The organism is Pontibacter russatus, from assembly GCF_009931655.1.
Lineage (GTDB): Bacteria > Bacteroidota > Bacteroidia > Cytophagales > Hymenobacteraceae > Pontibacter > Pontibacter russatus.
The window spans coordinates 57,672-173,014 of record NZ_CP047984.1; the positions used below are offsets into that span (position 1 = coordinate 57,672).

Genomic DNA, 115,343 nt, shown 5'->3' on the forward strand with positions numbered 1-115,343 from the left:
TTGCTTGTCTACAGCGGTAGTCATCTGTAATGCTTCGGTAATGGTAGAAAGCCCCCCTTTGAAGGGGGTAGGGGATGAGAGGCAACCAAAAGCAGCTAAACAGTTTTGATTAAAGATAAACCGCTTCTTTACTTGTTTGCTAAATGATTGTCCGCATGTACTGTAATGGATCAGCATTGTTTGAAGTTAAAGCCAATAAATGATGATGTTAGGCAAGAGGTATTAAAAGAGTCTGGGAAAAGTAAGTCCCCCTTTGAAGGGGGCAGGGGGATGAGAGGCGGCTGGAAATACCCGAGCTGCTTGGGCTTTATGGTAAAGCAGCATCAAATATACCCGTGGTATGATTGTCCGCAGTTGTAATCATCCCCCTCACCCCCTTCAAAGGGGGACAAAAGTTCACCTGCGTAACATCCTGATACTTACGTCTTAAAAAAAGCTATGGAGATAAATTCGAAGATATATGTGGCGGGGCACCGGGGGATGGTGGGTTCGGCGCTGGTGCGGGCGCTGGAGGCGGCAGGCTACGCCAACATCGTGACGCGCAGTTCGGCGGAGCTGGACCTGCGGGAGCAGGCGGCGGTGAGGGTCTTCTTTGAAGAGGAGCGGCCGGAGTATGTCTTTCTGGCGGCGGCGAAAGTGGGCGGCATCGTGGCCAACAACACCTTCCGCGCCGACTTCCTCTACGACAACCTGCTGATGGAGGCCAACGTCATCCACTCCTCCTACAAGGCGGGGGTGAAGAAGCTCCTGTTCCTGGGCTCCTCCTGCATCTACCCCAAGCTGGCCCCCCAGCCCCTGAAGGAGGAGTACCTGCTGACAGGGCCGCTGGAGCCGACCAACGAGCCCTACGCCATCGCCAAGATAGCTGGCGTCAAGCTCTGTGAGGCTTTCCGCGACCAATTCGGCTGCGACTTCGTGAGTGTGATGCCCACCAACCTCTACGGCTACAACGACAACTACCACCCCGAGCACTCGCATGTGCTGCCCGCCCTCATCCGCCGCTTCCACGAGGCAAAGGAGCGGGGGGCAGAGACGGTGACCATCTGGGGCACGGGCAGCCCGCGGCGGGAGTTCCTCTTCGCCGACGACCTCGCCGAAGCCTGTCTTTTCCTGATGCAGACTTATTCGGGGAGGGAACTGGTGAACATCGGCACCGGTGAGGACATCTCCATTAAAGCGCTTGCGGAACTGGTGAAGGATGTGGTGGGATATGAAGGGGAACTGGCTTTCGACACCGCAAGGCCTGACGGAACGCCCCGCAAGCTCATGGACGTCTCGAAACTGCATGGCCTGGGCTGGCGGCACAAAACGGAGCTGAGAGAGGGCATTGCCCTGGCCTACGCTGACTTTAGGCAGCAATACCCAGCCCCGGCCTTCCCCTAAAAACAGGGGAGGGAGCGTAAATAGCAGGAGAAGCCGCTCATTTGACATTCAACATTCAGCAACTAACGATCATCAATCAACAACCATCCGGGTCTTACCAACTCGGAATTTGTAACTCGTAATTCGTAACTCACATGAAAGTAGCCCTCATCACAGGCATCACGGGGCAGGACGGGGCGTACCTGGCCGAGCTCCTGCTAAGCAAAGGATATATGGTGCACGGCCTCAAGCGCCGCAGTTCCCTGTTCAACACCGAAAGGGTGGACCACCTCTACCAGGACCCCCATGAGCAGCACGTCCGCTTCCGGATGCACTACGGGGACCTAACCGACTCGACCAACATCATCCGGGTGATCCAGGAAACGCAGCCCGACGAGATATACAACCTGGCCGCCATGAGCCACGTGAAGGTGAGCTTTGACACGCCCGAGTACACCGCCAATGCCGACGGCCTGGGCACGCTCCGCATCCTGGAGGCCATCCGTATTTTAGGATTAACGGAGAAAACAAGAGTTTATCAGGCCTCTACTTCCGAGCTCTACGGGCTGGTACAGGCGGTGCCGCAGTCGGAGACTACCCCCTTCTACCCGCGCTCCCCTTACGCGGTGGCCAAACTTTACGCCTACTGGATTACCGTGAACTACCGCGAGGCCTACGGCATGTTCGCCTGCAACGGCATCCTCTTCAACCACGAGTCGCCACTGCGAGGGGAGACCTTCGTGACGCGCAAGATAACCCGTGCCGCAGCGCGCATCACCCTGGGCCTGCAGGAGAAGCTATACCTGGGCAACCTTGACTCCAGAAGGGACTGGGGCCACGCCAAGGACTATGTGGAGGCCATGTGGCGCATCCTGCAGCAGGACACGCCGGAGGACTTCGTCATTGCTACCGGGGTAACCACGACAGTGAGAGACTTCGTGAAGATGGCTTTTGCTGAAGTGGGGGTGGAGATAGACTTCCGGGGTGAGGGCGTGGAGGAGAAGGGCTTTATTGCCGCCTGCACCAACCCAGCGTACAAACTCGAGGTTGGAAAGGAAGTTGTCTCTGTTGACCCGAGTTACTTCCGGCCCACGGAGGTGGAACTGCTCATCGGCGACGCAACCAAATCGAAGGAGAAGCTTGGCTGGGTGCCACAATACGATTTGAAGGCCCTTGTTAAGGACATGATGCAGAGTGACGTGGAGCTCTTCAAAAGAGACACCTACCTTGCCGAGGGAGGGCACAAGATATTGAACTACCACGAGTAAGTTGTTACTTTCTTATAAAAGATGTATGGCTTCATCATTTCTTTAGAGCTGTCTTGTATCTTTGCAGTCAGAAGGAGTGCAAATTTACAATTGGACTCCTTCTGCTATTTTTTCATATATGATAAATAAGTCAACGAAAGAAGAAGACGAAGACTGGACGCTGGTGATAAAACCAAGTTCCAGCCTTTTTGATTTACAGTTAAAGGAGGTTTGGCGTTACCGCGACTTGCTACAAATGTTTGTGCGGCGTGACTTTATAGCTGTGTACAAGCAAACAATCCTCGGGCCTATCTGGTTTTTCCTGCAGCCTATCTTTACCACCATTACATTTACCATTGTTTTCGGCAGTATTGCGGGCCTGTCTACGAATGGAGTTCCGCCTTTGTTGTTTTACATGGCGGGCATCATCAATTGGAATTACTTTTCTCAGTGTCTGACGGCAACGTCTAACACCTTTACGGGGAATGCCAATATTTTCGGTAAAGTCTATTTTCCCAGGCTGATTACGCCGCTCTCCATTACTGTTTCTAACCTGCTGAAGTATGGGGTGCAGTTTGTCTTGTTTATATTATTGCTATGTTATTACTTATTTACAAGCAACATAGTGCAGCCAAACATGTATTTATTGCTTGTACCTTTTTTAATAGTTTTGATGGCAGGGCTTAGCCTTGGATTTGGGATGCTGATTTCCGCCATGACAACCAAATACCGGGATGTCAAGTTTTTATTAACCTTTGGCATACAGCTGGCTATGTACGCTACTCCGGTTATTTATCCACTCTCTACTATTCCAGAGAAATACAAGCTTCTGATTCTCGCTAACCCCATGTCGAGTATTATCGAAACCTTCCGGTATGCTTTTTTAGGTTCCGGCGAATTTGAGTGGAGTTATTTAGGATATTCTTCATTATTTACAGCCGTCATTGTCTTTTTGGGAATCGTGGTCTTCAATAAAGTAGAGAAATCATTTATGGATACGGTTTAATTGTATGAGTGATATCGTTATAAAAGTAGAAAACCTCTCAAAGCAGTACAGACTTGGAGAATTGGGCACGGGTACCATTTCGCATGACATAAACCGCTGGTGGCACAAGGTAAGAGGCAAAGAAGATCCTTACCTGAAGATTGGGGAAGTAAATGATCGTACCACGAAAGGAACAAGCGAATATGCCTGGGCTCTCCGTGATATAAATTTTGAGGTGAAGCAAGGGGAGGTATTAGGCATTATCGGAAAAAATGGTGCCGGTAAGTCAACGCTCCTAAAGTTACTCTCACGGGTAACTTCCCCTACAACTGGTGAGATAAAAGCGAAAGGGCGGATTGCTTCTTTATTGGAGGTGGGCACTGGCTTTCATGAGGAACTTACAGGACGCGAAAACATATTTCTGAATGGTGCTATTCTAGGTATGACCAAATCAGAAGTCCGGTACAAGTTTGATGAGATAGTGGCTTTTTCCGGCACTGAACGCTATATTGATACGCCTGTAAAGCGTTATTCCTCCGGAATGCGTGTGCGGCTGGCTTTTGCTGTAGCAGCGCATTTGGAACCAGAGATTTTGATTGTAGATGAAGTGTTAGCTGTAGGGGATGCGGAGTTTCAAAGTAAGGCTATAGGGAAGATGAAAAGTGTCTCAAAGGGAGAAGGAAGAACGGTACTATTCGTTAGCCATAATATGGAAGCCGTTAGCAATCTGTGCAATAGGGGCATTTTATTAACTAATGGAACAGTGAATTTTGAAGATAATAATGTAGATAGTGTGATCGATAAATATCTTGACTTTTTTTCTCCCCATAAAGGATTGTCAACATCTTATTTATTTGAAGTTCCGAGTGAAGGAGGTATAAAAAAGGTAGAATTACTTAACTTAAATCATGCTGTTATCAAAAATAATGACACACTTAAATTTAAGTTACAGATTCACAATCCTGAAGCAATTGATTATACATACGTTGCACAAGTTTTTTATAAGGGAATAAAACTATTCGAAAATTTTAATTTTGATCCTTCAAGAGAGAAAATATGTAAGGTTACTCCTGATTCAGAAAATTTCTTATATTTTACATTACCTAAAGGTATGTTGAATAAAGGGCTATATACTGTAAAATTTGCTATGTTACTGCCTAAAATAAAAAGAGTACACATGACAGATGAAATTCCCTTTGAAGTTAGTGTTATTAACTCTGGACATGAAAAAGTGTTAGAGAATAGAAATGAAATTTTTTTTCTGAATAACTGTTGGACAACTTGAAATGAATATCTTAGTAGCTACAAATCATCTAAGAATGGTAGGAGGTACTGAAAACTACTCTTACGCGCTAATCGAAGAATTACTAAGAAGAAATCACCAAGTTGAATATTTCTCATTTGAGAAAGGGAAGGTTTCTGACCTTATAGAGCATAACCTTAAAGTTCCATTTTTCACTGGTAATAAGAGTTATGATTTGATCTTAGCAAATCATAATACAATAGTAGATTCACTTTGGAAATTTGGTTTTATCATACAGACTTGTCACGGTATATATCCTTTATTAGAGCAACCTTCCTTATATGCAGATGCACATGTGTCAATTTCTAATGAAGTTCAGGTGCATCTTGCGAGTAAAGGCTTCAATAGCAAAATTATTTATAATGGCATAAATTGCGACAGATTTACGATCTCAAATCCTATAAACGAGAGACTGACTTCTGTGGCTTCTTTTTGCCAATCAGATGAAGCGAATGAATTGGTGGAAAAGGCTTGTGAGGTTTTAAATATTAAGTTTTTGAGAGTTAGTAAATTTGAAGAAAACTTTTGGAATATAGAGAAAGTAATAAACAGAGCTGACCTAATTGTGGGTTTAGGAAGGTCAGCCTATGATGCAATGGCATGTGGAAGACCTGTAGTTATATTTGATAAAAGGAAATATTCAAATAATTATGGAGATGGTTACGTTAAAGATAATTTAGGTTTTATTATGCTCAATAATTGCTCTGGAAGATACTACAAACAAAATTATACTGTTTCCTCCTTAGTAGAGGAATTTCTCAAATATGATCCTAAAGATGGATTATATTTGAGAAACTTCGCCTTAAGATATCTTAACATAAAGAATCAGGTTGATTCATATTTAAATTATGCTGACTTATCAAAAGAACTTGATTATAAAAGTATTTATAAAATAAGAGCTAAGAAAGCTGTATATCGTTTCTTGAAGAAATTTGTAAAGTCTCATTAGTAGCTCAATAAATATATATCAAACGATATATATTTATTGAGCTACAACATTAGTGAGATACAATCTTTCTAAGTTATATTTTGCAAACATACCTTTATAAATACTCTTAAACAAGAAGGATGCATCTAGTTACTGTAATAGTTCCAAACTATAACCATTCTCAATACTTAAAAAAAAGGATTGATACAATTTTATATCAATCATATCAAGATTTGGAAATCATCATTCTTGATGATTGCTCTACAGATAACAGCAAAGATATTATAGAACAGTATAGAATTTGCTCAAAAGTAAGTCACATTATTTATAACAAAGCAAATAGCGGTAGTACTTTTGCACAATGGAATAAAGGAATTAATCTTGCAGCCGGAAAGTATATTTGGGTTGCTGAAAGTGATGATTGGTGCGAGCATTCATTCCTTGAGAAAATGATGAATGTTTTTGAGGCAGATGCTACTTTGGGGTTAGTTTATTGCCAATCCTGGAAAGTAAATGAACAGGATGAAATTATCGGCAATATGAAGGAATGGACAGATTATGTTGATAATGAACACTGGAATCATGATTTTAAAAGCAGTGGCAAACAGGAACTACAGAGTTATTTCTATTTAAGAAATACGATCCCCAATGCAAGCGCTGTAGTTTTCAAAAAAGCGTTATTTGCTCCACTTTCTCCTCAAGTTCTGAAAATGCGGTTATGCGGAGATAAAATGGTCTGGACAGATTTATTGTCGCAGACGAATATTTATTTCATAGCTGACTCTTTGAATTATTTCAGGTTCCATAGTAACAATGTACGTTCAGGCATTCATTCTATCCAGAACCTTTATGAGAATTTTGTATGGTTTCACTATTTTAGCAAACGCATTCCTTTAAGTAAAGAAAAGTCTGCTCAGGTTAAACTGTGGCTGATGAACTGGTGGCAAAAAGTTGGCCGGGGTAATTATCAAAGCAAGTTTTTCAAGCGTATACTTTTATATGCTTTTAAAATAGATATTTCTTTTGGCTTTAAAGTATTAAACAATCTTATAGCAACTACTAAGTGGAAACAATGGAAAAGGACTGTGTAGCTGTTTATGTTATAGTTGTGTTATATAATGGCGCAAAATGGATTGGCAAATGTTTTGATAGTTTAAGAAATAGCACAATACCTGTTAAAATAATTGCCATAGATAATTGTTCTAAAGATAACAGTGTAAATCTTGTAAAAATAAATTACCCTGAAATAAGGCTTATTGAAGCTGGTGAGAATTTAGGTTTTGGAAGAGCTAACAATATTGGTTTGGCTATAGCCATTGAAGAAGGAGCAGACTATGTTTTTCTACTTAACCAGGATGCATACATACAGGAGGATACTATAGAAAAGCTAATTTATATAGCGCAGAAAAATAAGAATTTAGGCATTATCAGCCCCATTCATTTAGACGGAAGTTGGAATAAGCTAGACTATAACTTCTCAACTTATTTAGACCCTAACAAAACTCCTTCAATAATTTCTGATGCATTAACTTTTAAAGTTAGCGAATATTATTTGACAACTTATGTGAATGCTGCAGCCTGGTTAATTACTAAAGAATGTATTTTGAAGGTAGGTGGCTTTGATCCTATTTTCCCTCATTATGGGGAGGATGATGATTATTTGCAAAGAACTATCATTAAGGGTTACAAAATAGCTCTTACTCCATCTGCTTTTATAGCTCATGATCGCATACATCAGCCAAACTCTTTAATAACGAAAAATTTTAAACGGAAACTAATACACAACACACTAATACTTAAAGATCTCAGATATCAATATAAATCAAATATTAATGCTTTTATTATTAATCAGGTAACAGATATTTTTAAGAAGATTTTATTTAGACAATTCAGGTTAGCTCTCTTCATTTTAAGGACTTTTATGTTATCCTTACTAAATTTGAATAAAATTCGTCAATCTCGCTCTAAATCCCTAAAGGATGTTATGCCTTTTTTAGAAGCCGATAATAATTTCAAACATGTTAACAGTTAATGTACCTCTTTTTTCAGTACTTATAGCTAACTATAATAATGGGGAATATTTATTAGAAGCTATAGACTCTATTCTCAAGCAAACTTACAAAAATTGGGAAATAGTCATTGTTGATGACTGTTCTATCGACAATTCCCAGCAACTTTATAAAGAACTTAGACTCAACAGTAAAATCAAAATATTTACCAACGATAAGAACAGAGGTTGCGGCTATACTAAAAGCAGATGTGTAGCCGAAGCTAAAGGTGAATTGTGTGGGTTTTTAGATCCGGATGATGTTCTTGACCTGGAAGCTTTGGAAATAATGACTCAAAAGCATTTAGAACAGCCTATACATAGTTTAATATACTCAACTCATTACGAATGGTATAGTAAAGATTTAGAGTCTATTAGGCAATCAAACCATGTCGGCTCTATACCTTCTAATAAAACTCAGTTGACATTTAAGGGTCCAAAAATTTCTCACTTTGCCTCTTTTAAAAAAGAGTTATATCTACGTTCCGGTGGAATATCACCCTATTTAAGAAGGGCTGTAGACCAAGATTTGTATTTTAAATTAGAAGAACAGGGACCTGTCTTATTTATTAATAAGCCTTTATACTATTATAGACAGCATACACATGGTATTTCACAGGGTATTAATGTACCAGCCGCGAGATTATTCCATTTAGATGCAATATTTGATGCTTATAAAAGAAGACAAAACATTAACATAGATAATATAAATTTTAAAGAATATCTTAATTACAAGATTGAATATCAAAATTTGATAAAGATAAGAAGCTCCTCGATTATAAAGCATATTCAATGCGATATTAAATCCCTATTATTTAAAATTTTGCTTAAAGTAGTCTTTTAATTTGAATCCTCTGTTTTCTATAATCGTCACGACGTATAATAGACCACAGCTCTTAAAGAGAGCTGTGGATAGTATTATAAATCAAATTAATAATGAGTGGGAAATTATTATTGTTAATGATGGATCAGATATTGCTTATACAATAGATTTCGAAAGTATCAATTCAAATATTCGTTATTATTATAAGCAAAATTCTGGACTTCCTAGTTCGAGAAATTTTGGTATATCCAAAGCAAAAGGCAATTACATATGTTTTTTAGATGACGATGATGAATATTTACCTAATCATCTTCTGGTACTTGCAAATTTAATTAAAGAGAAACCTGGCGCTGGTCTTTATAGAACATTAACTAAAATTTCAAGCAGTGGTAAAGTAACATTACAGGAATTTAATTACAATGCTGATGCTAATACAGTTCAGAATCTTTTCTCCTGCATGTTAACTGTAAATAATGTATGTATCCCTAGCGAGGTTTTTGAGCAATATCGTTTTGATCCTTCTATTCCTATAGCAGAAGATTATGATCTTTGGGTAAGAATAGCTCTGAGACATAATTTTGTCCTAGCAAAAGAATACACTACCATTTATTACATAGGTGCAGGCTCTATGTCTTTTGGAGATATTAAAAAATATCGTTTGTATACCAGAATATACTCCTATTTATTATCTCATCCATCTATTTCAAACTTTTTAGATAAAGAGGAAATTAATAATATACTTTTTAAATATTATAAATTCTCAATCTATTATTCAGCTAATTTAAGGAACACTACAAGTGTATTATCTTCCTGCATCAAAGCTTTTAGATTTAGAAAGCAATATATATTTAGGAAAGAACCATATGTCCTCATTTTAAAATCAATTTTAAAAATATGATTGTAATTCGTTTAATGGGAGGATTAGGGAACCAAATGTTCCAATACGCTTTTGGTAGATATTTAGCTTTCAGAAATAATACATATCTTAAAATAGATTCAACTCTATTAGAGAGTAACGGTGGAGCAGTTACAAAAAGAGATTTCGAATTGCAAATCTTTAATATTGGATTTGTATACGCCACACCCAGTGAGATTAAAAAATTTAATGGAGTACCAAATGCCTCCTTCGTGGATAAGATTTCCTATAGAATGCGCAGAATGCTAGGTATTCACAAACTTGTTGTGCAGCAAGGTAACTCCTTTAAACCAGAATATTTAAATTTGAAGGCTAACACATGTATAGTTGGGAGGTGGCAGAGCTATAAATATTTTGAGGAGGTTGAACATTTGATTAGAAACGACTTTGAGTTTAAATGTTCTTTACCCACTGATTTAGAGCCTTTAATAGAAGCTATTAGAACTACTAATTCAATTTCAATTCATATTCGGAGGACTGATTATGTTTCGAATTCTTTATACGCAAGCAGATTAGGCTCTCTTCCGATTGAATATTATATAAAAGCTGTTAAGGTGATAAACTCTCTGGTTAATGATATAGCTTATTTTATATTCTCAGATGATATTGAATGGTGTGAAACTAATTTGAAATTTATTTCAGGTCCTACTACGTATGTAGATACTACTAACTATCCAAATTCTAATGAAATTGATCTTCATCTGATGTCTCTTTGCAAACACCATATAATTTCTAACAGCACATTTGCCTGGTGGGGCGCATGGTTAGGTAAATTTGATGCTGGGGTTACTGTTGCACCTAATAAGTGGGCTATTTCACCTGAATATGATGCAATAGATATCATCCCACCAAATTGGATGAGAATATAAGTTCTTAAATAATTGAACTATGAAAGTAGGTTACTTCTCACATACCTCCATAACTCCATCAGAAACTTTTATATATGATTTGTATAAAGGCTTAGAGCATAAAGGTCTCAACATTACATATTATTGCGGGAAATCTTCTGATGACGGCTCTGCTATAACTTCTATAGTATATACTGGTTATGCTGAAGAAGGTCTTAAAAAGTCTTTTTTAGCTTACAAAATTGGGCAAGTAGCAGGGAGAAAAGGCTTTAATTTTAAAAACGAGGTACAACAATATTATTCTTATAAGGTTTTAAAAAAAAGTGTGACTTCATTGCCTGATGTTGCTTATATAGACTATGCAACGTCGGCAACTTTACTTGTCGATTTCCTTTCCCACAACAAAATTCCATTCATTGTTCATGTTCATGGATATGATGTAACATCAGCTGTGAATGATGAGGTGTATAAGGAAAAACTTAAAATTGTTTTTTCTAAGGCAACATATATTATTGCTCCTTCACAACATCTAAGAAGGATGTTAATTTTATTAGGGTGTCCTGATATGAAAATACATGTGATTCATTATGCCGTTAATTCAAGTAAGATTATCCCTCTAAGTTGGGAAGCAAAATTGAAGAACGCACCTTCAATAATATTTTTAGGAAGATTAACTCCAAAAAAGAATCCTGTTGCACTTTTGCACGCATTTAAGATAGTAAAAGATACTATTAAAAACTCACGATTAACTATTATAGGTGACGGAGAACTAAGACATGAGGCTAGAGCCAAAGTTGGCGAATTAAATCTTAATAGTTCAATTGAGTTTTTAGGAGCATTACCACGTGAGAAAAGCTTTCCAATAATGAATCAACATTGGGTGTATGCACAACATAGCGTTATTTCTTCCAATGGAGATCAGGAGGGTTTTCCAGTAAGTTTAGCTGAAGCTGCAGCACATGCCTTACCTATTGTGTCAACCATTCATAGTGGAATACCCGAAAACGTTATCGATGGTGAGACAGGCTTTCTGGTTAATGAATTTAACTTTGAACTGATGGCTGAAAAGCTAATTTATCTTTTAAAGAATCCTGATATAGCAGAAAAGATGGGAGCGGCAGGGAGACAAAGGATACAAAGGATTTGTCAACCTGAATATAGGATTAACACTATTGCTGAATTGATCGAAGAGGCATATATTCTCAGTAAACACAGTGATAACATAGATAAGTAGCATGAAGTATAATCCTAAAAATATTACCTAACTATAGAATGCTATACATCACTTTAGGAGATCAACCATCAGGAGTTTATGAAGGTCAGGTGATTGATGTCTGCCACTTCCTAAATCAGAATTTCAATACTGATCTACGTTTGGTAGCCTTTCTTTCCATAAGAGATTTCAAAACCAATAAGTATAAAATCAAGACCGGCTATCCCAGGTCCATTGTGCTGCCCATGTTCCCAAAGCTCAAAAATTGGCAACTTAACTCGATTACGCTGGCGCTGGTCTGCTTGCTTACTGGCGAGCGCGCTGCCATTTGCCGGAATGTATTAGCTACAAACATTGCCTTAACACTCAGGAAGGTTGGGTTGCTTAAAAAAGTATGTTACGATGGCAGAGGTGCGATAGCAGCAGAATGGGAAGAGTATGAGGTGGTGGAAGAGGAATCTTTAAGGAAAGGAATTGCAAAGTATGAGAAAACTGCTGTGCTGGCATCAGACTATCGAATGGCAGTATCAACTAAATTAGTCTCTTACTGGCACGAACGTTATGGTTATACTTCAAAAGCGCATATCCTTATCCCCTGCACTTTGAGTTATCATTTTGATATTACGCTTCCGGGTGAAGCAGAAATTGTTCAATTAAGGAATGAATTTGGGTACCAAAAAGATGATATTATTTTAGTTTATTCCGGATCTACGGCTGGTTGGCAGTCTTTTGCGCTTTTACAGGATTTCCTGCAACCTTTGTTAGCATCTAACACATCCGTGAAAGTTCTTTTTTTGTCCAAAGAGGATGAGAACAACAAAGCATTTAAAGATGCTTATCAGGAGCAGGTAGCTATTAGATGGCTGAAACCGGATGAAGTTAACAAATTTCTGACTATTGCTGATTATGGCATTCTTATACGTGAAAATACTGTTACTAATAAGGTTGCATCACCAACAAAGTTTGCAGAATATATGATTTCTGGATTAGCAGTTATTATCACTCCTGATTTGGGCGATTATACGCAGTTTGTGATTAATAATAACTGTGGCTTTGTAACAGACGGAAATGATGTAGCAATTTTAAAACCCACGGCTTATGCAGAAAGAGTTAGATTGAACGAATTGGCAAAGCTGCATTTCATGAAAGAGTCAAGCGCCAACAGGCTACAATATGCGCAATTAGTTCAAACGCTTTCTATCTAAATATATAATGAGGATAGCGTTACTAACTGATGGGATTTATCCGTACGTGCTGGGCGGCATGCAGAAGCACTCTTTTTACCTGGCTAAATATCTGGCGAGAAATAAAATATTCGTAGATTTATATCATACAGGAAGTATAGAGGCAGATACAAAGCAGTTAAGGGAGTTTTCGGAGGAGGAACTTGCATATATAACACCTAATTATATTCCTTTTCCTTCAGTCAGTAAGCTACCCGGGCATTATGTTTTAGAATCCTATTTGTATTCAGAACGGGTATATAAACTACTAAGGGGTAAAGAAGCTGTGGACTTTATCTATGCTCAGGGTTTTACTGGTTGGAAGACAATCGCCGAAAAGAGAAAAGGCAAGTCTTTACCCGCAATTGGAGTAAATTTTCATGGCGTTGAGATGTTTCAACAGTCACCAAATCTTAATGTAAAGCTTCAGCACTTGCTATTAAGAGCACCCGTAAAATATGTTTTAAAAAATGCAGACCTAGTATTTTCTTTAGGTGGTAAGCTTACAGCGATTCAAGAAAAGCTAACTTTGAGGAGAATAATTGAAACCCCTATAGGTATTGAACAACATTGGCTGGAGGAAAATCTTTTAGTAGAGACAAACAAAGACAGAAAATTCGTATTTATAGGCCGCTACGAAAGGCGAAAGGGAATAGAGGAACTTCAGGAAGTTATAAATAAAATTTCATCAAGTTATGCTTTCAGCTTTAGCTTCATAGGCCCTATCCCAAACGATAAACAGCTTGAACTTACGAATGTAAATTACCTGGGCCTCATTAAAAATGAGATAGAGATAAAGCGTATTCTGCATGCCGCCGATGTACTGGTTTGCCCCAGCTACTCAGAAGGGATGCCAACAGTAATATTGGAGGCGATGGCTTCCGGTTTAGCAGTTATAGCCACAGACGTAGGGGCTGTAAGCGCATTAGTTAGTGATCAAACGGGTTGGCTGATTCCGGTTGCTGATAAGGAGTCACTTCAATTAGCTATAACAGAAGCTATTAATATGGATACGCAGGTGTTGCTTCAAAAAAAGGAAGCTTCCAAACGTATGATAGCAGAAAATTTCACCTGGGACACAATTATCCAAACCACAATAGACAGCATCAATTCGATTGTTCACCAAAGGCACCCATACCATATATCTGAAGGATAACAGTGCAGCCACCTCCTTTGGTGGCTATAAGCAGCTATTTACGCTCCTCTTATTGTGGCTTATTACAGGCATCACATTAGGTATGCTTTCAATTCCCATATTGGTGTTGTTCGCGCTGTATTTGCAGAACCAGGGGCGGCATTTATATCTGTTCATCTTATTCTTCTTTACGCTGATACTTTCAGACAGCAGGATATATGCTTTGTCTTTCTCACAAGACCTGAAGACATTCCTGGTGCTTTTACTCTTGCTGCCATTCCTCTTTCCAAGACGAGTTAATCTGCCACTGGATTTTTCAAAATCCTTCCACCCTGCTTTTGTGCCCTTTGCGGCCTTTGCCTTTTTCTGCATTGTCTTCAGCCCCGAGCCCTTCACTGCTTTCCAGAAAACGCTCTCCTATCTACTGCTGTTTATCATCGTGCCTGTGTTATTTTACAGCCTTTACAAAGTATATACCACCCACTTTCTCAAAGCAATTATTTACCTGGGAGGGGGGTTTTGCTAGCGGGCTACATCATGTACCTGGTAAATCCTTCCTGGGTGATGTACAATGAAGGCGGCCGATCGTCCGGTGCCCTGGGAAACCCCAACGGTCTGGGAATGTTCTGCTTCTTATTCTTTCTTCTTTATTTTACCATCCGGCACTACTTTCCGAAGCTATTTTCAAAGAAAGAAAATATTATCATTTTAGGCCTGATTTTCTCTTCCTTACTCTGGAGCGGTTCGAGGGGGCAAACGCTGGCTGTCTTGATTTTTTTTGTAACCCAATTTCTTTCGAAGCGAGGTAAAACGATTGGTTTGCTCTTATCTGCAGTCATCGGCATTATGCTGGTGAGCATCGAGATAGATATTGTAGCCATTGCGCATACACTGGGCTTTGAGGAGTATCTACGGGTGGAGACATTAGATGCAGGCGGCGGCAGGGTAGTGGCACGGGAGTTTGCCTGGGAGCAGATTCAAAAGAATTTCTGGATTGGGAGAGGCTTCAGCTATACCGAGTGGATATACAGACAGCATTTCTGGGAGTTAAGTATGCTGGGGCACGAAGGCAACGCCCATAACGCCTTTCTGACTGTCTGGCTGGATACCGGGTTAATCGGATTAATTCTTTTTATTATAGCTTGGGGCATTTTATTTCTGAGGGCATCCAGGAATTCCTTCCTGGCATTTCCCATTGCTTTTGCGCTTATTGCTTCCAATATGGTGGAGTCCTGGTTGGTAGCCTCCTTAAACCCTTTCACTATTCAGGTGCTGATGATTCTCACGCTGCTTATATATATCGTGAAGGATCAACCAAGGTCTTATTTAAAAGTGACTCAAAAGAATGTGCTTCCTCTCCAGCTTGGTCAGACGCATAGGCAGGAAAGATAAATGCCTATCTTTGCAGGCTTTCTGCCAGAAACCGAATGAAAACAAAATTCCTTTTCTTATACACAGAACTGGCCGGTTACTTCCTTTCCTGCATTAAAGCGCTGGTAGCGGAGCATCCGGCGGAGGTGCATCTGGTACGCTGGCCTGTCAATGAAGAGGCACCATTTTTATTTGAGATACCTGAAGGTGTGATTGTCTATGAGAAGCAGGAATATAAACGTGAGCAACTCGTGGCGCTCTGCCAACACATACAGCCCGGTTTAATCTTTTGTAGTGGCTGGATAGACAAAGATTACCTGGCGGTAGTGCGGTCCTTTAAGAAGCAGATTCCGGTGCTTGTCGGCATGGACAATCACTGGTTTGGTTCCCCAAAGCAGCACGTCGCGCGCCTATTGGCTCCGTTTACGCTGCAGCGCCTTTTTACCCACGCTTTCGTGGCCGGTGCCCCCCAGAAAGCATATGCTTTAAAGTTAGGTTTTAAAGAACTGCAAATTTTGCAGGGATATTACTCAGCGGATGTTGCCTACTTCAACAAGATTTATCAGGAGACAAAAGCTCAGAAAGATACTTCCTTCCCGAAACGCTTTATATATGTGGGGCGTTATGTGCCGCAGAAGGGGATAACTGATTTGTGGCAGGCATTTGCCCAGCTGCAGGAAGAGCACCCAAATGAATGGGAACTGTGGTGCCTGGGTACGGGCCCTTTAGAGGGAGAAGCGCTGCCACATGCTAAAATAAAGCATTTCGGGTTTGTGCAGCCAAGCCAAATGCAGGAGTATAGTAGCCAGACAGGGGTATTTGTGTTACCTTCGCATTTTGAGCCCTGGGGGGTGGTGGTGCATGAGTTTGCCGCCGCCGGTTTCCCCTTGCTTTGCAGCAACAAGGTAGGGGCCGCCACGGCTTACCTGCAGGAGGATGTCAATGGCTTTTCGTTTGCTGCGGGTGATGTGAACGGCCTGAAGGAGGCCATGAAAAAAATGGTCAGCCTGTCGGATGCAAAGCTGCTGGAGATGGGGGAGAAGAGCGTAGCTCTGGCTTTGCAGAACACACCCTCTATATGGGCAGATAAATTGATGGGACTGGTGCAGGAAGGGGAGGGGTAATAAGAGGTTTCCAACCACCCCTGCCCCTCCTGGGGGTGAAGGGGCCCCCTTTAGGGTCTAAGGAGGGGAGTCAGCTACTGCCTCTTTAAACATTAAGAATTATAGCTGACGTTAAGGTAACGTTATATATAATTTATATATAACAAAGCATATGTAAGTTATATATATAAATTCACATGAATCATGGAAGGAAGGAGAAGCAGTAAGTAAAACTCCCCGCCTTAGACAAGGAGGGGCAGGGGTGGTTTGAAAAGTCAAGCTTACAAGTATTAATATTTTAATCCGTTATTTCCAAAGAAGTTGCAGTAGCAGCATGGAGTAACTGAGAAAGTCCCCCTTTGAAGGGGGCAGGGGGATGAAGAAGGGGCTGCTTCATCTAAGCAGCTGTAGCTGTGTACTTACAGCTAGCCTCAGATGTTGGTTGAACAGCTATCAGCAGGAGCCATCATCCCCCTTACCCCCTTCAAAGGGGGACAAATAGCGTACTTGCATAACATCAGTTTATAAATTCTAATTAAGACGAATGTGCGGCATTAGTGGCATTATAGGGATAGCGGCACCTGAAGAGGCAGGCAGGACATTAGACGCCATGAACGGGGCCATCGCACACCGCGGTCCGGACGATTGCGGCAGCTTTGTGGTTCCGGGTGTTGCCCTGGGGCAGCGCAGGTTGTCTATTATTGATTTGTCCTGCGCCGGTCACCAACCCATGCTCAGCGCAGACGGAAACCTGGTGCTGGTATTCAACGGCGAGATCTACAACTACCGGGAACTGAAGCAGGAACTCCGGGACTACCCGTACCAGACGCAGACAGATACAGAGGTGATCCTGGCCGCCTGGCAGAAATGGGGCCGCGAATGTGTGCATCATTTCAATGGCATGTTTGCCTTAGCCATCTCGGACAAGGCTAAAAATGAAGTTTTCCTATTCCGGGACCGCCTGGGGATAAAGCCCTTGTATTATTTTCAGCAGGGGCAGCGCCTGCTTTTTTGCTCAGAGGTGCGGGGGCTGCTCGCCAGCGGACTTGTGCCCCGCAAACTGAACAGGGCTGCCCTGGCGGATTACCTGCGCTACCAGACGGTGCATGCGCCGGAGACGATGGTGCAGGGCGTGCAGATGCTGCTGCCGGGCCATTACATCCATATCAGCAAGGGAGAGATAACTACTTCCAGCTACTGGTCGCCGGAAAAGAACTACAGCCGGGAGGCGGAGGGGAAGCCCTATGAGGAGGTAAAGCGGGACGTGCATGACTTGCTGCAACAGGCGGTAGCCCGGAGGTTGGTGGCCGATGTTCCCTTCGGAGCCTTCCTCTCGGGCGGCATCGACTCCAGCGCCATTGTCGGGCTTATGAGCCAGGTGGCCTCGCAGCGGGTAAAGACGTTCTCAGTCACGTTTGAGGAAGAAGCCTTCAGTGAGGCCAGATTTGCTGCTGCCATTGCCAGAAAGTTTGACACAGAACATACCGAAATAAAACTTACACCCGATGATTTCCTGGAACTGATACCGGCGGCATTGCAGGCCATGGACCACCCGAGCGGCGACGGGCCGAATACCTTTGTAGTCTCTAAAGTAACCAAGGAGGCCGGGATCACGATGGCACTTTCGGGTTTGGGGGGCGATGAGTTGTTTGCCGGGTATGATATGTTCACACAAATGGCTACCCTGCACCGGTACCAGTGGCTGGCTTCAGTGCCGCTGGCGCTCCGGCGCGTGGCGGGCAAGTCGTTGAAAACATTGAAACCCTCCGTGGCCACCAACAAAATAAACGAATTGCTGGGCCTGACATCCTGGAAGTTAAGTGATGCCTATCCAATTATCCGGCAGGTGCTCCCGGATGATTATCTTTTGCAACTGACGGGCCGTGAAGCGCTGGAAAAGAACCGGGTACAGCAGTTGGTGGAGGCAAGCCGGCAGCGGCAGGAACAGCTGTTACCAGTCCTGAGCCGAGTATCGGTGGCGGAGATAGGCTCTTATATGCAAAACACCCTGCTGCGCGACACCGACCAGATGAGCATGGCGCATGCGCTTGAAGTGCGGGTGCCCTTCCTGGATTACAAGCTGGTTGAATATGTGCTGGGGGTGCCGGATAGCTATAAATACCCGACCTCACCCAAGAAGTTGCTGACTGACGCACTGGGTGATCTGCTGCCGATGGACATCATCAACAGGCCTAAGATGGGCTTTGTGCTGCCCTGGCAGAACTGGCTGAAGCAGGAGCTATATGCCTTTGCAGACGAGAAGCTGAAAAACCTCGGCAAGCGGGGCCTGCTACGGCCGGAGGAACTGCATCAACTGTGGCAGCGCTTCCTGCGCGGGGATGTTGCCGTGAACTGGGCGAGGGTATGGGCGCTGGTCGTTCTGGAAAACTGGCTGGAAGAAAATGAGCTTGAAGCATAAAAAACGTATCCTTATCACCATCGACTGGTTTCTGCCAGGATATAAAGCCGGTGGGCCGATACAGTCATGCGCTAATCTTATCGCGAACCTGAAGGAAGAATATGACTTCTGGGTAATCACACGGAACACAGACTATACCTCGGATGAACCTTATGCGGATGTTCCTGCTAATAAATGGCACCAGTTGGAACAAGGCGTGCAGGTGTATTATTTCTCGGAGAGCCATCTGAGTTATGCCTCTTTGAAGGAGATTATGCAAAGCGTTCTGGTGGATGTGGTTTATATCAACGGCATCTTCTCCAAATATTTTTCAATAATGCCCTTGCTCATCGCTCGAAAGAACAAGCTAGTGCCTGTGGTGATAGCGGCACGGGGCATGTTCGCACCTGGGGCGGTTGATGTGAAACCAGGCAAGAAGAAAGCTTTTTTCTTTGCTGCCAAGTGGCTGGGGCTCTACAAGGGCATTACATTTCATGCGACGAATGCAGCTGAAGAGGAATATATACATGCGAAAGTAGGGAAGCGGGTAAAAGTAGTCATAGCGCCCAACCTGCCGAAATCAGTGAAGAATGGGGACGCACACCCTGCTGCGCCAAAGCAGCAGGGTGTGCTCAAGCTCGTAAGTGTAGCCCGGATATCCCCCGAAAAAAATACGGATTTTGCGCTCCAGGTTTTAAATGACAAAGCCTATGCCGGGAAGATAATATTTGATATATATGGGCCGGTAAACGAAGAATTTTACTGGAAAGAATGTCAGCAGCTTATAGAGAATCTGCCTGCTAACATAGCCGTTACGTACCATGGCAGTCTTCCCAGCAGTGAAGTGTCTGCCACGCTATCGAAATACCATGCCTTGTTCCTGCCCACAAGAGGAGAAAATTTCGGACATGTCATTTTAGAGAGCCTGGCAGCAGGCTTGCCAGTTATCATCAGCGACCAAACCCCCTGGAGGGGTTTGGAAGCCTTGCATGTGGGATATGACTTGCCTCTGGCAGACTGGCCCCGGTTTTCTGCCGCTATCCAGCAAATGCTGGCTCTGGATCAGGATTCTTTCAACCGCATGTCAGGGAATGCACTCCAATTTGCGCGGCGGTTTATACAGGATGAGGCCTTGGTGGCCGCAAATAAAGCGCTTTTTGCATGATGCAGGGAAATAAACAAAAAGTCCGCCTTGCTTCCTACAACAACGACTGGTACCAGTCGGGTGCCGGGGTCGTGAAGCGCACGCTTTGGTATGTGGTGAATGCGCTGCTCTTCATCAACCCGCTGAACCCGGCGAGTGCTTTGAAAGTGCAGTTGCTGCGCCTGTTTGGGGCAAAAGTGGGGGTGGGCGTTGTCATCAAACCTGCTGTGAACATCAAGTATCCCTGGCTGCTGGAGGTGGGGAACCACGTATGGATAGGGGAGGAGGTTTGGATTGACAACCTGACGACGGTGCGGCTACAGGATAACGTGACCTTGTCGCAGGGGGCCATGCTGCTGACCGGCAGCCATAATTACAAAAGCGCTTCCTTCGACCTGATGGTGGGAAAGATTATGGTAGAAGAAGGGGCCTGGGTTGGTGCAAAAGCCATTGTTTGTCCAAATGTAAACTGTGGCTCTCACAGCGTGCTGGCCGCTGGCTCCGTTGCCACAACTGATTTAGCGCCCTATACCATCTACCAGGGAAACCCAGCCCAGCCGAAACGCAGGAGAGACATTGGCTGATCTTAGAGGCGAGCTATGATGGCGATCTGCCCTTATCTCGAATGGCGTTCAGTTAAAGATCTTCCATTGTCATCGTCATCTCGAACAGCGGGAGAGATTTTACCCCTCCACATGGGAAGTTGCCCCACGTTTCTGCTATATGAGTGGCTGAGATTATCTAATTTAAAACTCTTTGTTCCTTAACGTACACGGTTCCTTCTCCTGTTTTTAGGAGAGGGTTAGGGAGAGGTGAATTTAAAGCAAAAGAAACGACTTCTCATATATCCTGAACCCATCAGATATAGGTATAAATGGCAAATTCCCGCCTGGGGACATAAGCGCACTTTGCATAAAAAATTTCTGTTTACCTTTGCTGCCGGATACCTCGTATAGTCGCCCGTGAAAATTTCCATCATCACCATTGTCTACAACAACCGGGAAACCATCGCAGACGCCATCGAGTCTGTGCTGGCGCAAACTTACCCTGACATTGAATACATCGTGGTGGACGGGCAGTCGACGGATGGCACGGTGGAGCTGGTGCAGAGCTATGGCGACCGGATCAGCAAATTCATTTCTGAGAAAGACGCGGGCCTGTATGACGCCATCAACAAAGGCATCCGGCTGGCTACCGGTGATGTGGTGGGCCTATTGCACTCCGACGACCTCTTTGAATCGAGGGATGCCATCAAAGCAGTGGCAGCAGCTTTCAGGAACAACGGGACGGAAAGCATTTATGCAGACCTGGTGTATGTGAGCCGGCAGGATGCAGGAAAGGTTATTAGAAACTGGAAATCGGGGATATATAAAAAAAATAATTTTTTATATGGCTGGATGCCACCCCATCCCACTTTTTACGTAAAGCGGGAAGTTTATGAGCGGCTGGGGCTCTACAACACGAAGTTCAGAAGCGCGGCCGACTACGAGCTGATGCTGCGCTACCTCTACAAGGAGGGCATCAGCACGGCTTATGTGCCGGAGGTGCTGGTGCGGATGCGGGTAGGAGGCAAAAGCAACGTAACGCTGGCCAACAGGTGGCGGGCCAACCAGGAAGACTTCCGGGCCTGGCAGGTTAACGGCCTGAAGCCCCGCTACTACACGCGCTTCCTGAAGCCTATCCGGAAACTTGTTCAGTTTCTGTAGCTTATCAGCGGAATGGACCCACCTCCTGTCCTTCCTCTTGCAACCTCCTATCTATAGGGGATGGGAGCCTCGGGAAGACACTGGCAGGTAATGCGGGAAAACAGGGCAGGAGGTGGCTTATTGCTGTGTGGCTCCGGAGCCGGAATTACTGCGGCTCTCTGGAGTGGCTGCTTTTAAACAGTGGGATGAGGCGTGTTGCAGCAGCGGAAAAAATGAAACCTGCTTTTTGTATTAGAGTATATATATCACACAATATTATTATATATTAAAGTTAGACTGAAAGAGTCTTTAGAAACATGAGCAACAACGGAAAGAGTACCGCGGTAGAAAACGCCAGGATCGCCATTATCGGGTTGGGGTATGTCGGTCTGCCGCTGGCCATTGAGTTCGGTAAAAAGTACGACGTGCTGGGCTTCGACATTAACCGGGAGCGGGTACATGAGCTGAGCGAAGCCATCGACCGCACCCAGGAAGCCAATATGGCCGATCTGGAGCATGTCATCAGCCTTAGAAGGAACAGCGACAAGCAGGACGCCGGGCTGCAGTTCTCTTATAATGTGGAAGACCTGCGCGCCTACAACACCTTCATTGTGACGGTGCCCACACCCATCGACCAGTTCAAGGCGCCGGACCTGCGGCCGTTGATCAAAGCATCCGAAATGCTGGGCAGCATCCTGAAAACCGGCGACCTGGTGATATATGAATCTACTGTATACCCCGGCTGCACCGAAGAGGACTGTGTGCCTGTGCTGGAGCGCGTTTCGGGCCTGCAGTTTAACAAGGACTTTTTTGCGGGTTACTCGCCAGAGCGCATCAATCCGGGGGACAAAATCAACACGCTCACCAAGATAAAGAAAGTGACCAGCGGCTCTACGCCCGCCATTGCCTCGCGCGTGGACGACCTGTACCGCTCCATCATTGAGGCGGGTACGCACAAGGCGCCCAGCATCAAGGTGGCCGAAGCATCCAAGGCCATCGAGAACGCGCAGCGTGACGTGAACATTTCGTTTGTGAACGAACTCGCGCTGATATTCGATAAAATAGGCATCGACACGAATGACGTGATTGAGGCGGCGGGCACGAAATGGAACTTCCTGAAGTACAAGCCGGGCCTGGTGGGAGGCCACTGCATTGGCGTGGATCCTTATTACCTGGCGCACAAAGCGGAGTCGCTGGGCTACCATCCGGAGGTTATCCTGTCCGGCCGCCGGGTGAACGACAACATGGGCCAGTTTGTGGCCGACAAGGTGGTGAAGCTGATGATCAACAAAGACCATAAGATCAAGGGCTCCAAGGCGCTGATAATGGGTTTCACTTTTAAGGAGAACTGCCCGGATGTGCGCAACACGCGCGTGGTGGATATTTACCAGGAGCTGTTACAGTTTGGCCTGCAGGTGGATATATACGACCCTTGGGCGGACATGGCGGAGGTAGAGCACGAGTACGGCATGCAGATACAGAACAAGCTGGATGAAAACGTGGTGTATGACGCCATTGTGGTGGCGGTGGCCCACAACGAGTTCCTGAACTTCGACTACCAGAAGTACAAGCGCAACAACGCCGTTATCTTCGACACCAAGGCCTGTCTGGACAGGAGCCTGGTGGATGCAAGGTTGTAATTTGCAGCAGAATTTATATATAGAAAAGGCCGGGAGATTACTTCGCCCGGCCTTTTTTGCTTTTAAGTTCGTGTTTCCACCCCTTAGGCCCAATGCCGTCTATTTCCCGAAAAGCGTAAAGGTTTTGTGGCCTTTTAGGGGAATAAGGAAATCCTCCAAAACTTTCCTACGCATTGAGAAATCCGGATGAGCACTCCTTGAGTTGAAGGCTTTACCCTTTTCCCTGGTTTTTAGAGGGAAGCTCATTTACATGACCGGCACATGGCTAAAATGGCGTGTTCTTAAAGCTATATATAACGTGAACTCGGGAATTATTGTGCCTAAGCTTGTAGCCGCTGTTCATCCCTCTGGGCTTAACTTACTTTAAGTTCTATAGCTGGGTGTGGTGCTCTCAGGCCGAGAGGCCTCCCCGAAATGCTTCGGGGTAAACTAATCTCCTTCAGCACTGTGTAGCTGAAGCTGCCGGGGGTAGGGGCCCTCTATTCGCTCTGCTCAGGCTGCCTTACTGCGTGCGGCACCGCAACATCTACAAGGTGCCTCAGGTGAAAACTGGAAACGGTTTCACTCTGAGTCAGTGAGTGTTTTATTATAATCATTTCAATAGCAGAATATTACATTCAATTAATTCCCGAATTCACGTTATATATACTGCGGGAGCAATATCTCCAGCATATATTATTAGGAGAGGGTTGGGGAGAGGTAGAAATTGATGAAGCGGCAAAGAAAAAACTCGCAGTTGAATAGGGGAAGCCTCAAAGGATGGAAAAGGACATAGGTAGCGGGCACAAAAAAAGCCTGAGGGTTTCTCCTCAGGCTTTCGCGGTCTGGACGAGACTCGAACTCGCGACCTCCGCCGTGACAGGGCGGCATTCTAACCAACTGAACTACCAGACCAAAAATTTTTACTCTTCGGAGCCATCTGCCCCACTTCCGCTATGTACTTTCCGCAGTGTTATCTGCGGTCTGGACGAGACTCGAACTCGCGACCTCCGCCGTGACAGGGCGGCATTCTAACCAACTGAACTACCAGACCGTTTCTTTTCCTCTCCCGCTTTTCGTTAGAGTGATGCAAATGTATATGCTTATTTCCGGATGTGCAAGACGCGCGGCTCTTTTTGCGCCTATATTTTAGCGGCTGCAGTCTAAATTCTTCATTTACAATATAAAAATTTTTGGGCGCAGCATAAAGTGCGAACTTGTTCACCATCCTAAACGGAAACTGTTAAATTTGTGTCCTAAACAAGGAGGAACCCATGCTTTTAGATTTCGAACAGCCCATTGCGGCCCTCGAGGGCAAATTGAAGGAGATGAAGACGCTGGCGGCCGAGAGCCAGGTGGACGTGTCGGAGGCGGTGAAGGCCCTGGAGGAGAAGATAAAGACGCTGAAGAAAGAGACCTATGCCAACCTGACCCGCTGGCAGCGCGTGCAGCTGTCGCGCCACCCCGAGCGGCCCTATACCCTGGACTATATAAACGGCATCACCGACAAGTTTGTGGAACTGCACGGTGACCGTACCGTGAGCGACGACAAGGCCATGATTGGCGGCTTTGGGGAAGTGGCCGGGCGCAGCATCATGTTTATCGGGCAGCAGAAGGGGCGCAACACCAAGCAGCGCCAGATGCGCAACTTCGGCATGGCCAACCCCGAGGGATACCGCAAGGCGCTTCGCCTGATGAAGATGGCCGAGAAATTCAACCGCCCCATCGTCACGCTGATCGACACGCCGGGGGCCTTCCCGGGCCTGGAGGCGGAAGAGCGGGGGCAGGGCGAGGCCATTGCCCGCAATCTGAAAGAAATGTTCATGCTGAAGGTGCCGGTTATCTGCATCATCATCGGGGAGGGCGCCTCGGGCGGTGCGTTGGGCATCGCCATCGGCGACCGCGTGATGATGCTGGAGAACACCTGGTACTCCGTTATATCCCCGGAGTCCTGCTCGTCTATCCTGTGGCGAAGCTGGGATTACAAAGAGCAGGCCGCCGAGGCGCTGAAACTGACGGCAAAAGACATGCTCCAGAACAGGCTGATTGACGGCATCATCAAAGAACCACTTGGCGGCGCGCACCTGGACCCGGAGAAAATGATGCGCACCATGAAAAAGGAAATCGTGAAGCTGCTGAACGAACTCGACCCGCTGGATCCGGAGGAGCGCATCATGCAGCGCATAGAGAAATTCTCGCAGATGGGCGTGGTGCTGGAGGGGTAGTTGGTTGGTTGTTGTTGATCGTTTATACCTAAAATGGTTAAATGGTTTTTGCTTGTTAAATGGTTACTAATTCTTGGTTGTTAAACTGTTAAATGGCTGATTTTTCTCATCTGAGGAAGTTAAACTGTTACTGCAACTAAATATAATCTTAACCATTTCAACTTAGTGTTTATATCAGTTATTCAACGATCATCATTTCAGCAGTTTCGGAATCAACATAAAAACAACCATTTAACCATCCAACCATTTAACAATCATAAACCAGCAATCCTACGCATGAAGCTACACGTGATAGATACCGGGTTCTTTAAGTTAGACGGGGGCGCGATGTTCGGGGTGGTGCCGAAAACCCTCTGGCAGCGGACCAACCCGGCCGATGAGAACAACCTGTGCACATGGGCCATGCGCTGCCTGCTGGTCGAAGACGGCGACCGCCTGATCCTGATCGACAACGGCATTGGCGATAAGCAGGACGCAAAGTTCCTGAGCCATTACTACCTGCACGGTGAGGCCACCCTCAAAAGCTCGCTGCACACGGCTGGCTTCGCGCCGGAGGATATAACGGATATGTTCCTGACCCACCTGCACTTCGACCACTGCGGCGGCGGCGTGCAATATAGTTCCAGCGGCGCACCGGAGTTGGTGTTTCCTAATGCTATATACTGGTCCAACGCCGACCATTGGGAGTGGGCCACCAAACCGAATGCCCGTGAAAAAGCCTCTTTCCTGAAAGAGAATATCCTGCCCATGCAGGAAAGCGGTCACCTCCGGCTGATTGATCCGGCTGTTCCGTCGCCGTTCCCGCAGTTCGACATCTTTTATGCCAATGGCCATACAGATAAAATGATGGTGCCGGTGATTCCCTACAAAGGCAGAAAGCTGGCCTACATGGCCGACCTGTTGCCCTCCACCGGCCATATACCACTGCCCTATGTGATGGGTTACGACACCCGCCCGCTGCTGACGCTGGACGAAAAGGCCTCCTTTCTGACGAAAGCGGCCGCGGAGGATTACGTGCTGTTCCTGGAGCACGACCCTGTTCACGAGTGTTGCACCGTTGCGCAAACAGAGAAGGGAGTGAGGCTGGCAGAAACATTCACGTTAGCGGAGCTTTGAGATGCGGGTAGGCTTGGCGCTGTCGGGTGGCGGGGCCCGCGGCATTGCCCATCTGGGCGTGCTGAAGGCTTTTGACGAAATGGGGATCAGCATCAGCATGATATCCGGGGTGAGCTCGGGTGCCATCGCGGGGGTGCTGTACGCCTATGGCTTCTCGCCGGACGAAATCCTGAAGCTGATCAAGGAGCTCAGTGTTTTTAAGGTGATGCGACCGGCTTTCGGTAAGATAGGGCTGATGCACCTGGAGGAGGTGGAGAAGCTCTATATAAAATACCTGGGGGAGCGCGTCTGCTTTGAGGACCTGCGGATACCGGTGGTTGTCAGTGCCACGGAGATGAACGAGGGTGTGAACATGTACTTCTCCACCGGCGAAATCATCAAGCCACTCCTGGCCTCCTCGGCCGTGCCGATTTTATACAAGCCGGTGGAGTATATGGGCAAACTGCTGAACGACGGCGGCCTCCTCAACAACCTGCCCGTGGAGCCGCTGCACAACAACTGCGACGTGAAGATTGGCGTGCATGTAAACCCCATCAACCACCAGGCGCACGTCACGAGCCTGCGCAGCATGGTGGAGCGGACGGTGCTGCTGGCCATTAACAACAACATCAAACTGCGCCTGCAGCTGTGCGACCTTCTGCTGGAGCCGCAGGAGTTGCGCTATTACCGCCTCACTAATTTCCGGAAGGCGGACGAAATATTTGAGGTGGGATATAAATACGCCCTGCACATGCAGCGCCATATCATGAGCCTCCTAAATCAGTAATAGTATTATTATAATTTAAGCAATAATATTTATAAATAAGTATTACTTTTTTCTAATATAACCGTAGAAAGGGTTGTGCCACTAATCTAAATTAAGCCCAACCCTTATGTGTAAATTTTTATTAAGCTTTATTTGCCTGCTTGCCGCGTTTACTTCTTTTGCGCAGGAAAACCAGAGTTACCTCATTCACGCCAAAGTAAAACAGGGTTCTATCCTGCTCGGGGGCAGTCTCAGCGCCTCTGCTTACACCACTACCCGGGAACTGGACTTGCCGCTTGGCCCTGAAGAAGGAACCAACATACTAGCGAGCCTTTACGCCAAGAACGGCTATTTCCTGATGCATGACTTTGCGCTGGGCCTGGTGGTGAGCCTGGAGCATGAGAGCCTCAGTATCAGTACTAAAGAGGACGCTGATAAATTCAGGCGAACCATGATGCTGGCGGGACCCTTTGCCCGCTACTACCTCGACAACGGCATCTTCGGTGAACTGTCGCTGCAGGCGGGTTTGCTCAACTTCTCGACCGGCGACAAGTCAAACCTGTTCCAGGGCGGCATTGGGGTGGGATATGCCTATTTCGTTAATCAGCGTATCTCCCTGGAGCCGATGCTGAGTTTCCGCTATTTTCAGGAGTCCAGGGGCGGCAAGTCTAACACGACACTGGGCCCAATGCTGGGTTTTGGCATTCAGGCATACATCCTCCGCAGGAGGGCGCACATCATCAAAGAAGCCTTGTAAAAGACAGGATTAGTGCGTATTTATGCGGCTTCAATTGCCGCCCTGCGCTTACGCACGGTCCTATATGCCATAAGCTACATGTTCGCAAAACTTTTATCGAAGGCTATTTTCAAAATTTCCGGCTGGAAACTGGTGGGGAACCTGACGCCGGAGAACCGCCGCTGCGTGATGATTGCCGCCCCCCACACCAGCAATTGGGATTTTATATATGCCCGCGCCGCTTTTTACCTGATGGATGCCCCCATCCGCCTCACCATCAAAAAGGAGTTTCTGGACTACCCGCTTGTGGGGCCGCTGCTGAAAAAGATGGGCGCCATGCCCGTGGACCGCTCGCGGAACACGAAGATGGTGGATGCCATGGTCCGTATCATAAAGGAGACGCCGGGGGATATGTGTGTGATGGTGACACCCGAGGGAACGCGCAAGTACCAGCCGCGCTGGCGCAGGGGTTTTTACCATGTGGCCATGGGAGCGGGGGTGCCCATCGTCCTCGGCTACCTCGACTATTCCAGAAAGGAGGCTGGTGTAGGTCCTACCATATACCCGTCCGGCGACATAGAGGCAGATATGGAAAAGATACAGGCCTTCTACCGCACCAAAAAAGGCAAATACCCGGAGCAGGGAGTGCGGTAATTAATTACGAGTTACGAATAGAGAAGGGGCTGCATCAGAATATTGCAGCCCCTTCTCTATTACAGTAGAGGCATAAGCAGCCTCTTCAATTTGAAATCATATGATTCAGAATTTTGATTTTATCATTCGGAACTCGGAATTCATAATCCGTAATTCATTTAAGCTATCTGCCGCAGGTCTACTGGTATCACACGCGATATGCCAGCCTCAATCATAGTGATGCCATACATGACGTCGGTGGAAGCCATGGTGCGTTTGTTGTGCGTCACCACGATGAACTGCGAGTTCTGCGAAAACTTGCGGATGATCGTGTTGAACTTGTCGATGTTGGCGTCATCCAACGGCGCGTCCACCTCGTCGAAAATACAGAAAGGCGCTGGCTTGAGCAGGTAAATCGAGAACAGCAGGGAGATGGCTGTCAATGTTTTCTCCCCGCCGGAGAGCTGGTTGATGGTTAAGGGGCGCTTGCCTTTGGGCTGTGCCATGATCTCGATCTTCGACTCCAGCGGGTTCTTCGGATCCGTGATCACCAGGTCGCAGTTGTCCTCTTCGGTGAAGAGGCTGCGGAAAACAAGCTTGAAGTTATGCTTGATCTGGTTGAAGGCATCCATAAACTTCTCTTTCGCCACCGTGTCTATTTCGTTGATGGTGTCGATGAGCATGTTCTTCGCGTTCACCAGGTCGTTTCGCTGTTCGGTGATGAAGGTGTTCCGCTCCTCAATTTCGGCATAGGCCTCGGCAGCCATCGCGTTAACAGGCCCCATTTTATCCAACTGGCTTTTCATGGTGGCGATATGCTGGCTGAGTTCTTCTGAGGAGAGCGGTATCAGCAGCTCTTCTTCCGGGATGGGCGAGGCAAAGTCCTCATCCGATATATTGAACTCGGCGGCAAGGCGTTCTTTAATCGCCACGAGCTTCAGCTGCGTGTCGTTCTTGGCCTGCTGCATGCGCATCAGGAGTTCGTCCGAGTTCTGCCTTCTGCGCTGCAGCTCACGGATTGTCTTCTCTTTCTCGTCCAGTTCTCCGCGCAGGCTGAAATACTCCTTCTCCATATCCTCCAGTTCCTGCCCAAAGGCAAGGCGCGCCTCGCTCATGCCCTCTACCACTGTCTCGTTCTCCTGTATAAAGGCATCCGCAGTCGCAGTCTCCTCTTCGGCTTTCGCCATTTCCTGCTTCAGTCCCGTAATACGCTCCAAGTTTACCTCTACCGTTTTTTGCTTGTAGCTGATCTCCTGCTGCAGGCTGGAAAATCGGTTTTTGAGCTGGTGAAACTGGATGTTCTCCTGGTTATACCGACCAGAGATAATAGCAATCTGCTCCTGCTGCCTTTCTATATAGGAGGTGTGTACGGCAAGTTCCTCCTCCAGGCGCTTCAGCTCCTGCTGGTCGGCGGCGGCCTGCGGCGACACTTCCTCACTCTGCGACCGCAGCTCCAGCAAGCGCTCCTGCAACTCGTCTTTCTTCTGGTCGAAGTTGCGGAGGTTTTGCTGGTGCTGCTCGTGTTTGATGCGCACCGTCAGCAAATCCTGCTGCCGCTTCGCCACTTCTTTCTCCAGCTGTTTAATCACCTCCTGCTGCGACTCGTTTCTATGGTTCTGCAGCAGCTGGTTTTGGGTATTGATACGGCCCTGCAGCAGCTCTGCCTGGTGCGTGAGCGCCTCCACTTCTTCGGCAAGTTTCTCCAGGCTTTGCTTGCGGCCCAGCCGGTTCCCATCAAACAACCCCACCGAGCCACCCGACAGACTAAGGGGCTTGCGGATGGCGCTGCCGTCTTTCAGGATGATGGTTTTGTAGTCGCTGTCATATAGCTCTTCCTCATCGTCATCGGCTATATACACGTTGCGGAGCATATACTTCATCAGGCTGCTGTACTTTTTCTCCGCAGACACCACTTCGTAACCGGCTTTTAGGTTGCCTTCGCTGAATGTGGCTGTGGGCTCCATTTCTTCTATCTCGGAGAGGATGATGAAGTTCGCGCGGCCTTTGTTTTCCTTCTTCAGAAGCGCCACAGCCTCTATGGCGTCCTGCAGTTCCTCCACCACAAAAAAGTTCATGTAAGGCTCCAGGTAACTTTCGATAAGCGGTTTATAGTCAGCCTCGCATATCAAAATGTCGGACAGGAGCGGAGCGGGCTTTGACCAGTCTTTAGACTTGCTCAGGAACTTAATCGCTTCCGGGAAGCCTTCCATATTCTCGACCAAGGATTTGGTGAGGTTGTACTGGTTCTGCTTTGCGTCGAGGGTGCGGTTAAGCTCTACGCGTTGTGTTTTAAGTTCCTCAACATTTGCTTCAGTGGTTTGAATTTGCTGCTGCAGCGTTTCTTCCTTTGCCTGCAGGCGCACGAGCTCCGAGGTGGTTTCCTCCAGTCCCAACTGTGCCTCCTGCAGTTGCTCCTGTAGCAACCGGGCGTCTTCGTCGGCATCAGTTTGCTGCTGGTGCAGGCGCTCCAGTTCCTGGTTGATGTTCTGGATCTGCACCTGGCTTATCTCCAGTGACTTGCTCAGCTGGTATACCTCGTTCTGCTTCGCCTTCTGCTGCTGCGTCAGCCCCAGCAAGGTGTCCTGCAGACTGGCCTTCTGCTCGTTGGCTTCCTGTAGCTGATCCTTCAGTTCGGCTACCTGCTCTTCGGCTGCAGCATACTGATCCTGTACTTCCAGCAGTTCGTCGCGCAGCGTCCCGATGCTTTCCTGGGTGTGCTCCACATTGGCGGTATCCTGACTTATCTGCTGGCGCAGTTGCAGCATGCGCTCCTTCAGGTAAGCGCTGCGCTCGGCGTTCAGCCGGATATCGCTTTCCAGCTGGCGCAGCCTGGCCGTTTGCACCTGCATGGTTTTCTGCATCTCCGCCAGCTTTTCCTGTGTGCCGCTCAGCTCTTCCTTCTGTTCGGCAATGGCGTCTTCGGCCTCCGCTACCGTGGCTACATATTGTTCTTTCAGGCTGTTCTCCTGGCGCACATCCTGCTCCAGCCGCTCCAGCGTGTGCTGGTACTGCGCAATGTTACGGCGCGCAAACTCCAGGCTATGCTTTTTATAGTCCTCCTTTAGCTGGAAATACCTGATGGCCTGTTTTGCCTGGCGCTCCAGCGTTTTCATGTTCTTGCCGATCTCGTGCAGCACGTCTTCCACACGCTCCAGGTCAGCGTCCGTTTCCTCCAGCTTTTTCAGTGTCTGCTTTTTGCGCACTTTGAACTTGGAGATGCCTGCCGCTTCCTCGAACAGCAGCCGGCGGGAGTTTTCCTTGTCGTTGAGAATCTCGTCCACCATTTTCAGCTCGATGATGGCGTAGCTGTCCGAGCCGATGCCCGTGTCCAGGAAAAGTTCGTTGATGTCCTTCAGGCGACAGGGCACGCCGTTCAGCAGATACTCGCTGTCGCCGTTGCGGTAGTACTTGCGCGTCACCGTCACCTCCGAATATTCTGTGGGCAGTATGCCTTTGTTGTTGTCGAAGGTGATGGAGACTTCGGCCAATTGCACTGGCTTCCGGGTTTTGGAGCCGTTGAAGATGACGTTCTCCATTTTGTCGGAGCGGAGGTTGCGGGTTTTCTGCTCGCCCAGCACCCAGCGGATGGCATCCACGATGTTGGACTTGCCACAACCGTTTGGCCCCACAATTCCCGTAATCCCGTTATCGAAGTTGATGACGACGCGGTCGCCGAAACTCTTGAACCCTTTAATCTCTAATTTTGATACCTGCATTCGTTTGTGCGGAATCGCTTTATTCCAAGCTCAAAAATAAGACGATTTTCGATACCATAATATTTTGCGCGGGTATAATAAGCACCGCAGCAGCAGTACCCGCCATCGTTTCTGATTTGGTGCCTGTTCAGCTGATTTATATATAAACCCATATAGCCAGCCTTACAAGGGCAAAACTGAAGGCTATATGGGAATAACTTTTCGTTGAGGGAAAGGGAACAAGCTCTATATAACCCCTATATGCATAATTGATACAGGAGACGGCAAAGCACCATTTTTTTGCTATATTTGATCAGGAAGACGCGCTATGGAAGACTTTAAGCTCATTTTATATGTACTGGCCGCCGTGGCCTACTTCATTTTTATGCAGTGGCGCAAGGCGTTCAACGCACCCAAAGAGGAGGACGACGACGCGCCGCGCGGACAGGGGAGAGGAGCGCAGGCGCCAGCCAGACCGGCCACTTCGTTTGAAGACATTCTGCGGGAGCTGCAGCCGAAATTGGAGCGGGCAGAGGCCAAAGGCAAAGCCGTGGTTGAGAGGACAAAGGAGCTTGCCGGACCAGTGGGAACACCTTTTCCGCCCGTTGCAGCAGCCACACCAGCAGTGAAAAATTATGAGGCCGCACCCAGCGTTAAAGCACTGTCGTGGGAGAAACCTTCGGAAGCCAGGTTAGCAGCCAAATTGCTGGAGGAGCAGCGCATCAGGAACCATTTTAACACCTACGAGCGCAGGCAAACCACGCAAAACAAATACGCGACCCTCCTGAGAAACCCGGCATCCGCCCGCGAGGCCTTCGTCCTGACGGAAATTTTCAACAGAAAGTACAGTTGAAGTGAATTCTGAATAATTGATTGTTGAATCACTGAATATATCCTTCTGGCGTAAAGCAAAAAGGAGAGCTATTGAAATGATCTCACTTCGAACCAGTTATATATGGTGCAAGCGCCCAACGGCCGCATATATAATGCAGGCGGCAAAGCCATAGATCATTTCCCACCGAAAACCAATCCGACTATACCGTAGACTTTATCCAATATTTATATATAGCTAACGCGTGCCCATATATGAAAGCACCTTCTATATGGGAACGCAGGCCGGAGGCGCTATGGTGTACGCACGAGTGAAGACGCTCGCGCCATATATGCGCGTTACTTATAAGATGAGATAAAATAAAACCTACCGAACTCCAGCTACTGAACGAATCCGTGTAAGCCCTATATGGCCGAAAAGTAAAAAGAATGAACGGCCGTTTCGATTGTGGCCTGATAAGAAATGTCGCATTATCACGCTATCCTTTTCATTCAATTATTCAAAACTCGGTTATTCAAAATTCCCACATCACAGCGCCTGTGTAAGGGCATAGGATACAATGTTGGCGCCCATGCGGAGCGCCTGCTGCCGGATTGGATCCGGGTCGTTGTATATCTCCTGGTCTTCCCAGCCATTGCCTAAATCTGTTTCATAGGTATAAAAGCACACCAGCCGCCCCTCGTGCAGAATGCCGAAACCCTGCGGGGGCTTGTTGTCGTGCTCGTGTACCTTGGGCAGACCGTTGGTGAAGGTGAATTTCTGCCTGTAGATCGGGTGATCAAAAGGCAGTTCCACAAACTCATGTTCCGGAAACACCTTTTTCATCTCCTTCCGGATGAACTTATCCAGCCCGTAATTATCGTCGATGTGCAGGAAGCCGCCGCTGATAAGGTAATTGCGCAGGTTCTGTGCCTCGGCGTCAGAGAAGGTTACGTTGCCGTGGCCGGTCATATGCACGAAGGGGTAGCTGAACAGCTCGGGGCTGCCCACCTCTACCACAGCCTCGTCGGGAGCAATGTTCATGTTCAGGTGCTGGTTGCAGAAACTGATGAGGTTCGGCAGCGAGGTCTTGTTGGCGTACCAGTCGCCGCCGCCGTTGTACTTCAGCTTGGCGAGCTTGAAGCTGTATTGCTGCGCCATGGCAGCGGGCAGTGCGGTTACAAACAGGAGGAGAATGATCAGGTGGCGCTTTAGCATGTAATCCTTTCTAAATTTATATATCCTTTATAACGGCGCGAAGATGTCGTGCAGTACATTCAGCGTATGGCAGGCCACCAGTGCGGCGGTCTCCGTGCGCAGCCTGCTTCTCCCAAGCGTAACCGGCCTGATGCCCGCCTCGTATGCCGCCGCTATCTCGCCTTTGGAAAAGTCTCCCTCCGGGCCAATCATGATGCAGTGCGGCTGGCCGTGCCTGTAGTAATCTTTGATGCTTTTGGTGGCATCTTCCTCAAGATGGGCGATATAGGTGTGCTCGGCATATGTTTTCTGCACAAAACGGTTGTACGGTGTCAGGTCGTGCAGGAGGGGCAGGTAGCCTTTCTGTGACTGCTTCATGGCGCTCACCGCAATTTTCTCCAGCCGGTCGAGTTTCAGGTGGCGGCGCTCCGAATTCTCGCACAGCAGGAAGGTAATTTCCGTCACGCCTATTTCCACGGCTTTCTCCATAAACCACTCCATGCGGTCCATGTTTTTGGTAGGGGCCACGGCAATGTGCGTGCTGTAAGGCAGCTTGCCATATTCAATCTGCTTGTCTATGACCTGCAGCCGGCACTTTTTTGGGTTCGCTTCCTGAATAATGGCCGTGTATTTGCCTCCTGATCCGTCCACGAGGTAAACCGTATCGCCTTGCTGCAGCCGCAGCACGCGTACGCAGTGTTTCGATTCCTCTTCACTCAATAGATAGAAATCAGTGGAGACGTCTGGTGTGTAAAACAGATGCACGGTATTTTAATGTTGAATTTTAAATGACTGAATAAGTGAATTGTATAGCAGAACGTACGAAGGTAGCCCAAGTCGCTTGATTACACCGGCAAAGTTTAAGCATGAAGGGACTATTCAGAAGACGGCGTGATGGAGGTTTTTCCTGTACTTCACCGGCCTTTAAGCCACTCACAGCAATCAACAGTGGGCAATCAACAGTTAAAGTATACGAAAGTACAGAATTTGCGCCTATTGAAGAAGGCATATATGGAAATGACTCTCTACCGGACCGCTTCCCGGCTGCCCAAAGCGAATTGGGCCTGGGCGTAAGTCTTGTCTTCAAATCGGTTCATTTTATAAAGGTGCAGCGTTTAAGTGAGCAGTTACTTTTGAGCAGCCAAGCCAATGCTTTTTACGGATTTGCTAATCACCTGAAGGATATGGGTGTGAAATTTAGAAATATATCAAAACAAGGACCCCTATACCCCTAATCTTCAAAGGAAGGGTAGGCTGCCTGTACAGAAACTATTTGCTGGAATGCCCCGAAACAGGTATATTTACCATCTTTACACAACCAACTAATCTTAAAGTCAACCAAACAATTTATGTCTTCCAAAGACCATCCTCTCAATGATCAGGTTAGTAAGCATAACATTCCCTACGGTGCTGAATCCAACCAGTTAAAATTCAAACATCCGAGCGGCCTGTTCGTGCTTTTTTTCACAGAGATGTGGGAAAGGTTCAGCTACTATGGCATGCGGGCCCTGCTGGTGCTGTTTTTGACGTCATCGCTGCTGGATGGCGGCTGGGGGTGGAGCAATCAGGATGCCCTGCAGCTGTATGGCCTCTATACCGGTCTGGTGTATCTGACCCCCATCATCGGCGGTTTTATAGCGGATAAGTTCCTTGGTTTCAGATGGGCCGTTGTGATTGGTGCTTTGTTGATGACCATGGGGCATGCGAGTATGGCTGTGGAGACCGAACCTCTCTTTTATACCGGCCTTGCCCTTATCATTTTGGGTAACGGGTTGTTCAAGCCCAATATTTCATCGATGGTGGGACAGCTCTATGTAAATAACCCTGATAAAAAGGACGCTGCCTACACTATCTTTTATATGGGCATCAATTCAGGGGCATTCCTGGGCATCCTGCTGTGCGGCTATATCGGAGAGAAGGTGGGCTGGAGCTACGGTTTTGGCCTGGCGGGCATCTTCATGTTTTTCGGGATGCTGCAGTTTTACTTTGCCAAGAATATTTTCGGTAACATCGGTCAGCCGCCCTCAAAGGACAGCGACACTCCTGAGTCCCGCTCCGAGAAAATAGCAGAGGCCAAAGAACTCCCGAAACATGTGGTGCGGGACCGCCTCATCGTGATCTCCGTTTTTGCCTTTTTCACCATCTTTTTCTGGATGTCTTTTGAGCAGGCGGGAGGCTCCATGACCATTTTTGCAAAGGATTACACCAACCGTGTACTGGATGGCAGCAGTGCCACCTTCTTTAAATGGGCCAACAGCATACTGGTTGTCGTGCCCATGATCATCCTGACCTTTGTGCTCTTCAACCTTTTCAAAGACACCTTCAGGCGCATAGGGCTGTCTAACCTGTTTTTAGGGACGAGCTTTGTTATTATATGGGGTATCATTATCTGGATGCTGAGCAGGGAGTTCCAGGCAGATGTAGCCGAGGTTCCCGCATCGTGGTTCCAGATTCTGAACTCGTTTTTTATTATTGCCCTTGCCCCATTGTTTTCCAAGATATGGGAAAGCAGGTTTAACCCTTCCGGGCCGGTGAAGTTCGCCCTCGGGTTGTTTTTGCTGGGCATAGGGTTCGCGATACTGGCGTATGGCGGCAGCAGCATTCCGCAAGGCGCAGATGTTGCGTCAGTGAGCATGATCTGGCTCATTCTGGCTTATTTCTTCCATACGCTCGGGGAGCTTTGCGTTTCGCCTGTTGGCCTGTCATATGTAAGCAAACTCTCGCCTGCCCGTTTTGTGGGGCTGATGTTTGGTATATGGTTTGTGGCCAACTTCTTCGCCAACCTGCTGGCAGGTTTAACCGGCAGCTTCATCGACAACATCGTGAACAACTACTCCATAACAGTCTTTTTCCTGATATTCACGTTCATACCTTTCCTGGCTGGCGTCATCATGCTGGCGCTGAACGGTTTCCTGAAGAAAAGAATGCACGGTATCGACTAACATAACGGGATTACGCATTTTAATATCAAAGGCCCCTGTTGCTTCTGCAACAGGGGCCTTTCGCATTGTGTAGGTGTACGGCTCTCCTGAATACCTGACTGTACAGAACCAAAGGACAGAGTATGAATCATGATGCTTAAATTATCACTTTGTTTATAATTTAAAATAAAACACAACAGCGTACTTTGTTTGTAAAGTACTATTATGGATATTGCTGACGATTTCAAAATACGCTTATATGAGGTAAGCAGCAATTTTTAACAATTCTATTTTATTTTTCCTCTTACAAACTTATACTTTTAGCCAATGTTATTTTTTGTAATTAAACGTTGCTCAATTGCAGCGTTTGTACTGGGATGCACCCTGCAGTCCTGCCAACTGGTGCCCGAGGTTTTGCCGGCGCTGAACCCTGAAATGGAAACCGCGGCAACCGCTGCTTTCACACGCTTCACCATCCCTAAAGGTTCGCACTACGCCGACAGAAGTTCGCTCAAGAAGGTGCAGACGGCGCACCTGCGCTTTGCCGTCACCTTTGACAGTACCGCCATATATAGCACCATAGATCCTAGCAACCAGGGAGACATCAACAAACTGTATGGCCTGTCAGACTGTGGCAACGACCACCACACCAACAGCGCCCGCTTTGGCTGGCGCTGGTACAAGAACAGGCTGGAGCTGCATGCGTATGCTTACACCAACAAGGTGCGGAAGTCGGCCTATGTGGGAGCGGTCACGCTGGGCAAAGCAACCGTATGCGAAATAAGCCTGGAGGGAGAGCAGTACGTCTTCACGATGGACGGCAAGACGGTAGCGCTGCCCCGTGCGTGCAATGGCGCAGGGGAGGGCTATCAACTGTACCCATACTTTGGAGGCGACGAGACTGCCCCGCACAACATATCCATCGATATTCAGACGCTGCCGTAGAAGAGTCCGCCTCTTGCAGAGAGATGAGCGGCAAAAGCCATATATAGGTTTTATATCTAAAATAAAAAACCCGGGTCAGCAATGGCCCGGGTTTTTTGTTTTAGATATGTGTGGCAATTACATCATGCCGCCCATGCCGCCCATGCCGCCTGGCATAGCCGGAGCGCCTTTGTCTTCCTCTGGCTCCTCAGAAACTACGCACTCGGTAGTCAACAGCAGACCAGCAATGGAAGCAGCGTTCTCCAGCGCAAGACGAGTTACCTTGGTTGGGTCGATGATACCCGCCGCAAACATGTTCTCGTACTTATCGTCGCGGGCGTTGTAGCCATAGTCAGCCTTGCCTTCGCGCACAGCCTGCACCACTACTGAGCCTTCGCCACCTGCGTTATAAACGATCGTTCTGAGTGGAGACTCCAGGGCAGTCTTGATGATCTGCACGCCTGTCTGCTCGTCAGCGTTATATACGTCCACGTTGTTCAGGGCATCAATTGCACGGATGAGGGCAACGCCGCCACCGGCCACGATACCTTCCTCCACGGCAGCGCGCGTTGCGTGCAAGGCATCGTCCACGCGGTCTTTCTTCTCTTTCATCTCTACCTCAGTAGAAGCACCGATATAAAGGATAGCCACACCACCTGATAATTTTGCCAGACGCTCCTGCAGTTTCTCACGGTCATAGTCAGAAGTGGTTGTCTCCATCTGAGACTTGATCTGGTTCACGCGTGCCACGATGTCATCTTTCTGGCCGCCACCGTTCACGATGGTGGTGTTGTCTTTGTCGATGATCACTTTCTCGGCCTGGCCAAGGTATTCGATGGTTGCGTTTTCCAGCTTGTAACCGCGCTCTTCCGAAATCACGGTACCGCCTGTCAGGATGGCTATATCCTCGAGCATGGCTTTTCTTCTGTCGCCGAAGCCGGGGGCCTTCACAGCGGCAATTTTCAGGGAACCACGCAGCTTGTTCACTACCAGGGTGGCAAGCGCCTCGCCGTCCACATCCTCCGACACAATCACCAGGCCTTTGCCTGTCTGCACCACCTGCTCCAGCACCGGAAGCAGTTCTTTCATGGTAGATACTTTCTTGTCGTAGATCAGGATGTACGGGTTGTCAAACTCGGCCTCCATTTTCTCCGGGTTGGTCACGAAGTACGGAGAAAGGTAGCCGCGGTCAAACTGCATCCCTTCCACTGTCTTCACCTCGGTCTCAGTGCCTTTGGCCTCTTCCACGGTAATCACGCCGTCCTTGCCCACTTTGTCCATCGCGTCGGCAATCATTTTACCGATTTCAGGGTCGTTGTTGGCAGAGATGGTTCCTACCTGGGAAATCTCAGAGGAGTTCTCGATTTTCTTGGACTGCGAACGCAGGTTCTCCACCACCGCATGCACGGCTTTGTCGATACCGCGCTTCAGGTCCATCGGGTTGGCTCCGGCCGCCACGTTCTTGATACCGGCAGTGTATATGGCCTGCGCCAGCACAGTGGCTGTCGTGGTACCGTCACCAGCCTGGTCAGCGGTCTTAGAGGCAATCTCTTTCAGGAGCTGGGCTCCCATGTTCTCGATCGCGTCTTTCAGCTCGATTTCTTTCGCCACCGAAACACCGTCTTTGGTGATGGTAGGGGCACCGAATTTCTTATCGATGATAACGTTGCGCCCTTTAGGGCCCAGTGTCACTTTTACTGCATTCGCCAATTTGTCAACGCCGGACTTAATCTTGGTGCGGGCGTCTGTATCAAATGTGATGTTCTTAGCCATAGTTTAAAATACTTTTGGATGATGTTTTACAGAACTTGAATTATAGGATAGCCAGGATGTCAGACTCGCGCATGATCAGGTAGTCGCTACCGTCCACAGAGATCTCAGTGCCGGCATACTTGCCATACAACACCTGGTCGCCCACCTGTACCTGGGGCTTGATGAGCGATCCCTGCTCAGAGGTTTTACCCTCGCCAACGGCTACTACTTCTCCGCGCTGAGGCTTCTCTTTAGCAGTGTCAGGAATGATGATACCTGACTTCGTCTTTTCCTCTGCTGCAGCAGGAGCCACAATTACTCTGTCTGCTAATGGTTTGATGCTGATTGACATAGTTTCTTGTTATTATGTTTATTGTTTAAAATTATGTAATAACACAGCTATACTATCATTTCCTGTGCCAAGACCGGAAGCCTGCCATATTACGTCATATTTACAGTTGTTAACGCGGCTGTACCTGTCAGGTTTGACATATACTGACACATACGGGAACTTTTTCTGTAAATGCTGACACAACAGCGGCAGGAACAGAAACAAAGAAGCCGGTCAGTTGACCGGCTTCTGTTATATATAAACCGATGGCAAACTACTCAGCGGCTGTGTCTATCATCTCAGGTATGGCTGCTGCATCCGGGATGGCGGCAGTAGTGTCATTTGTTACGCCGGGCAGGGTGCCGGGGGCCGCCGGAAGCTGCGACTGTCGCGCCCGCTCCTCGTTCACACTGCGGATAACGCCCGTGTCACTGCCCGAGGTTCCCATCATATGTGTACCCAGTGTCAGGACTACCAGGGCAATGGCAAAACCCCAGGTCAGTTTCTCGAGCAGGTCGCCGGTGCGCTTCACGCCCATCAGCTGGCTGGTGCTGCCGCCAAACTGGCTGGAAAGCCCGCCTCCCTTGGGGTTCTGGGCGAGTACCACTAAAACCAGCAGTACGCAAACAAAGATAATGATACTGATAAGGGCGATATACATCTTAACTCAGGTTTTGTAATTTTTCTATCTGTCCGGCAAAGTAACTCTTTTTTTCCGGATATTTCAAAAGCAGCTGCTCATATATTTTGATGGCCTTCTTCACCTTTCCCTGGTTCAGGAAGATGTTGGCCAGGCTCTCCGAGGCGATCCCCTTCTTTATTTTGGAGTTCCGCAGCGACAGGTCCTCCTGCGGCTCCTGCTTCATCTTCACGTGCTGCATCGTGTTCAGGCGCGGGTTCAGCTTCAGGAACTGGTCGATGATGCTGTACTGGTGGTGCAGCGCCGCTGCCTGCTGCTCCCGGGGCTTCTCTTCCAGCACGTGCGTTTTGGTGTACTCCAGTATCAGTTCCGGGTGGAAGGCGGCCGGGCGCTGCCGCGTTACCTCATCCTTTAGTTGCAGCATCTCGCCCATGCGGCTGGAGGCCATCCAGTAGCCCAGTGCGTCGTCGGCATACATCTGGTCTATCTCGCTAAAGGAATAACTGATTGGAGCGGCCTCCGGCGAGGTTGCGGGAACTACATCAGGATGCTCATCTACAGAAGTTTCCGGAGCATTTGTCTCTTCCGCAACTGGTGACGAAGGATGCTCACCGAAATCAGCAGGTGGCAAAGGAACTTCGCCTGCTGTGTCCAGGGCAGTAGCCATATTCTGTCCAGGCTCAGGCGTTTCGCTCGGAGCTTTTTTAGGCACTTCAGGGGCTGGTCTTTGGGCCAGCAGGTCGGTAAAGGAGGGGCTGAGGCTGTTTATGGTCAGCAGGTGAGCCAGCTCGTAATAGGAAACCTCCTCCGCCGATGTATTATCCGCTGTGGCCTCTTCAGCCTGTGGTGCCTCAACGTATATATGGCTGCCCTGTGGGGGAGAAGTCTCCTGCTCCGGTGCGGCCACTTCATCGGCAACCGTTACTTCCGGTGGATCTGTTACTGCTTCTTCCTTATATATAACTTCTTCTGATACAGCAGGTATGAAAGTGTTATCCTGATGCGCTGCATGAGGTGACTTTACGGCAACTGCCATGTCTTCGGAAGCGGCTTCCTCAAACACCGGCGCTGGCGAGGGGGAGGCATATATCAGCCGTTTCAGCACCTGCCGGTTGGAGGCATAGGCCGAGGCCCGGCGCAGGCGCTGCGTCGACAGCATACTGCCCTTGTCGTGCGCCGACTTTGCCAGCAGGAGGTGGGCCGTCTGGCAGTACGGGAAGGTAGCGGCCACTTTTTCCAGCTCCTCGGTTTGCTGGTCCGAGATGGCGGAAGCCTGTTGTACAAGTTCGAGAAAAGCTGATTTGTTCATGTGGGCTGTGCTGCTTATGCTTGCATATATTACCAATCCGCCACCGTCTTGTTGAACACGTCCGTTACCAGCCGCTCCGTCAGCTGCTCAATCTGCACGTTCGACAGCTGCGTGATGTCCAGCGTCTGCGGAAAGTCCTGCGAGATGGTAAAGGCCCGGTCGAAGTCCTTCTCCGGCTGCTTCGTGTTCGTGAAGCGGACCTGCACCGTCAGCGTCAGGCGGTTCAGCCCGGCGATGTCCTGCTGGCCCTCGCGCTGGATGGCGGCGGGGGTGTAGGTAAAGCTAACGATCTGCCCTTCCAATTGCAAGTCTCCCTCGCTCTGCATCACCGCCAGGTTGGTGTTCCGCCGGTAATAATCCGTGAAGCTGTTTGTCACGATCTGCGTGAGGTTGGCCGGGCCCTCCCCGGAGCTGTTCTCGAAGTTTTGGATGGAGATGCTCTTGATGTCGGGGGAGATGGTGGTGCCGGTAAAGGAATAGAGGCCACAGCCGCTGCACGCGGCCAGCAGCAGTATGCCTATATAGCTGCGCAGCGCGGGCAGGTTAATCTTCAATGTCATACTGTTTCAGTTTGCGGTAAAGGGTGCGTTCGGAGATGCCCAGGTCCTGTGCGGCATACTTCCTCTTGTTTTTGTGTTTTTTCAGCGCCTTCAGAATGAGCTCTTTCTCCTTGTCCTCCAGCGACAGGCTCTCTTCTTCGTACTCGTGCTGGATGTCCTCCACTTTCTGGTCCTCGTAGTCCTGTACCTGTGCCTGGTTAACGGGCAGGTAATAGGGCTCCTTGTGTTTTGGATCCGGCTGCTGGTAATTGCGACTGCTGCTGTTATATGGCTGCTGCTCTATGCTGTCGAACAGGTGGCTGTGCTCTTTCAGCAGTTCCTGGTCGTTGGGCTGGTGCGTGATCATCTCGAACACCAGCTTCTTCAGCTCTGACACGTCGCGGCGCATATCGAAGAGGACTTTATAGAGCAGATCCCGCTCCGAGAAGTTGTGGTCGCCGCCCTGCTCTTTTGCCAGCACCGCCGGCAGGTTGCTTATCTGCTCTTTAGGCAGGTACTGGCGCAGCTTGTTGCCGTCCACCTCCCGGTCATACTCCAGCACCGACAGCTGCTCCACCATGTTTTTGAGTTGGCGGATGTTGCCCGGGAAGCGGAAGCTCAGCAGTTCCTGCACCGCATCAGGCGTCAGGGTGATGGGCTTCACCTTGTATTTCTCAGAGAAGTCTGAGGCAAACTTTCTGAAAAGCAGATAGATATCTTCCCCGCGTTCACGAAGCGGTGGAACCGTAATGGGCACAGTGTTGAGGCGGTAGTAGAGGTCTTCCCGGAACCTCCCTTTCTCCACGGCATTCAGCAGGTTAACGTTGGTGGCGGCCACCACCCGCACGTCCGTCTTCTGCACCTTGGAAGAGCCTACTTTGATGAACTCGCCGTTCTCCAGCACGCGGAGGAGCCGCGCCTGTGTGCCAAGCGGCATCTCTCCGATCTCATCCAGGAAAATGGTGCCGCCGTCCGTCACCTCGAAGTAGCCTTTGCGGGCCTCCTGCGCACCGGTAAAAGAGCCTTTCTCATGCCCGAAGAGCTCTGAGTCGATGGTGCCCTCCGGTATGGCCCCGCAGTTGATGGCGATGAACTGGCCGTGCTTGCGCGGGCTCAGGTGGTGTATGATTTTGGAGAAAGACTCTTTCCCGCTGCCACTTTCGCCCGTTATCAGCACCGTCATGTCGGTAGGGGCCACCTGCACCGCCACCTGGATGGCGTAGTTGAGCAGGGGCGAGTTGCCGATAATGCCGAAGCGCTGCTTGATGCTTTGTATATCTATATGATGCATGAAATTCAATGTGCTAATGCATAAATGTGCTGGTGTGATAGTTTTTCAATGTGCTGATTCTCTGAAGATATCATCGAATTAATAGCACATTGATCAATTAATTAATCAGCACATTAACCTACCGCCTCCCCGAACAGGGTGCCGACGCTGCAGTCATGTACAAAAACGTTCACGTAGTCGCCTTTCTGGTAGTGCTTTCTGTCAAAGATGACCACTTTGTTCTGGTCATTGCGGCCGCTCAACTGCTCGTCCGATTTTTTAGAAGGTCCTTCCACCAGCACCTTGTGCACCCGGCCAATGTCGCGCTTGTTGCGGGCAAGGGAGGTTTCGCGCTGCTTGTTGATGATTTCGTCCAGCCGGCGCTTCTTCACCTCCAGCGGGATATCGTCCGCCAGCTTCCGCGCCGCCAAAGTGCCCGGCCGCTCAGAGTAAAAGAACATATAAGAGTAATCGTACTGCACATAATCCATCAGGCTCAGCGTATCCTGGTGCTCTTCCTCTGTTTCGGAGCAGAAGCCGGCAATCATATCGGAGGAGATGCCGCAATCCTCCCCCAGAATCCGGCGGATGGCGTCCACGCGGTTGATGTACCATTCGCGGTCGTAAGTGCGGTTCATCAGCTCCAGCACGCGGGAGTTGCCGCTTTGAGCGGGCAGGTGTATATACTTGCAGATGTTGTCGTGCTTTTTCATGGTGTACAGCACCTCGTCCGTGATGTCTTTGGGGTGGGAGGTGGAGAAACGCACACGCAATGCAGGGCTCGGCAGCGCCACTTTCTCCAGCAGTTGGGCAAAGTTCACGGTCTCTGTGCCGTCCTCGGAAGCCCATTTATAGGAGTCCACGTTCTGGCCCAGCAGCGTCACTTCTTTATATCCCTGATCCACCAGCGCCTGCGCCTCCCGCACGATAGAGTATGGTTCGCGGCTGCGCTCGCGGCCACGGGTAAACGGCACCACACAGAACGAGCACATATTGTCGCAGCCCCGCATGATGGAGATATAGGCGCTCACGCCGTTGCTGTTGAGGCGGATGGGGTTGATGTCGGCATAGGTTTCCTCGCGCGAGAGCAGCACGTTCACGGCTTTCTGGCCGCCGTCCACTTCGCTGATCAGGTTCGGCAGGTCGCGGTACGCATCCGGCCCCACTACCAGGTCCACGATCTTTTCCTCCTCCAGCAGCGATTTTTTCAGGCGCTCGGCCATGCAGCCCAACACACCCACCATCAGGCCGGGTTTCTTCTTTTTGAAATGATTGATCTGGCCCAAACGGTTGCGCACCGTCTGCTCCGCTTTCTCCCGGATAGAGCAGGTGTTCAGGAACACGAGGTCGGCCTGGGCGATGTCGGAGGTGGTGTCGAAGCCCTGCCCGAACATGATGGACGAGACAATCTCGCTGTCAGAGAAATTCATGGCGCAGCCATAGCTCTCTATATATAGCTTGCGCGATTTTCCTGTGTTTGATTCCTGTGTGATGTGGGTGTCGCACGCGGCGGCCTGCTCTGGTGTGCGGTTGTCTATAAAATCTATGTCAACTATCGGATCCATACTAAATCTGTTTCAGCTGCAAATATACAAGAATCTCCGCTAAAAATGTGACAGAATGACAGGCGCAATTTTAATTATGAATCACGAGTTACGAATTCCGAATTGGGGCAGTGCAGAAAGCAGGGTTTATGCTGCACCTGAAATTTATTTCTAATTTCTAATTCATAATTTCCAATTGAAGGCGCAAGGATTAGGCTTGACCAAGCACCTGCAGGATCGCCTGCGCCTTCAGGAGGCATTCTTCGTACTCCTGCTCCGGGTCGGAGTCGTAGGTGATGGCGCTGCCGACCATATAGGAGAGGTAGCGGGAGCTGGCGTTGTACTGGATGCTCCGGATCACCACGTTAAAGTCGCAGTTGTTGTCTGGTGTTATATAGCCCATGGAGCCAGCATATAAGCCGCGCCGCGTTGCCTCCAGCTCCTCAATTAGTTGCATTGCGCTGATCTTGGGGGCGCCCGTCATGCTGCCCATCGGGAAAGCGCCTGTCAGTGCATCCACCAAGTCTTTGTCTGGCCGCAATTCGCCCACCACTGAGGAGATCATCTGCGACACCTGCCTAAAGCCATAGATGCCGAACATTTCCGCCACACGCACGGTTCCGGTGGCGCAGGAGCGGCTCAGGTCGTTCCGCACCAGGTCCACGATCATCATGTTCTCGGCCAGTTCTTTCTCGTCGTGTCGCAGCTGGTGCTGCAGTTGCGCGTCTTCCTGCGGCGTGGCTCCGCGCCGGATGGTGCCCTTGATAGGCTGGGAGATTAACTGCTGCCCCTCTTTCTTCAGGAAGCGCTCCGGCGATGCGCACAGCAGGTACTTGTCTTCGCACTTCAGGTAGCCGGAAAAAGGGGTGGGGGATGCCTCCGTCAAGGCCAGGTACAGGGGCAATGGCTGAATGACTGTATCCTCGGCGTAAAACTCCATGCAGTAGTTCAGTTCATATACATCGCCCTCCAGGATACGCTGCCGGATGCGCTCTACGTTGGCTATATAGGCACCTTTCTCCACCCGATTCCTCACCCGCACCTGGGGCAAAGAAGCGGCGCGGGGCACAGCAGTATGTAAGATAGCAGAAATTATATTGTCCGCATTATTCTCTGAGCTGAATATAGATAGCGAATCATTATGAAAGTATATATATAACTCAGGGCCAAAAAAATGGAGCAGCGGGAAGCCGATGTAACCCGGGTTGCGGCTGTGCAGTTTCTCGATCTGGTTCTTCAAATCATAGGTCATGAAGCCACATAGTAGCGGGTGTTCCTGTTGCAGCTGGCTCCGCAGGCTCCCGAAGGCGTCATCCATGTCCATCGCCAGGGCCGGGCCGGAGGAGACGGCCAGCAGGTGCGCAAAGCCCTGGTGCGGATAGGGGATATTGTTCGGGTAATAGTAGGCGACATGCGGATAGTGATCAGCCCAGGCAAGCGCTTTCAGCAGGAAATCTTCGAGCGACATGGGCAGGTCGGAAGCCTTGATAGCTGTAGTAAACATATATCAAAAGTACGATAGCGCCAGTTTAGCCTTGGCGTCGATGCTGTTTTTATACGGGTGGCCTTTGTAACGGAGCGCCTGCCGAAAGTAAGCTTTTGCTTTTTCGGGTTGGTTTGCCTGCCGGTATATATAGCCCAACTGCAACGTGGCGTTCGGGGCGAAATACAGATTGGAGGAAGCCGCCGTGGCAATTGTCTGCTGATAAAAGGAAGCCGCCTCCTCCAGGTCCTCCAGCCCGTGGTACACCCGGGCCTTCCGGTAAAGAAACTCCGCCCGAACAGGCAGGGGAGTGGCTGCTGTGAGCTGAAGCTGACCCAAATCCTTCAACGCCTCGCGGTAGTAGCCGCCGTCCGCATGCAGGCGCGCTTTTAGCAGCGGCAGCACCGGTTGCTCATGCCGCGCCGCGTAGGCCGCAGCATATTTGTCTTCCTCTGTCTCCGCTATGCCCGCTTCCGCTATCTGAATGAAGTGCCACTTTGCCTGCGGCGGGTGGTTGCCCAGCAGGTAAGCTATATATAGCTTGTAGTGTGCCGCTTTGCGGTAATGCTTTCCCTTGTGCCGCTGCAGAAAAGAGTTATTCTCCTCGATGGATTCCTCATAATCTCCCCGGTAGAGGAAGAGATCCGCCGCCATATGGTTTAGATAGGGGAAATTGAGATAAGATTTGCCCATCGGCCGCTGTTCATACAGCTTCAAAGCCGCCTCCCCCTGGTGTGTTTTTTTAAGCAGATGCATGGCCGTGAACAGGAAAAGCAGGTTGTCGGGCTGGGCCTTCGCCATGTCAGTTACCTGTGCGATGGCCTGCCGCGCTGCTTCCTGCTCCTGCGAGTGCAGCATCAGAGCGTGCAGCAGCTTTGCCTCCTGCCGGAAGGGATTTGGTTGTGTGGCCGCGGCTCTGAGATTGGCCATGCCCTCCTGCACGCTGCCTGACAGACCGATAATTTCAAGGAACCACTGGTACTGGTCGGGCACCGAACCGATCAGCACCTGCAGCACACCCAGGTTTTTCCTGTTCGGAATAAAATCGGGCCAGCGGGAGGCGTTGGCGGCATATTGAAGGTAGGCTTTCCGGAAGTCCCAGGCGGCGGATAAGCGGTTGCCGAACAGTAGTTTGCATATGGCCAGCTGCATCCTTACTTCGGCAGCGGCGTAATCCTTCCAGGCGCTGTTTCCGGGAAGGCGGCTGATTTTCTCCAGGCGCTGTTCCTGCGCCTCCACCAATTGGTCATAGCGCTCCGGGTCCTGCTCCACGCAAAGCTCCAGGAAATCGTTGTAGTTGGCGAGCAGCAGGACAACCGCCTGACCGGCCTTCTCGTCTTTTGCTGCCTGGCGCAGGAGCGCGCGGCTGCTGCTTACCTTCAGATTCAGCAGTTCCTGGTAGGCGTTCGTGAGCTGTGGGGTAAAAGCGGGGAGGGCTGAAGCGCCCGTTGCGAATGACAGGAGGCACAGCAGCAAAAAAAAAGGATGGGGTTTAGCCATCCTTTTTAATATGTTGTGGAAGCGTTCTGCGCCCGGCATATATAATCTTAGAAAACACGCTGCTCCACACCGGCCAGAATACGGCCGCAGTGTTCGCAGACAATCACTTTTTTCTGGGCGGCGATGTCGGCCTGTCGCTGCGGCGGCACCGTGTTGAAGCAGCCTCCGCAGGCGTCGCGCTTCACCGTTACTACCGCCAGCCCGTTGCGCACGTTGCCCCGGATTCTGGTGTACGCGCTCAGCAGGCGCTCTTCGATGTTATTGGCCGCCTTGTTGCGCTCCTTCTCCAGTTGAGTCTCCTCCTCCTCGCTCTCGCCCACAATCTGGTCCAGTTCCTTCTTCTTGTTATCCAGGTCCTTGCGGCGCTCCTCCAGACGAAGCTTGGTGCCTTCTATCTCGTTGTTCTTCTGCTCTATCTGGTATATGGCCTCCCGTATCTTCTTCTCGTTTATCTGGATTTCCAGCCGCTGTAGCTCAACTTCCTTTGTGATGGCGTCGTACTCGCGGTTGTTGCGGACGTTCTGCTGCTGTTCCTCATACTTGCGGATGAGGCCCTCCGCGTCTTTGATACCCTGCTTGCGCTGCGTGATGGAATCGTTCAGGTAAGCCACCTCATCATCAAACTTGCGGACCCGCACCTCATAGCCTTCAATCTCATCCTCCAGGTCCTGTACTTCCTCAGGAAGATCTCCTCTTACTCTTTTGATCTCATCAAGCTGCGAATCGATTGATTGAAGCTTTAAAAGTGCTTCCAGTTTGCTGGCTACAGTACTTTCCATGTATTAAAAAGTGTATCTGACAGGGTTTGTGTTTACTTCTGATATTAAGACTGCAAAATTAGGAAAGTTTTTTGAAATAGTGTCATAAAAAATTTCCTTTGTATATACCTCGCTCTCGTAGTGCCCGATGTCCGCGATGAGGATGCGGCCCTCTGCGTCAAAAAACTCGTGGTACTTGAAATCGCCTGTTACAAAGGCGTCTGCTCCCTGTTTTATAGCGTCTTTTAAGAGGAAACTTCCCGCGCCGCCGCACACCGCCACGCGCCGCACGTTCCTGCTCCCGATGGAGGTGTAGCGCAGCCCCTGCAGCTGCATTTTTGATTTCAGGTAAGCCAGGAAACCGGCTTCTGAAAGCGCCTCAGTCAAATCCCCGATCATGCCGATGCCCACTTCCTGGTTTTGGTTCTCGAGGGTGTACAGGTAATGCGCCACCTCCTCGTAGGGGTGCGCCTGTTTCAGCGCGGCCATCACCTTGCTCTGCAGGTAGGCCGGAAAAACCACCTCCACCCGGTTTTCTTCCACCTGTTCCGGCCTGCCCGGCTCCCCAATGGCGGGGTTGGCCCTGTCGGATGGCTGAAAACGCCCGGTTCCCGCCACCTGGAAGCTGCAGTTGCTGTACTCGCCGATATTGCCTGCCCCCGCCTGGTGCAAAGCCTGCAGCACCTGTTCCGTCTGCGGCAGCGGTACAAACGTAACCAGTTGCATCAGCGTTTGCGGCTTGTTCACCAGGATGCGCTGGTTCTGCAACTCCAGTTTGTCGGCAATTTTGGTGTTGACGCCGTGCAGCACATTATCGAGGTTGGTGTGGCTGGCATATATGGCAATATTGTGCCGGATGGCTTTGATGAGGGTGCGCTCCACGTAGCTGCGCCCCGTCAGGGACTTCAGCCCTTTAAAGATGACAGGGTGATGCGCCACTACCAGGTTGCAGCCTTTTTCCAAAGCTTCGTCCAGCACGGCCTCTGTGCAGTCCAGTGTCAGGAGCGCGCCCGTTGCCTCGGCATGCGCGTCCCCCGTCTGCAGCCCGGCATTGTCATAACTTTCCTGGTAGCGCAGTGGGGCCAGGCGCTCCAGCACGTTGATTATATCCTGTATCTTTGCCATATAGGGAGTCTTTCGTTCCGTTTTCGCGCAGGCAAGTTAAAATAAATTAATTTTACGCCCGATATCTACGCTATGAACTACCTGAAACGGATGCTGTGGCCTTTCTCGCTGCTATACGGCGGCGTAACGCTGGTGCGGAATTATCTATATGACCGGGAGGTGCTGCCATCACGCCGTTTCAGCCTGCCCGTGATTGCCGTGGGCAACCTGACGGTGGGGGGCACAGGCAAAACCCCACACGTGGAGTACCTGCTGCGCCTGCTGCAGTCCTATAAAACGGCAACCCTCAGCAGGGGATATAAACGCCAGAGCAAAGGTTTTTTACTGGCGGACAGCGAAAGCACAGCTGCAACACTCGGTGACGAGCCTTTCCAGTATCACCGGGACTTTCCGGGGGTGGCCGTGGCGGTTTGCGAGGACAGGGTGGCAGGCATCGGGCAACTGCTGCAACGGGTGCCGGAGGTGGAGGTGGTGGTGCTGGACGATGCCATGCAGCACCGCCCCGTGCAGCCCTCGCTCAACATCATGCTGACGGATTATCACCGGCCTTTTTATAAAGACTGGGTGTTGCCCGCCGGGCTGCTGCGCGAGCCGCGCGAGGGGGCTGCCCGCGCCGATGTGGTTATCGTGAGCAAATGTCCGCCGCAATTAGGGCCGGAGGAGTTGGCTGTCATTAGGAAAGAAGTCGGGAAATATGCGGGTGCAGGCACGCCGGTATTTTTTTCAGCGTTCGCTTATGCCGAGCCTGTAGCCATAGGAATGCCCGCGTCACGCTCTAAAAAGGTAGTGTTGCTGACAGCCATCGCCAATGCCGCCCCGCTGGCAGAGCATCTGAAGGAAAATGGATATGAGGTGCTGCGGCACCTGGCTTACCCTGATCATTACACATACACCGTGCAGGACCTGCAAAAGCTCCGGCAACTATTGCAGCAGCCGGAATTTGCCGGTGCTCCTATACTAACCACCCGCAAGGACGCCGTTAAGCTGGAGGGGCCTGCGCTAGCCGCCTTGACTGCAGAGCTGCCGGTTTCCTATATACCAGTGGTGGTGCGGTTTATTCAGGGGCAGGAGGCGTTTGACCAACTGGTGCTGCGGCACGTGCGGCAGTTTGATAGAACAGCGGCAGGCGATTAGCCGTGCCGTGGGGCATGGCTGTCAGCAACGGAGTTTATATATAATTCACTAATTTTGAAACGTGAAAAGAAAGATATCCGCCCTCTTATTTGCCGTGCTTGGTTTGCTGCTCTTTTACCAGGATGCCTCTGCACAGATTATCGACGACACCACAAAACTTTTCTATAGCCCCAAAACCACCCTGCAGCTATATGAGCAGGATGTGTTGCGCGGCCGCTATATAGAGCAGCCCATCGACACGCTGCTCGACAACCTGCAGAACGAGCGCTTCTGGTACAACGACACCGCTTTTTACCAGCACCTTGGCAATGTGGGCACAGCCTCCCAGCCGCTGCTGTACCAGCTGCCCTCCACAATAGGGGTGAGGCTTGGGAAGAACATCTTCGACCGCTACGCCTACAACCCGGACCGGATCAATTACTTCAACACCCGTTCGCCCTACACGCATCTTTATTATGTGCAGGGGGGGCGGGGCGAGCAGGCGTTTGAGGCCCTGCACAGCCGCAACATCACCCCCAACTGGAACTTCGGCATCGCCTACCAGATTCTGTCCGCTGACCAGCAGATAGGGCAGGCCTCGCAGGACAGGAGGTCGCGCGGATTTATCGACAACCAGGCGGTGAAGGCTTTCACGCACTACCGCACGGAAAACGAAAAATACGATGTGTTCTTCAACTTCACCTATATGAAAGTGGAGCAGGTAGAGACGGGTGGCATTCTGCCGGACACTTCCCTGGCCACTCCGTTAGAGGATGAGGAAACTATCCTGTCGCGCTTTGCCGAGGCCCCGGTGCAGCTCACGCAGGCCTCCAACGAGGAGGGCCGCGCCAACCTGCACCTGCTTCATATATATAAGCTTGCAAAGGAGAATCTCAAGGTGTATCATACCCTGGACTGGCGCCGGCAGCGCAACGTGTACGAAGATGGGAACCTTGCCGGTTACCGGACAAGCCTCCGTGAAAACACCACCCTCGACAGGGACTTCCTGATTTACCCGAACTTTGATGCTGTGGAGGAGCCGGGTTATAACTTCAGCGCCGAGCGCACCAAGGACGCCACCACCTACCGCGAGCTGCAGAACGTGTTCGGCCTGACGGGCAACAACAAGCTGTCGTCTTACAACGCCTACGCCAAGCTGCGAAACGCCAACATGTCCTACAGCGCCACGATGCCGCTTCCCGTAGACCCGGAGGCGGCAGACACCACCTCACGCTTCGGGGAGGCACGTCATACAGATGCATATAACCAGGTGCTTATCGGCGGCGACATCAGGCTTTTCTATAAGAACCTGGCAGAGCTGACGGGCGAGGCGGAATACCAGTTGGGGTCAGACTACCGGGTGAAAGGCAAGGCACGGATTGGCGGTGCCTTCGGTACCCTGGAGCGCGTGCTGCTATCCCCGACCCGCGTGGAAGACTATATGATGAGCAACCACTTTATGTGGAACAACAACTTTGAGACCTCCGTGACAGACCGCATCGGCTTCGGCTATGAAGGCAACATCGGCAAGCGCCAGTACCTGCGGTTCAATGCCCATTACACCAACATCAAGCGCTATATATACTTCAATGAGGAGGCCGTGCCGCAGCAGGCAAGCGGCAACCAGCGGTTCTGGGGAGCGGATATATCGCACCACATCCGCTTCGGGCCGCTGCACTTTAAAAATATTGCTGCCTATACCAATACCGACGAGGCCGACAAAGTCAGGGTGCCGGAGTGGCTGCTGGAGTCGTCGCTGTACCTGGAGGGTTTCCTGTTTAAGAAGGCGCTCTTCAGCCAGCTTGGGGTGCAGGCAACGTACGCCAGCCCCTATTACGCTGATGCCTATATGCCCGTGACGCAGCAGTTTTACGTGCAGGACAATTTTATGTCGCAGGGCTACCCGGTGGTGGACGTTTTCCTGAATGCTGACATCAAATCGGTTATCCTTTTCCTGAAGATGAGCCATGTGAACGACGGGCTGCTTGAACCCGCTTACTTCCTGACGCCCTACTACCCCGGCATGCGCCGCAGCTTTGTGTTCGGCCTCAGGTGGATGTTTTTTGATTGATAGTCAATTGTTGGCTGATGAATTGTTAAATAGTTGACCTCAGCATATTTACTTTATATATGATGTCTACCCAACCCACCAAAACCATTCTGCGCCTGGAGCTGCCCACCGACCCGCGCTGGGTGAATATTGCAGAGAAAAACATTGAGGAGATTTTAGTGGACCATGCCTACTGCGAACAAAAAGCCGCCTCTTCGGGCATTTCGCTTATCGTGAAGTACCCGGACAAGACCCGGCTGGTGGAGGAGATGACGGACCTGGTGGCCGAGGAGTGGAGCCATTTCGAGCGGGTGCTGGCCGAGCTGCGGAAGCGCGGCTACAGCCTGGGCCGCAACCGGCCCGACGAGTACGTGGTGGAACTGACGAAACACATCCGCAAAGGCAACAAACGCGAACGTCAGCTGATGGACCACCTGCTGGTGAACGCCCTGGTCGAAGCCCGCAGCTGTGAACGCTTCAAACTCCTCTGGAAGAACATCGCAGACGAGGACCTGCAGAAGTTTTACTATGAGCTGATGGTGTCAGAGGCGGGGCATTATGTAAGCTTCGTGAAGCTGGCCAAGGAGTATATGCCCGCCGAAGAGGTGGATGCCCGCCTGCAAGAACTCCTGGCCATAGAAGCCAACATTATCCGCAACCTGCAGCCGCGCCCGGACAGGATGCATTAAATTTTATTGCTGAATTGTTGATTGTTAGATTGTTGGGCTGCTATATATGAAAGGCAACTTCATCGTTAAACGTCTGGATTATTGACTCTAAAATCTGACATTGCGCTATTACCATATATAGCTGAATTATTGCCATATATATCCTATAAAGCTGAACTAACAATTAAACAATCAACAATTTAAGCATTCAGCAACCAAACCATCACGTCTTCTGCTTTTTCTTTTTGGCTGCAGGGAAGAGGATGTTGTTCAGGATGAGGCGGTAGCCGGGGGAGTTGGGGTGCAGCGCCAGATCAGTGGGGTCTTCGCCTACCAGGTGCTGGTAGTCCTCCGGGTCGTGGCCGCTGTAGAAGGTCCAGGTGCCGCGGGCGTAGGTGCCGTGCATGTAGCGTATTTCCCCCAGTTCCTTGTTTTCGCCCATCACCACCACCTCCGGTTTCACCAGGCCCTTTCTGAAAGCGGTGGTCTGCCCCATAAAGCCTTTGATGGTCTTCTCGTGGTTCTGCGTCAGCATGGTCGGAATGGGGTCCCACTTGGCGGAAAACGTGAACAGCTGGAAGTAGTCGTTCGCCTCCGTCACCGGCCGCTCCTGCGGCTGCACGTCGATGTTCGAATACTCGTACTCCAGCGGGTTGCGCGATATCTGAAAGTCTTTGAAGGCGAAGGTCTTGCTGAAGTCCAGTTTCTGCTGCGCCTGCGGGTCGGCGGCGTCTCCGTCGAACATGGCCTCCACAATGTCCACGCCTTCTGCGGCCAGCGCAATGTCATATGTGTCGGTGGCGGAGCACATGGCGAACAGAAAGCCACCTCCGGCACAGAATTCCTTTATCTTGTTCACCACGCCCAGCTTCATCTCCGATACTTTTGCGAAGCCTAACTTGGCGGCAGACTCTTCCAACTCGCGCTGCTGCTCCTGGTACCAGGGATAGTGGCGGTAGCTGGCGTAAAACTTGCCGTACTGCCCGGTGAAGTCCTCGTGGTGCAGGTGCAGCCAGTCGTACTTGGGCAGATTGCCCTTGATGATTTCCTCGTCATATATCACGTCATATGGAATCTCGGCATAGGTCAGCACCAGCGTTACGGCATCGTCCCAGGGCATCTTCGACTTGGGGGAGTACACTGCTATCTTCGGCACCTTCTCCAGCTTCATTATGTCCATGTTCGCGTCGGGGTTGCCGATTTCGGACAGAATGCTGTTGTACTGGGCATCGGAGATGACGGTGTAGGAGACACCCCGCACAACCAGCTCGTTCTCTACCTGCGGCACATGTTGAAAGGCAAAACTCCCGCCCCGGTAGTTGAGAAGCCAGTCTACCGGCAGGTTTTTCCCCAGCACCCAGTAGGCCACGCCATAAGACTTCAGGTGGTCTTTCTGCGCCTCGTCCATGGGCACCAGGATGGTGCTGGCCAAGGCAGGGAAAGAAAGCAGGATGATAGACAGAAAAAGAGCGATGGTACGGAAAAACATGCGGTTCGTCTTTATAATAGGACCCAATGTATAAAAATGATTCTTATTTAAAAAAATGCCAGTAACTTAGAAGCAATGCCCTTCTGGTATACTTAACGTAATTTATACGCAAAGCGCATATCTTCCTTACAGATGAATCTGATAGAAAATATTCTGGAGGGGCTCCGGTCCATTCACGGCAACCTGCTCCGCACCGTGCTGACCGGCCTGATCATCGCCATTGGCATCATGTCGCTGGTGGGCATCCTCACGGCCGTGGACAGCATGAAGTACTCCCTGACACAGACATTCTCAAACCTGGGCGCCAACGCCTTCGATATCCGCAGGGCTGGCATGAACAACCGGGGTATGAACGAGGGGCGCGCAGAGAAGGTGTACCCGGTCATCAGTTACGACCAGGCGGTGATGTACCGCGACCAGATGGCGAAGGACGCGCGCGTGAGCCTGTCTGCGTTTGTGTCCGGGGCCACAGTGGTAAAGAGCGAGACGGATAAGACCAACCCGAACATCAACATTGTGGCCGGAGACGAGAACTATATGCTCAACAACAACCTGAACCTGGCCAAAGGGCGCGACTTTTCTGCCTCCGAGCAGGAGAAGGGAGTCAATGTGGCCATCATCGGGGACGAGATAGCTTCCACGCTCTTCAAAAACAAGGACGCTATTGGCGACTATGTCACCTTCCTGGGCCGCCGCTTCAAGATAGTGGGCCAGCTTGAGAAGGAGGGCAGCAGCATGGGCGGCAGCGGCGACCGCCGCATCATCATTCCCCTGGAAACGGGCCGGCAGATACCCCGGCAGGGAGACGCCACCCTGAACTATGATATAAAAACAGCCATATATAGAGCAGACGAATTAAACTATGTGATGGGGGAGGCGACCGGCCTCATGCGGAAGATCCGGCAGGACGGACTGGGTCAGGAGGATTCCTTTGAGATCAGGAGAAGCGACTCGCTGGTGCAGAGTCTGGATGAAATCTCGGGCTACCTGAAGGCGGGCGGCTTCGTGATTGGCTTCATCACTTTGCTGGGCGCTTCTGTCGGGCTGATGAACATCATGATGGTGTCGGTGAATGAGCGCACGCGCGAGATCGGTGTCCGGAAAGCGCTTGGTGCCACCGCCTTCCAGATCCGGCAGCAGTTCCTGATTGAGGCAATCGTTATCTGCATCCTGGGCGGTTTTGTGGGGGTGGTGCTGGGCATCGTGATGGGCAACGGCATCGCCTCACTGATAGGAGAGGGCGGTTTTATCGTGCCCTGGCTCTGGGTGCTGGTCGGAATGACGATCTGTGTGCTTGTGGGCGTTGTCTCTGGCTACTATCCCGCGTTTAAAGCCTCCAAACTGGACCCGATAGAGTCGCTGCGGTACGAGTAAGGAGAACCAATTTCAATCCTATTTGTCTGCTGGTATATGTTTCGAGTTAAGACCTGTTCAGTTGTGCTACAAGTCAAGTCATTAAAATATAGAGCACCAGTTGATTGAAGAAAGTGTGCATTAAATCTTCTCGGTTAATAATACTTTTTTGGCTGGTCGGAAACGCAGTACTTGTTGGAATATACTTGTATCATAAAGCGGGTTTACATTGTGAGCCTTGCCTGCCGAACACATATTGCCCACCCTGCAGAACGGCATATATGGCCGCCTTCTCTTGGATAATTATCTTATTCAATCTGATATCAGTTTGCTTTTGGGCAATTGGACGAGTAAAAGAGTCTCACTACAAATCCTAAAGCAAATGAAGCGCCCCCCATTCAGCCCACCATTGTTGAAGGAAAGACTTCAGCTATACGTCAGTTATGTATGAGGCTACAGCCTGAATCCAAACGCCCATATATAAAGAAGCCCCCGCTGATTTCAGCGGGGGCTTCTTTATATAGAGCTGGGGCATCTTTATTTTTTAGGTGCCGCCGTTTCTGTTTTAGTAGTGTCCGTCTCCGCGCTGTAGGCGTCATTCAAAGCTGCCAATACTTCAGAGGTTATATCGAGGGTGGAGTCGCCGTAAAGGATGGCGCTGTTGCCACGGGAGTAGGTCAGCACCATCTTATAGCCTTTCTCATTGCTGAGTTTCTGGAGGTACTCCTCCACGCGGTCATATATCTTCTTCATTTCCTCCGACTCCTGGCCAGCCAGCTCGTTGCCTTTGTTCTGCTGCAGCATCTGTAGCTGCTGCTGTTTCTGCTGCAGCCGTTGCTCGGCAGCGGCTCTTTGCTGCGCCGTCATGCCCTGGGCGTCCTGCTGGTACCGTTCCACCTCTTTCTGGAAAGCATCGGCCTGCGCGCGCAAGTCCTGCTCTGCCTTCTGACCTTCGCCCTGCAGGCGCGTGCGCGCCTCCTTGAAGTACTCGTAATTGGCGAGCAGGGAGTCTGAGTTTACATATACGATACCGGCGCCGCCAACAGCCGCAGTGGAGGCAGCCGTAGAGTCGTTAGATTCAGGCATCTGCTCGCAGGCTACCAGAAAGGAGGCAGCAACGGCCAGGCCTAAGGAGATCTTTAAAACTTTCACTGTTTCTTTCGTTATGATGGGTTTAGAATTTTCAGGTTAAATATAGCAGGAAACTTCTCCATAATCCTAATGCCTGAGCAGTTCCTGGTAAGTTTCTTCCGCTTCCATCAGCCCGCTGGCGGACAGGTGGGTGAGGCGCACGTGCTTGGTTTCGTTTACCAGCACAGGGTCGTACTTGGCTGCCACGCGTATATAGTTCTCGGTCCAGCCCTCCATCACGCCGTCTTTCACATCGTCCTCGAAGAGCACCGTAAACTCGCGCCCGATGTTCTGCTCGTAAAAATGGCGCTTCTTTTTCTCAGAGAGGATGCGGAGCATGTCGGCGCGGCGGTTGCGGTCTTTGATGCTCACTTTGCCCGGCATGGCGGGCGCCAGCGTGTTTTCGCGCTCGGAGTAGGGAAACACGTGCAGATAACTCACATCCAGCCCGTTCAGGAAATTATAGGTCTCCAGAAAATCTTCCTCCGTCTCCCCAGGGAAGCCGACAATCACGTCCACCCCGATGCAGCAGTGGGGCATCAGCGATTTTATCGCCGATACCCGGTCGGCATATAGCTCGCGCTGGTAGCGGCGGCGCATCAGCTTCAGGATTTTGTTGGAGCCGGACTGCAGCGGCACATGGAAATGCGGCATAAAGCGGTTGCTCTGCGCCACAAAAGCGATAATCTCGTCTTTCAGCAGGTTCGGCTCGATAGAAGAGATGCGGAAACGGTCGATGCCCTCCACCTGGTCCAGCGCCTGCACCAACTCGTAAAAATTCTCCACCCGTTCTCCGTTCTGCAGACCAAAGTCGCCGGTGTTCACCCCCGTCAGCACAATCTCCTTCACGCCCGAGGCCGCAATCTCATTAGCCGACTCCACCACACTGGCAATGCTGCTGGAGCGGCTGCCGCCGCGGGCCAGCGGAATGGTGCAGAATGAGCAGGAGTAGTCACAGCCGTCCTGCACTTTCAGAAAGGTGCGGGTACGGTCGCCGAAGGAGTAGGAGTTGTGGAAGGTGTTTGCCTCTGAAATGGGGCTGGCATATATGGCCGCCTTGTCTTTCTTTTCAAACGTCTGCAGGATGTCGACCAACTGAAACTTCTCGGCTGCCCCCAGCACCGCGTCCACCCCCGGAATTTCGGAGATTTCCTTCGGCTTGAGCTGCGCGTAGCAGCCCAGAATGGTGATGAAGGCGTCGGGGGAATGCTTCAGGGCCTCCTTCACAATTTTACGGCATTTCTTGTCGGCGTTGTCGGTCACCGAGCAGGTGTTGATCACATAGATGTCCGGCGTCTCAGTAAACTCCACCTTCTCAAAACCGCGCTCCTGGAAAATGCGCCCGATGGTGCTGGTCTCGGAGTAGTTTAGCTTACAACCCAGGGTGTAGAATGCAACTTTCTTCATAATCAGGGGGCAAAGTTACAAATTTACTGACTTAATACTGCATTTCAGCTGCCAAATGTGACGCGCCTAATTAGCTGCAGGTTAAATCGTTGGTTGCTGTATTGTTGATCGTTAAATTGTTGATTATTAATTGTTGATTGTTGAAGAAGTGACGAATTGATTTAGCCATTTAGCGATCCAACAATCAACAACTACCAATCATAATCACTTCTGCACGAAGTCTTCAAAGGAGCGCTGCATATAGGCTTTCCCGTTCAGCACCTGTTCTTCTGTTACTCCGGCATCGCGGGAGATGATCTGTTTCCCCACATTGTCGAACGTGAAAGCACCATTTGGCGTGATGTAGCCGAAGCCGTCGTTGAACACATAAAAGGCGAAAGGAGAGGAGGTAGGGGCAAACAGGTTGCGGCTCCACTTGAAGTTCTGGTGCGACAGGTTGAGCAGGGCCAGCAGCGTGGCGGCTATATCCGTCTGAGAAGCGATGGTGCTGACGGTGTCACTTTCCGGGATGGCCCCGCCCGTGAGGATGAGGGGGATATGGAACTTTGAAGGTGCGAAATTGGGGTCGTTCCCTGGCAGAGGGTGCCCGTGGTCGGCCGTAATCACCACCAGCGTATTCTCCCACCAGGGCTGTTGCTTCGCCTGCGCGATGAATCTACCCAAAGCCCAGTCGGTGTAGTAGACGCTGTTCCGGAACTTGGTCTCGTCATCCTCCCCGGCAAACCTGGGCGCAACAGGAATTTCATATGGCTCATGACTGCTCAGGGTATATACCGTGCTGAAGAAGGGCTGCTTTTCCTGCTCCAGGTCCTGCAGCACCCGCCCGAACAGCACATGGTCGTGCGCCCCCCACTTCGAGTTATAGGTTTCCGGGGCGAAGTCGTCTTTCGCTATCAGGCGGTCGTAGCCGCCGTTGGTGAGGTAAGAGCGGATGTTGGCGAACTCCAACTCGCCGCCATAATAAAAGCTGGTACTGTAGCCCTGTTGCTGCAATACGGTACTCAACTGCGGCAGCTTCTCCGTCTTCTGGGGGTACTTAATAATAGAAGTAGTTGTCTGCACCGGGTAGCCGCTCAGCAGCGCCACCATGCCTTTTTCACTGCGGTCGCCGCTGGCGTACAGGTTGGTGAAGCTGATCCCCTCCGCCGCAAGGCTGTCTAAGTGGGGAGTCACGCCTTCCTCGCCCCCCAGGCTTCCGATGAACTTGGCGGTGTAGCTTTCCAGGATGATAAACAGCACATTGGGCCGCTCTGCCACAACCACCTGTTTAGACGCGCTGGTGTCTACGGCAGCATACAGCGCCTGCACGCGCCGCACTGCCTCTGCCGGCGGCATATAGCCGTAGAGGTCTTCCTTTATCTTGTTTTGCTTCAGCACGGCGTTCACCAGGTTCCAGGGCATGTTAAGCCCGGCATGGTTGGCGAAGGGCTTGCTGGAGAAGTAGGCGACACTTTGATTAATCGGGATTTGCTGCCAGCCACCGCGCAGGGGCAGTATCAAGAAGGCCAGGTACCACAGGCTCAGCCCGGCATAAAGCCACTTATTTTGCTTCAGAACAAATCGCCTGAAGTCGAACAGCCAGCGATAGAGCAGGATAAAAGCTGTTGTGATACACAGCGTGACGAACAAGAGAAGAAAGATAGGGGCGGCGGCAGCCGAGGCGGCCATCTCGGCCGGGGTGTTCAGGTACTGCAGGGGAGTGGCGTCCAGCCGGAAGCCCCAGTAGGTGTAAAGTTCCAGGTCAGCGGACAGCAGCAGCGAAAGCAGCACCAGCATGATATAGGTATATACCCGCACAAAGCCCGACAACCGTAGCCGGGGCCACAGCGCGGAAAGCAGCAGCGCCAGGAAGGGGAGCAGGCAGAGGTAGGCCGTGGCGGAGGCATCGAGCCGCAGCCCGAACAAAAACACGCTCCAGGTGTCGGAGGTGGTGAGATCGGAAGTTTTGTCGAGGTGGTAAATCAGGAAGACGGCCCTGGCTGCCACAAAATACAGCACCCAGAAAATAAAGTACAGGGGCTGGTAGTAAAGCTTATTTTTCACGCTACAAATATAAACGTTAAGTGCCTGCCTCTATATATAAAAGGAGGGCTGGCGGCTACCCCCATCAATTCCTACAAATAAGCGAAGGGTATATAATTTACGGGGCTACTGGCCAAAATCTATATATAAAAGGCTAAACACCTATTAATTCAAAACGGGTGTTAAGTTATATTCAGTATTTTTTTCTGGTAATCCCCTAAAAAAATAGATGCTGTTTTGTTTGAGAATAAAATTTATATCTATATTTGCTGCACCTAAAAACACAATCCGGAACAACATATGGCAACATTACGATTCAAGGCCCTGGACCTGGTGAACCAGCGCAAAACAGGTGAGGTAACTTTTCCCTCCCACAACATTTCCAGTTATTATGGCGAGAACGTGTTTGGCTTCGATGCGATGAGAGCCACCATGTCGTCTGATAATTTCAAGCGCCTGCGCCGTATCATTGATGCCGGTGATAAAGTAGATCGCCACCTGGCGGATGCCGTGGCCGCTGCCATGAAATCGTGGGCCATGGGCAAGGGCGCCACCCATTACACCCACTGGTTCCAGCCGTTGACGGGCACCACTGCCGAGAAACACGACTCCTTCTTCGACCTCTCCTCCGACGGGGCTGCCATAGAGGCTTTCAAGGGGAGCGCGCTGGTTCAGCAGGAGCCGGATGCCTCTTCGTTCCCGAACGGCGGAATCCGCAACACGTTCGAGGCCCGCGGCTACACGGCCTGGGACCCTTCTTCCCCCGCTTTCATCATCGAGGGGCTTAACTCCAAGACGCTGTGTATTCCTACTATCTTCGTCTCCTATACCGGCGAGGCCCTAGATTTCAAAACCCCATTACTGAAGTCTCTGAAGTTTCTGAACGATGCGGCGGTGCCGGTTTGCCAGTACTTCGATAAAGACGTATATAAGGTAAGCACCACGCTGGGCATTGAGCAGGAGTATTTCCTGGTTGACAAGGCGCTGTTTGCGGCGCGCCCCGACCTGGTGATGACCGGCCGCACCCTGTTCGGGCATGCGCCTGCCAAAGGGCAGCAGTTGGAGGACCATTACTTCGGCGCCATCCCCAGCCGGGTACACGCCTTTATGGTTGACTTCGAGAAAACAGCCCACCGCCTGGGCATACCGCTGCGCACGCGCCACAACGAGGTGGCCCCCGGCCAGTTTGAGTGCGCCCCCACCTTTGAGGACGCCAGCCTCGCCACCGACCACAACCAGTTGCTGATGGACATTATGGGCCGTGTGGCAGACCGCCATGAGTTTAAAGTGCTGCTCCATGAGAAGCCTTTCAAAGGCGTGAATGGCAGCGGGAAGCACAACAACTGGGCGATGAGCACGAGCACAGGCGTAAACCTGCTGTCTCCGGGCAAAAAGCCGAAAGAGAACCTGCAGTTCCTGACCTTCTTCATCAACACCATCAAGGCTGTTCACAAGCACGCCGACCTGCTGCGGGCCAGCATCGCCTCGGCCAGCAACGACCACCGCCTGGGCGCCAACGAGGCTCCTCCGGCCATTATGTCTGTTTTCGTGGGGCAGCAGCTTTCAGCCGTTTTGGATGAGCTGGAGCGCACGGCCAAATTACCGATGGAGAAGGGCGATAACATGTACCTGAAACTGGGCATCGACCGGATTCCGGAAGTGCTCCTGGATAACACCGACCGTAACCGCACATCGCCGTTTGCCTTCACGGGCAATAAATTCGAGTTCCGCGCCGTGGGTTCGTCTGCCAACGTATCGAACCCGGTGACGGTGCTGAACACGATTGTGGCGGACCAGCTCCTCGACTTCAGAAAAGTGGTGGATGAACTGATAGACGGGCAGGGGATGAAGAAAGAACTGGCTATCATTCAGGTGCTGCGGGAGTACGTGGTGGAGTCTAAGGCAATTCGCTTCGAAGGCAACGGCTACTCGCAGGAGTGGGAAGAGGAGGCTGAGAAGCGCGGTTTATCGAACGTGAAAGCGACGCCGCGCGCCTTGGATATATATGGCAATGAAGAAGCAATAGACCTGTTCAGAAGAAACGGCATCCTGACGGAGGTGGAACTGAACGCCCGCCATGAGATTCTGCTGGAGGAGTATATCAAAAAGATACAGATAGAGGCGCGCGTGCTCGGCGACCTGGCCATGAACCACGTCATCCCGACGGCTATTGCTTACCAGAGCAAGCTGATCAACAACGTGCGCGGCCTCAAGGAGCTGGGCCTGGAGGATGAGTACACGCAATCCACCATGGAATCCATCAAGAAGATGTCGCATCACATCACCACGATCCAAAGAAACGTGGTGGAGATGATAAATGAGCGTAAAGTGGCCAACAAGATAGAGGAGGCCCGTGAGCGCGCTATCTACTACCAGGAAAAAGTTTTCTCCTACTTCGACACGATCCGTTACAGCGTGGACAAGCTGGAACTGATGGTGGATGACGAAGACTGGCCGCTGGTGAAGTACCGCGAGCTCATGTTCAACAAGTAACAGACATCCATATAGGCTTAAACAACAAGAGCACCTGCGCAGGTGCTCTTGTTGTTTAAGCCTATATAGGACTCCTTCAGATGATAAAAGGAAAAATCTATATAAAGTGAACTTGGGAATTATTCTGCATAAGCTTTGAGCGGCTGTACATCCCTACGGCCTCACGTCTTCTAAATTCTATGGAAACAGTGGTGCTCTCAGGTCGAGAGGTCTCCCCGACATGCTTCGGGGAAAACTAATTTCCCCTCGGAGCTGTGTAAAGAAGATGCCGGGGGTGGGGCCCCTCTATGCGCTCTGCTCCAGCTGCCACTTTCGTGGCACCGCAACATTTACAAGGCGCCTCAGGTGAAAACTGGAAACAGTTTAGCCTTGAACTTCAGAGATTTGTATAAAAAAGTAGTGTATTGATTATCAGTAGTTTAAATGTTAATAAATTTCCGAGGCTACGGTATATATAAGCAACCTCACTCGCAGCCAAAAATGGCCCATAGCTTCAGAGAACCAACTCACTTTCTGAACTGGTGTGCAACCTCTCCGGCTACTTTTGCCAGTATCAGGGGTAGCAGCACCATCACGAGGCCAACGGCAAACACCTTGCGGAGGCCCAGCTTTATTATCAGTTTTGCCACCAGGTTACCGCGCAGTTCCTCCAGCAGAAATTTACCCGCTTTCGTCATGGGTTTGCCCCGCAGGACCTCCCGCACCGTTTCCCAGTTTCCTCTTTCCATCTGCCGCCTCAGGAATTCTGTAACGGTGTCCGTCATGACGGAGGACGCCTCCTGCAGCTGCGCCTGCCGCAAATGGCTCCATCGGGCAAAGGCCCGCATTTTGGCTGGCGCATCTTTCGGAATAAAAGTGTGCATGTGTATCATGGCTATATATACGTGATTTGCTACGGAATTGTCGGGCCTTGCCCACTGGTGCAGCATAGGTACTGCAGCCTTCGACCCATTTAGGCCCTGTTATTTTATCCAGCGAGCAGGTATATATAAATCAATTTCCTGAAATTTCAAAGCGTGGCTTTCATTGAATTGCACCCTTGCATGCTTCTGTATGGCCTGATGATCCCTTCTGCATATAAAACCATCTTCTGGCTTTGTTTCACATTCAGATATAAGGTGCTAATTTTACGGAGCCGGCCACTGAACAAAGCGGGCGCAACTTTAGTTGAAGTTATAAGCTGATGCTTATTCCCTTATGAACAAAACCTATTGCCCCAGCCTTACAACGTACCAGCGCCGCAAAACGCGCGTGGTCAACATCGGCGGCCTGCCCCTGGGCGGCGATTACCCCATCCGGGTGCAGTCGATGACGACCGTGGACACCATGGATACCCTTGGCTCGGTGGAGCAGTGCATCCGCATGATTGAGGCGGGCTGCGAGTATATACGCATCACGGCCCCGAGCATCAAAGAGGCCGAGAACCTCCGCAACATCAAGGCGGAGCTGGCCAGGCGCGGGTACAGGGTGCCGCTTATCGCTGACATCCACTTCACCCCGAATGCTGCCGAAGTGGCGGCTCGCATTGTGGAGAAGGTGCGCGTGAACCCCGGCAACTATGCCGATAAGAAGAAGTTTGAAGTAATCGAGTACAACGATACCACGTACCAGGCCGAGCTGGACCGCATCCGGGAGCGCTTTGTGCCGCTGGTGCGCATCTGCAAAGAGCACGGCACCGCCATGCGCATCGGCACCAACCACGGCTCGCTCTCCGACCGCATCCTGAGCCGCTACGGCGACACGCCCTTGGGCATGGTGGAGAGCGCCCTGGAGTTTCTGCGCATCTGCGAGGACGAGCAATATTATGATATCGTCATTTCCATGAAAGCCTCCAACACACAGGTAATGGTGCAGGCCTACCGCCTGCTGGTGCAAAAGCTGGAGGAGGAGGGCCTGCAGCCCTACCCGCTGCACTTGGGCGTGACGGAGGCGGGCGAGGCCGAGGACGGTCGTATCAAATCGGCGGTAGGCATCGGCACTCTGCTGGAAGATGGATTAGGCGACACCGTGCGCGTGTCGCTGACGGAGGCCCCGGAGGCAGAAGCGCCTGTGGCTAAAGCCCTGATTGACCGCTATACCCACCGTGCGGAGAAGGCGCAGCCGATGAAGCCCGTCTGCAACGTTCCGATTAACCCGTTTCAGTACCACCGCCGCGAAACGGCCGAGGTCGAAAATATAGGCGGCCAGAACGTGCCGCGTGTCGTAGCGGATCTGAGCCGGCTGAGCGATATAAAGTATGCTGACCTGAAATGCGTGGGGCACCTGTACTCCATGCTGCTCGACAAGTTCAACATGAACGACCTCGGCGCTGACTATATCTATACCGGCGACCATCCCATCACCTTTATGCTGCCGAACGGGCTGAAGGAGATCGTGAACTATATACCCTGGCAGCTGGCGGAGCAGCAGAAAGACCGCCATCCCTTGCTCACGGCGAAGCAATACCTCTCTGCTACGGCACTGCACCCGGTCCTGAACTTTGTGGAGGCCTCCATCGGGGATTTGTCTGACGAGCTGGTCCAGCGCCTGAAGCAGGACACGTCGGTGGTGCTGCTGCTGCAAACAAGCAACGAGCACGCCATGCCTGAGTTACGCAAGTGTTTCTTCCGGCTGATGAACAACGGCGTGCAGACGCCCTGCATCATCAAACGGGCCTATGGCCAGCTCTCACCGGATGAGGTGCAGCTGTATGCCGCCACCGACGTAGGCGGCTTGCTGATAGACGGACTGGGAGACGGGGTGTTCCTGAGTACGGAGCTGTTGCCGGAGCAGGACAAGGCAGACTGGGTATATACCATTGAGCAGCTGAACAACCTGAGCTTCGGCATACTGCAGGCGGCCCGCACGCGCATGAGCAAAACGGAATACATCAGTTGCCCCAGCTGTGGCCGCACACTCTTCGATCTGCAGGAAACGACGGCGATGATCCGGAAGCGCACCGACCACCTGAAAGGCGTGAAGATCGGCATCATGGGCTGCATCGTGAACGGCCCTGGCGAGATGGCCGACGCCGACTATGGCTACGTGGGCGTGGGCAAGGACAAAATTGCGCTGTACCGCGGCCAGAAGGTGATCAAGAAGGCAGTGCCAGCCGACCGTGCCGTGGATGAGCTTATTAACCTTATCCGCGAGGACGACAGATGGATCGAGCCGGTGCGACTGGAGGAGTAGGCAGCTATATATAATATAATTTATAGCCACGGCTTTGTGTTTTGTTAGTGGCATTTGTATATTATACCTGCTAAGCAAGCTGCCTTTTGCAAGTTTACATTATGCAGTATTAAGGTGACTTAAAACAAAGAGCCGCTGTAGAAAATCTTTTTTCCGTAAAGGATGTTTAACTAAAATGCCGGGGGCAGCTTATATATGCTGCCGACCATCCACCGCAATTGTTACAACTATATGAAAGGCCTATTCGATTTTTCTGAGGTGCTCACCTACTTCTTCCGCAAAAAAGACCCTAACCGAAGGACGAACTTCAACCTGCGCACCATGCACACCATCAATAAGATATCAATGCTGATGTTTCTGGCCGGGGTGGTGTATTTCATCATCAAGCACTTGTAAAGCATCCCGTGAACATTGAGGATTTCAGGGCTCACTGCCTGTCTAAGCCTGGCGTGACCGAGGAACTGCCTTTTGGGCCCGACACGCTGGTGTTTAAGGTAGCCGGAAAGATGTTTGCCCTTTGCAGCATCTCTGACTATGGCAGCGGCGTTGCCCTGAAGTGCGATCCGGAGCAGGCGGTAGAGTTTCGCGAAAAATACCCGCAGGTAAAGCCCGGATACCATTTGAGCAAAGTTCATTGGAACACCGTGCTTCCCGAAGCGGGGCTGCCTGATCCTTTTCTGCAACAATGGATAGATGACTCTTACAGATTGGTTACAGCCAAACTCACCCGGAAGCAGCGCCAGGCCATCGGCGGCTCCTGCTAATTTTCTTACGCCACCTCCGGGTGGCATTTTTATTGGCGGCATGCGCGAGGAAGAATGTTTTTCTATATAAGTGATTGCTCACATATATAGAATTTTTATAAAACAATTCTGAGCTGTTTGTGTTATTTTAGTATAGGCTGTTTATTTTATTCCTTTTACTGCAGGCAAGATTTTCGGGTAATGTCGGTAGGTAATGGTGGATAACTAATATAATTTTGCTATACTTGATAAACCCATCTATCTATACTGTATGATTTTAGAGAATGAAATAGGAATTTCTTCATTTCGAAACGAATGGCAGAAAGCGAGCATGAGCATTCTGTATACTTATGGATTCCTTTCGAACGGCTACGAGAATTTTTTCAGGAAGCACGGCCTGACCACACAGCAATACAACGCCCTGCGCATCCTGCGCGATCAGTACCCTAAACCAGTCTCCACCTCTTTTCTGCGCGAAAAAATGCTGGACAAGATGTCGGACGCATCGCGTTTGGTGAGCAGGCTGGGCGTGAAGGGGCTTGTGAAAGTTAGCCAAAACGCCTCAGACAAACGCCTTGTGAACATTGTGATATCAGAGGAGGGCCGCAGGATTATCAACGAGATTGACGGGAACCTGCATCAGCTCGACGCGCTGGTACAGGGAATCACGGAAGAAGAAGCTGAGAAACTGGTGGAACTGCTGTACAAGGTAAGGGAGTCATTGCGGAATGTGAATGACAGGATCTCATCAGCGGAGCAGGTAAGCGCCTAAGCACGTATTTATATAGCCAACCAAGAGGCACGGGGAGGAACCTGTTTTTTCCCTGCGCCTTCTTTTCTATCTAAAAAAAGGCCGCTGATATAGAAAGAATCAGCGGCCTTGGTTTTTGTTGCATATGTGCCAGCTGGTCTATACCACCACGTTGATGATTTTATGGGGCACGATGATGATTTTCTTTGGTGCCTTTCCTTCCAGGAACTTCAAAAGCTGCTCGTCCTGCACCACGGCTTTTTCTATTTCCTCGCGCGGCATGTCCAGTGCAAAATTGATTTTGGTCCGAACTTTTCCGTTCACAGAAACCGGGTATTCAAACGTGCTCTCGACCAGGAATTCCTCCTTCCACTGCGGGAAAGTGGCATAGCTGACGCTCTGGCTGTGGCCTAACTTCTCCCAGAGTTCCTCGGCTATATGCGGCGCGTAGGGCGAGAGGATGATGGTGAGCGGCTCCAGGATTGAGCGCTTGTTGCACTTCAGCTGCGTCAGCTCGTTCACGCAGATCATGAACGTGGAGACGGAGGTGTTGAAGGAGAACCGTTCGATGTCTTCTTCTACCTTCCGGATAGTCTTGTGCAGTGATTTCAATTCATCGGCTGTCGGCTCGGCTTCCGACACGGCAAAGTTCCAGTTGTTGTCGTGGAAAAGCTTCCAGAAGCGCTTCAGGAACTTCAGCACGCCGTCCATGCCGTGCGTGTTCCAGGGCTTGAACTGCTCCAGCGGCCCCAGAAACATCTCGTACATGCGCAGCGTGTCGGCCCCCTGGCGCTCTACAATGTCGTCCGGGTTCACCACGTTGTACTTCGACTTCGACATCTTCTCTACTTCAGGTTTTGTTCTGAAAATATTAGGAGTCTCATTGTGTTCTGTAACATTGCCAATACCTACTTGTGAAGATATGGGAGTTTCACCTTCATAAATGGGCTCGAATCTACTATAGCTATAAGAATTTGTTTTATCATCATAGTAGAACACATGATAACCATTTTGACAAACAAAAATTGAACTTGTTTTTTCATTTTTCCATCGAAGATAATTAAGTATATCTTCAATGCCCATAATGCTGTTCTTAGTAAACTCAACAGGAACATTAAGCTGTACAAAATGCTCCTTATGTTCTTCCTCAGGTATATATGAATAATCTACATCAGCACTGATGTAAACACTCATTAAATCATTATTTAGTATCCATCTACCTCCTGTATTGGTGTTAATAATGACAGAGTTAGATGATTCTTCAAAATGACCCTTTGTTTCTGTAAAGTGCCCCCCTTTTCTACGAATTTTCTCAGAAACACCCTGAATCATCCCCTGGTTGATGAGCTTCTTGAATGGCTCTTCTTCCACCACAAAGCCCATATCATACAGGAACTTGTTCCAGAAGCGGGAGTAGAGGAGGTGGCCGGTGGCGTGCTCCGAGCCGCCTATATATAAATCCACGTCGCGCCAATACTGAATGGCGTCCTTGCTGGCGAAGGCGTCATTATTTTTCGGGTCCATATAGCGGTACCAGTACCAGCTGGAGCCAGCCCAGCCCGGCATGGTGCTCAGTTCGTATGCGTACTGGTCTTCGTACTTCCAGTCCACGGCGCGGCCCAAAGGCGGCTCACCTGTTTCGGTGGGCAGGTAGGCATCTATCTTCGGCAACTCCAGCGGCAACTCACTTTCTTTTAGCAGGTGCGGAATACCGTCTTTGAAATAGACCGGCACCGGCTCGCCCCAGTAGCGCTGGCGGCTGAACACGGCATCGCGCATGCGGTAGTTGACTTTGGCTTTGCCAATGCCGTTCTCCTCCAGGAACTTCACCAGCACCGGCAGTGCCTCCTGATAGGTGAGGCCATTTATGATGCCGGAGTTGACATAATGCCCTTCTTTGGTGGCATCTGCCTGTGTGTCGAGGTTTTGCTGAGCATCCAAAATAGGTACTTTGGGCAAACCGAAGTGTGTAGCAAAGTTCCAGTCGCGCTGGTCGCCGGACGGCACAGCCATCACAGCGCCCGTGCCATAGCCAGCCAAAACATAATCAGCTATATATACTTTTATCCGCTCCTGGTTATAGGGGTTGATGGCGTAGGCGCCGGTAAACACGCCGCTCACGGTCTTCACATCTGTCATGCGCTCCCGCTCCGAACGGTTTTTGGCCACCGTCACATAGGCCTCTACCTCCTGGCGCTGTGCCTCCGAGGTTATCTGTTCCACCAGTTCATGCTCCGGTGCCAGCACCAAAAACGTAGCGCCATATACCGTGTCGAGGCGGGTCGTGAATACCTTTATCTTTTCGTTTGACTGCTCGATGGAGAAAGCCAGCTCAGCCCCGATTGATTTTCCGATCCAGTTGCGCTGCATCTCTTTTATCGGCTCCGGCCAGTCGATGCTTTCCAGGCCCTGCAGCAAACGGTCGGCATAGGCCGTGATACGCATCATCCACTGGCGCATCAGCTTGCGCTCTACGGGGTAGCCGCCGCGCTCTGATACGCCACCCACCACCTCGTCGTTGGCCAGCACGGTTCCCAGCGCCGGGCACCAGTTCACCACCGCATTGGCCACATAGGTCAGGCGGTACTTCAGCAGCATCTCCGACTGCTGCTGCCCGTTCATCTGCTTCCACTCTTCCGCTGTAAAAGCCGGAGTGTCTTCGTCGCAGACTGCTTTCACCTGAGCGTTGCCGTGCTGCTCAAACTCCCGCACCAGTTCCGTAATGGGTTCGGCTTTGTCGGTGGCCTGGTTGTAATAGCTGTTGAACAGCTGCATGAAAATCCACTGCGTCCACTTGTAATAGCTCGGGTCGGAGGTGCGTACTTCCAGATCCCAGTCGAAGGAGAAGCCCAGGTTCTTGAGCTGCTCCACGTAGCGGGCGATGTTTTCTTCGGTGGTGATGGCCGGGTGCTGGCCCGTCTGGATGGCGTACTGCTCTGCAGGCAAACCAAATGAGTCGAAGCCCATGGGATGCAGCACATTATAGCCCTGCAGGCGCTTGTAGCGGCTCACAATGTCAGAGGCGATATAGCCGAGCGGGTGTCCCACATGCAGGCCAGCGCCTGACGGGTAAGGGAACATATCGAGGCTGTAGTATTTCGGCTTGCTGCTGTCGGCGGTGGCTTTAAAGGTGTTGTTCTCTTCCCAGTAGCGCTGCCACTTTTTCTCAATCTGGTTGAAATTATATTCTGACATCGGGTATGGCTGTGTTGGACTTTCTAAGTTACACCGTAAAGTTAGTTGTTAATTGTGGATTGTTGAAAGGTTTGGTTGCTGAATGCTGTTTGTTGATTGTCGGTTGCTGATTGTTGGTTTTTAATTGCTATATGGCTACAAGGTTGAAAGGTTTGATAGTTGAATTGTTATATGGTTGATGGTGTGTATTTATGAAGTTCATATATGCATTAAGCGACATTAGAGGTCATACCTATTCACCCCTATATGGCCATAAAACAATCAACAATTAGCAATCAACCATTTAACCATAAACCCATATAACCATGAAGCCAAACAACCAATCAGCTTACATTTGCATATAACAGAAGACAGACAATGGAGAAGAAACACGACTTACTGGATATCCTGCACCTCATCTACGTGATGGACCCGATGTGCTCGTGGTGCTACGGGTTTGCCCCGGTCATTAAACGGCTGGAGGCGGAGCAGGAGGGAACCCTGCAGTTTAAGCTGGTGATGGGCGGCCTGCGCCCAGGTACTGAAAAGCCCTTGGACGAGCCGATGAAGGAACAGCTCAAACACCACTGGCAGGATGTGGAGAAGATATCCGGACAGCCGATTGATTACAATTTCTTCGACCGCGAAGGGTTTATATATGACACTGAACCGGCGTGCCGCGCCGTGGTGACCATACGCTACCTGAAACCTGAGGTGGAGTTTGAGATGGCGGAGGCGGTGCAGAGTGCCTTTTACGCGCGAAACCAGGACGTAACCAAACCAGCGGTATTAGCGGCCATTGCGTTGCAATTCGGGGTGGAGGAGGATGTTTTCCTGGATAAATTTGCCTCAGACGAGATGCTTGAGAAAACGCAACAGGACTTTCTCATTGCCCGCCACCTGCAGGCGAATGCCTTCCCGAGCCTGTACCTCCTCAACGGAACCAACCTGCACCTCCTTAGCCGGGGCTACCGCACCTACGACGGCATGGCGGCGCATCTGCGGCAGGCGCTCGAAAAGCTGAACCATCAGCCGTAACTGGAGCAGGCCGCTGAATCTGCCTCTAAAAATCAACTGTAGACGGGCCGGGGCAGCACCTCCTGCAGAGGGTCTTGCCCGTTCCAGGTGCCGGCGGAGCTGACGGGCTTGAAACGCGCGAACAGTTCTTCGCTGTACCAGTTCTCCGCCCTTGTCCGACGCATGACCTCCTGGTGCTCCGGGTCTTTGTAGGCAAAAGCTTTCATCGCCTCCGCCGACTCCCATATACTGAACGTGGCCTGCCGGATAAACGGTAATTCTCCCAGTCCGATGGAGCAGTAAAGCCCCTCCGCCGCATCAAGCGACTTGCTTGTGCGCATCCCGTAACGGCAGAAGGCGGGCAGCCGCCACCAGTTCACGCTGGCCCTTGTCAGAACCGCTATGGGGCCTCCGGTATATTTCTCCGGTAGCGCAGGCGCAAAAGGCTCCTGCTTGTCCCACAGCCCATGCGACTGGTAGGGCAGGAGTTTCACGGTCCATATCTCATCCGTGCGCAGCCTGTATGCCGTTATAAAAGGGGAGTTCAGTAAAAAGTTGTCTGCGGCCGCCTCTGATTCCCAGGTACACATCAGGCCGTAGCGTTTGAAATTAGGCTTCAGGCTGAAACTTTGGCCCTGGCCGCTGCCCAACAACTTGTAAAACAGCAGCCCCGGCACTTTTTCCAGGAGCGGCCCGGCCGTCCCCATCTGTGCCAGCCCCCACCGTATATGGCCGCTCCGGATGCCGAAGAGGGTCAGCGTCGTTAGCCGGGCAGCAGGGTTTGGATTGGAAACAGCCAGGGAGGCAGGAGGCATATATAACCTAATATTTTAGACGTTGAGAATGCTGATGCGAACTTTATCCGAAAATAAAGCTACAGAAACAAAAAACACCAGCCGACGTGATATGTTTGGCTGGTGTTTTCCAATTTGAGGTTTTATTTCTATATGTCAGTTTATATGTCAGCGGCAAACCTGCAGCTTAATTCATATATAACCCGCTTGCTCTTTCTTCCTGCACGCGCTACAGGTTTATCTTTTTATTCTCTCCGGCATCTGGTCGCTCGCCGGTCAGGGCCGCTTTCACCATGCCATACAGGTGTACCATCACACTGTTCGGCGCGTCCCAGTATTCGGCCTTGTCGATGGTGATTTTGAGCAGGCCGACATTGGGGTCTTCTTTGCCTTTGGGGAACCAGGTTTTCATGGCCGGGTTCCATAGCTCGTCGATCTTCTGCTGGTCGCGCAACACCTGTGCCTTACCCGAGATAGAGACATAGTTTTCGTTATCAGGGTCGGAGTAACTCAGGTTTACGTGCGCGTCCTGCTGTATTTCGTGCGACTTGCCGGAATGGTAGCCCGTGAAAAACCATATATGCCCGTCCGGCTTCACTTCCATAGCCCGCATCGGGCGGCTGCGGAGGCAATTGTCTTCGTCCATGGTGGTGAGCATCGCCACTTTTATATCTTTGATCATGTCGATGAGTTTTCCGAGATGCTGCTTTGTATTCGGGTCGTTATTCATAGCTTTATAGTATCAGTTCAGCCTTAAGTTACGCGGCCCGCCCATATAGGGTTCAGTAGGTGCGGTGCCTGCGGCAATGGCGTGCAGGCGCCGAAACAAAAGCTGCGCGAGGCTGTTAAATCGTATTGCCCATACTTATCTCTTGACTTGAACTTTTTAGCACATATCTTTTTATCCGGCGATGAGGAAGAACTTCTGATCGGCAACTTCATCGCTGATGCTGTAAAAGGCAAACAGGCCGGGCTATATACCCCCGGCATCGCAAGGGGCATCCGGCTGCACCGCCTCATCGACACTTATACCGACACGCACCCCATTGTAGCCGAAACCAAGGCGCGGCTGCGGCCCAGGTACCGGAAATATGCACCCGTTATCGGGGATATGTACTACGACCACTTTCTGGCCGCCGACTTTGAGCGATATGCCCTGCGGCCGCTGCCGGGTTACGCGCAGCAGGTATATGGCCTCATCCAGCGCAATTTCCACCTGCTGCCTCCGAGGGTGCAGCACCTGTTCGGGTATATGCAGCAGCACAACTGGCTCTTGTCTTACGCACAGGTGGAGGGTATCGGGCAGGCCCTGACGGGCATGAGCCGCCGGACGCCTTTTGCCTCGGGTATGGAAACGGCAGCCGAGGAGCTGCAGGAAAACTACAGCCTGTATGCCGCTGAGTTCGATGCTTTTTTCCCTGAACTGGTGCAGTACGTGGAGGAAGTGAAGCGGGAACTCTGAGGGCATACGGCCACAAAAAAAGGAGCAGCCGGAAAGCTGCTCCTTTTATATATAAATTGCTGTTACCTAATGCTGGTGCCCGCCTGCGCCGTGTACGTGGCCGTGGTCCAGCTCCTCCGGCGTGGCCTCCCGCACACTCTCCACCTTGCCTTTGAAATACAGCTCCTTGCCGGCCAGCGGGTGGTTAAAATCCATCTTTACCGTGTCATCCCCGACTTCCACCACACGCCCCTGCAACTGGTTGCCCTCGCTGTCCGACATCGGGATGTAGTTGCCTTCTTCCAGCATATTGTCCGGCACAGAGCCCTCTACCTCGAAAACATTCTTGGGCAGGTCTACCACCGCGTCCTCATTATATTCCCCGTAGCCGTCCTCGGTGTCAAGCTTAAAGTCGAAGCTTTCGCCGGATTTAAGCCCCTCCAGGTTATCTTCAAACTGGTCAGGCAGGCCGCTCATGCCATATATAAACACCATGGGCTGCTCTTCGTTGGCCGTCTCTATCAGGTTCTGCTCCCCGTCCTCGTCCAGAATGCGCAGCTCGTAAGTAAGCGTGACCACTTTATTTTTCTCAATCTTCATGTTTTACTTTTTCAGTAGGTGATACAAGTGAATATCTTAAAGATAAACTTTTTATTTGGAAACCAATGGCAGGAGGTTGTCATTAACCGCCTGCACGGCTTTTGCCTATGGCATGCACCCGGTCAGTTCCCAGGCGCTGCGGTAAGCGTTTATACTCTCTACGTACGTAAGAAAAGCCGCGTAGTACGGGTGCTGGCTCAGGGTGGCGCTGTCGCCCACAATCACGAGTTTCTTCTTCGCCCGCGTCATGGCCACGTTCATGCGCCGGATATCCGCCAGGAAGCCGATCTCGCCTTTGTCGTTGCTGCGCGTCATGCTGATATAAATGATGTCACGCTCCTGCCCCTGGAAGCTGTCCACCGTACCGACCGATAACAGCCGCTTTAGCTTCAGATCGTGCAATAGCGGCATATGCTCCACGCGGTCCTGCAGGTAGTTGATCTGAGCGCGGTAGGGTGCTATCACGCCGATGCGCAGCGGGTCTGCCTCTGTGTCTGCGGCGGGGGTATAATCCTTCAGCAGGTGCGCCAGGTGGTTGAGCAGCAGGTTGGCCTCGTCAGGGTTGGCGGAGCTGGAGCTTTCCGGCGTATCCACTTCGTTGTATCCGCAGCCCGCCGTGTCCACAAACTCAACGGCCAGACCGGGCGCAAAGTGTGGGTCAAACTGGTGCAGGTCGCTGCTGTGTACGCTTTCGTGCGCCTCCAGCCCGCCCTTGTAAAACTGCTGGTTCGAGAATTCCATGATGTGGTGGTGCATGCGGTACTGTGTTTTCAGCATCACTGACACTTCCGGCTGCCGCTCGATGCATTTCTCAAACAGGGTCTTGCTCAGGCCGCCCTTCTCCGCCTCGTAGGATTTTACCGTGGGCGGCAGCTGGCAGTGGTCGCCCGCCAGCACCACGCGCTTGGCGCGGCTGATGGGTATCCAGCAGGCAGGCTCCAGGGCCTGGGCGGCCTCGTCTATAAACACCGTTTCGTACTCGAGGTGACGGATGGCTTTGTTGGCCGCGCCCACCAGCGTACAGGTAATCACCTGCACGTTGTGCAGCAAATCTTCGGTGATGTACTCCTCCACGCGATCCGCCTCTTCAAGCAGGCGCCTGCTCTCCGACCGGAATAACTGCCGCTGCGCACGCTCCTCGTGTCCGAACTTGCGTTTGTACTGGCTGGCCATGCGCTTGTATTCCTCTGCCGTTTTGCGGTAGTCCTTCAGATTTTTGTAGGAGGGGTGCTCCATTATCTGCGCATCAAGGGTATGTTCCAGCAGCACATCCGACACCCGCGACGGGTTCCCGATCCGGATCACGTTCACACCCTCGTTCGCGAGTTTCTCCGTCAGCAGGTCCACGGCGGTGTTGGAGGGGGCAGTCACGAGCAGGCGCTTCTGCGTCTGCAGGGTGGTGAGGATGGCCTGCACCAGCGTGGTGGTTTTGCCCGTGCCGGGAGGGCCGTGGATGATGGCCACGTCCTTCGCCTGCACAATCTTGCGCACTGCCTCATTCTGCGACGGGTTCAGCGACGGGATAGCCTCCACCTGCACGTCCGTAAAGCGCGGGGGCATGTCGCCCAGCAAAATATCGCGCAGCTCGGCAAGCCTTGTCTTATATGCCTCGATTACCTTCTTCATTGCGAACTCCATCTCGCGGTAGCTCATCTCATCGAAGGTGAGGTCGATGCCGAGGCGGCCGTCTTCCACCCAATCCGGCAGGTCTTCTTTGTTGGTGGCCAGGAGTACTTTGTTGCGGCGCAGGCCCACGATCACCCCGCTCAGGTTCTGGCGCTCGCCGCTGCCGTTGTTGCTGAACAGGGCGGCGGCTTTGCCCGTCTGGAAAAGGTGCAACTGGTCGCGGTCTTTGGTGCGCTCCAGCTCTATCACCACCTTGTTTCCGAAGCCGATCTCCTCTTTGGTGATGGTGACCGGGTACCAGCAGAAGCCCATGGCCTTGCGTTCAGCCACTGTGCTTTTCAGGCTCTTGATTTTGTATTGCTGCCGGTCTTCTTCCTGTTCAATCTTCAGCAGTTCCTGTACCTGCTTCAGTTCATATAGTATCTCGCTCATGTATCTCAAAAAAGAAAGGCTGGCATATATGCTCCAGCCTTCCGGTGTGTTTTACTTATTCTGCACCAAGCAGGTAATATAATCTGCTTTGCATTTGGTGCAGTCTGTCGCTTTTCCTTAACAGTTTCCAGGGTGCTAAAGATTCATATGCAGGTAGCCTAGGTCAGCATATTATTCTCCCCGGCCAGCCTTGCCTCGGTTACTTTACCGCTTTCTTCTTCCGCACCTTTTTGGAGGCGTTGCTCAGCCTCACCTGCAGAAAAATGGCATATAGCAGCAGGATTACACAGGCACCCGTCAGCACCGAAATCACTTTGTCTTTGCCGTAGCGCAACTCGGAGGCGTCCTGTAGCTGCGCCTCTAGGTCCTTTATGGTGCGCTCACGCTGCTTGATGCTGGTTTGAAGCATCTTTATCTGGCTCTGCAGGTCGGCCATGCGGGTGCTGATGATGCGCTGGTCCTGCAAGGTCATTTTGCCTTCGCGCTGGCTCTCCACGGTGCTCTCCGCCACTTTCTTGATGCTGGCCTCCTTGATGGCGGCAATCAGGTCAGAGTCGGTGTTGATGATTTTTTTCAGCGTCTCGATGATGTTCATCAAATCCGCCTTCGACTTCTTTCCCCAGAAATTGCTGTTCTGCTGCGTGTAAAACTGGTATTCCATCACCAGCTGCTCCCGCTCGTTCATAAGCGTGGTCAGCTTATCCTGCTGCCGGGCCTGCGCACTTATAAACCAGAGGCAGCACATGGCCATCACCAATAATCTCTTCATTTCACTTCTAAGCTAAATCCTCAAATTACATGCAAATATGGCCAACTGAAAGCAAAAGCCCCACATTTATTTTTGGCAAAGCCTGTAAAAGAGCAGAAGCTGCCGGTTAGCTGTTACCGCCAGGCCACCTCTGCCTGAAGACATGGTTTATATATAAAACCGCGCCCTGTAAATTTGTGGATTCCGTGAGGCAAGGCAGCTCCCCGCCCTGCACAGATTTCTCTTGCCCAACAACCGCTACTTCCAACAAATCATGTTATCTTTATTTCCGGATTTAAAATTAAAGCGGACCCTATACAATATGAAGCAATATTTAGATTTGATGCGCCACATCCTCGACAAGGGAGTGAAAAAGGAGGACAGGACCGGAACGGGCACGCTGAGTGTGTTCGGCTACCAGATGCGCTTTAACCTGGCCGATGGTTTCCCGCTGGTGACGACGAAGAAGGTACACCTGAAGTCTATCCTGCACGAGCTGCTGTGGTTCCTGAAGGGCGACACCAACATCTCGTACCTGAAGGAGAACGGCGTGAGCATCTGGGACGAGTGGGCCGACGAAAACGGCGACCTGGGTCCGGTATACGGCTCGCAGTGGCGCAGCTGGCCCACCCCCGACGGCCGTCACATCGACCAGATCACGCAGGTGGTGAACCAGCTGAAAAACAACCCGGACTCACGGCGCATCATCGTGAGCGCCTGGAACGTGGCCGAGATTGAAAACATGAAGCTGCCGCCCTGCCACGCCTTTTACCAGTTTTACGTGGCCGAGGGCAGGCTGTCGTGCCAGCTGTACCAGCGCTCCGCCGATGTGTTCCTGGGCGTGCCGTTCAACATTGCCTCCTACGCGCTGCTGGTGCTGATGATGGCGCAGGTGACGGGCCTCGAGCCAGGCGAGTTTATCTGGACGGGCGGCGACACGCATTTATATATAAACCACCTGGAGCAGGCACAACTCCAACTCGCCCGCGAACCACGCGCCTTACCGCAGATGAAGCTGAACCCGGACGTGAAAGATATTTTCGACTTCAAATACGGGGATTTCGAACTGGTGAACTACAACCCGCACCCCGCCATCAAGGCGCCGGTGGCGGTGTAATCAAATCAAACGTAAGTCATTGGTTTGTATATAGTCAGAGAGGAATCGCGCGGTATGCTTGTCAAAATCAAAGATGTGTTCAAGACCATCGGCACGCCCAGCGTCACGTACGTGAGCCGGAACGACGGGGAATATGAGCGGCTGCTGACGGAGTACCTGGAGGTGGCCGGCAAGCTGTGCCTCATCACGGGGCCTTCCAAAACAGGCAAGTCCACGCTGTACCAGAAAGTGCTGGCGGATTTAAACAAGCTGCCGCTGATTGTGCGCTGCGATGACCAGATGACAACGGACGATGTGTGGCGGAAGGCGCTGGAAGACGTGAACTTCGACCGCATCACGGCCAGCACGGCTGCGGAGGATGTGCAGGTGACGGGCGCCGCGAAAATGGGTGGCACAATGGGCTGGGGCTGGCTGGCGAATCTGATAGGCGAGGTCAGTTTGGGGATAGCTGACAAAGTGAGCGAGAGCACGGCCCGGGAAAAAATCATCTCCAGGCCGTCTCCCAAGCACCTCATCCCGGTCCTGAAGAACCTGCCGTACGTGCTCGTGATAGAGGATTTCCACTACCTGAAGGAGGAGGTGAAGAAAAGTCTTTTCCAGCAGTGGAAAGCTTTCGTAGACGAGGAGGTGTCGGTGATTGTGCTCGGCACGACGCATCACGCCGTGGACCTGGCCTACTCCAACAAAGACCTGGTGGGCAGAATCGCCCATATAGAAGTGGGCACCTGGCTCACCAGCGACATCGAGCAGATCATCACCAGCGGCTTCAGCTACCTGAACATTCCCATCAAAAAAGCACTGGTGGAGTTTATCGCCACCGAGTGTGTAGGACTCCCCATCATCACGCAGAGCTGCTGCCTGCGGCTTTTTTTCGACAAAAGGATTTCAGAGATTGACACATTGGAGGGTGGCACCAGGCCAGCGTTTGAGGAGGAGGACATCGCGAAGGCCTTGTACAATGTGGCGCACACGGATTTCAGCGTGTTCCGGGATATATATGATGTCATCATCCGGGGTTTCCGGAAGGGCGGCAAATACCAGACCTATGAATTGCTGCTGCTGGCCTTCACCTTAGACCCCATCACGTTCAAGCTGCAGCGGCACGAGCTGGACGAAAGGCTGGCACAACTCAGCATAAAATTTGCCACACCGCCTGCCACCTCCATCAACAGCACGCTGGGCGTGCTCAGCAAGCTGCAGCACAAATACGCTTTCGAGCTGCTGGAGTGGAGCCAGAAGCTGCGGACGCTGTACATTCTGGAGCCTTCCTTCTTGTTTTACCTGCGCTGGAAAGAAGAGCGGAAGTTAACGGACTCCTTGCCGTCTGACCGCATCGAGCGGATATACAGCATCATTTTCAACGACGTGCAGACCAGGTTTCCGACCATCCGGGTAAAGTGATGCACTAGAGATAGGCGAAATGATGAATCATATATCATCATGCTGGCTTCGGGCGTAAAACCAAATCGGCATTCACCTGTTCCCACTCAAACCACGACAGACTATGAAACTAACATCCATTCTCACAGCCATCTTAACGGTGGCGCTGTTGCAGGCCAACGCCCAGCGTGCCACGCCGGATAAAATCGAAACCAACAAAGGCACCCTCACGATTCAGCCGATTGAGCACGCCACCATGGTTTTGAACTGGGACGGTAAAACCATCTATGTGGACCCCACCGGCGGGGCAGCGGCCTTTGCCGGCATAGAAAAACCTAATATGATTCTCCTCACTGACATCCACGGCGACCATATGAACACGGAGACACTGGACGCGATGGATACGGAAGGCGCGGTGTTTGTGGTGCCGCAGGCCGTGGCTGATAAACTTCCGGAGAAGTACAGGAGCCAGGCAAAAGTAATTGGCAATGGCGAAAGCATCACGGAAATGGGGATTCTGATAAAAGCTGTGCCCATGTACAACCTGCCGGAAAGCGCTGACGCCAAGCACGTGAAAGGACGCGGAAACGGCTATGTCCTGAAAACAGGTAACAAAAATGTCTATATCTCCGGCGACACGGAGGGCGTGCCGGAAGTGCGCGGGCTGAAGAACATTGACGTGGCTTTCCTGTCGATGAACCTGCCCTACACGATGGATATAGCACAGGCCGCCAGCACTACGCTGGACTTTAAGCCGAAGGTTATATATCCGTACCACTTCCGTGGCCAGGGCGGACTTGCTGACGTAGAGGCGTTCAAAAAAATGGTGAACGATAAAGACAAGAACATCGAAGTGCGGTTGAGGGACTGGTACCCGGCGCAGTGAGAGTTGAATAGAAGACATCTTTTAAAGGACCGAGGTTTCTCTTCGGTCCTTTTTTACAATTGTTTATACCTGATTCCCCATCATCCCGCAAGTCCTGCTATATATCCAGCTACACGTTACTGCCTGTTCCGGTGATGTCCTATATCCCCGCAATGGTTCCGAGCGCAGGCCAAATGCAGTAATTCAAAAAGTGCATGAAATTTGATAGCTTAGGGGAATATTAGCGGCGCAGAAATCGGAGCAGCCATTTTTCCGGAATATAGCCGCACAATACCTGCTGAAACTAAATTTATATATAACTCCACACTGTAATGATCCGAAAAATCGTCGTCACCCTGCTGTGCGTGCTAGCGGTACAGTTCCATGCCGCCTGTCAATCCAACGGAAAAGTAAATCCGGAGAAACTCAATATAACCTGGGAGGTGGTACAGGAAAAATACCAGAACAAACCGCAGACACTCTCCACGCTGACACTGCAGAACAGCGGTCAGCAACCGTTGCCGGCAAGCGGCTGGGCCCTTTACTTCCATGCCTCGCCCTCTTTCAAAGCTGATGGCGCCAATGCACCTGTTAAAATCGAGCACGTAAACGGCGACCTGCTCCGAATGGTGCCCACCGCGCAATTCAAAAGCCTGCCTGCCGGTGAATCCCGAAAAATCTCCGTTGTATCGGGCGGCCAGATGATCAACGCGTCGCGGGCTCCGGTTGGTTTCTACCTGGTGTGGGACGATAACAAAGCCAAGGGCTATACTGTAGGGAAAGTCACTTATGAAAAGCCTGCCAAAAACATGGTCGGCTGGATTGAGGCCAAAGACGTGTACAAGCAGAATCAGGTCATCAAAGACATTCCGGTTGAGAAGCTGACAAAAGTTTTCCCCACGCCAGCTAACTATACCGAAACAGGCAAAGGCATTACGCTAACGCCAGCGGTGCCGATTGTGGCCGACAAAGCGTTCAGCAAAGAAGCAGCCCTGCTGACAGAATACCTGGGTCAGGTTTTCGGGCAGAAGCCTGCGGTGCAGCCAGCGGCCACCGGCAAAGCCATCCGGCTGCAGAAGAAGGAGGGCATGGGCCCGGAGGCATATGAACTGGAGGTAACGCCGCAGGGAGTGGTGATTTCGGCTACTACGCCAGCAGGTATATTTTACGGCACCCAGTCGCTGAAAGTGCTGGTGTCACCAACCGCACTCGCTTCCCCTCAGAAATTAGTGGAAATTGTGGGCGTGAAAGTGTCGGATGAGCCCCGCTTCGGCCACCGGGCCTTCATGATGGACGTGGCGCGCAATTTCCAGAAGAAGGACGAGGTGCTGAAAGTGCTGGACCTGATGGCGCTCTACAAACTCAACGTGCTGCACTTCCACTTCAGCGAGGACGAGGCCTGGCGACTGGAGATTCCTGGCCTGCCGGAACTGACGGAAGTGGGCAGTGAGCGCGGCCACACGATGGACGATGCGGAAAACCTGCAGCCTTCCTACGGCTCCGGCCCCGATGTGAACGCCTCCAGCGGTAGCGGCTACTACTCTAAACAGGAGTTTATCGATATTCTGAAGCACGCCACCGCCCGGCATATAAAAGTGATTCCGGAGATAGAGACGCCGGGCCATGCCCGTGCCGCCATCAAATCGATGGATGCCCGTTACACGCGCCTGATGAAAGAGGGCAAAAAGGAGGAGGCGGAGCGCTACCTGCTCCGCGACCTGAACGATAAGTCGGAGTACCGCTCGGTGCAGAACTTCAACGACAACGTAATGGATGTGTCCCTGCCTTCGACGTACAACTTTCTGGAGAAAGTGACGGACGAAATACTGGCGATGTACAAAGAGGCGGGTGCGCCCATCGAGACGATACATTTCGGAGGCGATGAGGTGCCACCGGGGGTTTGGGAAAAATCGCCTGCGGCACAGAAACTGATTGCCGACAACCCGAAGGTGAACAACACCGACGACCTGTGGTACTACTTCTTCGGGAATATAAACGATATGCTGAAGGAGCGTAACCTGTACCTGTCCGGCTGGGAGGAAATCGGGATGCGCAAAGTGCGCAAAGACGGCAAAATGACTTATATCGCCAATCCTGATTTCGCGAACGAGAACTTCCACGTGGATGTGTGGAACAACCTCGGCAACAACATCGACCTGGCTTACCGGCTGGCGAACGCGGGCTATAAGGTGGTGCTGACGAACGTGACGAACATGTACCTCGACCTGTCTTACCAGAAGGCATATGAGGAAACGGGGCTGAACTGGGGAGGCTACGTGGACGTGGACAAGCCGTTTTACTTTATCCCGTACGACTACATGAAAAATATGAAGGTGGACACCGAGAACAACCCCATCAACCCCTCCATATATGCCGACAAGGTGCGCCTGACGGAGGAAGGCAGGAAGAACATTGTGGGGCTACAGGCACCGCTCTGGACCGAAATGGTGACCACACCGGAGAAACTGGAGTATATGCTATTGCCCAAACTGCTGGGCCTAGCGGAGCGGGCGTGGGCTCCGGACCCGACCTGGGCCACTGAAAAAGAGGCTGCCAAAGCCGAAACACTGTATAACCAGGCCTGGTCGGAGTTTGTGAATGTGCTGGGCAAGCGCGAACTGCCGCGCCTGAGTTATTACCTCGATGGCTTTAACTACCGCATCCCGACAGCCGGAGCAGTAGTAAACAATGGCAAGGTGTCGGCCAACGTGCAGCTGCCGGGGCTGGCCATCCGGTACACGACAGATGGCTCGGAGCCTACGGCCAAGAGCAAGGCCTATACCGGACCTATAGCAGAAAAGGGCACCATCAAGCTGCGTGTGTTTGACCCCGCTGGCCGGGGCGGCCGGGTAGTGACGGTTGAAAATAAGTAAGAAGTTCCTCCGACTCAATTTTATGTACAGCATATGGCGTCTCCACGCGTTGAGATAAACTACTGCACCCAGTGCCGCTGGCTGATGCGGGCGGCCTGGATGGCGCAGGAACTCCTGACCACGTTTGAGGCAGAAATAGGGGAGGTGGCCCTGTTGCCGGGCACGGGCGGTGTGTTTGAGGTGCGCCTGAATGGTGAACTTATATATTCGCGGAAAGAGGCGGGGCGTTTCCCGGAATCCAAGGAGCTGAAGCAATTGGTTCGGGATCGCATTGCCCCGGACCGGCCACTGGGCCACAGCGACAGCAAGTAAAAAACTGTGCCTGTACAGCCTATATATAAAGCCGGCGGCTCCTAACAAAGGAGCCGCCGGCTTTATATATAAATTGCTGATTGACTACAGCGTGTGCGGACGGTTCGGGTCACCCGCTGCCCTACGTCTTCTCAGTTCCTCATCTGTCAGGTCATCATCTGAATCGAGGGGAGTTCTGCGGTTTCTCAGCTCGTTTTCGTTGAGCTTGTCTACCTCTACGTCAGTCTTGCGTACAGTTTCGTGGATATCCTCCACGTGCTCTTCCACGTCTTTCCTGATGCGCACCTCTTCCACTACACGCGCTTCCTTGTCCACCATCGGCACCTCGGCATGTTCAGTCAGGGAAATGTCGCCTTCCTTAAAGCTGTTCATGTCAGCTTCAGTGGCAGGACGGTTTACGGGTCTGCGCTCTACCTCCACATGCTCTTCGCGCAGTCGCAGGTGCTCCTCTACCGGGCGCTCGATGATGCGGCTGCGCACGCGCACCCCGCCCGTTTCCACTTCGCGCTTGCCTACGTGCAGGTTCTCCTCTATAATCGGAATGGATTTATCGGTCGAGGCTGTATCCATATCCCTCCTGGAGGTGTCGGTGGCTGCGGCGCCTGCTGTGCCCACTGCACCAGCGGTATAGCCTGATGCGCGCTCGTCCAGGTTCACGGCACCATACTCATCCATGATGTCGGCGGCGCGCCCAGCCTCCATGGCGGAGGTAGCATGCACCGTCACCACAGAGCCGTTCCGGGCGTAGCGGGAGTAATGATCGCTCTTATCGTCAGTCCCGAAGAGGCTTCGGAAGAAATCTCCGATGCTGTCGTGGTCGTCATCCTCGTCTCTATATCCTGCTGTGTTGGAGGCTGTCTGCGGAGACACATCAATGCGGTCTCTTGTAAAACCACCTGATACTAAGTGCTGCACGGCGGTTTGCGCCTCCCTTGAATTATCGAAAACTCCTACTACTGTATGTGACATAATCTTTCTATTAAAATGTTAAGTTTGTTTCCGGCGATAATGCAGCTATATACACACCCATACTAGCGCCATATTGGTTTAGTTAAAATTCTTAGCTATTCATACGCACGGTATTCGGGATGGTTTTTATAATTATAATTAACGAATAAGTTGAATATAGGTATTTTACAGAATCACGCCCACCTGTTTATACCTTAGCTGCATCCAGCGCTTTATATATAATAAATACAAATTTATATATACAGGGGCGAGGCTGCGATGTAAGATGCACGAGGGACGAGAGGGAGCCTTTTGTCTTTGGCGGAAGCCTGTGCAAGGCTATAAAGGCTATATATACTACTTACACAAAAGCTATCTTTGCCCTGCTTCGAAGGGGTTGAGGGGATGATTGCACCTGTGAACAATCTATAATGGCTATATTTGAAGGTATTTACTATCAGGCCAGGGTTGCTTTGGCACTTCCAGCCGCCTCTCATCCCCCTGCTCCCTTGAAAGGGGGACTTTCTCACACTGCTTATTCTTTTGCGTAAGTCCTAAAATACTACTTCAAGGGCAGTCGTCAATTTAAACAGCAGAGCCGCTCCCGGATGGGCAGCGGCTCTGATTGATTATCCTGCTGCAGCAAAACAAACAGGAGGCGCAACTGGATGCACTATATTATCACGGATTGGTTGACCACAGGCCAGCTTCCTTGACGAAGACGCGGCGGTTCAGCTTCAGCTGGCCGATGATAAACTCCGCCAGGTCTTCCGGGTGCATCACACGCTCGGGGTCTCCGCTGATCAGGTTGTTGCTCTGTGCCAGTTCCGTCACCACGGTGCTGGGCGTCAGCGCGCTGACGCGGATGTTGTGTTTCCGAACTTCCTGCATTAGCGATTCCGTCAGGCCGATGACCCCGAACTTGGAGGCGCTGTAGGCGCTCGTCATGGCCGCCCCACGTTGGCCGGCCGTAGAAGAGATGTTGATGATGTCGCCGGTGGAGCGCGCTATCATGTCGGGCAGCACGGCGCGGGTTGTATAGTAAACGCCCATCAGATTCACCTGTATGTTCAACTCCCACTCGTCCGGCTCCAACTCCAGAAACTTTCCGAATATGGCCGTACCGGCATTGTTGATCAGAATGTCGATTGGGCCTAACGCCTGCTTTGCCTGTGCTACCCCGCTCTTCACTTCACTTATATCCGCCACGTTGGCAGTGACGGCGGCGGCACGCACACCAAGGGCTGTTACCTCGTCGGCAACTTCTTTCAGCTGGCTTTCGGTGCGGGCGAGCAGCCCCACATGCACGCCTTCTGCGGCCAATGCCACGGCTACGGCCCGGCCAATGCCTTTGCCTGCGCCCGTGACGAGCGCAACTTTTCCTGCTAATGACTCCATCTTCTATCTCTTAATGTTCAACGTAAATGTTTGTAGCTACAAATATACGGTGTGGAAACTTTTAAGATACCGCTAAAAGCAGCAAAGAAGGGAAGGGGTCGGGAGGAACTCAGCCCAGAATGCGTCTTATCTCGTTGGCTTTCTCCATCAGCGCTTTTGTCTGCCCCTCGCGGTCGGCATCAATGGCCTCCTTAAACTGCTGCAGCTGCGCGATGTATCCTGCCAGCGCCTCCGACACGTTTTTTCGGTTCTGGCTGAAAATCGGGCCCCACATCTCGGGCGAGCTTTTGGCAAGCCGAACGGTGGAGGAGAACCCGCTGCCCGCCATATCGAATATGTTTTTCTCGTTTTTTTCCTTGTCCAGCACGGTCAGTCCGAGGGCGAAGGAGCTGATGTGGCTCAGGTGCGACACGTAGGCAAAGTGCAGGTCGTGCTCGGCGGCGGGCATATACCGCAGTTGCATGTCCAGCATGCGGCAAAGCTGCTCAACCCGCGCCAGGGCGGCAGGGGCGGATTTTTCCCGCTCGCAGATGATCATGGTCTTGCCCTCCAGCAGCGCCGCAAAGGCTGCCTCCGGGCCAGAGTACTCCGTACCGGCTATAGGGTGGGTGGCCACATACTGCCCGCGCTTCGGGTGCGCCGCCACCGCCTGGCAAAGCTGTTCTTTTGTTGAACCGAAGTCCATGAGCACGGCACCTTCCGGCAACATATCCAGCACTGCGGGCAGTTGCTCCAGAATGACGTTTACGGGCGTTGCCAGCACCACTACATCCGCTTTGGCAATGGCCTCCCGCAGTGGCAGTATCTTGTCGGCTATATGCATGGAAAGCGCCTGCGCCGCGTGCTTCGGGTTGTTGTCAACGCCATATATGGTCACGGGCGCGCCTCTGGCTTTCAGGCCCAAAGCAAAAGATCCTCCCAAAAGGCCAAGGCCAATAATGCTGATGTTCATGGTGTTATGAATGGTGCGAAAGTCTGGAAATTCACCTGCTCGGGAGGTGGCTTGCCAGACCAGTTCCTGCAAATGTAAGATGATTTGATGTATTTCCGGCCCTAAACCCGGCTAAAGAGGAGCGACCCTGTAAGGATGACGGAAGAAATTATTTTGGAGAAGCGTGCAGCAGCCTTCTCATATATAGATTCCTTACTGGAAGTGTTGGGGCTATATATGGCTTGTTTTAGCCAAGCAGGCTGCTTTGCAGGCGGTCCAGCAGGGGGTGCTGCGTAGGGAGTTCTGATTCTTCCAGGCGGCCAACGGCTCTGATGCCGGTGACGTTGGCGGCAAACACAACGTTTGCCCGGCCTAGCTGCTCGACGGTGGCGCTGCATTCTTCTACTTTCACCTGCTGCTGTAGGCACCACCTGAGGATGCTGCGCCGCAGCACGCCGTTGATGCAGCCTGTCTCCAACGGCGGCGTGCATAAAGCGTCGCCCTGTATCCAAAACACATTGGCAGCTGTAAACTCCGAAACAGTGCTCTGCCGGTCGAGGAGGAGCATATCGTCTTTGCCGTGCGCTTTTTTCTCCAGCCCCGCCTGCACATATACGGGCGCATTGGGGCCTTTAAAGTGGGAGAGAGGGGAGTAGAGCGTATGGGTTTGCCGGCACACGCCCACCTGCAGGGGCAAGTTATATATGGCTTCAGTGGGCTGTGCCGCGGCCAGCCAGTCTACATTATTTGTTTCGGGGGTATACAAACCGGCACCGGCACGCCAGACTTTCAGTTTCAGCCTGCCATGCGCCAGCGCGTGCTGTTGCGTTGCCAGTTCCAGCAGCCTTTCCGTTAATTCCGATGAAAAAAACAGCGGTGGCAGCTGCAGTTGTAAGGCCCGCGCCGCCTCCTGCATGCGCTGCTCGTGCGCCTCCCAGAAACGCAGCCTGCCCTGCCGGATGATGATTGTCTCGAAGAAGCCGTCGTTGTACTGGAAAGCCCTGTTGGAGAGCGGCAGCCGCAGTTCGTCGTCGGTTACTATGTGGTTGTTGAAGAGCAGCAAACGGAGGCAGTTTAAATAGATGATGATGTGCCAAAGATAAGACAAGCGCCAGCACCCACAAACTATATCCGGCGAAGATTGTTATCGTAGTAAGCAAAGAAAAGCAAGTGACAGGTGTCAGGACAAAGGACTTTCCATATTCAGGACAAAGAACTTTCCATATGTAGATGTAGGATCCTGATAAAAAATTTTCTTTGTGCTGCAACTACCCGCTTTCAACAACAGGATTTAACCATGCATCAAAACGAATCAGCAGAAACAAAAATGCTTATGGCTTACCCGAAACTATATCTTTTATTACCGCTCTTCTTTCTTTTCGCCTCCTGTTCGGAGGCCAGTACCGAGCGCCTGTCCAACAGTGAGGCAGCAGCGGAACAGGCGACACTGGACACAACGGGTTTGGCCAGGGCCACCTTTGCCGGGGGGTGTTTCTGGTGTACAGAGGCTTACTTTGAGCGCCTGCAGGGCGTGGAGGCGGTCGAGTCGGGCTATTCTGGCGGCAAGAAACCTAACCCGACTTACGAAGAAGTGAGCGCGGGCGCCACAGATTACGCGGAGGCGGTGCAGGTGTATTATAACCCGGAGGAGATCACGTATCAGCAGTTGCTGGAAGTGTTTTTCGCCACCCACGACCCCACCACGCTGAACAGGCAGGGCCCTGACTACGGAAAGCAGTACCGCTCCATCGTGTTTTACCGCACCCCGGAGGAGGAGCGGATGGTGCGGGCGTATGTGCAGCAACTGGAAGAGACAGGCACTTACCGCAACAGCATCGTGACGAAGATACAGCCCTTCAGAAAGTTCTGGGAGGCGGAAGCGTACCACCAGGATTACTACCGCCTAAACCCCAACGACCCCTATGTGCAGTCGGTGGCGCGGCCCAAGGTGCTGAAGTTCGAGTCTGCTTACAGTCAGCTGCTCAAGCCCGAATACAGGAAATGAAACACTTTGACTATCAAATTTCGCCAGTCACTCGTAGTATAATCCTATACAGACACATACAACCAAAACTATGATGGGATTCATTGTCAATCTACTCGTAAGCGCGGCCGTCATCTTGCTGATGTCCTATGCTTTGTCCAGTGTACATGTTAAAAGCTTTGGCACGGCCCTATGGGTGGCTTTTCTGGTGGGTATCCTGAACGCCACCATCGGCTGGATACTCCGGGGCATCTTCAACCTCGTGTCTTTCTTTCTGCTGGAGGCCATCGTCTCGCTGATCGTCACGGCCATTGTCATCAAGCTGGTGGACATGCTTGTCAGCAACTTTAAAGTGGATGGCTTCCTGCCAGCCCTGCTCATTGCCCTTGCAACAGCCATCGCCGTTGCCGCGGTAGGTTACCTGATGGGCGGAAGCGATGGCTATGCCATGTTGCAGCACAGCATTCAGCACACTGCCTTAGCCTTTAGGTAAGCTGAGGGAGGTTTGCAAACTGTAGAACCGGCACCCTATACAGGGTGCCGGTTTTTATATGTCTGTATAGCTGCTGCACTGCGTCAGAAGAAGCGTTGCGGAAGTATATATAAAAGCACCCATGCATGCAGGTTTATCACACCTGGTTTTCCCAAAATGTCAGTTATTCGTTTTTATTATTAGTAATAAGATAATATTATGGCGCCTTTACTTTATATATCGAAAGCTGTGCATTAGTTTTGCGCCACCTATGCCGGGCCAGATGACCATTTGCCAAAATTTGCATTGTCCGTAATGGATATAGCCATAATATTCCGGTCTGAAGCTCCGCAGGTTTCCACATCTATCACCTAAAGAAATTAGAATGAGTGTTACAGACTTTGCAGCTACTGCAACGGAAGACCAGGTCAAAGCCATATTTGTTGAGGAAAGCCAGATTCCGCAGGAATATAAACTGAAGCAGGAAATCCATCAGCGGGAATACCTGTCGAACGGGGAAATGAAGCAGTGGGAGGGAGCCGTACACACGGTTTACTCTCCGGTGGCTGTTAAAACAGCCGAAGGCTACCAGCGAAAGGTTATCGGAACCTACCCCGTGTGTACCGAAAAAGAGGCGATGGCGTCGCTGGAGGCGGCGGTGGCCGCTTATGACAACGGGCGCGGCCAGTGGCCCACCATGAGCGTGCAGGACAGGATACGCTGCGTAGAGCAGTTCACGCACAGAATGATTGAGCAGAAAGACCTTGTGGTGAAGCTCATCATGTGGGAAATCGGCAAGTCTGCCGCTGATTCTGTGAAGGAGTTCGACCGGACGGTAGAGTACATATACGCCACCATCGACGCGCTGAAAGACGTGGACCGCGACTCTTCGCGCTTCGTGATAGAGCAGGGGATCGTGGCGCAGATCCGGCGCTCGCCGCTGGGCGTGGTACTGTGCATGGGGCCGTTCAACTATCCGCTCAACGAAACTTTTACCACGCTGATACCCGCCCTGATCATGGGCAACACCCTGTTGTTCAAGCCACCCAAGCACGGCACGCTCCTGCATTACCCGCTGCTGCAGGCCTTTAAGGAGTGTTTCCCGAAGGGCGTGGTGAACACCATATATGGGCGTGGAAATGCCATCGTGCCTGCTCTGATGCAGTCAGGTAAGGTAAACGTGCTCACGCTGATTGGTTCCAGCAAAGTGGCTGACGAGTTGAAGAAGCTCCACCCGAAGGTGAACAGGCTGCGCGCCATCCTGGGGCTCGACGCCAAAAACGCGGCCATCGTCACAGAGAATGCTGACGTGAGCCTGGCGGTGTCAGAAACCGTGCTGGGGGCGCTTTCTTTCAACGGACAGCGCTGCACAGCCCTGAAAATCATATTTGTACACCGCTCCAAAGTCGACCAGTTTCTGGAGCAGCTGAGCGAGGCGGTAGGCAGATTGAAGATCGGGATGCCGTGGGAGAAGGGCGTGGCCCTGACGCCGCTGCCGGAGCCCCACAAGCCCGCTTACCTGAAAGAACTGATTGACGATGCGGCAGCGCACGGCGCCAGCGTGGTGAACAGAGGAGGGGGCACCGCTTTCGAATCGTTTGTATATCCGGCCATCCTGTACCCGGTGACGCAGGACATGAAAGTGTACCGCGAGGAGCAATTCGGGCCGATTATTCCGGTGGTGCCGTTCGATGACCTGGAAGAGCCGATTGAGTACCTGATAGAATCGACGCACGGGCAGCAGGTGAGCATTTTCAGCAACGACGCTGCCGAGGCGGCCTCGCTCATAGACCCGCTGGTGAACCAGGTGAGCCGCGTGAACATCAATTGCCAGTGCCAGCGCGGGCCGGACACATTCCCGTTTACAGGCCGCAAAGACAGCGCCGAGGGCACTTTGTCGGTGGTGGATGCGCTGCGCTCGTTCTCGATCCGGTCGTTGGTAGCCACCAAACTCAACGAGAACAACAAGCACCTGATCAACGAGATTGTGAACGAAGGGAATTCCAACTTCCTGAGCACGAAGTATATCTTCTAAGAAGCTTCTGAAGGCAGTTATTTATATATAAAAGGAGCCGCGGCATGTGCTGCGGCTCCTTTTATATATGGCTCATCTTTTATCAGTGTGTATGTGTAAAGCCGGTCTATATATGTAGGCAGCTAGCATATACTTCATTTAAAAGCGCCTGTGCAGCATAATTGCACAAGCGCTTAATTGCACCGAGCAGGGTCGGCTTAAAAGTCAAAGAAATCGCTTAGGAAAGATTCCTTCTTCTTATGCGGGTGCTTTTTGTACGCGTCGTGCCCACGGTTTTCGCCGTAGCCATAGCGTTTATAGTCAGCTTCGTAATTTTCTTTTTTTGAATAGTGGTCGGCGGAGCGCTCCATGATTTTCTCCAGCTCGCCGCGGTCCAGCCAGATGCCACGGCATTTGGGGCAATAATCGATCTCGACTCCGTTTTTCTCGCTCATCAGGAGCGTTTCGTTGCAGGAAGGGCATTTCATAGTTATACAGCTTTGGTGTAATCCTCAATATAAACATTTATTCCCGAAGCTACCAGAACGTTGGGCATTGCTGTATTGGCTTATTTGTTTCTGTGTGCATGTGAGCGGATTGTTTTACTTATTCTGCTTAACATAAAGTATATTATGAGTGACACTTTAGAGATGTTTTGCATCGTATATTAAAGTCTTATAATTTATATTATGTTAAGTAAATTATAGCTATATACCTTTCCTACTTCAACAGATTGTAAATCTCGTGCAACGCATATTTGCAGGGATAACAATTACGATCATCAGTATAATTTAAGATTACCTACGTATAATGAAATACAAGTCAATCCCGAGTTTGGCTCTACATCTTAAGACGAAGCGTTTACCAAATGAATGCGAACGCAGAGGTCTGAACTGTCTGCTGAAACAACATTTTATACCTATTAATATCAGGTTATGAAAACATTAGAAAACAAAGTTGCCCTGGTTACCGGGGCTGGCTCAGGCATTGGGAAGGCCATATGTCTTTTATACGCCGCCGAGGGCGCTAAAATTATTGCATCCGACATTAGTGAGAAAGGCGGAAATGAAGTAGTGGAAGAAATTAAATCCAAAGGCGGGCAGGCGGTTTTTGTAAAGGGAGACACATCCAAACCCGATGACAGCAAAGCCGTTGTAGACCAGGCCGTGCAGCAATTTGGCGGCTTGCATGTTGCGGTGAACAATGCTGGCATTGGCGGGCCGCTTGGGCCTGTTGGCGAGTACCCTCTTGATGGTTGGAACAAGGTGATTGCCATTAATTTATCCGGCGTGTTTTATGGCATGCGTTATCAAATTCCGGCCATGGTTTCCGCTGGCGGCGGCAGCATTGTGAACATGGCTTCTATTCTGGGAAAAGTAGGCACCAAAGGCTCCTGTGCATATGTAGCCGCAAAGCACGGTGTGATCGGATTGACTGAAACCGCTGCACTGGAATATGCCACGCAAGGCATCCGGGTAAACTCTATCGGGCCGGGCTATATCTCTACGCCTTTGATCGAGCACTCTTTGGACGAGGCTGCCCGGAATGCATTGGTCGGTTTGCACCCCATGGGGCGATTAGGCACATCGGAAGAAGTCGCTAACCTGGCCCTGTGGCTTAATTCTGATAAAGCGTCGTTCGTTACAGGCTCGTATTATAATGTAGATGGCGGTTACCTGGCCCAATAGGGTGCTAATGCGAAAGCAGAGCAGCTCTAAGATTTTTTTGTATGACCAGAATAAAATAAAAGAGGGAAACCCGGCGGCTTCCCTCTTTATATAGGGGTTTGATATCAAACCTACTCGTTCATCATCGCGCTGATTTTGTCAGCGTCTGTTTTGCGGTCCAAACGGGTATATAGCTTCATCAGGTTTTGCATGGTTGCCTGGTCTTTCGGCTGTATCTCCAAAGCCTTCTCAAAGTATGGCAACGCCGCCTGGTAATGCTTCTTGGCCTCCGCCTCCAGCGCCTTGCCTTTCTTCTGGTATGTGGCATAGTCCAGCTTGGCGGCCTTGTTGTTCACCTCGGCGCCTTTGTTGAAGTGCAGCACGCCCAGGTTGTAATTAGCATCGAAGTTGTTGGGGTCCACGTCTATGGCTTTCTGGTACGTGGCTGTGGCGCCCTCAATGTCGTTCTTGCGCTCCAGCAGGTTGCCCTTCACGGCCAGCAGGCTGGCATTGTTCGGGTCAGCTGCAATGGCTTTGTCAAGCTTCTGCATCGCCTCTTCGCCACGGTCGTTCTTCAGGTAGTAGCGCAGCTCCTCCTGCATCATGTATACGCTGTTCGGGTGCTCTTCCAGTCCGGCGGCCAGCGTCTTCATTATTTCCTCATCGCTGGCTTCTGTAGCCTGCAGCAGCTGGATTTTGTTTTTGTAGACATCCTCCGTCTTGTGGCCCATTCCGATCAGCTGATCGTAAAAAGCGACGGCAGCCGGGTAATCCTTGTTGGCTGTTGCCGCATAGGCCGCGTACAGCACCGCCGTCGTGTCCGCAGGGTTAATTTTACTGGCAAGCTTGTATTTATCAATCGCGTTCTGCCAGTCCTGGTTGTTGTGGAACTCCACGGCCTGGTTCAGCACCTGCCCATATAGCTGCTGCTTGCGCTCCGGCACCTGCTTGCCAAACTCGCCGTCCTTGCCGTCCAGTTCAATCGTTTTGTCATAAGACTCCAGCACAATGGTGGGATACGTGTCGTCGACCATTTTACCGTAGATAGGGTTCCCGATCATATCCTGGTAAATCACGCCGCGGTAAAACCAGGTTTTCGCCTTGTCTTTGGTTTTCTTGTGCTCAATGGCCTGGTTTATATCAGTCTGTGCTTTGTCCAGCGTCCCGTTCTTGTGGTTCAGAATGGCGCTGTTCACAGCTGAGTTCTGTGCACTGGCTACCGAAAAGCATGCGGCAGCCAGGGCTGTTAAAAGTATTTTTTTCATACTTGTCGTTGAATGGTTTGTGATTGATTGTGTAACGTTATATAGCTGGTAATAATTCGATTATACCTCCTCTTCAGTGGTTTCCGGGTCGATCATATCATCCGGCTGTAGCGTTTCGTCCGGTGCCAGCGCAGACTGCTCCAGCACGGCCGCCTCTACTTCCTCCTCGTGATCCATCTCCACTTTCGCCACCGACGAGATGCTGTCGTGCTCGTTCAGTTTGATCAGGCGAACTCCCTGTGTGGCGCGGCCAATCACCCGGATGTCTGCCACGCGCAGCCTGATCGTGATGCCCGAGCGGTTGATAATCATCAGGTCGTCGGTGTCTACCACCCCTTTGATGGCCACCAGTTTGCCGGTCTTGTCGGTCACGTTCATGGTTTTCACGCCCTTTCCCCCCCGGTTCGTGATGCGGTACTCATCCAGGAGCGAGCGCTTTCCGAATCCGTTCTCCGACACCACAAGCAGCTCTGTGCCGTCGTTCTCTACACAAACCATACCAACCACTTTGTCGTTGGGCCCGCCGAGTGTTACGGCGCGCACCCCGGCAGCGTTGCGGCCCATGGCCCGCACGTGGCTCTCGTTGAAGCGGATGGCCCTGCCAGACTCCAGCGCGATGATGATTTCGCTGCTGCCGTTGGTCAGCTGCACATCCAGCAGGCGGTCGCCTTCGTTGATGGAGATGGCGTTGATGCCGTTGGTGCGCGGCCGCGAATAAGCCTCCAGCACGGTCTTCTTGATAGTGCCCTGCTCGGTGATGAAGACAAGGTTGTGGTTGAGTGCGTAGTCCTGGTTCTTCAGATCATGCACATTCAGCACTGCGCGCACAGTGTCTTCCTTCTCAATCTGGATCAGGTTCTGGATGGCACGGCCCTTGGCCGTCTTCCCTCCTTCCGGCAGCTCATACACCTTCAGCCAGAACACGCGGCCAAACTCCGTGAAGAACAGCATGTGGTGGTGCGTGTTGGCGATGAACAGGTGCTCGGTGAAGTCGTTCTCCTTGGAGGCGGCCACGCCCCTGGAACCGATGCCCCCCCGGCTCTGGCTGCGGTACTCGTTCAGGGAGGTGCGCTTGATGTAACCTTCGTGCGAGATGGTGATCACCATGTTCTCCTCCGGGATCATGTCCTCGTAGTTGATGTCGCCGGTGCTGGCTTCGATGCTGGTGCGGCGGCCGTCGCCGTAACGATCGCGTATCTCCGCCAGTTCGTCTTTGATGATCTGCATGCGCAGGTCCTCGTTGTTCAGCACAGAAGTGAGGTAGTCGATGTGCTTCATGAGCTCCTGGTACTCCTGCTGTATCTTGTCGCGCTCCAGGCCGGTGAGGCGCTGCAGACGCATGTCCAGTATAGCGCGAGCCTGGACCTCAGAAAGGCCGAAGCGCTCCATCAAACCGTTGCGGGCAATCTCCGGGTCACGTGAGGAACGGATCAGGGTGATCACCTCGTCCAGGTTATCCAGCGCGATGAGCAGGCCCTCCAGTATATGGGCACGCTTTTTAGCTTCGTCAAGCTCATACTGCGTGCGGCGGATAACCACCTCATGCCGGTGCTCCACGAAGTACTGGATAAGCTCCTTCAGGTTCAGCGTCATCGGGCGGCCTTTCACCAGGGCCACGTTGTTCACGCCAAAAGAGGACTGCAGCGCCGTGTATTTGTAGAGGTTGTTGAGCACCACGTTCGGGATGGCGTCGCGCTTCAGATCGTACACGATGCGCAGACCGTCGCGGTCGGACTCATCGCGCAGGTCAGAGATGCCCTCAATCTTCTTCTCGTTCACCAGGGCCGCCGTCTTTTCAATCAGCGTGGCCTTGTTCACCATATAGGGTATCTCGGTCACGATGATCTGCTCCTTGCCGGATGGCAGCACCTCGAAGTTGGCGCGCCCCCGCATGAGTATGCGCCCGCGCCCCGTCTCGAAAGCCGATTTGATGCCGTCGTAGCCGTGGATGATGCCGCCCGTCGGGAAATCCGGGGCCGTGATGTACTGCATGAGCTCCGGAATGGAAATCTCCCGGTCGTCAATATAGGCGATGACGCCGTTGATGACCTCCGTCAGGTTATGGGGCGCCAAGTTGGTGGCCATCCCCACCGCGATGCCGGAGGTGCCGTTCACCAGCAGGTTCGGGAACTTAGCAGGCATCACGCTCGGCTCCTTCAGCGAGTCGTCGAAGTTCGGCACGAAATCCACCGTGTTCTTGTCGAGGTCAGCCATCAGCTCGTCGGCGATGCGCTTGAGGCGCGCCTCGGTGTAGCGCATCGCCGCCGGAGAGTCGCCGTCGATGGAGCCGTAGTTTCCCTGGCCGTCCACCAGCGGGTAGCGCAGCGACCACTCCTGGGCCATGCGCACCATCGTTTCGTATACCGAGGAGTCGCCGTGCGGGTGATACTTGCCCAGCACCTCCCCCACTATTCGGGCTGATTTTTTATAGGCTTTGTTATAGGATACCCCCAGCTCGGACATTCCGTACAGCACGCGGCGGTGTACCGGCTTCAGTCCGTCCCGAACATCAGGCAAGGCTCGTGAAATGATGACGGACATCGAATAGTCGATATACGCACCGCGCATCTCGTCTTCAATGTTGATCGGTATGATTCTTTCGCCTTCGATCATGTTTAAAATCTAAATAAATATGGGTTGGTTGTGGTACATATACAAGGGCAATTTAAGCAAAAAGCCTTAACAGCTATATAGGCTACTGCTTATTTCTGCTCCTGTCCCTCCTGTTGCGGGATTTTTCCTGCGACGTCTTGTCCAGGTCCTGCCCCATCTTCGGGTTTTGCTTTTTCCAGAAAGGGCGGCCGCGGTAGTCCTGCTCGCCGTGGGGATGCACCATGCGCACCTGGCAGGCGGCAATGGGGCAGGCGGGCCTGCAGGAAAATACGGAAGCGGAAAGGAGCGTAATCAGGAGAAGGGTGGTCCGTCGGGTAGTAGCCATATATGGAATTTCAGAAGGGCCTGCTGCTGTGCAGCGAGGCCCTTATCTTTTCGTTGTACAAAATTAAACAAATCAGCGCATATATACCAGCTTTGCCGGGGCTATAGTTTGCCGCTTCAGGCAATTAACAGCACTTTAGAGGGGGTGAAAGCCATTGATGGTAAAACCGCCGTCCACGGCCAGCGTCTGACCGGTGATATAGGCAGCCGCGGGCATGCAGAGGAACGCCACCGCTCCGGCCACATCCTCGGGCTTTCCCACCTGCCGCATGGGGGTTCTGGAGACCACCGCATCATAAAATTCCTGATTTTGCAGCACGGTTTGCGCCAGCGGTGTGCTGATGTACCAGGGCGCCACGGCATTTACCCGGATGCTGTCTTCCGCCCATTCCGCCGCCAGGTTGCGGGTAAGCTGGTTCAGGGCCGCCTTCGTCATGCCGTAGATGCTGCCCGTGCGCACGTGTGTGAGGCCCGCCACCGACGACACGTGGATGATGTTGCCCTGCCCCGACTGCCGCAGCAGCGGGTACAGCAGGCGGTTGAGGTCGAAGGCAGAGCGCAGGTTGGTGTCCATCACAAAGTCATACTCCTCTGCGGAGTAGTCGGCGGTAGGCTTCCGGATGTTGGTGCCCACGTTGTTCACCAGAATGTCGAGCCGCCCCCACAGTTCCTGCACCTTCGCGGTCAGCGCCTGCCGCCCGTCTGTTGTGCTCATGTCGGCAGCCAGTATATGCAAGCGCTCCGGGTAGCGCTCGTGCAGCCGCTGCAGGTCTTCGATATTGCGGCCCACGGCCAGCACTTCAGCGCCCAATGCGATAAAATCATCTACGATGGCCGCCCCGATGCCTTTGGAGCCGCCCGTTACCACTGCTTTTTTGTCTGTTAGCTGCCACCTGTTCTGCGCCATGTTCTAAATAAGTTTATGAGTTTTAACGGTTGTTGCACCACTTGATTGCTATTGCCTTTGGTTGATTTGCCCTGCAGCCCGGTGAGATTGCTGTCATTTTACGGGTTGCTCAGGCCAAAAGGTAAATCATATATTAAAAGCGCCTCAGCGGTCGCCTTTTTGCTTCTCGCCCTCCACCCTCTCCCAAAACTGCATCAGGTATTCCTGGTCTACGCGGGGCCTGTTGTTCAGTTCCTCCACCTGCAGTTCCCCCTTCTCATCCAGCCATATATGGTACACAAACACATAGGCGCCACCGCCCTCGCGCCACCCGTCAAACTTCCCGAAGCGCATGTCCTTCAGGTATACGCCTTTTTCTGCGGGAGCCACCGCATAATAGCCTTTCATGATCTCCAGCAGCCGCGCCAGCTTGGGATTCCCCAGGTAGGGCCGCAGCAAATGGGCGTTCTGTGGCTCAAAGTCGAACAGGATGTGCTTGTCTTCATCCAGCAGGGAATAGAAGCCGTTATAGTAACCCCCTTCTCCTTTGGCTGTCACGGACCAGAAGACGGTGTTGAGCGGAGTGGGCTTGCTGATGTAGGAACTGTAGCTGATTTGCTGCCGCTGCAGGCTCTCTTCGAAGGCCCGGTTGGCGGCGGCTTTGGCTACAAAGGAGAAAAGCAGGTAGGCGGAGCTCAGTATTAGCCCCGCATAGTTGAGGTGGCGCCTTCTGAGACTGCCCTTCGGATAAAAAGCCGCGGCCAAAACACATACCAGAAAAGGAACGGTGTAGAGTGGATCCACCACGAAGACATTGTAAAACGCCACGCCATACCTGCTGAACGGCCAGAGCAGTTGTGTGCCCCACGTGGTGCAACTGTCGAGCAGCGCATGCGTGGTGAAGCCAAGGAAGAACAGCAGGGTCCAGTCGCGGACGGTGGCGCTGTGGAGACGGTACAACCGTTGCAGCAACAGGCCCAGAAGCGGCGATACAAGGATGGCGAACAGGAAAGAGTGTGTCAGGGAGCGGTGGAAGCCCAACTGCTGCACCGTGTCGAGCCAGGGGTTCAGCAGCACATCCAGGTCGGGGATGGTGCCGGCCACCGCTCCCCACAGCATCGCCTTGTTGCCCAGTTTCTTTCCGGCCACCGCCTCTCCGACTGCGGCACCCAGCACGATCTGCGTCAGTGAATCCATAGATGCTTTTGCTTAGTTTGAATATATAGCGGCGGCCGTGCGGCAACCCCCCATCCGCGGCAAAGGTATACAGGTTAGCCTTACCATGACAGCGGCATATATGGGAGGGCCCGGTTATATATGGAGTCGATCACCAGCCTCATTGTAGGAATCGCGTTAGTGGCGGTCACAGCCACTGACCTTATTTACACGGCATTCGCCCCGCGCGGGTCGGGTATTATCAGCGGGCCTGTCACGTTTGCCGTCTGGCGGCTGTTCTTTTACGCGGGCCGCCTCACCAAAGGCAGGGCTGCACTTACCGGCGCGGGGGTGGTCATCGTCTTCACCATCCTGATGACGTGGGTTTTGCTGCTGTGGGCGGGCAACTATTTTATATATGCGTCAGACAAAGCGGCTGTCGTCAGTTCCACCTCCCATATACCCGCAGACAACCTGGAGCGCATTTATTTTACCGGTTACACGCTCTCCACGCTGGGCAACGGCGACTTTGTGCCCGGCACAGACGGGTGGAAAATTTACACGGCTTTCATTTCCTTTACGGGCCTCATGTTCATCACCATCGCCATAACCTATATGGTGCCTGTGCTGTCGGCCGTAACCAGGCGCAGGGCCCTCAGCATCCGGATAGCCTCTATTGGCAGCAGCCCCCAGCGCATCCTGCTGGACAACTGGGACGGCACGGATTTCAAGAAGCTGGAGGATCAGTTTCAAAGCCTGACATCCGAGATCATACACCAGGGGCAGATGCACCTTTCATACCCGGTGCTGCACTACTTCCAGCATGAAGACAAGGAGGCCTCGCTCCTGCCGAATCTGGCTGCCCTGGATGAAGCCATTACCATACTGCTGCTTTATATACCGGAGCGCCTGCGTCCTGAGGATCAGTACCTGGTCCCCCTGCGGAAAGCCATCACCACCTTCTTAGACTCCATCACGTCGCTCTACATCAACCCCGATAAAAGCGATGTGCCCGCACTGGAGGCGGGGGAGCTACGACAGGCGCAGGTGCCGCTGTTGCAGCCGGACATGCAGGCATTTGGCGAACTCAGCAAGCGCCGCCGCGCACTTAAGGCGATGGTGGAGTACAACGGCTGGAAGTGGAAGGAGATATCGGCTCCTGTGCTGAATACTGAAATGGACCTCCCCTCCATGCTTTAACGGATAATCGGCATGCGCTTAAATTCTTTTGTCCTGTCGAAAAGATAGCGGTATGTGGCGTGTGTCTTATATATGCGGGAGCCCAGGCGCTCTACCAACTTCATCATCTTCGGGTTAAAGTCACCTATCCAGTTCATCTGCAGGTCGTAGTAGGGTATGCTTGGATTTGACTGCACCAGCTTGCCCGCCGATACGACCATGGCCGCCTCCACTCCCTTTCCCTGGTGCTCTGGCGTGATGCCGAACACGATGCCATACATGGTAGTGCAGGCCCCGCGCCAGCGGTGGAAGATAAACTTGATTTTGCCCCACGTATCCATCTTCCCGTTCACATACCGGAACAGCTTGTTCAGTTCCGGAATGGCGATAAAGAAGCCGACCGGCTCCTCCTCATAGTAAGCAAACCACATGATGCGCTCGTCCAGGATAGGTTTCAGGGAGTTCATGATGCCAGCGGCCTGTGCCTCACTCATTTCCTTCACCCCTTCGTGCTTCGCCCAGCCCTTGTTGTATACCTGGCGGAAATCCTCCGTGTATTGTTTCAGCTCCGTCTTATCCAGGTGCCTGAACTGGTACTGCGGGTTCTGGAGTATGCGCTGCGCCTTTTCATGATATTCCGGGGGAAGCGGGTCGTTGACGGTACGGTAGTAGGTATATTGCCTGAAATACAAATCAAAGCCATAATTCTCAAGCAGCTCCTGATAGTAAGGGAAGTTGTAAGGCATGCAGTAGTTGGGCGGGTAGAAACCGTCTATCAGCACGCCCCACCACTTGTCGCGCTCTCCCAGGTTTATTGGCCCGTCCATGGCCTCCATGCCACGCTCCTGCAGCCAGCCGCGGCAGGCATCGAGCAGCATGTCGGCGGCCGCCTGGTCGTTGATGCAGTCAAAGAAGCCCATGCCGCCCGTTGGCTGCTCAAAGGTTTTGGCAGTCCGGTGGTTGATGAAGGCGGCCACACGGCCTATATACTTGCCCGCATCGTCCTGCAGCAGCCAGCGGATGGCATTGCCGTCCCGGAGCACCTTGTTTTTCTTCGGGTCAAAAACCTGGTTTATGTCCTTGTCCAGGGGACGGATATAATTCTTGTCTTTCTTGTATAGTCGCACCTGCACCATCAGAAATTCCTCTGCGAGTTCAGGCGTGTTTACCTCTATCAGTTGCATAATGCTTGCTTAGGGAGTCGAAAGGCAAATTACGCTATAATCTTCCTGAAAAGGAAGCAGGGCCTGCCCCCACGCTGCGCAACAGGCTAGAGCCATATATGGCTGACACTACAAATACAAGGAAATACAAGGAGTAGTATGGTAGTTGGCCACAAACCGCTTTGCCTTTGCTCAGAGGCAGACACTGAGAAAAACCTACATATAGCATGTGCAGCCGATCATATAAGCGGTGCCAGAGTAAAAAAGAAGGCGGACAGAGTTATAGAGGAGAACCGGAAGGCTCCGCTATAAACGAACAAAGCCTCCAGATTTCTCTGAAGGCTTTGTTGCTTGGGAGCCCCCTGCCGGGATCGAACCAGCGACCTACTGATTACAAGTCAGTTGCTCTACCAGCTGAGCTAAGGAGGCTTTTAGATCTGGAAATTTGAAGAAGAGGGAATTATCTCCTGGTTCTTCGTCGTAATTTCCTAATCACCATAGGAATGAATTTTCAAATTATAAAGAGCCCCCTGCCGGGATCGAACCAGCGACCTACTGATTACAAGTCAGTTGCTCTACCAGCTGAGCTAAGGAGGCCTTCAATTTGAATGCGCTTTACCTGGTGATAAAGCGTTGCAAAAGTAGGAGGAAGTTTTATATCATGCAAATGCTATTCTGAAATTTTTAAATGCCCCTATATAAGCATTTGATGTTCAGCAGGTAAAATATCAGCCCCTGAACGCCTGCATTTGATGGTTTAGTTGGTCTATCCGTTTCTGGGCATCGGCAATACGGCCCTCGTACTCCTGGCGCAGCTTGTCGGCGTTTTTGGAGCGGGCGAAAAACTCAATGTTGGTGCGCAGCGTCTGGATATCATTTTGCAGGTGCGTGATCTCGCGGCGGATGGCCTGCTCCCGTTGCTGCAGCTTGTGGCTGGCGTCGGGGCTGTGCTTGATGCGCTCCAGCTGCAGTTTCACAAGAAGTTCCTCGCGCTGGCCCAGACTCAGGGAAGGCACGCGCTCCAGGTATTGCCCCATCAGCGCCAGGAATTTGTCCTCAGCCTTCGGGCTGCTGTGCCTGTTGCTTTTGTCCAGCTCGCGCCATTTCGAGGCGTAGGCATTAAAGTCCTCCAGCGTGCCGATTGCAGTGGGGTCCGCCAGCTGCTCGGCGATGGCGTCACAGAGCTCGGTTTTTTCGGAAGAGAGTTTCTCTATCTCCGCGCTTCTTGACTGCTCGTTCGCCTGCTTCCGGTCAAAAAACTCGTTGCAAGCTGTCCGGAAACGCTGCCAGATTTTATCGGAGTGCTTGTCTGGAACGCGGCCGATGGTCTTCCACTTCTTCTGCAACTGGATCAGCTTCTCCTTTGTCGCGCCCCAGTCGGTGCTGTCCTTCAGGCCTTCCGCTTCCTCACAAAGCTCGGTCTTGAGGCGCAGGTTCTGCATTTTCTGCTCATCCAAGGTCTTGAAGAAGTGGTTCTTGTGCTGGAAGAAAGCCTTGTAGTTGCCCCAGAAGCTCTTGTTCACCTCTTCGGCATACTCTTTCGGCACCAGCCCGGCGGCATCCCACTCCTCCTTCAGCTTCTGGATTTCATCCGTCTTGTCGCGCCACTCGTTTATGCGCTCGGTGTTGAAGTCGGTGAATGTGTGCAGGCGCTCCAGCAGGGCGCGCTTCTTCGCCAGGTTCTCCATCTCACGCTGGTTGCGCTCGTCGTGGTAAGCCCGGCGGCGCTCGTGCACTTTCTCCGAGGCCTGTATGAACCTGTCCCAGATGGGGTCGCGCTGGTCGTTGGGCACCGGCCCTATGTTCTTCCACTCTTCGTGCAGGTGCCGCAGCTCCTGCAGGGCTTTGTTGATGCTCTCCTCGTCCTTCAGCGCCTCTGCCCGCTCCACCAGCTGCAATTTGGCATCCAGGTTGCGCTTGCGGTCCAGCTCCTTCATCTCGAAGAACATGCTGCGGTTGTTGTAGAAGATGTCGAGCAGGGCATGGTATGAGTCCCATTGGGCCTGGGCCTCGCCAGCGGGCACCGGCCCGATGGACTTCCATTCGGCCTGCAGTTTCTTTACCTCCTCGCTGCTGCTCTTCGTCTCGGCCGACTCCACGAGTTGGCGCAGTTGGGCCAGCAGTTGTTGCTTGTGCTCCAGGTTGCGCTGGCGCTGCTCTTCCACGCTCTGGCGCTGCTGGTGGCGGGCGTCGCGGTAGGCGGTCAGCAATTTCTCCAGGTCCTGGTGTTCTTTGGAGCTATGGTAGTCAAAATCGTCCTCTGTGCCGCCCTCCTGCTTGAATCTGTCCAATGCCTCCAGGCGTTCCGCCTGGAACTTCTGGTCGTAATGGCGCTGCATCTCCAGGATGGTCCTGTTGCGCTTCGCAGCGTCAGCGCTTTTCAGAGCCAGGCTCAGGTGCTGGCGCAGCTCCTCCAGCGATAGTTGGCTGTAGTCTACTGCCTCCTCTCCTACCTCTTCCTCTTCGTCGTCTTCGTGGTGCTGCCGGGGCAAAGCTTCAGCGGCTGGCTGTGCGGCCGGAACCTCCGGCAAGACCGGGATGGGCGCATTGCGTTGCTCTGTCACATCGGTGACGGCGGCAGGTGTAGCATCCGGTGCGGAAGGCGCTGATTCCGCTGCAGGCGCTTCCGGTATGGCAGGAATGGCAGATGCTTCCGGAGCCTGCGCAGCCGGATCGGGGGCTGCGGCTGTGCCTGCTTCAGGGGCAGCGGCGGTAACATCCTGCGCCTCCACAAAGGCGTTGGTTAGCTGCTCCGTTGTTTCAGCCTCCTGCGCAGAAGTCAGTGTCGGTTGTATCTCCGGCTGCTCCTCTTTCGGCACAGCTGCTTCTGTCCCGGCGCTGCCTTGCTTGCGGGCTTCGATCTCGGCCAGTCTTTGTTCCAGTATGTTTCTGGGCGAGCTTGTGTTTTCATTCGCTTGATTTGCAGCATCCTGATTCTCAGGTTTGTTTGCCTCAGCTCCGGTAGTGTCCATATGGTTGGTTTCAGTTGTCATGTCAACGGTCTTTTATGCAGGTGGCCGTACGCTCAGTTCAGGCGCGGGTCAACGGGATAATTCGAAAGTACCTTGAATTTACCTCCCATCTCACGCAGCACATTGCGCCAAAGTGTATCTGAGCCCAATTTAAATAATTTATTCGCAGCATTGTTGTTCACGATCCAAACATTTTTGTCGATCTCCTCCTGCAGTTGGCCAGAGGTCCAGCCGGAGTAGCCCAGGAAAAATTTAATATCTTCTGTGTTTATTAATCCTGCTTTGATCATGGTGCGGAGCAGTTCGAAGTCGCCCCCCCAGTAAAGGCCCTCCTCCAGCTTCACCGCCTGCGGCAGGTCCGGCAGGCGGTGTACGTAGTGCAGCGTGTTGTACTGCACAGGGCCGCCCACGCCCAGTTCCACATCGAATTCCTCCTCGTCCAAGTCTAACACGTCAGACAGCTTTAAGTTAGAGGGGCGATTAAGCACCAGTCCAAAAGATCCCTCCTCATCGGAGTGGCTGCACAAAAGGATAACCGTACGCTCAAAATTTGGATCACCTAAAAAAGGCTCTGAAATAAGCAGGCTGCCGTTCTGGGGCTTTGCTGAATTCTTGTCTTCCATTAATCCTCCCGCGCTTTTAAGGGTTTAACAACAGAGGGGCCTTGCTAGGGCAGGCCCTTCTCCTTATCAAGATAGATGGTTCTTGTTCTTTTTATATATGGTTATTATTCTTACGCAAAGCAGCAAATATGGTCACATTCCGTAGATGGAACGCCTCTGCTGCCACATATATGGCTTACAACGCACTTTGTGCTCAGAGGGTATATACTCTCCTGAGGGCGTCGCGATGGTAGGGCGCAGCAGATAATTTCTTACTTTTGGCAAAACAAAGCATATGGCGCTCACACAGAACTTAGCGGATATCCGGAAAAACTACGCGATGCAGGCCCTCACGGAAAAAGCCGTTTCCCCAAATCCTGTAGAACAATTCAGGTCATGGCTGCAGGAGGCCATTCAGGCGGAGGCGTCGGAGCCGACCGCCATGGTGCTGGCCACGGTGGGCTCCGGTGGCAAGCCCTCTGCCCGCGTGGTATTGCTGAAGGATGTATCTGACAGCGGCTTTATGTTCTTCACCAATTACGAAGGCCGCAAAGGCCGGGAACTGGCGCAGCACCCTTTTGCCGCCCTCACCTTTTTCTGGCCGGCGCTGGAGCGGCAGGTGCGTGTGGAAGGAAGCGTGGTGAAAGTGGCCCCTGAAATCTCCGACAACTACTTCCACAGCCGCCCGAGGGGCAGCCAGATCGGGGCATGGGCGTCTCCGCAGAGCGCTGAGATAGAAAACCGACAGGTGCTGGAGGAGGAAGACAGGAGACTGACGGAGAAGTTCAGCGATACAGCTGTTATTCCGAGGCCCGACAACTGGGGCGGCTTCTTGCTGCAGCCGGAGCGGCTGGAGTTCTGGCAGGGGCGGCCCAACCGCCTGCACGACCGGCTTCTATATGAGCGGCAGCAGGATATGAACTGGGAAATAAAGCGGCTGGCTCCTTGATGTGCTTGTTATATATAGCCTACGCCCATACCGCCCAAACTAAAACCTGATGGCTGAGATTCTCCCCTTCCGCGCCTGGCGCTACAACCCGGTATATGACGAGCAGATAGAGCAACTGACCTCTCCCCTGTTCGACGTGGTGTCGGAAAAGCAGCGGGAGGCGCTGTACCGCAACCCCCTCAACAGCATCCACCTGACGGTGCCCCTTGGCGCTGATCCGGCGAAGCAGGCCGCCGCCACCCTGCAGGCCTGGAAAGCAGAGGGCGTTCTATTGCAGGACCGCCTGCCCGCCATATATGTCTACTACCAGTACTTCCGGCTGCCGGGCAGCGACAAAGCGTACGTACGCAAAGGCTTCATCTGCAACATCAGGGCCTACGACTGGAAAGACGGCGTGCTGCTGCGCCACGAGAACACCATCCCGAGCGCGGTGAACGACCGCATCGCGCTGCTGGAGGAAACCGAGATGAACACCAGTCCCACCCACGGCTTGTATACCGACCCAGCTTTTGTGCTGGAGCCTTATATGGATGAAGCCATCCTGTCGCCTATATATGAGACGGAGGATTACCAGGGAGCGCGGGATGTGCTGGCTGTGATACATGACCGTGCGGCCATCCGGCTGTTTGTGGAGACGCTGCAGGATAAGCAGGTGCTGCTGGCCGACGGCCACCACCGCTACGAAGGCTCGCTGGAGTACCGCAAAAAGCGCACAGCTCTGAATCAGGCACACACGGGGTTTGAGCCTTACAACTACCACCTCATGTTCCTGACCAACTCCGAGCACGACGATCTGCGCATTTTGCCCACGCACCGGGTGCTGCGGCATATGGATATGTCGGACGAGGAGTTTCTGCAGCGGCTGGCGGCATATTTTACCATCACACCCAAAGAAGACCCGCTGGAACTGAACGAGGTGATTGCGGGCAAGCAATGGACCTTCGGTTTGTTCCTGAGCGGCAATGCCTATAAACTCAGGCTGAAGCCGGAGGTGCATGGGCAGATAGACTGGAATTTTCCGAAGGAGGTGAAGGACCTGGACCTGACGGTGATGCACTATTTTATATTTGAGAAGGTGCTGGGCATATACCGCCAGGCCCAGCGCGACTACAGCGGCCTCGATTACGTGCGCAGCTTCACGTCCTGCATCCGCCAGGTGGATGCCGGGGAGGCACGGCTGGCCTTGATTACAAACGAGATCACGATGGAACAGGTGAAGCGCGTTTGCTACAGCGGTGCCATCATGCCACAGAAATCAACGTTTTTTTACCCGAAAGTGATAGGCGGGTTTTTATTTAGCTCAATCAAAGAAGATGAATTTGTCACGGCCGCTGCTGCTTGCCTCTAACTCGCCCCGCCGCAAAGAACTACTGGCCAGCCTCGGGCTCACGTTCGAGGTGAAGGTAAAGGAAGTACACGAGGATTTCCCGGAACACCTGCAACGCGCAGAAGTGGCCGAGTACCTGGCATCGCACAAGGCGGAGGCATATAGGGAAGACCTGCAGGAGGAGGCGATTATCACCGCAGACACCATCGTCTGCCTCGGCGACCGCGTCCTGAACAAGCCCGCTGATTATGCCGAAGCGTTTGAGATGCTGCAGGCCCTGTCGGGGATAGGGCACGAGGTGATTACAGGCGTATGTGTGCTCACGAAGGATCAAAAGTCAGTCTTCCACGACACTACCAAAGTTTTTTTCAAGACTTTATCCGAGGCGGAGATCGATTATTATATCACCCACTACAAGCCCTACGATAAGGCAGGCGCGTACGGCATTCAGGAATGGATTGGGATGATCGGCATTGAGCGCATCGAGGGCTCCTATTTTAACGTGGTGGGGCTGCCCGTGCAGAAACTATATATACAACTGCAGGCGCTGGGCGTAATCAGCTAATGTGCTTATGCGTTAATGTGTTGATAGTCATCCTGATAAGAGTAATAACCTCCTGACCTGAGTCGCTCAAGCAAAAAAGCCTTTTACCGTATTTGAATCATTTGATTCGTCATTTATTAACACCTTCAAGAATTAGCACATTATCGACATGTCTTATACAAAATTATATTTAGCGCCGGGCAAAGAGCATTCCTTGCTGCGCCAGCATCCCTGGGTGTTTTCCGGGGCCATCCGGAAAGCAGACGGAGAGCCGGAGGAGGGCGACGTGGTGGAAGTGTACTCCAGCAAGCGCGAGTTTCTGGCCATGGGCCACTATGCCCCCGGCTCCATTGCCGTGCGTGTTTTTTCGTTCGAGCAAACAGAGCCGGACTATGCCTTCTGGAAGAGCAAAGTGCAGCAGGCATATGATTACCGCACCCGCCTTGGCCTGACCGACAACCCGCACACCGACGTGTACCGCCTCATCTATGCGGAAGGCGACGGCGTTTCGGGCCTTATTGTGGATGTATATAAAGACACCGCCGTGATACAGACGCACACGGTGGGCATGTACCGCGTGCGGGAGCATATCGCGCGGGCACTGCAGGAGCTATATGGCAGCAGGCTGCGGGCCATATATGACAAGAGTGCCGAATCGCTTCCAGCAAAGGCGCCTGTGGAGGCGGTGAACGGCTACCTTTTCGGGGAGTCTGCCGGCGGCGTGGTGGTGACGGAGAACGAGAACCAGTTTTTCGTGGACTGGGAAAGCGGCCAGAAGACAGGCTTTTTTATCGATCAGCGGGAGAACCGCGATTTGCTGGCGCGTTATGTGAAAGACAGATCGGTGCTGAACACGTTCTGCTACACGGGCGGCTTCTCGGTATATGCGCTGAACGCCGGAGCCCGGGAGGTCCATTCGGTGGATGTGTCGAAAAAGGCCATTGAGCTGACGGTGAAAAACGGGGAATTGAGCCAGGCACCGGAGCGGCACGAAGCGTTCGCGGTGGACACGTTCGAGTTCCTGAAGGGGAAAGAGGAGCTATATGATGTCATCATCCTGGACCCTCCCGCCTTCGCGAAAAGCCAGAAGGTGCGCCACAACGCCCTGATGGGTTACAAGCGCCTGAATGCCGAGGCCATGAAAAAGATTAAGCCGGGCGGTATCCTGTTCACTTTTTCCTGCTCGCAGGTGGTGGATAAGTACCTCTTCAACAGCACTGTGATGGCCGCCGCCATAGAGGCTGGCCGCAACATCAGGATCATGCACCACCTCTCCCAGCCCGCCGATCACCCTATCTCCATTTTTCATCCCGAAGGAGAATACCTGAAAGGCCTGGTACTGTTTGTGGAGTAGAACATTTGTCATCTTGAACACTCTTGAGGCGTGAGCCGAAGAGAGTCAGCGTAGCTGAGAGAGATCTGAACAGAATTCCAGATAGATTTCTCACTGTGTTCGAAATGACAATTCCTTAAAGTCGTCCTTAAGTTGACAGCTTTGGCTTAACCTCCCATCTGCCAAGATCCCCCGAATCAAATCCGGGATTCAAAACTTTCAGGATTACAGAGAGGAACCTTTAAATTTATACCGTCACTTAAATTTTGCATGAAGTGCTTTGATGTCTGGTGCATGCCCTTTTGTAGGGACAGGTCGCGACCTGTCCGCGCGAAGGCTGGTGGATGAAGCAGGAGGAATATATGCCGCAACAGCCAATACTGATTTATATATCAAGCAAATCAAAGACTGGCAACTCCTGCGGCAGATCCATGCGGATGCGCCATTCTTTCGGATAGTAATTGTTCATGCGGCTCCCTACCTGCTTTGCCCAGCCCAGCGGGATGTTTTTGTATTGGAGCAGCACCCAGTCGCTGCCACTGCTGCCCAGGCTGATGTGCTCTTTCCGCAAATAGCGGAGCGCCTGCTCCAGGTCCAGGTCAGCCGTAGCGAAGGCTGCCTTGTTGAGGTGTTGCGACAGGGCCAGGCCCTGCAGGGGTTTTAGCTTTTTGCCTTTCACCTCGGCTACTTCGGTTCCGGCATATAGCACGTAGAGGTGCTGGTATATATCATCGGCGGCTTCAAATAAAGATGCTGGCAATGCAGAAAGAACCTCATTGTGCTGCAGTCCTATATACCGCTTCGGGTGCAGCAGCCAGTCCTGCACCAGCGCCTGCTCTTTCTTTCCCGCCTGCGTCAGTTTATATTTCTTTTTACTGCTTCTGCCATATTCTGCTGCCGGTGCTTCGCCTCCTTTCCGGATGACGCATATAAAAAAGCCTTCGCCCTGCACGCGGTGCGGGTAAAACCGATAGCCTGCCACACCCTGTTGCTGCGAAGGCTGCACGCCCCACTCCGGCTGTAGTTCGAGATGTACACTCTCCGCCTGTTCCTGTACGGCCAGCCAGGCCATATTCTCCTCGTTTTCCTGCTCGTTCCAGGTGCAGGTGCTGTAGATGAGGGTACCTCCCGGCTTCAGCGCCTCCCACACATCACTTAAAATCCGTTGCTGGCGCTGCGCGCAAAGCTTCACGTTCTCCTCCGACCACTCGGACACTGCCTGCGGGTCTTTCCGGAACATACCCTCGCCGCTGCAGGGAGCGTCCACCACCATCACGTCAAAAAAATCAGGAAGCCGCCCGAAGTCGCGCGGGTCGTTGCTCGTGACCAGCACGTTGCCACTCCCCCACTTCGTCACATTCTCGGCCAGGATGGACGCCCGGCTCCGGATCACTTCGTTTGATACCAACAAACTGTCTGCCGAAAGCAGACAGGCCAGTTGCGTGGATTTTCCGCCGGGGGCGCCGCATAAATCGAGCACCCGCAGGGGCTGCTGTAAATCTATGGACTGCTTCAGCGCCTGCTCCAGAAACATAGAGCTTGCCTCCTGCACATAATAGGCACCCGCATGGAGCAACGGATCGAGGGTGAAGGCAGGGCGCTCCGGCAGATAATAGCCGTGCGTTGCCCAGGGCACACGGGGCAAGGAAGGAGTTGCGGTTGTCTTTGCCGGGTTCAGTCGCACGCTCACCGGCGGCGCCTGTTGCAAGGCATCCAGAAAAGCATCGTAGCCAGGGCCCAGTAGCCGGTGCATCCGGTCTGTAAAAGTGGAGGGGAAGTGCATAGGCAGGCAAAGGTACGCCAAATCAGGGGCAGATGAAAGTTGCCGGTGCGGGCAACGCTACCGTTTTGCTATAAGGCGCAGGTACTCGGCCACCACCGGTATGTCCGGCGGGCACCAGTCGTATTTCGCAAAGTCGTGGGGGTGGGCCCAATGGTAGCTGCGGTGCTCCAGCAGTTGGATGGTGCCCCTATCGTAGCGGCAGCGGTATGGGATGAGTTGCAGCGTAGGCGCTCCGCCCACGGGGTGCAGCACGGGTGTCATGCGCTGCAGTGGCTGGATGTGCAGGCTGAGTTCTTCCCTGATCTCCCGCACCAGGCATTCCTCCTCCGTCTCGCCCTCCTCTATTTTACCTCCCGGGAACTCCCACAGCAGGGGCTCAGGCATGTTCCGGCTTCGCTGCGTGACCAGCACCCGGTCATATTGCTCGATGAGGGCACATGTCACTCTTATCATCACGCCATATTTTATGCTTTCTGATTCTGCAAAATAAAACAAAACTAACAGGGTTACGCAAAAAACACACCAACTTGTGGTGATCCCTCAGTCTTTATCCCCTGCTTCAACCCTTGCATGCCACTGCTTCGGCATCCATTGCTATATAATTGAAAAGGCAAGTGTATCAGGTATCAGGACACAATATCATTTTATCGCCGCAGGTTAATTACCAGCTGTTTAAGCTATATGAAGCTTATAGGGAGATACCCGGATGCTCAACTGCCTTATCTGTTTCGAACGCTTTGAATGAATGCAGGCTATATATGGCAACACTCCCCCGAAACAAGCTGAAGCCCTATATCCCTGTAGCGCCAAACCCAGTACAAGAGGAAAAGCACCTCCACCGGATTATATATGCCTGTAAATTTAAATTACCGGTTCCTCATTCGCGTCGCAATTAGTCTGGCAATGGCAGCCGCGCTGGCCGGAATCCTGATTCTGGAGGTGCTGGGCCACCACGGGCAATCGGTGCCGCTGTGGGGGCGGGAAAGCATGGCCGTCGATTTGATTACGTTCAGCCTCACTTTCGGCTTTTCCATTGGCTGGCTTGCCACAAAACTGACGTGGCAGGCCCTTCGCAAAAAGCAGGTGCTGCCCTTGCACTGGCACCTCAAAAGCCAGACCCTCATCGACAGGCTGCCCACCAACCTGCTGCACCGGTCATTTATGCTGGGCCTGGCCGGTGTCTTGTTAGCGATGATTACGCTTACCCTGTTCCATCTGAAGCACACCAGGCAACTGCCCTACCACCACTACCTGATACTGTTTATTCTGCACACCGTCTCGCTGACTGCCGTTGTCACCGTCATGGCGGTGTACCGTGCGCTCGGCGACCGCGTCCCGAAACTTAAGGTTATTAAACAAAAGGGCACAGCCGCGCTTCAGTAGCTGTGCATGTGAGGCGGCTATATGAGTCATGTATTGGGGAGTAGGCCTGGCGCAGGAGGCTTTGAGGCTTCCTGCCCTATAGCAATAGCCGTTCACTACTCGTTTATTACTCGTTTATAAAACGGATATATACGGATAGGGAAAAAAGGCGAAATTGTGCGGTAATGGTTGTGAATCTGGCGCAAAGGTATGCTGCCGTTGCGCCTGAGCCCAGACGAAAGGTTCTGAAACAGGAGGTGAAAAGCTTGTTTTCAGGACCCGTTGCTTCATTTTTATATTTTTAGGAATAACTGAACTGAAAGAAAGCAAGGGACGCTGTGAATCTCGCATAAATTCATATATTGTAGTGTAGCATACTCATAAGATGAAAGCCCCTGAAAATAGCCGGAGAGCTCTAAAACCCAACGAAAAAGCAGGTAATACTGCCTCCGCACATATTGCAGATAACCGTAAGTTCACGTATATATCATAGTTAGCGCAAATAAGGTATAATGAATTGGATTCAGAAAGTAGAAAATATTTTTAGAGAATACTTTAAAGATGTTTTCGAAAAATTAGGCTTGGTTAGATATGAAGAAATGGATGGGCCAGGAATGGGCGCATTAATAAAGTTTAAGAATAAAGACTTTAGAGTTCAGTTAATTAATGATAGAGGGATAATTGAAACAGAATTATCGCCTATAAATGACATTGAAGATTTTAGGAGTATAGAACTATTTTATGCCTTGATAACCTTGAATGCAAATCCAACAATAAAAGGGTCTGAAAAAAGGAAAATTCTTGGTAAAAGACTTGATTTTACAGATCAGGCAAGGCTTCTCCTTGATGATTATGACCAAATTAAAACTCTATTAGACAATAACAATTTCAGAAATACATTAAATCAGATTGACAGTTTGGGTAGAGAAAGATTTGAACAAATAATTAAAAGGTAAATTACATACGCTAACCACACCTATACGGCAGCTTCGCCGCCGCATAGCACAGTACGTTAGCCAGTATATGTAATTATAAAAAACATGGATAAAGAGAAGACAGGGTATGAAAAACAGCTTTCAGACATTAAGGAGCATGGGC

At 51.7% G+C, this 115,343-nt stretch carries 99 protein-coding genes and 4 tRNA genes (2 of these 103 cut by a window edge); 59 read left to right on the forward strand and 44 right to left on the reverse strand.

The features are described from left to right. The 22 genes from GSQ62_RS00245 to GSQ62_RS00350 all read left to right on the forward strand — a co-directional run. Positions 1-20 carry the 3' portion of an endonuclease domain-containing protein gene (locus tag GSQ62_RS00245; RefSeq protein ID WP_161887639.1) on the forward strand. The gene continues 346 nt to the left of window position 1, outside the view, so 20 of the gene's 366 nt are visible here — the last part of the coding sequence; its start codon lies off the left edge, out of view; it ends in the stop codon at positions 18-20. Between the two features lie 418 nt (positions 21-438). Beyond that, the gene (gene fcl, locus GSQ62_RS00250) at positions 439-1,383 is read left to right on the forward strand and encodes a GDP-L-fucose synthase (protein ID WP_161887640.1); all 945 of its coding nucleotides are present in this window, start codon (positions 439-441) and stop codon (positions 1,381-1,383) included. 134 nt (positions 1,384-1,517) lie between these two features. Next, positions 1,518-2,630: a GDP-mannose 4,6-dehydratase gene (gmd, locus tag GSQ62_RS00255; RefSeq protein WP_161887641.1), complete on the forward strand. Its 1,113-nt coding sequence runs from the start codon at positions 1,518-1,520 to the stop codon at positions 2,628-2,630. Positions 2,631-2,748: 118 nt separating this feature from the next. Next, positions 2,749-3,615 (forward strand): ABC transporter permease, encoded by an 867-nt coding sequence (locus GSQ62_RS00260; protein WP_161887642.1) that lies wholly within the window; start codon positions 2,749-2,751, stop codon positions 3,613-3,615. A gap of 4 nt (positions 3,616-3,619) precedes the next feature. Continuing rightward, positions 3,620-4,879, forward strand: coding sequence for an ABC transporter ATP-binding protein (locus GSQ62_RS00265; protein WP_161887643.1), 1,260 nt, complete (start codon positions 3,620-3,622; stop codon positions 4,877-4,879). 1 nt (position 4,880) lies between these two features. Continuing rightward, complete coding sequence (locus GSQ62_RS00270; protein ID WP_161887644.1) at positions 4,881-5,846, forward strand: glycosyltransferase family protein; 966 nt, start codon at positions 4,881-4,883, stop codon at positions 5,844-5,846. A gap of 119 nt (positions 5,847-5,965) precedes the next feature. Further along, positions 5,966-6,916 (forward strand): glycosyltransferase family 2 protein, encoded by a 951-nt coding sequence (locus GSQ62_RS00275; protein WP_161887645.1) that lies wholly within the window; start codon positions 5,966-5,968, stop codon positions 6,914-6,916. Continuing rightward, complete coding sequence (locus GSQ62_RS00280) at positions 6,898-7,857, forward strand: glycosyltransferase family 2 protein (RefSeq protein WP_161887646.1); 960 nt, start codon at positions 6,898-6,900, stop codon at positions 7,855-7,857. Before GSQ62_RS00275 ends, GSQ62_RS00280 begins: the two co-directional genes overlap by 19 nt. After that, complete coding sequence (locus GSQ62_RS00285) at positions 7,844-8,716, forward strand: glycosyltransferase family 2 protein (RefSeq protein WP_161887647.1); 873 nt, start codon at positions 7,844-7,846, stop codon at positions 8,714-8,716. The genes GSQ62_RS00280 and GSQ62_RS00285 overlap by 14 nt, the downstream gene beginning before the upstream one ends. Before the next feature lies 1 nt (position 8,717). After that, positions 8,718-9,593, forward strand: coding sequence for a glycosyltransferase family 2 protein (locus GSQ62_RS00290; protein WP_262886638.1), 876 nt, complete (start codon positions 8,718-8,720; stop codon positions 9,591-9,593). Further along, positions 9,590-10,480: an alpha-1,2-fucosyltransferase gene (locus GSQ62_RS00295; RefSeq protein WP_161887649.1), complete on the forward strand. Its 891-nt coding sequence runs from the start codon at positions 9,590-9,592 to the stop codon at positions 10,478-10,480. The genes GSQ62_RS00290 and GSQ62_RS00295 overlap by 4 nt, the downstream gene beginning before the upstream one ends. Positions 10,481-10,499: 19 nt before the next feature. After that, entirely contained in the window at positions 10,500-11,693 is a 1,194-nt protein-coding gene (locus GSQ62_RS00300; RefSeq protein WP_161887650.1) for a glycosyltransferase family 4 protein, read from the forward strand. A gap of 38 nt (positions 11,694-11,731) precedes the next feature. Beyond that, on the forward strand, positions 11,732-12,877 hold the full coding sequence (locus GSQ62_RS00305) for a glycosyltransferase family protein (protein ID WP_161887651.1): 1,146 nt from the start codon (positions 11,732-11,734) through the stop codon (positions 12,875-12,877). Between the two features lie 7 nt (positions 12,878-12,884). Beyond that, positions 12,885-14,051, forward strand: a complete 1,167-nt coding sequence (locus tag GSQ62_RS00310; protein ID WP_161887652.1) for a glycosyltransferase family 4 protein — start codon at positions 12,885-12,887, stop codon at positions 14,049-14,051. Beyond that, on the forward strand, positions 14,011-14,556 hold the full coding sequence (locus tag GSQ62_RS00315; protein ID WP_161887653.1) for a hypothetical protein: 546 nt from the start codon (positions 14,011-14,013) through the stop codon (positions 14,554-14,556). Before GSQ62_RS00310 ends, GSQ62_RS00315 begins: the two co-directional genes overlap by 41 nt. Positions 14,557-14,594: 38 nt before the next feature. Next, a complete protein-coding gene (locus GSQ62_RS00320) occupies positions 14,595-15,422 on the forward strand; it encodes an O-antigen ligase family protein (RefSeq protein ID WP_161887654.1) in 828 nt (275 codons plus the stop codon). Between the two features lie 35 nt (positions 15,423-15,457). Then, positions 15,458-16,525: a glycosyltransferase family 4 protein gene (locus tag GSQ62_RS00325; protein ID WP_161887655.1), complete on the forward strand. Its 1,068-nt coding sequence runs from the start codon at positions 15,458-15,460 to the stop codon at positions 16,523-16,525. Positions 16,526-17,048: 523 nt separating this feature from the next. Next, positions 17,049-18,923, forward strand: coding sequence for an asparagine synthase (glutamine-hydrolyzing) (gene asnB, locus GSQ62_RS00330; RefSeq protein WP_161887656.1), 1,875 nt, complete (start codon positions 17,049-17,051; stop codon positions 18,921-18,923). After that, positions 18,913-20,067: a glycosyltransferase family 4 protein gene (locus tag GSQ62_RS00335; protein WP_161887657.1), complete on the forward strand. Its 1,155-nt coding sequence runs from the start codon at positions 18,913-18,915 to the stop codon at positions 20,065-20,067. Before asnB ends, GSQ62_RS00335 begins: the two co-directional genes overlap by 11 nt. Continuing rightward, positions 20,064-20,630: a WcaF family extracellular polysaccharide biosynthesis acetyltransferase gene (locus tag GSQ62_RS00340; RefSeq protein ID WP_161887658.1), complete on the forward strand. Its 567-nt coding sequence runs from the start codon at positions 20,064-20,066 to the stop codon at positions 20,628-20,630. The genes GSQ62_RS00335 and GSQ62_RS00340 overlap by 4 nt, the downstream gene beginning before the upstream one ends. Before the next feature lie 378 nt (positions 20,631-21,008). Further along, the gene (locus tag GSQ62_RS00345) at positions 21,009-21,752 is read left to right on the forward strand and encodes a glycosyltransferase family 2 protein (RefSeq protein ID WP_161887659.1); all 744 of its coding nucleotides are present in this window, start codon (positions 21,009-21,011) and stop codon (positions 21,750-21,752) included. A gap of 296 nt (positions 21,753-22,048) precedes the next feature. After that, positions 22,049-23,371 carry a nucleotide sugar dehydrogenase gene (locus tag GSQ62_RS00350; RefSeq protein ID WP_161887660.1) on the forward strand — a complete coding sequence of 441 codons (1,323 nt, stop codon included), beginning with the start codon at positions 22,049-22,051 and terminating at the stop codon, positions 23,369-23,371. A gap of 820 nt (positions 23,372-24,191) precedes the next feature. Here the strand turns inward: GSQ62_RS00350 and GSQ62_RS00355 are convergent. Continuing rightward, positions 24,192-24,265: transfer RNA gene (locus GSQ62_RS00355), tRNA-Asp, on the reverse strand. Positions 24,266-24,330: 65 nt separating this feature from the next. Beyond that, positions 24,331-24,404 (reverse strand) — tRNA-Asp (locus tag GSQ62_RS00360). 220 nt (positions 24,405-24,624) lie between these two features. Here GSQ62_RS00360 and GSQ62_RS00365 point away from each other — a divergent pair. The 5 genes from GSQ62_RS00365 (at position 24,625) to GSQ62_RS00385 (ending at position 28,826) form a co-directional block, all read left to right on the forward strand. After that, positions 24,625-25,575, forward strand: a complete 951-nt coding sequence (locus GSQ62_RS00365; RefSeq protein ID WP_161887661.1) for an acetyl-CoA carboxylase carboxyltransferase subunit alpha — start codon at positions 24,625-24,627, stop codon at positions 25,573-25,575. 276 nt (positions 25,576-25,851) lie between these two features. Next, on the forward strand, positions 25,852-26,691 hold the full coding sequence (locus GSQ62_RS00370) for an MBL fold metallo-hydrolase (protein ID WP_161887662.1): 840 nt from the start codon (positions 25,852-25,854) through the stop codon (positions 26,689-26,691). Position 26,692: 1 nt separating this feature from the next. Next, on the forward strand, positions 26,693-27,457 hold the full coding sequence (locus GSQ62_RS00375; protein ID WP_161887663.1) for a patatin-like phospholipase family protein: 765 nt from the start codon (positions 26,693-26,695) through the stop codon (positions 27,455-27,457). Between the two features lie 106 nt (positions 27,458-27,563). Next, positions 27,564-28,193 carry an autotransporter outer membrane beta-barrel domain-containing protein gene (locus tag GSQ62_RS00380; protein WP_161887664.1) on the forward strand — a complete coding sequence of 210 codons (630 nt, stop codon included), beginning with the start codon at positions 27,564-27,566 and terminating at the stop codon, positions 28,191-28,193. Positions 28,194-28,271: 78 nt separating this feature from the next. Beyond that, the gene (locus tag GSQ62_RS00385; RefSeq protein WP_161887665.1) at positions 28,272-28,826 is read left to right on the forward strand and encodes a 1-acyl-sn-glycerol-3-phosphate acyltransferase; all 555 of its coding nucleotides are present in this window, start codon (positions 28,272-28,274) and stop codon (positions 28,824-28,826) included. A 158-nt stretch (positions 28,827-28,984) separates the two neighbouring features. Here the strand turns inward: GSQ62_RS00385 and smc are convergent, their stop codons facing one another. Next, a complete protein-coding gene (smc, locus tag GSQ62_RS00390; RefSeq protein ID WP_161887666.1) occupies positions 28,985-32,521 on the reverse strand; it encodes a chromosome segregation protein SMC in 3,537 nt (1,178 codons plus the stop codon). A 307-nt stretch (positions 32,522-32,828) separates the two neighbouring features. On the opposite strand from smc, the gene GSQ62_RS00395 reads away from it, so the two are divergent. Next, on the forward strand, positions 32,829-33,353 hold the full coding sequence (locus GSQ62_RS00395; RefSeq protein WP_161887667.1) for a hypothetical protein: 525 nt from the start codon (positions 32,829-32,831) through the stop codon (positions 33,351-33,353). Between the two features lie 507 nt (positions 33,354-33,860). Here the strand turns inward: GSQ62_RS00395 and GSQ62_RS00400 are convergent. Next, positions 33,861-34,529 carry a DUF4159 domain-containing protein gene (locus GSQ62_RS00400; protein WP_161887668.1) on the reverse strand — a complete coding sequence of 223 codons (669 nt, stop codon included), beginning with the start codon at positions 34,527-34,529 and terminating at the stop codon, positions 33,861-33,863. A gap of 27 nt (positions 34,530-34,556) precedes the next feature. Further along, a complete protein-coding gene (locus GSQ62_RS00405; RefSeq protein ID WP_161887669.1) occupies positions 34,557-35,273 on the reverse strand; it encodes a 16S rRNA (uracil(1498)-N(3))-methyltransferase in 717 nt (238 codons plus the stop codon). Positions 35,274-35,374: 101 nt separating this feature from the next. On the opposite strand from GSQ62_RS00405, the gene GSQ62_RS00410 reads away from it, so the two are divergent. The 3 genes from GSQ62_RS00410 to GSQ62_RS00420 all read left to right on the forward strand — a co-directional run bounded on the left by GSQ62_RS00410 (position 35,375) and on the right by GSQ62_RS00420 (position 38,374). Next, positions 35,375-35,743 carry a hypothetical protein gene (locus tag GSQ62_RS00410; protein WP_161887670.1) on the forward strand — a complete coding sequence of 123 codons (369 nt, stop codon included), beginning with the start codon at positions 35,375-35,377 and terminating at the stop codon, positions 35,741-35,743. Positions 35,744-35,905: 162 nt separating this feature from the next. Beyond that, positions 35,906-37,450 (forward strand): peptide MFS transporter, encoded by a 1,545-nt coding sequence (locus GSQ62_RS00415; RefSeq protein ID WP_262886662.1) that lies wholly within the window; start codon positions 35,906-35,908, stop codon positions 37,448-37,450. Positions 37,451-37,864: 414 nt separating this feature from the next. After that, positions 37,865-38,374: a hypothetical protein gene (locus tag GSQ62_RS00420; RefSeq protein ID WP_161887672.1), complete on the forward strand. Its 510-nt coding sequence runs from the start codon at positions 37,865-37,867 to the stop codon at positions 38,372-38,374. Between the two features lie 117 nt (positions 38,375-38,491). Here GSQ62_RS00420 and groL read toward each other — a convergent pair whose 3' ends face one another. The 11 genes from groL to GSQ62_RS00475 all read right to left on the reverse strand — a co-directional run bounded on the left by groL (position 38,492) and on the right by GSQ62_RS00475 (position 50,604). Further along, positions 38,492-40,126 carry a chaperonin GroEL gene (gene groL, locus GSQ62_RS00425; protein ID WP_161887673.1) on the reverse strand — a complete coding sequence of 545 codons (1,635 nt, stop codon included), beginning with the start codon at positions 40,124-40,126 and terminating at the stop codon, positions 38,492-38,494. Between the two features lie 40 nt (positions 40,127-40,166). Next, entirely contained in the window at positions 40,167-40,457 is a 291-nt protein-coding gene (gene groES / locus GSQ62_RS00430) for a co-chaperone GroES (RefSeq protein WP_202621815.1), read from the reverse strand. Positions 40,458-40,710: 253 nt separating this feature from the next. Next, a complete protein-coding gene (gene secG, locus GSQ62_RS00435) occupies positions 40,711-41,097 on the reverse strand; it encodes a preprotein translocase subunit SecG (protein ID WP_161887674.1) in 387 nt (128 codons plus the stop codon). Between the two features lies 1 nt (position 41,098). Further along, complete coding sequence (locus GSQ62_RS00440; protein WP_161887675.1) at positions 41,099-42,385, reverse strand: hypothetical protein; 1,287 nt, start codon at positions 42,383-42,385, stop codon at positions 41,099-41,101. A gap of 29 nt (positions 42,386-42,414) precedes the next feature. Continuing rightward, positions 42,415-42,945, reverse strand: coding sequence for an LptE family protein (locus GSQ62_RS00445; protein ID WP_161887676.1), 531 nt, complete (start codon positions 42,943-42,945; stop codon positions 42,415-42,417). Next, positions 42,929-44,215 carry a sigma-54 interaction domain-containing protein gene (locus tag GSQ62_RS00450; protein ID WP_161887677.1) on the reverse strand — a complete coding sequence of 429 codons (1,287 nt, stop codon included), beginning with the start codon at positions 44,213-44,215 and terminating at the stop codon, positions 42,929-42,931. The genes GSQ62_RS00445 and GSQ62_RS00450 overlap by 17 nt, the downstream gene beginning before the upstream one ends. A gap of 113 nt (positions 44,216-44,328) precedes the next feature. Next, positions 44,329-45,759 carry a tRNA (N6-isopentenyl adenosine(37)-C2)-methylthiotransferase MiaB gene (gene miaB / locus GSQ62_RS00455; RefSeq protein WP_161887678.1) on the reverse strand — a complete coding sequence of 477 codons (1,431 nt, stop codon included), beginning with the start codon at positions 45,757-45,759 and terminating at the stop codon, positions 44,329-44,331. Positions 45,760-45,949: 190 nt separating this feature from the next. Then, positions 45,950-47,242 carry an anthranilate synthase component I family protein gene (locus GSQ62_RS00460; RefSeq protein ID WP_237586859.1) on the reverse strand — a complete coding sequence of 431 codons (1,293 nt, stop codon included), beginning with the start codon at positions 47,240-47,242 and terminating at the stop codon, positions 45,950-45,952. A 3-nt stretch (positions 47,243-47,245) separates the two neighbouring features. Beyond that, complete coding sequence (locus GSQ62_RS00465) at positions 47,246-48,721, reverse strand: tetratricopeptide repeat protein (protein WP_161887679.1); 1,476 nt, start codon at positions 48,719-48,721, stop codon at positions 47,246-47,248. 47 nt (positions 48,722-48,768) lie between these two features. Further along, positions 48,769-49,500 (reverse strand): zinc ribbon domain-containing protein, encoded by a 732-nt coding sequence (locus GSQ62_RS00470; RefSeq protein ID WP_161887680.1) that lies wholly within the window; start codon positions 49,498-49,500, stop codon positions 48,769-48,771. A gap of 3 nt (positions 49,501-49,503) precedes the next feature. Further along, the gene (locus GSQ62_RS00475) at positions 49,504-50,604 is read right to left on the reverse strand and encodes a Nif3-like dinuclear metal center hexameric protein (RefSeq protein ID WP_161887681.1); all 1,101 of its coding nucleotides are present in this window, start codon (positions 50,602-50,604) and stop codon (positions 49,504-49,506) included. A gap of 72 nt (positions 50,605-50,676) precedes the next feature. On the opposite strand from GSQ62_RS00475, the gene lpxK reads away from it, so the two are divergent. The 3 genes from lpxK (at position 50,677) to miaE (ending at position 54,456) form a co-directional block, all read left to right on the forward strand. Continuing rightward, positions 50,677-51,738 (forward strand): tetraacyldisaccharide 4'-kinase, encoded by a 1,062-nt coding sequence (gene lpxK / locus GSQ62_RS00480; protein WP_161887682.1) that lies wholly within the window; start codon positions 50,677-50,679, stop codon positions 51,736-51,738. 61 nt (positions 51,739-51,799) lie between these two features. Then, on the forward strand, positions 51,800-53,788 hold the full coding sequence (locus tag GSQ62_RS00485; RefSeq protein WP_161887683.1) for a putative porin: 1,989 nt from the start codon (positions 51,800-51,802) through the stop codon (positions 53,786-53,788). 62 nt (positions 53,789-53,850) lie between these two features. Continuing rightward, positions 53,851-54,456: a tRNA-(ms[2]io[6]A)-hydroxylase gene (miaE, locus tag GSQ62_RS00490; protein ID WP_161891251.1), complete on the forward strand. Its 606-nt coding sequence runs from the start codon at positions 53,851-53,853 to the stop codon at positions 54,454-54,456. A gap of 202 nt (positions 54,457-54,658) precedes the next feature. On the opposite strand, the gene GSQ62_RS00495 is transcribed toward miaE, so the two are convergent. Continuing rightward, positions 54,659-55,924 (reverse strand): asparagine synthetase B, encoded by a 1,266-nt coding sequence (locus tag GSQ62_RS00495; protein ID WP_161887684.1) that lies wholly within the window; start codon positions 55,922-55,924, stop codon positions 54,659-54,661. Positions 55,925-56,056: 132 nt separating this feature from the next. On the opposite strand from GSQ62_RS00495, the gene GSQ62_RS00500 reads away from it, so the two are divergent. Beyond that, positions 56,057-57,298, forward strand: coding sequence for an ABC transporter permease (locus tag GSQ62_RS00500; RefSeq protein WP_161887685.1), 1,242 nt, complete (start codon positions 56,057-56,059; stop codon positions 57,296-57,298). Positions 57,299-57,814: 516 nt separating this feature from the next. On the opposite strand, the gene GSQ62_RS00505 is transcribed toward GSQ62_RS00500, so the two are convergent. The 3 genes from GSQ62_RS00505 to GSQ62_RS00515 all read right to left on the reverse strand — a co-directional run bounded on the left by GSQ62_RS00505 (position 57,815) and on the right by GSQ62_RS00515 (position 61,858). After that, positions 57,815-58,429 (reverse strand): OmpH family outer membrane protein, encoded by a 615-nt coding sequence (locus GSQ62_RS00505; protein WP_237586860.1) that lies wholly within the window; start codon positions 58,427-58,429, stop codon positions 57,815-57,817. Between the two features lie 66 nt (positions 58,430-58,495). Beyond that, complete coding sequence (gene mtaB / locus GSQ62_RS00510) at positions 58,496-59,815, reverse strand: tRNA (N(6)-L-threonylcarbamoyladenosine(37)-C(2))-methylthiotransferase MtaB (protein WP_161887686.1); 1,320 nt, start codon at positions 59,813-59,815, stop codon at positions 58,496-58,498. A gap of 204 nt (positions 59,816-60,019) precedes the next feature. Continuing rightward, positions 60,020-61,858 (reverse strand): LTA synthase family protein, encoded by a 1,839-nt coding sequence (locus tag GSQ62_RS00515; RefSeq protein ID WP_161887687.1) that lies wholly within the window; start codon positions 61,856-61,858, stop codon positions 60,020-60,022. A 279-nt stretch (positions 61,859-62,137) separates the two neighbouring features. Here GSQ62_RS00515 and GSQ62_RS00520 point away from each other — a divergent pair, with 279 nt between their 5' ends. Next, entirely contained in the window at positions 62,138-64,330 is a 2,193-nt protein-coding gene (locus GSQ62_RS00520; protein WP_161887688.1) for a glutamine synthetase III family protein, read from the forward strand. Positions 64,331-64,836: 506 nt separating this feature from the next. On the opposite strand, the gene GSQ62_RS00525 is transcribed toward GSQ62_RS00520, so the two are convergent. After that, positions 64,837-65,202 (reverse strand): hypothetical protein, encoded by a 366-nt coding sequence (locus GSQ62_RS00525; RefSeq protein ID WP_161887689.1) that lies wholly within the window; start codon positions 65,200-65,202, stop codon positions 64,837-64,839. 325 nt (positions 65,203-65,527) lie between these two features. Here GSQ62_RS00525 and ispG point away from each other — a divergent pair, with 325 nt between their 5' ends. The 4 genes from ispG to GSQ62_RS00540 all read left to right on the forward strand — a co-directional run bounded on the left by ispG (position 65,528) and on the right by GSQ62_RS00540 (position 69,016). Next, positions 65,528-67,501, forward strand: coding sequence for a (E)-4-hydroxy-3-methylbut-2-enyl-diphosphate synthase (ispG, locus tag GSQ62_RS00530; RefSeq protein ID WP_161887690.1), 1,974 nt, complete (start codon positions 65,528-65,530; stop codon positions 67,499-67,501). A 231-nt stretch (positions 67,502-67,732) separates the two neighbouring features. Then, the gene (locus GSQ62_RS20585; RefSeq protein ID WP_202621816.1) at positions 67,733-67,897 is read left to right on the forward strand and encodes a DUF6728 family protein; all 165 of its coding nucleotides are present in this window, start codon (positions 67,733-67,735) and stop codon (positions 67,895-67,897) included. An 8-nt stretch (positions 67,898-67,905) separates the two neighbouring features. Next, positions 67,906-68,265: an MmcQ/YjbR family DNA-binding protein gene (locus GSQ62_RS00535; protein ID WP_161887691.1), complete on the forward strand. Its 360-nt coding sequence runs from the start codon at positions 67,906-67,908 to the stop codon at positions 68,263-68,265. A gap of 310 nt (positions 68,266-68,575) precedes the next feature. Next, on the forward strand, positions 68,576-69,016 hold the full coding sequence (locus GSQ62_RS00540; protein ID WP_161887692.1) for a MarR family winged helix-turn-helix transcriptional regulator: 441 nt from the start codon (positions 68,576-68,578) through the stop codon (positions 69,014-69,016). Positions 69,017-69,154: 138 nt separating this feature from the next. Here the strand turns inward: GSQ62_RS00540 and GSQ62_RS00545 are convergent, their stop codons facing one another. Further along, entirely contained in the window at positions 69,155-72,190 is a 3,036-nt protein-coding gene (locus GSQ62_RS00545; protein ID WP_161887693.1) for a class I tRNA ligase family protein, read from the reverse strand. 357 nt (positions 72,191-72,547) lie between these two features. On the opposite strand from GSQ62_RS00545, the gene GSQ62_RS00550 reads away from it, so the two are divergent. Then, entirely contained in the window at positions 72,548-73,207 is a 660-nt protein-coding gene (locus GSQ62_RS00550; RefSeq protein WP_161887694.1) for a DsbA family protein, read from the forward strand. Positions 73,208-73,239: 32 nt separating this feature from the next. Here GSQ62_RS00550 and GSQ62_RS00555 read toward each other — a convergent pair whose 3' ends face one another. Further along, positions 73,240-74,001 carry a spheroidene monooxygenase gene (locus GSQ62_RS00555; protein ID WP_161887695.1) on the reverse strand — a complete coding sequence of 254 codons (762 nt, stop codon included), beginning with the start codon at positions 73,999-74,001 and terminating at the stop codon, positions 73,240-73,242. A gap of 208 nt (positions 74,002-74,209) precedes the next feature. Beyond that, positions 74,210-74,710 (reverse strand): pyridoxamine 5'-phosphate oxidase family protein, encoded by a 501-nt coding sequence (locus GSQ62_RS00560; RefSeq protein WP_161887696.1) that lies wholly within the window; start codon positions 74,708-74,710, stop codon positions 74,210-74,212. Positions 74,711-74,857: 147 nt separating this feature from the next. Here GSQ62_RS00560 and GSQ62_RS00565 point away from each other — a divergent pair, with 147 nt between their 5' ends. Continuing rightward, complete coding sequence (locus tag GSQ62_RS00565) at positions 74,858-75,442, forward strand: acyl carrier protein phosphodiesterase (RefSeq protein WP_161887697.1); 585 nt, start codon at positions 74,858-74,860, stop codon at positions 75,440-75,442. 66 nt (positions 75,443-75,508) lie between these two features. Here the strand turns inward: GSQ62_RS00565 and GSQ62_RS00570 are convergent, their stop codons facing one another. The 3 genes from GSQ62_RS00570 to GSQ62_RS00580 all read right to left on the reverse strand — a co-directional run bounded on the left by GSQ62_RS00570 (position 75,509) and on the right by GSQ62_RS00580 (position 78,848). After that, positions 75,509-76,021 carry an FKBP-type peptidyl-prolyl cis-trans isomerase gene (locus tag GSQ62_RS00570; RefSeq protein ID WP_161887698.1) on the reverse strand — a complete coding sequence of 171 codons (513 nt, stop codon included), beginning with the start codon at positions 76,019-76,021 and terminating at the stop codon, positions 75,509-75,511. A 105-nt stretch (positions 76,022-76,126) separates the two neighbouring features. After that, positions 76,127-78,079 carry an AAA domain-containing protein gene (locus GSQ62_RS00575; protein ID WP_161887699.1) on the reverse strand — a complete coding sequence of 651 codons (1,953 nt, stop codon included), beginning with the start codon at positions 78,077-78,079 and terminating at the stop codon, positions 76,127-76,129. Between the two features lie 199 nt (positions 78,080-78,278). Next, on the reverse strand, positions 78,279-78,848 hold the full coding sequence (locus GSQ62_RS00580) for a hypothetical protein (protein ID WP_161887700.1): 570 nt from the start codon (positions 78,846-78,848) through the stop codon (positions 78,279-78,281). A gap of 301 nt (positions 78,849-79,149) precedes the next feature. Here GSQ62_RS00580 and GSQ62_RS00585 point away from each other — a divergent pair, with 301 nt between their 5' ends. The 5 genes from GSQ62_RS00585 (at position 79,150) to GSQ62_RS00605 (ending at position 85,374) form a co-directional block, all read left to right on the forward strand. Continuing rightward, complete coding sequence (locus tag GSQ62_RS00585) at positions 79,150-79,944, forward strand: thymidylate synthase (RefSeq protein WP_161887701.1); 795 nt, start codon at positions 79,150-79,152, stop codon at positions 79,942-79,944. A 54-nt stretch (positions 79,945-79,998) separates the two neighbouring features. Beyond that, a complete protein-coding gene (locus GSQ62_RS00590) occupies positions 79,999-81,345 on the forward strand; it encodes a P-loop NTPase family protein (protein WP_161887702.1) in 1,347 nt (448 codons plus the stop codon). Between the two features lie 103 nt (positions 81,346-81,448). After that, complete coding sequence (locus tag GSQ62_RS00595) at positions 81,449-82,210, forward strand: MBL fold metallo-hydrolase (protein WP_161887703.1); 762 nt, start codon at positions 81,449-81,451, stop codon at positions 82,208-82,210. 311 nt (positions 82,211-82,521) lie between these two features. Then, positions 82,522-85,062 carry a family 20 glycosylhydrolase gene (locus GSQ62_RS00600; RefSeq protein WP_161887704.1) on the forward strand — a complete coding sequence of 847 codons (2,541 nt, stop codon included), beginning with the start codon at positions 82,522-82,524 and terminating at the stop codon, positions 85,060-85,062. A gap of 33 nt (positions 85,063-85,095) precedes the next feature. Then, entirely contained in the window at positions 85,096-85,374 is a 279-nt protein-coding gene (locus tag GSQ62_RS00605; protein ID WP_161887705.1) for a SelT/SelW/SelH family protein, read from the forward strand. Positions 85,375-85,458: 84 nt separating this feature from the next. Here GSQ62_RS00605 and GSQ62_RS00610 read toward each other — a convergent pair whose 3' ends face one another. The 4 genes from GSQ62_RS00610 to GSQ62_RS00625 all read right to left on the reverse strand — a co-directional run bounded on the left by GSQ62_RS00610 (position 85,459) and on the right by GSQ62_RS00625 (position 89,759). Further along, complete coding sequence (locus GSQ62_RS00610; RefSeq protein WP_161887706.1) at positions 85,459-86,343, reverse strand: YsnF/AvaK domain-containing protein; 885 nt, start codon at positions 86,341-86,343, stop codon at positions 85,459-85,461. A gap of 660 nt (positions 86,344-87,003) precedes the next feature. Beyond that, positions 87,004-87,720, reverse strand: a complete 717-nt coding sequence (locus tag GSQ62_RS00615) for a 3-ketoacyl-ACP reductase (RefSeq protein WP_161887707.1) — start codon at positions 87,718-87,720, stop codon at positions 87,004-87,006. A gap of 109 nt (positions 87,721-87,829) precedes the next feature. Then, a complete protein-coding gene (locus GSQ62_RS00620; protein ID WP_161887708.1) occupies positions 87,830-88,672 on the reverse strand; it encodes a prephenate dehydrogenase in 843 nt (280 codons plus the stop codon). 226 nt (positions 88,673-88,898) lie between these two features. Beyond that, positions 88,899-89,759, reverse strand: a complete 861-nt coding sequence (locus GSQ62_RS00625) for an aminotransferase class IV (protein ID WP_161887709.1) — start codon at positions 89,757-89,759, stop codon at positions 88,899-88,901. 225 nt (positions 89,760-89,984) lie between these two features. Here GSQ62_RS00625 and msrA point away from each other — a divergent pair, with 225 nt between their 5' ends. The 3 genes from msrA (at position 89,985) to GSQ62_RS00640 (ending at position 93,142) form a co-directional block, all read left to right on the forward strand. Next, positions 89,985-90,656 carry a peptide-methionine (S)-S-oxide reductase MsrA gene (gene msrA / locus GSQ62_RS00630; protein WP_161887710.1) on the forward strand — a complete coding sequence of 224 codons (672 nt, stop codon included), beginning with the start codon at positions 89,985-89,987 and terminating at the stop codon, positions 90,654-90,656. A gap of 70 nt (positions 90,657-90,726) precedes the next feature. After that, on the forward strand, positions 90,727-91,128 hold the full coding sequence (locus tag GSQ62_RS00635; RefSeq protein WP_237586862.1) for a phage holin family protein: 402 nt from the start codon (positions 90,727-90,729) through the stop codon (positions 91,126-91,128). A 364-nt stretch (positions 91,129-91,492) separates the two neighbouring features. Further along, complete coding sequence (locus GSQ62_RS00640; RefSeq protein ID WP_161887711.1) at positions 91,493-93,142, forward strand: NADP-dependent glyceraldehyde-3-phosphate dehydrogenase; 1,650 nt, start codon at positions 91,493-91,495, stop codon at positions 93,140-93,142. A 197-nt stretch (positions 93,143-93,339) separates the two neighbouring features. On the opposite strand, the gene GSQ62_RS00645 is transcribed toward GSQ62_RS00640, so the two are convergent. Next, positions 93,340-93,609 carry a TFIIB-type zinc ribbon-containing protein gene (locus GSQ62_RS00645; RefSeq protein WP_161887712.1) on the reverse strand — a complete coding sequence of 90 codons (270 nt, stop codon included), beginning with the start codon at positions 93,607-93,609 and terminating at the stop codon, positions 93,340-93,342. A gap of 447 nt (positions 93,610-94,056) precedes the next feature. Between GSQ62_RS00645 and GSQ62_RS00650 the strand changes: the two genes are divergently transcribed. Further along, positions 94,057-94,809, forward strand: a complete 753-nt coding sequence (locus GSQ62_RS00650; RefSeq protein ID WP_161887713.1) for an SDR family NAD(P)-dependent oxidoreductase — start codon at positions 94,057-94,059, stop codon at positions 94,807-94,809. Positions 94,810-94,919: 110 nt separating this feature from the next. Here the strand turns inward: GSQ62_RS00650 and GSQ62_RS00655 are convergent, their stop codons facing one another. The 5 genes from GSQ62_RS00655 to GSQ62_RS00675 form a co-directional block, all read right to left on the reverse strand. Further along, the gene (locus GSQ62_RS00655; protein ID WP_161887714.1) at positions 94,920-96,053 is read right to left on the reverse strand and encodes a tetratricopeptide repeat protein; all 1,134 of its coding nucleotides are present in this window, start codon (positions 96,051-96,053) and stop codon (positions 94,920-94,922) included. A gap of 60 nt (positions 96,054-96,113) precedes the next feature. Beyond that, positions 96,114-98,666, reverse strand: coding sequence for a DNA gyrase subunit A (gene gyrA / locus GSQ62_RS00660; protein ID WP_161887715.1), 2,553 nt, complete (start codon positions 98,664-98,666; stop codon positions 96,114-96,116). A gap of 82 nt (positions 98,667-98,748) precedes the next feature. After that, the gene (locus tag GSQ62_RS00665; protein WP_161887716.1) at positions 98,749-98,991 is read right to left on the reverse strand and encodes a hypothetical protein; all 243 of its coding nucleotides are present in this window, start codon (positions 98,989-98,991) and stop codon (positions 98,749-98,751) included. 135 nt (positions 98,992-99,126) lie between these two features. Continuing rightward, positions 99,127-99,897, reverse strand: coding sequence for an SDR family oxidoreductase (locus tag GSQ62_RS00670; RefSeq protein WP_161887717.1), 771 nt, complete (start codon positions 99,895-99,897; stop codon positions 99,127-99,129). A gap of 144 nt (positions 99,898-100,041) precedes the next feature. Then, on the reverse strand, positions 100,042-101,073 hold the full coding sequence (locus GSQ62_RS00675; protein ID WP_161887718.1) for a metal-dependent hydrolase: 1,032 nt from the start codon (positions 101,071-101,073) through the stop codon (positions 100,042-100,044). Between the two features lie 120 nt (positions 101,074-101,193). Between GSQ62_RS00675 and GSQ62_RS00680 the strand changes: the two genes are divergently transcribed. Further along, a complete protein-coding gene (locus GSQ62_RS00680) occupies positions 101,194-102,231 on the forward strand; it encodes a potassium channel family protein (protein ID WP_161887719.1) in 1,038 nt (345 codons plus the stop codon). On the opposite strand, the gene GSQ62_RS00685 is transcribed toward GSQ62_RS00680, so the two are convergent. From GSQ62_RS00685 to GSQ62_RS00705, 5 genes are all read right to left on the reverse strand, one after another. Beyond that, positions 102,228-103,394: a hypothetical protein gene (locus tag GSQ62_RS00685; protein WP_161887720.1), complete on the reverse strand. Its 1,167-nt coding sequence runs from the start codon at positions 103,392-103,394 to the stop codon at positions 102,228-102,230. The genes GSQ62_RS00680 and GSQ62_RS00685 overlap by 4 nt on opposite strands. A 335-nt stretch (positions 103,395-103,729) precedes the next feature. After that, positions 103,730-103,802: transfer RNA gene (locus tag GSQ62_RS00690), tRNA-Thr, on the reverse strand. A 95-nt stretch (positions 103,803-103,897) separates the two neighbouring features. Next, positions 103,898-103,970, reverse strand: a tRNA-Thr gene (locus tag GSQ62_RS00695). Between the two features lie 131 nt (positions 103,971-104,101). Continuing rightward, the gene (locus GSQ62_RS00700; protein ID WP_237586868.1) at positions 104,102-106,345 is read right to left on the reverse strand and encodes a DUF349 domain-containing protein; all 2,244 of its coding nucleotides are present in this window, start codon (positions 106,343-106,345) and stop codon (positions 104,102-104,104) included. A 53-nt stretch (positions 106,346-106,398) separates the two neighbouring features. Further along, entirely contained in the window at positions 106,399-106,968 is a 570-nt protein-coding gene (locus GSQ62_RS00705) for a YqgE/AlgH family protein (RefSeq protein ID WP_161887722.1), read from the reverse strand. Between the two features lie 274 nt (positions 106,969-107,242). Between GSQ62_RS00705 and pdxH the strand changes: the two genes are divergently transcribed. The 4 genes from pdxH (at position 107,243) to GSQ62_RS00725 (ending at position 111,121) form a co-directional block, all read left to right on the forward strand. Beyond that, on the forward strand, positions 107,243-107,896 hold the full coding sequence (gene pdxH, locus GSQ62_RS00710; protein ID WP_161887723.1) for a pyridoxamine 5'-phosphate oxidase: 654 nt from the start codon (positions 107,243-107,245) through the stop codon (positions 107,894-107,896). A 49-nt stretch (positions 107,897-107,945) separates the two neighbouring features. Then, positions 107,946-109,244 carry a DUF1015 domain-containing protein gene (locus tag GSQ62_RS00715; protein WP_161887724.1) on the forward strand — a complete coding sequence of 433 codons (1,299 nt, stop codon included), beginning with the start codon at positions 107,946-107,948 and terminating at the stop codon, positions 109,242-109,244. Further along, positions 109,210-109,788: a Maf family nucleotide pyrophosphatase gene (locus tag GSQ62_RS00720; protein ID WP_161887725.1), complete on the forward strand. Its 579-nt coding sequence runs from the start codon at positions 109,210-109,212 to the stop codon at positions 109,786-109,788. Before GSQ62_RS00715 ends, GSQ62_RS00720 begins: the two co-directional genes overlap by 35 nt. 148 nt (positions 109,789-109,936) lie before the next feature. Beyond that, positions 109,937-111,121 (forward strand): class I SAM-dependent rRNA methyltransferase, encoded by a 1,185-nt coding sequence (locus GSQ62_RS00725; protein WP_161887726.1) that lies wholly within the window; start codon positions 109,937-109,939, stop codon positions 111,119-111,121. Between the two features lie 364 nt (positions 111,122-111,485). Here the strand turns inward: GSQ62_RS00725 and GSQ62_RS00730 are convergent, their stop codons facing one another. Together GSQ62_RS00730 and GSQ62_RS00735 are read right to left on the reverse strand one after the other, a co-directional pair. After that, positions 111,486-112,883, reverse strand: a complete 1,398-nt coding sequence (locus tag GSQ62_RS00730) for a methyltransferase RsmF C-terminal domain-like protein (RefSeq protein ID WP_161887727.1) — start codon at positions 112,881-112,883, stop codon at positions 111,486-111,488. Between the two features lie 57 nt (positions 112,884-112,940). Continuing rightward, positions 112,941-113,336, reverse strand: a complete 396-nt coding sequence (locus GSQ62_RS00735) for a (deoxy)nucleoside triphosphate pyrophosphohydrolase (RefSeq protein WP_237586870.1) — start codon at positions 113,334-113,336, stop codon at positions 112,941-112,943. A 396-nt stretch (positions 113,337-113,732) separates the two neighbouring features. Between GSQ62_RS00735 and GSQ62_RS00740 the strand changes: the two genes are divergently transcribed. The 3 genes from GSQ62_RS00740 to GSQ62_RS00750 all read left to right on the forward strand — a co-directional run. Further along, the gene (locus GSQ62_RS00740; protein ID WP_161887729.1) at positions 113,733-114,266 is read left to right on the forward strand and encodes a hypothetical protein; all 534 of its coding nucleotides are present in this window, start codon (positions 113,733-113,735) and stop codon (positions 114,264-114,266) included. A 491-nt stretch (positions 114,267-114,757) separates the two neighbouring features. Continuing rightward, the gene (locus GSQ62_RS00745) at positions 114,758-115,201 is read left to right on the forward strand and encodes a hypothetical protein (RefSeq protein WP_161887730.1); all 444 of its coding nucleotides are present in this window, start codon (positions 114,758-114,760) and stop codon (positions 115,199-115,201) included. 84 nt (positions 115,202-115,285) lie between these two features. Further along, positions 115,286-115,343: the beginning of a DUF4262 domain-containing protein gene (locus GSQ62_RS00750; protein ID WP_161887731.1), read on the forward strand. It continues 416 nt past the right edge of the window; 58 of the gene's 474 nt are visible here — the first part of the coding sequence; the start codon lies at positions 115,286-115,288; its stop codon lies beyond the right edge, outside the window.

Bases quoted from the DNA above. Each gene is read 5' to 3' on its own strand.
- gyrA (WP_161887715.1), bottom strand. From the start codon at position 98,666: ATGATCGAAGGCGAAAGAATCATACCGATCAACATTGAAGACGAGATG.
- GSQ62_RS00650 (WP_161887713.1), top strand. From the start codon at position 94,057: ATGAAAACATTAGAAAACAAAGTTGCCCTGGTTACCGGGGCTGGCTCA.
- GSQ62_RS00595 (WP_161887703.1), top strand. From the start codon at position 81,449: ATGAAACTAACATCCATTCTCACAGCCATCTTAACGGTGGCGCTGTTG.
- miaE (WP_161891251.1), top strand. From the start codon at position 53,851: ATGTCTACCCAACCCACCAAAACCATTCTGCGCCTGGAGCTGCCCACC.
- GSQ62_RS00560 (WP_161887696.1), bottom strand. From the start codon at position 74,710: ATGAATAACGACCCGAATACAAAGCAGCATCTCGGAAAACTCATCGAC.
- GSQ62_RS00325 (WP_161887655.1), top strand. From the start codon at position 15,458: ATGAAAACAAAATTCCTTTTCTTATACACAGAACTGGCCGGTTACTTC.
- GSQ62_RS00305 (WP_161887651.1), top strand. From the start codon at position 11,732: ATGCTATACATCACTTTAGGAGATCAACCATCAGGAGTTTATGAAGGT.
- GSQ62_RS00500 (WP_161887685.1), top strand. From the start codon at position 56,057: ATGAATCTGATAGAAAATATTCTGGAGGGGCTCCGGTCCATTCACGGC.
- GSQ62_RS00545 (WP_161887693.1), bottom strand. From the start codon at position 72,190: ATGTCAGAATATAATTTCAACCAGATTGAGAAAAAGTGGCAGCGCTAC.
- GSQ62_RS00720 (WP_161887725.1), top strand. From the start codon at position 109,210: ATGAATTTGTCACGGCCGCTGCTGCTTGCCTCTAACTCGCCCCGCCGC.
- GSQ62_RS00600 (WP_161887704.1), top strand. From the start codon at position 82,522: ATGATCCGAAAAATCGTCGTCACCCTGCTGTGCGTGCTAGCGGTACAG.
- GSQ62_RS00365 (WP_161887661.1), top strand. From the start codon at position 24,625: ATGCTTTTAGATTTCGAACAGCCCATTGCGGCCCTCGAGGGCAAATTG.
- msrA (WP_161887710.1), top strand. From the start codon at position 89,985: ATGGCTTACCCGAAACTATATCTTTTATTACCGCTCTTCTTTCTTTTC.
- ispG (WP_161887690.1), top strand. From the start codon at position 65,528: ATGAACAAAACCTATTGCCCCAGCCTTACAACGTACCAGCGCCGCAAA.
- GSQ62_RS00550 (WP_161887694.1), top strand. From the start codon at position 72,548: ATGGAGAAGAAACACGACTTACTGGATATCCTGCACCTCATCTACGTG.
- GSQ62_RS00635 (WP_237586862.1), top strand. From the start codon at position 90,727: ATGATGGGATTCATTGTCAATCTACTCGTAAGCGCGGCCGTCATCTTG.
- GSQ62_RS00730 (WP_161887727.1), bottom strand. From the start codon at position 112,883: ATGCACTTCCCCTCCACTTTTACAGACCGGATGCACCGGCTACTGGGC.
- GSQ62_RS00735 (WP_237586870.1), bottom strand. From the start codon at position 113,336: ATGATAAGAGTGACATGTGCCCTCATCGAGCAATATGACCGGGTGCTG.
- GSQ62_RS00745 (WP_161887730.1), top strand. From the start codon at position 114,758: ATGAATTGGATTCAGAAAGTAGAAAATATTTTTAGAGAATACTTTAAA.
- asnB (WP_161887656.1), top strand. From the start codon at position 17,049: ATGTGCGGCATTAGTGGCATTATAGGGATAGCGGCACCTGAAGAGGCA.
- lpxK (WP_161887682.1), top strand. From the start codon at position 50,677: ATGAACTACCTGAAACGGATGCTGTGGCCTTTCTCGCTGCTATACGGC.
- GSQ62_RS00450 (WP_161887677.1), bottom strand. From the start codon at position 44,215: ATGCATCATATAGATATACAAAGCATCAAGCAGCGCTTCGGCATTATC.
- GSQ62_RS00445 (WP_161887676.1), bottom strand. From the start codon at position 42,945: ATGACATTGAAGATTAACCTGCCCGCGCTGCGCAGCTATATAGGCATA.
- GSQ62_RS00670 (WP_161887717.1), bottom strand. From the start codon at position 99,897: ATGGCGCAGAACAGGTGGCAGCTAACAGACAAAAAAGCAGTGGTAACG.
- GSQ62_RS00590 (WP_161887702.1), top strand. From the start codon at position 79,999: ATGCTTGTCAAAATCAAAGATGTGTTCAAGACCATCGGCACGCCCAGC.
- GSQ62_RS00275 (WP_161887645.1), top strand. From the start codon at position 5,966: ATGCATCTAGTTACTGTAATAGTTCCAAACTATAACCATTCTCAATAC.
- GSQ62_RS00340 (WP_161887658.1), top strand. From the start codon at position 20,064: ATGATGCAGGGAAATAAACAAAAAGTCCGCCTTGCTTCCTACAACAAC.
- GSQ62_RS00580 (WP_161887700.1), bottom strand. From the start codon at position 78,848: ATGAAGAGATTATTGGTGATGGCCATGTGCTGCCTCTGGTTTATAAGT.
- GSQ62_RS00320 (WP_161887654.1), top strand. From the start codon at position 14,595: ATGTACAATGAAGGCGGCCGATCGTCCGGTGCCCTGGGAAACCCCAAC.
- smc (WP_161887666.1), bottom strand. From the start codon at position 32,521: ATGCAGGTATCAAAATTAGAGATTAAAGGGTTCAAGAGTTTCGGCGAC.
- GSQ62_RS00655 (WP_161887714.1), bottom strand. From the start codon at position 96,053: ATGAAAAAAATACTTTTAACAGCCCTGGCTGCCGCATGCTTTTCGGTA.
- GSQ62_RS00280 (WP_161887646.1), top strand. From the start codon at position 6,898: ATGGAAAAGGACTGTGTAGCTGTTTATGTTATAGTTGTGTTATATAAT.
- GSQ62_RS00555 (WP_161887695.1), bottom strand. From the start codon at position 74,001: ATGCCTCCTGCCTCCCTGGCTGTTTCCAATCCAAACCCTGCTGCCCGG.
- groL (WP_161887673.1), bottom strand. From the start codon at position 40,126: ATGGCTAAGAACATCACATTTGATACAGACGCCCGCACCAAGATTAAG.
- GSQ62_RS00645 (WP_161887712.1), bottom strand. From the start codon at position 93,609: ATGAAATGCCCTTCCTGCAACGAAACGCTCCTGATGAGCGAGAAAAAC.
- secG (WP_161887674.1), bottom strand. From the start codon at position 41,097: ATGTATATCGCCCTTATCAGTATCATTATCTTTGTTTGCGTACTGCTG.
- GSQ62_RS00395 (WP_161887667.1), top strand. From the start codon at position 32,829: ATGGAAGACTTTAAGCTCATTTTATATGTACTGGCCGCCGTGGCCTAC.
- GSQ62_RS00575 (WP_161887699.1), bottom strand. From the start codon at position 78,079: ATGAGCGAGATACTATATGAACTGAAGCAGGTACAGGAACTGCTGAAG.
- GSQ62_RS00310 (WP_161887652.1), top strand. From the start codon at position 12,885: ATGAGGATAGCGTTACTAACTGATGGGATTTATCCGTACGTGCTGGGC.
- GSQ62_RS00385 (WP_161887665.1), top strand. From the start codon at position 28,272: ATGTTCGCAAAACTTTTATCGAAGGCTATTTTCAAAATTTCCGGCTGG.
- GSQ62_RS00570 (WP_161887698.1), bottom strand. From the start codon at position 76,021: ATGAAGATTGAGAAAAATAAAGTGGTCACGCTTACTTACGAGCTGCGC.
- GSQ62_RS00585 (WP_161887701.1), top strand. From the start codon at position 79,150: ATGAAGCAATATTTAGATTTGATGCGCCACATCCTCGACAAGGGAGTG.
- GSQ62_RS00460 (WP_237586859.1), bottom strand. From the start codon at position 47,242: ATGTTTACTACAGCTATCAAGGCTTCCGACCTGCCCATGTCGCTCGAA.
- GSQ62_RS00260 (WP_161887642.1), top strand. From the start codon at position 2,749: ATGATAAATAAGTCAACGAAAGAAGAAGACGAAGACTGGACGCTGGTG.
- GSQ62_RS00475 (WP_161887681.1), bottom strand. From the start codon at position 50,604: ATGGCAAAGATACAGGATATAATCAACGTGCTGGAGCGCCTGGCCCCA.
- pdxH (WP_161887723.1), top strand. From the start codon at position 107,243: ATGGCGCTCACACAGAACTTAGCGGATATCCGGAAAAACTACGCGATG.
- GSQ62_RS00285 (WP_161887647.1), top strand. From the start codon at position 7,844: ATGTTAACAGTTAATGTACCTCTTTTTTCAGTACTTATAGCTAACTAT.
- GSQ62_RS00540 (WP_161887692.1), top strand. From the start codon at position 68,576: ATGAGCATTCTGTATACTTATGGATTCCTTTCGAACGGCTACGAGAAT.
- GSQ62_RS00350 (WP_161887660.1), top strand. From the start codon at position 22,049: ATGAGCAACAACGGAAAGAGTACCGCGGTAGAAAACGCCAGGATCGCC.
- gmd (WP_161887641.1), top strand. From the start codon at position 1,518: ATGAAAGTAGCCCTCATCACAGGCATCACGGGGCAGGACGGGGCGTAC.
- GSQ62_RS00640 (WP_161887711.1), top strand. From the start codon at position 91,493: ATGAGTGTTACAGACTTTGCAGCTACTGCAACGGAAGACCAGGTCAAA.
- GSQ62_RS00465 (WP_161887679.1), bottom strand. From the start codon at position 48,721: ATGGCTAAACCCCATCCTTTTTTTTTGCTGCTGTGCCTCCTGTCATTC.
- mtaB (WP_161887686.1), bottom strand. From the start codon at position 59,815: ATGAAGAAAGTTGCATTCTACACCCTGGGTTGTAAGCTAAACTACTCC.
- GSQ62_RS00410 (WP_161887670.1), top strand. From the start codon at position 35,375: ATGAAGGGACTATTCAGAAGACGGCGTGATGGAGGTTTTTCCTGTACT.
- GSQ62_RS00525 (WP_161887689.1), bottom strand. From the start codon at position 65,202: ATGATACACATGCACACTTTTATTCCGAAAGATGCGCCAGCCAAAATG.
- GSQ62_RS00400 (WP_161887668.1), bottom strand. From the start codon at position 34,529: ATGCTAAAGCGCCACCTGATCATTCTCCTCCTGTTTGTAACCGCACTG.
- GSQ62_RS00620 (WP_161887708.1), bottom strand. From the start codon at position 88,672: ATGAACATCAGCATTATTGGCCTTGGCCTTTTGGGAGGATCTTTTGCT.
- GSQ62_RS00420 (WP_161887672.1), top strand. From the start codon at position 37,865: ATGGAAACCGCGGCAACCGCTGCTTTCACACGCTTCACCATCCCTAAA.
- GSQ62_RS00375 (WP_161887663.1), top strand. From the start codon at position 26,693: ATGCGGGTAGGCTTGGCGCTGTCGGGTGGCGGGGCCCGCGGCATTGCC.
- GSQ62_RS00725 (WP_161887726.1), top strand. From the start codon at position 109,937: ATGTCTTATACAAAATTATATTTAGCGCCGGGCAAAGAGCATTCCTTG.
- miaB (WP_161887678.1), bottom strand. From the start codon at position 45,759: ATGGATCCGATAGTTGACATAGATTTTATAGACAACCGCACACCAGAG.
- groES (WP_202621815.1), bottom strand. From the start codon at position 40,457: ATGTCAATCAGCATCAAACCATTAGCAGACAGAGTAATTGTGGCTCCT.
- GSQ62_RS00675 (WP_161887718.1), bottom strand. From the start codon at position 101,073: ATGGATTCACTGACGCAGATCGTGCTGGGTGCCGCAGTCGGAGAGGCG.
- GSQ62_RS00470 (WP_161887680.1), bottom strand. From the start codon at position 49,500: ATGGAAAGTACTGTAGCCAGCAAACTGGAAGCACTTTTAAAGCTTCAA.
- GSQ62_RS00295 (WP_161887649.1), top strand. From the start codon at position 9,590: ATGATTGTAATTCGTTTAATGGGAGGATTAGGGAACCAAATGTTCCAA.
- GSQ62_RS00605 (WP_161887705.1), top strand. From the start codon at position 85,096: ATGGCGTCTCCACGCGTTGAGATAAACTACTGCACCCAGTGCCGCTGG.
- GSQ62_RS00680 (WP_161887719.1), top strand. From the start codon at position 101,194: ATGGAGTCGATCACCAGCCTCATTGTAGGAATCGCGTTAGTGGCGGTC.
- GSQ62_RS00440 (WP_161887675.1), bottom strand. From the start codon at position 42,385: ATGAACAAATCAGCTTTTCTCGAACTTGTACAACAGGCTTCCGCCATC.
- GSQ62_RS00715 (WP_161887724.1), top strand. From the start codon at position 107,946: ATGGCTGAGATTCTCCCCTTCCGCGCCTGGCGCTACAACCCGGTATAT.
- GSQ62_RS00700 (WP_237586868.1), bottom strand. From the start codon at position 106,345: ATGGACACTACCGGAGCTGAGGCAAACAAACCTGAGAATCAGGATGCT.
- GSQ62_RS00300 (WP_161887650.1), top strand. From the start codon at position 10,500: ATGAAAGTAGGTTACTTCTCACATACCTCCATAACTCCATCAGAAACT.
- GSQ62_RS00370 (WP_161887662.1), top strand. From the start codon at position 25,852: ATGAAGCTACACGTGATAGATACCGGGTTCTTTAAGTTAGACGGGGGC.
- GSQ62_RS00610 (WP_161887706.1), bottom strand. From the start codon at position 86,343: ATGTCACATACAGTAGTAGGAGTTTTCGATAATTCAAGGGAGGCGCAA.
- GSQ62_RS00520 (WP_161887688.1), top strand. From the start codon at position 62,138: ATGGCAACATTACGATTCAAGGCCCTGGACCTGGTGAACCAGCGCAAA.
- GSQ62_RS00615 (WP_161887707.1), bottom strand. From the start codon at position 87,720: ATGGAGTCATTAGCAGGAAAAGTTGCGCTCGTCACGGGCGCAGGCAAA.
- fcl (WP_161887640.1), top strand. From the start codon at position 439: ATGGAGATAAATTCGAAGATATATGTGGCGGGGCACCGGGGGATGGTG.
- GSQ62_RS00705 (WP_161887722.1), bottom strand. From the start codon at position 106,968: ATGGAAGACAAGAATTCAGCAAAGCCCCAGAACGGCAGCCTGCTTATT.
- GSQ62_RS00665 (WP_161887716.1), bottom strand. From the start codon at position 98,991: ATGGCTACTACCCGACGGACCACCCTTCTCCTGATTACGCTCCTTTCC.
- GSQ62_RS00380 (WP_161887664.1), top strand. From the start codon at position 27,564: ATGTGTAAATTTTTATTAAGCTTTATTTGCCTGCTTGCCGCGTTTACT.
- GSQ62_RS00270 (WP_161887644.1), top strand. From the start codon at position 4,881: ATGAATATCTTAGTAGCTACAAATCATCTAAGAATGGTAGGAGGTACT.
- GSQ62_RS00740 (WP_161887729.1), top strand. From the start codon at position 113,733: ATGCCTGTAAATTTAAATTACCGGTTCCTCATTCGCGTCGCAATTAGT.
- GSQ62_RS00495 (WP_161887684.1), bottom strand. From the start codon at position 55,924: ATGTTTTTCCGTACCATCGCTCTTTTTCTGTCTATCATCCTGCTTTCT.
- GSQ62_RS00685 (WP_161887720.1), bottom strand. From the start codon at position 103,394: ATGCAACTGATAGAGGTAAACACGCCTGAACTCGCAGAGGAATTTCTG.
- GSQ62_RS00265 (WP_161887643.1), top strand. From the start codon at position 3,620: ATGAGTGATATCGTTATAAAAGTAGAAAACCTCTCAAAGCAGTACAGA.
- GSQ62_RS20585 (WP_202621816.1), top strand. From the start codon at position 67,733: ATGAAAGGCCTATTCGATTTTTCTGAGGTGCTCACCTACTTCTTCCGC.